Origin of the sequence: Amycolatopsis regifaucium (genome assembly GCF_001613935.1) — a bacterium.
GTDB classification, from domain to species: domain Bacteria; phylum Actinomycetota; class Actinomycetes; order Mycobacteriales; family Pseudonocardiaceae; genus Amycolatopsis; species Amycolatopsis regifaucium.
The window spans coordinates 288,358-403,700 of sequence record NZ_LQCI01000009.1 but is presented as its reverse complement, the minus strand read 5'-3'; the positions used below and the strand labels follow the sequence as shown (position 1 = coordinate 403,700).

Here is a 115,343-nt window from a genome sequence, read left to right as displayed (position 1 = left end):
TGCCATCGGAATCGGCGCCCGATCATCGCAATGCTGTGCTCTTCGAGTTGTTCGTGCACAGCGTTGTCGACTACGCCATTTACATGCTGGACGTCGACGGAAAGGTGATCACCTGGAACCAAGGTGCCGAACGGATCAAGGGGTATTCCGAGGAGGAGATCCTCGGCCGCCATTTCTCCGTTTTCTACACCGAGGAGGACATCGCCGACGGAAGACCGACCGCGGAACTGCTGATCGCCGCCGAGATGGGCAGCCACGAGGACGAAGGCTGGCGGGTCCGTCGAGGAGGGGAGCGCTTCTGGGTCAACACCGTGCTCACCGCCCTGCGTGACCCCATGGGGACCTTGATCGGTTTCGGCAAGGTGACCAGGGATCTCACCGAACGGCGGAAGGTGCAAGAGGAGAGAAGTGGGCGGCAGCAGGCGTTCGCGCATTTGGTGCGAGCGCAAGAAACCGAAAGACGTCGTATCGCGTGGGATGTTCACGACGATTCCATCCAGTCGATGATCGCGGTGAGCATGCGCTTGCAGATGCTCGCCGCCCAGCGCCGCGATTCCGCGTTGATGCAACTCGACGAAGCGATCCAAAGCGCGATCCGGCGACTGCGGATACTGGTTGCCCAATTGCGTCCGCCCGCGCTGAACGACGAGGACCTCGTCGGCTCCATCCGTGACTATCTCGACGAGGTCGTCCGCGGCTGGGGGCTCGACTGCACGCTGCGGCACGATTTCACCGGCAGGCCGCCGCCCGAACTCGTCGTCACCGTCTTCCGGATCGTTCAGGAGGCGTTGGTCAACGTGCGGAAGCACGCGAACGCCACCGCCGTCGAGGTCAGCCTGACCGGACAGGACGGCGGACTGCTGGTGCGGGTCGCCGACAACGGCGACGGGATGAAGCCGGGCGCCGACGGTTCCCCGGAGGTGTTGTCGGGTGAGCACATCGGAATGGCATCGATGCGTGAGCGTGCGGAGGCGGCGCAAGGATGGTTCCGGGTTTCCAGCGGACCGGGTGAAGGCACCTGCGTTGTCTGCTGGATTCCGCTGGCCGGTTCCGGACCGGTACGGCGATGACGGTCCCTCCGGACACGGCCCGAGCGGGTGGTGGACTCGACGACGAAGGACTGCAGCGACTGCTGGAGGGGCTGAAAGCCGTTCGTGACGGCGATTTCAGCACCCGGCTGTCCCCAGCGGACGACGTCCTGATGGATGAGATGGCGGTCGTCTTCAACGAGATGGTCGGCCAGCTGGCATTGTTCACCTCCGAGGTCACCCGGGTCGCTCGTGAGGTGGGGACCGACGGCAAGCTCGGTGGACAGGCGGCGGTGCCTTCGGTTTCGGGTACCTGGAAGGACCTCGCCGATTCGGTGAACGCGATGGCCGGCAATCTGACCGGTCAGGTCCGCGACATCGCCGAGGTCGCGACGGCGGTGGCGAAAGGGGATCTGTCCCAGAAAATCACCGTCGACGTCAAAGGCGAGATGCTGGAGCTGAAGAACACGATCAACACGATGGTGGATCAGCTTTCGTCGTTCGCGGACGAGGTGACGCGGGTGGCGCGTGAAGTGGGCACCGAGGGGCGGCTTGGAGGTCAGGCGGACGTGAAGGGTGCGTCGGGGACTTGGAAGGGTTTGACGGAGTCGGTGAACGTCATGGCCGACAACCTGACCGACCAGGTGCGGGCGATCGCCGAGGTCACCAGCGCGGTGGCCACCGGCGACCTCACCCGGTCGATCTCCGTCGAGGCGCAGGGCGAGGTCGCGGAACTCAAGGACAACATCAACGCGATGGTCCAGTCGCTGCGCGAGACGACCCGGGCGAACGAAGAACAGGACTGGCTCGACACCAACCTCGCGCGGATCTCCGGCCTGATGCAGGGCCATCGGGACCTGCGGGTGGTCGCCACGCTCATCATGAACGAACTGACCCCGCTGGTCGGCGCGCAACACGGAACGTTCTTCCTCACCGAGTCCGGGGAGAACGGCACCCGGCTGCGGCTGATCACCAGCTACGGGCACAGCGAGGATCCGGACGTGCCCTCGCGGTTCGCCATGGGCCGATCGCTGATCGGGCAGGCCGCGCACACCAAGAGACCGATCGTCGTCGACCGGACGCCGCCGGGTTTCGTGAAAATCTCGTCGAGCCTCGGTTCCGCTCCGCCGGTCACCCTGATCGTGCTGCCGATCGTCTTCGAGGATCAGGTGCTCGGCGTCATCGAACTGGCGACATTCGGCGAATTCACCGCCGTCCGCAAGGATTTCCTCGCACAACTGATGGAGACCATCGGGGTCAACGTCAACACGATCATCGCCAACGCCCGGACCGACTCCCTGCTGGAGGAATCCCAGCGACTGGCCCAAGAGTTGCGGGCGCGTTCGGAAGAACTCCAGGCACAGCAGGCGAAACTCCAGCGGTCCAACGCGGAACTGGAGGAGAAGGCCGAACTGCTGGCGCGGCAGAACCGCGACATCGAGGTGAAGAACTTCGAAATCGAGCAGGCACGACAGGAGATCGAGGAGCGCGCGCAGCAGCTCGCGCTGGCTTCGAAGTACAAGGCCGAGTTCCTGGCGAACATGTCGCACGAACTTCGGACCCCGTTGACCAGCCTGCTGATCCTCGCCGGGGTGCTGGCACAGAACTCGACCCAGAACCTGACGCCCAAACAGGTCGAGTTCGCCAAGGTGATCCAATCCGCGGGCACCGACCTGCTGCAGTTGATCAACGACATCCTCGACCTTTCGAAGGTCGAGGCGGGCAAGATGGACATCCACCACGAGCCGTTCCCGCTGCGCCAGCTGCTCGACTACGTCGGCACGACGTTCCGCCCGCTGACCGCGGAGAAGGGGCTCGACTTCCGGGTCACGGTCGAGCCCAACGTGCCGGAACTGCTGTTCACCGACGAGCAGCGACTGCGGCAGGTGCTGCGGAACCTGCTGTCGAACGCGGTCAAGTTCACCGAAGACGGCAGCGTCGAGCTGCGGGTGAAACTGGTCGATCCGATCTCGCCGTCCGGCGAGCACGAGTCCTTGGTGGCGTTCAGCGTGATCGACACCGGGATCGGGATCGCCGAGGAAAACCTCGAATCCATTTTCGGTGCCTTCCAACAGGCCGACGGCACCACCAGCCGTAAATACGGTGGCACCGGCCTCGGCCTGTCGATCAGCCGCGAGGTCGCTTACCTGCTCGGCGGCGAGATCCGGGCGGACAGTGTGCTGGGCACGGGCAGCACGTTCGCCCTTTACCTGCCGGTGGCCCGCTTCACCGCACCCATGCCCGTGCCGGAGTCCACTGTGGACATCCGGGGATCGGCCGGGCGGCGCGTCCTGGTCGTGGAAAGCGAGCAGAACAGTCTACTGACCCTGCTCGCCAAGGGGGTCGCCGCCGACCTCGCGGACAGCCATGGCTCAGTCCAGGTGCGGGCCGTGGCCGACCCGGCCGAAGCCATCGACGAGCTGAAACGCAACAGCTACCGCTGCGTCGTGCTCGACACCAGCATCCCCGGCACGAGCGCGCTGTCGTTCCTCAAACGTCTTGTCGAAGGCCCGGACGCTGTCGAGGTTCCGGTGCTGGCACACGCGAGCCGCAAGCTCAGCGCCGCGATGGATCGGCTGTTGCAAGGCCACGCGAGGCAGCACCCGGTCGAACTGCTGCCTTCGCTCGACATGCTGCGGGACCGCATCATGCTGCACATCTCGGCCAGCGAACTCGACGGCATCCTCCCACTGATGCACCAGCCCGAAGTGCCCCCGTCGCCCCCCGAGGTGACGGCGAAGGCAGCCGACCCACCCGCGGGAGCTCGGCGGCTGCAGGGGCGCAAGGTCCTCCTCGTCGACGACGACGCCCGCAACGTCTTCGCGATCTCCGGGATGCTCGAACTGCACGGCCTGTCGGTGGTCCACGCGCCCAACGGCCGCAAAGGCATCGAGGAACTGCTGGCCGACGACGACATCGAGCTCATCCTGATGGACGTGATGATGCCGGAGATGGACGGTCACGCGACGACGGCCGCGATCCGCGAGATGCCGAAGTTCGCCGACCTGCCGATCATCACGGTGACCGCGAAGGCGATGGAGGGTGACCGCGAGAAATGCCTCGCCGCCGGGGCGAGCGACTACGTCACCAAACCCGTGGACGCGGCGGAACTGCTGGCCTGCATGGAACGCTGGCTTCCACGCTGAGGCTGCGGTGTCCGTGCCTGGCTCACGTCTCGATAGAGCCGACTCACGACTCGCTATTCCGTCCCATTGGCGCTGTTCGCGCAGAGACGGCGGATGGCGGCGACGATCTCGGTGTTGGGGCTGCCCTTGACGAGGTACTCGGTGACGCCGGCGGACGCCATCTGGGCGATGGACCGGGTATCGCTGTGCGCGGAGAACGCCATCAGCCGCGTGTGGGGCACCCGCCGCCGGATCTCCCTGGCCATCCAAGCGCCGCCACCGCCGGGGATCCGGACGTCGAGGACGGCGACCTCCGGGACGAGCAGCTCCGCGAGCGCGACGCCTTCACCGGCGGTGAGCGCGATGGCGACCACCTCGATGTCGGGTTCGGTCTCCAGCAGGGCGCGCAGGGCATCGCCGATGATCGGATTGTCGTCCGCGACGAGCACCCGAAGTCTGAGGGGCGGCGTTCGGTTCATGACCCAGTCCGTGCCCGCGGGGTCAGCGGTGCCGGTGGTGGCCGCGGGTCCGCCGCCGAACTTGGCGTGGCTCAGCAAGACAGACGTCGACCGCCTTCGCTCGGCTGCTCGACCAGTGTCCTGGCGACGTCGTGGATCTTCACGTTGTTGTTACGGCAGAACGACCGCAGCAGTTCGAACGCCGAATCGATGTCGATCTGGTAACGCTCGGCGAGGATGCCTTTGGCCTGTTCGATGGGCAACCGGTGGTCCAGCGCGTACTGGAGTTGTTCAGCGCGGGCGCGGTAAAAACGGATGCGGCTGCGCATGGCCACGAGGTCGTCTGCCGGGTCTGGTGTGCCGGACGACGAGGCCGGCGAAAGCGTGGTCTCGGACATGGGGCGATCGTCGCAGCGGTCGGCGGCGCGGGAAAGAAGAGAACGTCCTGACTCGCCTGATGCAAATGAACCTGGTCCGGGCGGCGGCCACTCGAACGGGCGCCGAACAGGGTCCTTTGGCCGGTCGCAGTGACCGGTCGTGCACCGTACGCTCTGACGGAGGAGGGAACCGTGGAGGTCGGAATGCTCCGGGTGTTTCTGGTCGACGACCACGAGGTGGTCCGTCGAGGGGTGGCGGACATGCTCGAAGAAGACGCCGAGCTGTGCGTCGTCGGTCAGGCTGCCACCTTTTCCCAGGCGCTGGCGAGGATTCCGGCGCTGCGGCCCGATGTCGCGGTCCTCGACGTCCGGCTGCCGGACGGCAACGGCGTCGAACTCGCGCGGGAACTGAGGTCCAAGGTCCCCGAACTGAAATGCCTGATGCTCACGTCCTACACCGACGAGCAGGCGATGCTGGACGCGATCATGGCAGGCGCGAGCGGCTTCGTCATCAAGGACATCCGGGGGATGGACCTGGTCGCCGCGGTCAAGGATGTCGGCCTGGGCCGCTCCTTGCTCGACACACGCGCCGCCGCGACGCTGATGGCGAAGTTCCGCGACGTCTCGGTGAAGAAGGGCCCGCTCGCCGGGCTTTCCGAACAGGAGCGCACGCTGCTGGAACTGATCGGCGAGGGGCTGACCAACCGGCAGATCGCCGAACGGATGTTCCTCGCCGAGAAGACCGTCAAGAACTACGTGTCCCGGCTGCTGACGAAACTCGGGATGCAGCGGCGTACGCAGGCGGCCGTACTGGCCACGGAGCTGCGTCGTCACTGACACCGGGTCTTCACTGACACCGGCCTTCGCTGACGGAGCAGGGTGGTCAGGCGGAAACGAGCGTTTCGAGCAGGACGTCCTCCAGCGGACGGCGCGGGGTCCACGGCAACGGCGTGCCGTAGCCGAGGCGCAACAGCACCTGCGGCCACACTCCGCAGCCGAGAAGCCGCCGGAGTTCGGCGCGCGCCGAACGGACCATGACCGGCGGGGAGATGAACGACGCGGTGAGCCCGGCGCCGGTCGCGGTCAGCAGAACCCGTTGCAGCGCTTGCCCCGCCTGCAGCCGGTCGAGCCGCTCGTCGGTCAACGATCCGATCGCCACCACCAGCGGCGGATCCGGCAGGCCGGCGGCACCGGGCGGACCGCATTCTTCGAGGAGCCAGCTTTCGTCGGCGGGGCAGCCGTCGGTCGCGTAGGACGGCACCCCGTCGCGGGTGCCCGCGCTCAGTTCGGTCCACCGGCGGAGTTCGGCGACGAAAGCGGGATCGGCGAGCTGGGCGACCCGCGCGCGAGCGGTGAGATCACGCAGGCGGCCGCATTGTTCGGCGCTCAGGCTCGGCAACCACGCGTGCTCGAGTTCGGTGGCGTGGCGGAGTACGGCGAGCGTCGACCGCGGGATGGCGGTGGGCAGGAACGGACGCCGGTTGGTGCGGCGGCGGGGGATCGCGCGGGCGAGCCGGGTGATCTTGGGCTCGGGGGTGCGTTCGGCGAACGGGCGGACGACGGCCAGCAGATCGGGATCCGCGCGGCTTGGCATGAGGGTCGTCGCCGGATGGAAGCCCAGTGCGTGAATCGCCGTCCGGAGAGTGAACAAGGCGGCACCGCAGGAGAGGATGAGTTCGCGTCCGTCCGGATCGGTGACCGGTAGGATACGGCGTGGATCGGCGTGGAGTTCGATTCCGGTACCGGTGCACCGGAAGAGCCACGGCTGGGTGTTGTGCGTCGACGGTGCCAGCATGGCCGACCGGAGCACGGAATTCACCTGATCGGAGTTCAAACGCCCGACCCTGGTGACTTGTAAGGTCATGGTCTCTCCCGCCGCGCCACGGGCAATTGGTGTCTCGGTGAGACGGTCCCGCCTGCGGTGCGGGGCCGAAAGAGGAGAAAGTCACCACGGCCGCGAGTCGTCCCGATCTTCGGAGGCGAAGCAGGATGTCGGCTCAATACCGGCTGGGCGGAACGGGCGACCGGGTCACCGGCGCCCTCTCCCAGTTGCGGGTTCGTGAGGTGTTGCGGGATCTCCAGGACCGCATCGAACGGCTCATCGGCACCCGCGACAAGATGGACGGCCTGCTCGAAGCGGTACTCGCCGTCGCGTCCGGACTGGAACTGGACACGACACTGCGCCGGATCGTGCAGGCGGCGATCGACCTCGCCGAGGCCACCTACGGCGCGGTGGGGGTGATCGCGGAAGACGGTTCGCTCGCCGAATTCGTCTATCTCGGGATCGACGGCGAGACGGAACAACAGATCGGCCATTTGCCGAAAGGCCACGGACTCCTCGGTTACGTCATCGAAGAGGCGAAACCAGTGCGCCTGGCCGACATTTCGCGGCATCCCGCGTCGGTCGGTTTCCCGGCGTGTCATCCGCCGATGCGTTCCTTCCTCGGCGTACCGATCCGGGTCGGTGACGAGGTGTTCGGGAATCTTTACCTCACCGAGAAACGCGGGGACGGTTTCACCGACGACGACGAGGTGGTCGTCCAGGCGCTCGCCGCCGCGGCCGGGATCGCGATCGAGAACGCCCATCTCTACGAACAGGCACGGATCCGCCAGCAGTGGCAGGCAGCCACCAGCGAGGTGACCACGGAACTGCTGGGCGGCACCGATCCCGTCGACGCGCTCAACCTGATCGCCAGCCGGGTCCTCGAACTGACCGGCTCCGACCTCACCCTGCTGGCACTGCCCGGCTCCGGCCGGGTCGACGTCTGCCCGGACAGGGAAGACGAACCGGGCGAACTCACCATCGCCGTCTGCGCGGGCGCCCGGTCGGAGGAACTGACCGGGGCTCGGATCAGCGTCGCCGCCTCGTTGCCGGGAGCGGTCTACCGCGACCGGACTCCGCGCAGTGTGCCGGAATTGGTGCTCCGTGACGGCGTCGAGGTGCGCCTCGGGCCGACGTTGGTGGTACCGCTCCGTGCGCGGGAACGCACCTCCGGGGTGTTGATGGCGGCACGGGATCCGGGCTCGGTCCCGTTCGAGCTCACCCAGTTGCCGGTGGTGGCCTCCTTCGCCGACCAGGCGGCGCTCGCGCTCCAGCTCGCCGTGCAACAGCGCACGGCGAGGGAACTCGACGTGCTGGCCGACCGGGACCGGATCGCCAGGGATCTGCACGACCACGTCATCCAGCGGTTGTTCGCGGTCGGTCTCGCCATGCAGAGCACGCATCGCCGGACGCACTCACCGGAACTGCGGCGGCGGATCGGGGAGAGCATCGACCAGATGCACGAGATCGTGCACGAGATCCGCACGGCGATCTTCGATCTCCACGGCGGCGAGGCGGGACAACAGGGTGTCCGGCTTCGGTACCGCCTCTACGACTCGATCATCGAGCTGACCGACGGCACCGCGATCCATCCGACGATCAGCCTTTCCGGACCGCTCGATTCGATTCCCTTCCCGTTGGCCGAACACGTCGAGGCGGTGGTGCGGGAGACGGTCGGCAACGTCGTCCGCCACGCGCGGGCGAGCGGTGTTTCGGTGAGTGTCGCGGTGAAGGACGACGCTCTGCGGATCGTGGTCACCGACGACGGCGACGGCATCGGCGGGGAGCCCGGCGGCGAATTCGACGGGCTGCGGAATCCGCGTGAGCGCGCGGAACGGGCGGGTGGGTGGTTCCGGGCGGAGACGCGCGAAGGGGGCGGCACCCGGATCGAGTGGTCCGCCCCCTTGCGCTGACGTCCTTGCCCCGTCCTAGTTCGTCGATTGCACGGCGAAGATCTCGTCGACCTCGATGGAGCGGGAGACCTCGGCGTCGACGTCGGAGGCGACGGTCTCCAGAAGTTCCGCGGTGAGGTCGGAAAGCGCCCGCGCCACCGCCAGGTAGGAACCGACCTGGGAGATCGAGCCGTCTCTCAGTCCGGCGTGCGCCAGCCCGACGCCGACGAACTCACCGCCGTCTTCGAGACGGAGCAACGCTTCCGCGCGGACCCGGTACGGTCCGGGCTGGAGGGAAACGTCAATGGTCCATTTACCGGTGTTGTGGGTCATCATCGGCTCCGTTCCGGTCATCGAGACTCTCACCGCCGCCGTTCGTGGCACAGGGTCCTGAGTTCCCGCTCCCGCCGGAAACGGGGGCGAAAACCTCGGGATTCGTGACCGGCGGCCGCTGCCGTCGCCGGATACCCCGGATGAGGGTGGGCCAACCCCCTCATTTTCCGGAGTCCACATGAAAATCCCGTTGCCGACTCATGTCGATCAAGTGGTGGCTTCGGCCGTGCACGCGCCGTCACCGCTCAACTCCCGGCCGTGGCGGTTCGTCGCCGACCGGGACCGGATCGAAGTGTGGCTCGACCCGCTCATGTCGCTGCGGTCGAACGGGAAGACGCTGTCGCTACGGCTGCTGCCTTCGCCGGAAGAGCCGGACCTCCTCGCCGACCTCCGGATCGGTGGCGACCGGTTTCCTCAGCGGAAGAACGGAGGCCGTCTTTCGCCGTCACGCGAACCGCCGTCCGTTCCTGAACGGCCCGGTGCCCGCCGGGGTCCGGACGACGTCGCGGGCGGCAGCGCTGGTGGAAGGCGGGCTGCTGGAACTGTTCGGCCGGGGCGGACGGCGAACGCTCCGGACGGGGTCCCGGCGCCCACCCAGCTGCCGTCGCCGCACACGATCCCCGCGCAGGAGTCGTTCTCCGTCGCGGAGGGCGGCGAGCCGGTGCTGGGTGCGGTGTTGACCGCGGAGCGTCGTTCGTCGGCGGCGCGCCGTCCGATCGAGGAGGTGATGGTCCGGTCCGGGGCGATGCTTCGAGCGGGTCCATTGTGCGCGTGGTGCACCGACACCGTCCGGCAGGCCTTTCCACGCGCCGAGCTGGCGCTGCACGGCGCGTGGATCTACAAGGCCCGCTGGTGGATCGATTGAGCTGTACTTCCGTGTCGGTACCGGCCGTTCGGGGGGCTGCCCGGCCGGTACCGACACACCAGAGAAGAGGGACCTCTGCCCCGAGAATGACGGCTGGCCGCGTCTTTCACCTGACCGAGTGAATTAGGCGGTTCGGTGGGCGGCATTGATCCATTCGGGGTATGTCGCTCAACCGAGGAAGGCCTGCAGCTCGTCGATGATCGTCTGAGGCTGTTCCTCGGCGACGAAATGGCCGGAACCGGCGACCCGCCGTACCCGGACGTCCGCCGCCTTGGACGGCAGGACCGCGGCGAAGTAGTCATAGTTCATGTCCGAGGCGAGACCGAGTGTCGGCGCGGCGATCTTCCCGTAGGCCTTCTGGTCCTCGATGTCCTGGCCGAACGCCTGGTACCAGCCGTTGCCCGCCCGGATGGCGTCCGGGCGGTCGTACGCCGCGGCGTAGAGCGCGCGGTCGCGGTCGCCGATCGAAGCGGGATCGGTCAGCAGGTGGTCGAACATCCAGTCGACGAGGAACCGCGCGCGGCCGGTCAAGAGCTGTTCGGGCAGGGTGGCGACCTGGTTGAAGGCGAACCACCAGACGTGGACCGGCTGTCCGGGGGGAGCCAGCATCGGGATCTGGTACAGGCTTTCGTCCGGATGCGAGACGTCCATGAGCGTGAGGGATTTCGTCGCTTCCGGATGGTTGGCGGCGAAGCTGAACGCGACCATGGCGCCGATGTCGTGCCCGGCGATGTGCGCCTGCCGGTAGCCCAGCGCGCGGACGAGTTCGTGGATGTCGCGGGCCATCGTCTTCTTGTCGTACCCGCCTTGCGGCTTGCTCGACCCGCCCATACCGCGCAGGTCGACGGCGATCACGCGATACCGCTTCGCCAGCGCGGGCATGATCCGGCGGTACTGCCACCAGGTCTCCGGCCAGCCGGGCAGCAGGATCAGCGGCTCACCCCGGCCGCCCGCCACGTAGTGCAGTCGTACGCCGTTGACCTGGGCGTACGAGCTGCGGAAACCGCCGGGCAGGGAGCGGGCGAGTTCCGCGTCCGCCGGTACGGACGGTTGTCCGGCCGCGGCGGTACCGGTCGAGGCCACCAGCGCGGCCGCGGCACCCGCGCCGAGGGTGAGCATGGAACGGCGGCTGAGGAAGGAGCGGCTGTCTTCGGTCATGCCTTGATCCTGGTCTTGGCGAGCGCCTGACCGTGAGCGGTGTTTTCGCCAACCGACGTCGGTTTCCGGACAGCATGGTGTTCAGGACAGCACGGGTTCGAGGACACCGAGGCGGGGCCCGAACGTCTCCCGGTACGCCATCGGGGTGACCCCGACCTGCCGCCGGAAATGCGGCCTGAGTGCCGCCGACGAGGAGAACCCGCAGTACCGGGCGATCTCGTCGACCGGGAGATCGGTGGATTCGAGCAACTGCTGGGCGCGGATGACCCGCTGATGGGTGAGCCAGGTACCGGGCGCGGTGCCGGTGATCTCACGGAACCGGCGATCGTAGTTGCGCCTGCTCATATGTGCCCGGCCCGCCAGTTCGTCGACCGGCAGGGCGGTGTCCAGCCGGGTGAGCGCCCACGCCATCGTCTCCGAGACCGGGTCGCCTTCGTCGAGTTCGGGCATCGGCGATTCGATGTACTGCGCCTGCCCACCGGGCCGGTGCGGCGGGACGACCATGCCCTTCGCGAGCCGGTTCGCCGCCTCCGCGCCGCACCATGACCGGATCAGGTGCAGGCCGAGGTCCATCCCGGCGGCGCCCCCGCCGGCGGTCAGGATGTCGCCGTCGTCGATGTAGAGCACCGATTCGTCGAGCCGGACCGCCGGGAACCGGGCCGCGAGCAGCGGCGCCATCGCCCAGTGCGTGGTCGCCGGACGGCCGTCGAGCAGCCCGGCGGCCGCCAGCACGAAGGCGCCACTGCACAATCCGGCCACCCGGCCGCCGCGTTCCTGTGCCGCCCGGAGGGCCGCCAGCGCCGCTTCCGGCGGATTCTCCATCGGCGACCGCCAGTTCGGGACGAGCACGAGATCCGCGGTCCGGATCGCGTCGAGGTCCTCGGGGACCGGGACGGTCAGGCCGCCACCCCGCAGCACCGTGTCCGGTTCGCCACCGACGACCTTGATCTCCAGATCGGGCAGTTCCCCGAAGGCCAAGGCCATCTCGAACACCCCGAACGCGAACGACATGGCGCCGAGTGACGCCCCGTTGAAGACCACCACGGCCAGCCGTCTCATGACACAGAAGTGTAGAGGCACCGGAGCCGGGTTTGGACTGTCCGAAGGGGACGGTAGATTCGCCGCACAGTTCGCCGGGGGAAGGGAAGCTCCGATGTCGTATCCACAGGGTCCCCAGGGGCCGCACGGCCAGCAGTGGGGGCCTCCACCGCAGCACGGGTATCCCCAGCAGCAGTATCCCCAGCAGCCCGGCTATCCGCCGCCCGGTTACGGCGGGCCGCAGTTCCCCGGCCAGCAGTTCCCGGGGCAACAGCCGCCGCCGAAGAAGGGCAACGGCCTGATGATCGGGCTCATCGCCGGTGGTGGCGCGCTCGTGGTGGTGGTCTTCGTGATCCTCGCGTTCGTGGCACCCGGTTTCCTGCTCAGCGACAGCAAGTCCCCGTCCAAGCAGAGCGCGACCCAGGTGCCGCTCAGCGTCGACTGGGGGCCGGTCCTGGCGGGCAAGTTCATGCTCGCGGTGTACAGCGACGAGGCCGACAGGGCGGCCGAATCGGCTTGCGCGGAGTCCAAGGCGGAGGTCAAAGCAGCGGCGAAGGCTCTGGGCGACCAGAACGCGTCGCTCACGGCGAAGGACCCGAAACAGGCCGGCCCTGACCTGATCTCGGTGACGATGTCCGGAACCCTGAACTACGAGAAGGACTTCACCACGACGATGGAGGTTCGGCGCCAAGGCAACGACCAGTACTGCATCGTCTCGGTCTCGCCGCTGCCGCCGCCTGCCTAGCGCAGCGGGCCGAGTCACCGCGCGTGCGTGACAGCCTGCAACCCGGAATGCGCGATCTCGCCGTTGGTGAGACCGAGCGCGACGGTGTCCAGTTCCCTCGGCGCCAGGCGAACCGCCGGGGGAGTCTGGCCGAGTAACCGAAGCACTGGTGAAGACGCGGTTCGCGACGCACGCCTATCCGCGTGAAGTGCACTTCGTGGACGAGCTGCCCAAGACGCCCAGTGGCAAGATCCAGCGATTCCTATCGCGGGAGCGTAAGGCGAATTCGGCGTGATCGGCCCGTTGCCGTGAAGGTCCCCTTGCTTACCCTCAGGGTAGTGAAGGAGGCCTTCGCTACTTGGTTGCAGTCAAGTAGTCCCCGCTGAGACACGGGCGCGCCCTTGACTGTCCACAAGAGACCCTGTTGGGCTACTCCGTGTCCGGTTTGGGCCTGCCTGTGCGGTTTTGGGTGGTTTCGTGAGTGCGGATTAGGGTTACAACCCCACTTGGGCACTCACCGCCAACCCAGCCCGTCCCTCACCGGCAGCCCCGAGTCGGAAAGTCCACAAAGGACGCCTACTGGTCGATCGGCCAGGTCTCGTCCCTGAGCAACCGCTTGAGCACCTTCCCGGTCGCGTTCCGGGGGAGTTCCTCGACGAAGTACACATCGCGGGGCACCGCGAAGCGCGCGAGGCGCCGGTGGATGTAGGCGCGGACGTCCTCGGCGCTCATCCGGGCACCGCGCTTCGGGACGATGTACGCCGCGAACCGTTGCCCGAACTCGCGATCCGGCACGCCGATCACCGCCGCTTCGTGGACGCCGGGCAGCGCGACGATGGCGTCTTCGACCGGGCGAGGGGACACGTTCTCCCCACCGGACACGATCATCTCGTCGGCGCGTCCGGTGACGAAGAGTCGTCCGGCGGCGTCCTGGTAGCCGACGTCGCCGGTCGCCATCAGGTCTTCGGCGCGTGGGACGCCGGCGCCGTCGGTGTAGCCCTCGAACAGCATGTCGTTGCCGACGAAGATCTGTCCCTCCCAGCCCGGCGGGACCCGGTTGTGGTCGTCGTCGAGGATGGCGACCCGGGTGCCGGGCGGGCAACGGCCCGCGGTCGTCGGCGCCGCGCGGAGGTCTTCGGGCGTGGCGATACTGGCCCAGGAAACCTCTGTGGAGCCGTAGAAGTTGTAGAGGACGTCGCCGAAGGTGTCCATGAACTCGGTGACGATCGTCCCCGGCAGCGCGGATCCGCTGCTGGCGACGATGCGCAGTGACGACAGGTCGTAGCGGGCGCGGATCCGTTCGGGGAGGTCGAGGATGCGCTGAAGCATGATCGGGACGGCGAACAGGACGCCGCACCGGTGTTCGGCGATCGTCCGCAGTATCTCTTCGGCGTCGAACCGGCGGACCAGCGACAGCGACGCGCGCACCGCCATCCCGATCTGCAGCCCGGCGAGCCCCCAGCTGTGGAACAGCGGCGCGGCCACCACGAAACGATCGCCGGTGCGGAGCGGGATGCGGTCGAGCATGGCGGCCGAGGTCGCGAGTCCCTTCGGCGTCGGGCGGCGGGCGCCTTTGGGGGTGCCCGTGGTGCCCGAGGTGAGCACGATGAGCCTGCCGATCCGCTCCGCCGGTTGGAGTTTGGTGGCTGGCACCCCGGCGATCAGCTGGTCGATCGTCGGGTAGCCGTTCTCGGTTTCCGGCCAGGTGGACAGCCGCAGGAAATCGCCGGGGATGTCGGCGATGATCCGCGAAAACTCGTCGTCGGCGAGTACCGCGACCGGTTCGTGCAGGCCGATGACGCTCGCGACCGCGCTGGCGGAAAGCCCGGTGTTGAGCAGGATCACGTCCACGCCGAGTTTGCTGCACGCGATCAGGGACTCGACCATCGCGGCGTGGTTGCGGCACAGCAGGGCGATCCGGTCCCGCGAGCGGATTCCGCGCAGTGCCAGCGCGTTCGCGATCTGGTTGCTACGGTTCGCCGCCTGCTTGAACGTGCGGACATCGCGTTCGTCGCGCAGTGCCACCTCGTCCGGCACGCGGACGGCGTTGGCCGTGTAGCCGCCCGCGACGGTCGCGCCCCACTGTGACAGCGAGGTCAGCTGCCGGGCGATCTTGTCGGGCCGCGCGGCCGCGAGCACGCCGGCCTTGATCAGCGTGCTCGCCGTGTGCAGTGTGGTGGCCTTGGTGTGCGCGGGTTCCTCTTGCGGCGGCCCGGCCCGGCCCGAGAGGTGCAGTTCGATCCGCCGGGACACGGCGCGGACACTGCGTTTGAACGACGCGGCGGACACGAGATGCGAATGCCGCGCGGGAAGCATCAACTGCGCGACGAGTTCCGTGCCACCGTCGGGAGCCTGTCTCAGCTCGACCGAGACCCAGTTGCCATCGTCCTCGGCCCCGCACCAGACGACGTGCTCGCCGGGACGCCAAACCCTGGCCTCGATCTCACCGACGACGAGATCGCCCGGCCGCGGCGCCAATCGAATGAGGCATTTCGGACCACGCCCGCGTTCGGCGGGCTGCCGGATCTCGCACCAGCTGATCTCCGCGACGAACCGCGAGTAGGACTCGGGATCGCCGATCACTTCCCAAACCTGACCGGGAGAGTGCCCGATGATCGAGCTCGCCTGGACCACATCGTCTCGCATGCGATTCGCCTCACCACGCGCGTTCGGGTGTTGACCGGGCAGCTGCCGGCGCCTCCTTCGTTGTTCGAGTTCGGCGAACCTACCAGCAATCGGCCGAACGCAATACTCCGAACGCCCCCGGGGTCGCGCGCGCCCAAGGAAACCTTCACGGAAAGGGTAGGGGTTTCCGGCCTGGCGGGCTGCCTGCCGACGGGGTCGATCGCGACGTCCGATTCACGCCAGTCTTCGTCGTTCGGCGCGGCGAAGCTGACGAACGTGACAGTTACTACGTCAGCGGCCGCGACCGCGCACACCCGTATCGAGCCTGGAATTCTCTACTTCGGCACCCCGGTGGTGCTGCTGTCGACGGTCGACCAGGGCGGGGCCCCGAATCTGGCTCCGATGTCGTCGGCGTTCTGGCTCGGCTGGCGGGGCATGCTCGGCTTGGGCGCGAAATCCAAGACGGCGCAGAATCTCATGCGCAGTGGTGAATGTGTTCTGAATCTCCCTTCCGACGATCTGGCCGCCGCCGTCGACAGGCTGGCCCTGACCACCGGGTCGGACCCCGTCCCGGCCCGCAAGTACGAACGCGGCTACCGGTACGAAGCCGACAAGTTCGGCCGGGCCGGGCTCACCCCGGTCGACTCGGAGACCGTCCGGCCGCCACGCGTGGCGGAATGCCCGGTGACGATGGAGGCCGTCGTCGAGGCCGTCCACCCGCTCGCCGAGGACGACGAAGCGCAGCGCGGCGGCGTGCTCGTGTTCGAGGTGCGCGTGCAGCGGGTCCACGTCCACGACGACATCCGGATGCCGGGCACCGACGACCGGATCGACCCCGACCGGTGGCGGCCGCTGATCATGAGCTTCCAGAAGCTTTACGGCCTCGGCCCGCAGGTTCATCCGTCGACACTGGCGAAGATTCCGGAGCGCCTCTACCGGGGGCCCGACATCGAGCGGTCACGGGTTCAGTCGTCGCGGGAGAACGAGAACCGGTTCACCAACGGCAACCAGCGTTGATAGGACGCGGCCCGTTCCGGCCACGATTCGCCGGACAGGCCGCGTTCGAGCTTCGGCCGTAGTTCGTGGTCGTTCAGCGACGACACGCTCTCCAGCGCGCTGTCGTCGGGATCCGTCCCGTCGAGCGAGGCGAAGAACCCGGCGACCGCCTCCGGATGCCCGACGAGTACCGAAAGCAGTACCAGCACGGCGCGGAACGGTGCTTCGCGGACGCCGCCGTCGAGGAACTCGGCCAGTTCGTCGCCGCCGAGGCGCGCCCGCAACAACCGATACAGGTTCAGGAGCCGTTTCGCGGCCCGCGGCGACCGCACGAGCGGGGCCAGCGTGGCCAGGAAGTCCAGTTCCGCCGGTGAGATGATCAGACGAGGAGGTCGGAGGTCTATTGTGGACTGTTCGGACGACGGTCCGGTTGTTTCCTCGCGACGAGGAGCCGGCACAGCCGCGGCCGGAGCGTTCGCCTCGGTGGGCCGATCCGGTCCGGCGGGAGCGGCCGCCGGCGTGGCGTCCGGATCCTCCGTGGCGGCGAGCCCGCGCACGAGCCCCGCGAACCCTGGCTCGTCCATGGGGGACAACGTGACCGGCACCTGGAAGATCTTCTCCAGGTAGTTCTCGGCGAAGGCTTCCGGATCGTCGCCGAGCATCTCCTCGTAGTGCTGCTCGACGGCCTTCTTCAGCCAGCGGGAGTCGACGCCCACCACGACGACGAACACCGGCAGCGCCAGCAGGAGATGGATGGCTTCGAGGACCTGGACGACGACCTTGGGCGGGCAGCGGTCGAGGTCGTCGATGTAGAGCACGGTCCGTTCGATCTTCCCCGAACCGTGCGGTACCTCGGCGAGCATGGTCGCGAACGTTTCGAGATCCTTGCGCAGCAAGGAAACCACGCCCAGATGTTCGAGGTAGTCCGAGACCCGGGACTCGGCGAACGACACCAGATCCAGCCCGGGCGCGAGTTCGGTGACCGCCTTTTCGAGCCGGTCGGATTCGGCGTCGAGTTCGGCGAGCCGCCGGTCGGTTTCGACGTCTTCTTCGGACGGACCGCCGAGTTCGTCGAGCGCCTGGTGGATCCGGTCGGCGCTGGCGCGCATCCGCAGGACGACGGTCAGCGCGGAACTCACCACGGTGAGCCCGCCGAGTACGCCCGACACCTGTGACTGGCCCAAGAGAAGCGTGACGATCAGTACCGTCACCAGCCCACCGATCAGCACCAGCAACGGAACCGGATCCTGCCGCAGCCGTCGCCAGAACTCGGCGACGTCCGAGCGCAACCCGCCGGTTTCCTGTGCGAGGCGTTCGAGATCTTCGGCGGTCGGCCGCTCGACGCCGAGCCGGGAGGCGATCCAGGCCTTGTCCGCGTCGGTGAGACTGTCGAAGACGGCGCGGACGTACTCGCGAGGCTTCCTTCGCCGTCGCTTCGCCTGCTTCTGTTGGGCTGTCAGAGTCCGTCGTTCGAGGCGGACGGCGCTGAGCCTGCCGAGGAGGGTCTTCTCCGCCTTGCGGCGTTCCGCGAGCGCGTCGGCTTGGCGCTGGAGGTCGTTTTCGGCGCCACTCGCGGCGAGGTTGTCGAAGATGTGTGTGGCGAGACTGGCGAGAAGGTTCGCTTCGCTGTAGTGCCAGGCGTTGAAGCTGATCTGGCGGACGCTCGAACAGTAGGACGACACGGACTTGCCGTGCGCTCCGGCCGCGATTTCGGCCTCCCGCGCGGAATCGGCGAGTTCGCGGACGCGCAGTCGCATCTGGCGCATGAAGAAACTCTTGCCGGAACCCCAGCTGCCGAACAGGCCGATCGACAGGGGAGGGGTGATCATCCGGGAGACGACGAGGTCGGCGAGCATTCGCACGTCGGATCCGATGCCGAGGCGGTCGACGCCGTCGTCGGTGTCGGGCCGGTAGTCGGCGACGTGGGCGGCGAACGGAAAAGGGACCGGGTTTTCGATCGGTCTCGATGGCTGTTCCTCACCGTTGAGGCCGGCGAGCTGCCCGGCCTTACGGAGAGGCGCCGCCCCGGGGAACATCTGATCCGCGACGAAGCGCTCACCGCCGGAAAGATCGGCGCCGAGCCGCACGACCGAAGGACGAAGAAGATCGAGGGCTTCCCGCATTCCGGGGTTCTCGTACCGGTCTTCCCGGAGGACCCCCAGTGCTCGGCGAGCCGGGTTCCGCCCGAGCCAGACCGCCAGGACCCGGGACAGTCGGGGAAAGGTCTCGTCCAGCTCGTTGTCCAGCCAGACGACGGCGGCCGCTGGTCCCCGCGGTTGAGCGAGGTCGGTGCTCGTCGGCTTGATGACCAGTTCGTAGTCGGGAATCACTGCCAGCAACGCTTCGTAGGCGGTCCGTCGAGCTCCGGAATTGTGCTCGTAGACGAGTACGGTGAACGGGGCGGCCGACAGTGCGGCCCGGATCTCCCGGTCGGCGTCCCGTGGCAGGTAGGGACGCAGATCTCCGCCGAGTGGCTGGTTCTTCAGCAGAACCAACGGATCCACGTCGCGTACCAGCACCATCCGTGCTCCCCTCCCAAGGACGAACGGAAGGGCAGTCTAGAGGGCGGCCACTCAGTTGAGGGTCGAATGCCGCCTACGTGGAGGAACCCGCTGTCAGCCGTTGATGCGGGTGAGGGCGAAGAACTCCTGGCGCGACCGGGCGTCTTCGCGCAGCGTGCCGAGCAGGGTGGAGGTGACGGTGCTCGATCCGGTCGCCTGGACACCGCGCAGGGTCATGCACGAGTGTTCGGCCTCGATCACCACGCCGACGCCACGCGGGTCGAGTTGCTGGTCGAGCCAGTCGGCGACCTGTTTCGTGAGCCGCTCCTGAACCTGCGGGCGGCAGGCGAAGTGCTCGACGATCCTGGCCAGCTTGGACAAGCCGAGGATCCGCTCGCCCGGCAGGTAACCGACGTGCGCGACCCCCACGAACGGCAGCAGGTGGTGTTCGCAGACCGATCGGACGGGGATGCCCCTGGCGAGGACGAGTTCGTCGTAGCCCTCGTCGTTGGGGAAGGTCGTGAGGTCGAAGGAGCGCGGAGTGAACAGCTCCGCGTACGCGCGCGCCATCCGGCCGGGGGTGCCGCGGAGGCTCTCGGAGTCCAGCGAAATGCCCAATGCGGTGAGGAGATCGGCGGCCGCGGCTTCGGCGGCCGCCAGGTCCGGTCCCGGCCCGGGTTCGTGCACGACGCGCAAGGCGGGAGTGGACATAAGGCCTCCTAGGCTGACCGCGATCCCAGTGCTATTCGACTAAAATCTTTTGGCGTTTTGGCGCCTGCCGGTTCAGCCTACATGCTAGATCCCTGGTCCAAGATGTTCCGCCGGTTGAGATGGGCGATATCGTGGTGTACGTGACAGTGTCCGACCCGGACGGCCTCGACGCCACCGCCATCGCCGCGGTGGCGGCGCTCGACGACGACCTGCGCCGCGGTATGTACGCCTTCGCCCGGCGCGCGCGGCGTCCGGTGACGCGGGACGAGGCGGCGGCCGCGGTGGGGATCTCCCGGAAGCTCGCCGCCTTTCACCTCGACAAACTCGTGGCCGCCGGGCTGCTCCGGTTCGGCTTCGCGGCGGGCGCGGCGACCAAAGTGGGGCGTAAGCCCAAGGTCTACGAACCCGTCGACGAAGCCGTCCAGGTGCAGCTTCCCGCGAGGCGGCACGAGATCCTCGCCGGAATCCTCGCCGCGGCCGTGCTCGCCGAAGGGTCCGGTGAACCGGCACGGGACGCCGTGCTGCGGGTCGCGGGGGAGCGTGGCCTCGCCCTGGGTGAGGAGGAACGCGCGCGGACCCGGCCGGGCAGGCTCGGCGTGGAACGCGCCCTTACTGTGGCCGAGGGCATGCTTCGCCGCTTCGGTTTCGAGCCGAGCCGGGACACCCAGACCTGTGTGCGGCTGCGGAACTGCCCGTTCCATCCGCTGGCTGCCGAGGCCCCCGAGTTGATCTGCGGCCTCAACCAGGCCTTCCTCGCCGGTTTCCTGACCGGCGTGCGCGCCGGGAACGTGGAGGCCGTCCTCGCTCCCGGAGCGGCCGAGTGCTGTGTGGAACTGCGCCAGGCCAGATGAGCCCTCAGGCGGCGCCGGCGATTTGCCGGGTGGCGACGTTGAGCCGGTTCCAGGTGTTGATGGCGGCGATGGAGAGGACCAGGCTAGAAAGCTGCTTCTCGTCGTAGTGACGAGCGACCTCGTTCCAGACCTCGTCGTCGACCGGGTCGGCCCGGTCCGCGATCCGGGTGAGGGCCTCGGCCAGTGCGAGCGCCGCGCGTTCGGCGTCGGTGAAGTAGGCCGTGTCCCGCCACGCCGCCACGGTGAAGATCCGCTCGTCGGACTCACCCGCCTCGCGCAGTTCCTTGGTGTGCATCTCCAGGCAGCCGCTGCAGCCGTTGATCTGGCTGGCGCGAACGTGCATGAGGTAGTGCGTGGTGGTCGGGACACCGGTGTCCCCGGTGGACTCCGCCAGTGCGATCAGGGCCTTCAGCGTGGCTGGGTTCGCCATCGCGGGGTTCGGGATCCGAGCGTTCATGTTGTTCTCCTTCGAGGTCCCCGTCTTGCTTTCACCGCACTGACGGATCCCGGACGAAGAATGTGACCGGGTACTACCAAGGCACCACTCCACCAGGCAGATCGAGGAACTGGAGACCCCGCGCGCCTGCCTGCGCTTCGAGGACGTCGACCACGGCCGGGATCGACGCCGTCGCCGGTCCGATCGTCTACCGCGCCCTGATCGGCGCGATCATCCCCGCGGTCTGGTGGACGACCTCTCCGAAGACCTGCTCGAACCTCGCGAGGGCTAAACGGTCACGGTCGCGCGATCGCGGAGTGAGACGTCGAGGGTGAAGCCCTCCGGCTTGAGGGTCAGCAGTTCCTGCACCTTCAGCCGGTAGGCAGGGTCGCCGCGGAGGTCGTACCGGCTCAGCAGCATGCCGAGTACCAGCGTCGCCTCGTGCAGGGCGAACTGCCGTCCGATGCAGGCCCGTTCCCCGGTGCCGAACGGCTTGTAGACATGCGCCGGCCGGGCACGATTGCGATCCGGGGTGAAGCGGTCGGGATCGAACGCCTCCGGATCGGCTCCCCAGACGGGATCACGGTGCAGGGCGGGGATCAGGACGAGCGCCCACTGTCCCTTCCGCATCGGGTACCGGCCGCCGACGACGGTGTCCACCCGCGCCTGGCGCGCGAACGCCGGCGCCGTCGGCCAGAGCCGTAGTGCCTCGTCGAGTACGCGCCGGACGTAACGGAGCTTGGCGACCTCTTCGTAGGACGGGTCCGGATTCTCGCCCCAGACCTCGTCCACTTCGGACTGGGCACGGGCGAGCACGTCCGGATTCCGTGCCAGGTAGTACAAAGCGAACGACAGCGCGCCCGAGGTGGTCTCGTGCCCGGCGATCAGGAAGGTGATGATCTGGTTCCGGATGTTGACCTCGTCCAGCGCTTCCCCGGTGCCCGGCTGCGTGGTGTTCAGCATGAGGCCGAGCAGGTCGTCGGTGCTCGGGTCGTCCCGGCGCGCCTCGACGACCTCGTCGACGACGGACCGGAGGAAGGTCAGGTCGGCTTCGTTGCGTTGGTTCGCTTTCCGGTTGAGGAGCGGCCCGATGACCGGCGGCTGGATCACCGTCCGCTGCGCGTGCCGCAGCGTGCGGACCATCGCGGCGACGAACGGATGCGGTTCGGCGCGTTCGAACGACGAAAAGCTGTAGCCGAAGCCCGTCCGGCCGATGGTCTCCAGCGTCAGCTTGGTCATGTCGCCCGAGACGTCGACCTCGCCGCCCCGGTCCCAGGTGCCCAGCAGTTCGCGGGTGATCGCCAGCATCGTCGGGTGATAGCGCCGCATGGCGTTGCGGCTGAAGGCGGGCGCGAGGATCTCGTGCGCGCGCCGCCAGTTCGGCTCTTCGTTGTGCGCGGTGAACAGCCCGTCGCCGCCGAGCGGGCGCAGGTTCGAGATCGCGGGCGTGACGTGTTTCGCGAACCGTTTCTCGTCGGAGAGGTCGGCGACCAGTTCGGCACCGTGGACGAACACGATCTCGCGGCCGAACACCTTGCGTTCGAACACCGGGCCCAGTTCGGCGGCGTGCCGCATCGAGTCCTGGACCGGGGTCTTCGGGGAAACACCGAGCACGTCGCCGATCAGGGGGATCCGGCGCGGGGGATGAGGGAGAGCGGTGACCATCGGGCCCCTCCAGGTGAGCAGTGGTGAATCCGAACGCTGTTGAATCGGCATCCAATAGTGAGCGTGGCCCGTTACTGAACTCGTGTCAAGTAAGTACGATGACCGGATGGCGCCGAGTACCTCCGGAAGGTCCCGCAGCAGGCTGAGCACCGCCGAGCGACGGGAACAGCTGCTGCGGATCGGCGCCCGCCTGTTCGCGGAGCGGCCGTACGACGACGTGTGGATCGAGCAGGTCGCGGACATCGCCGAGGTGTCGCGGGGCCTGCTCTATCACTACTTCCCGACGAAGCGGGACTTCGTCACCGAGGTCGTCAAGGCCGAGGGCGAACGGCTGCTCGCCATGACCAGGACCGATCCCACGCTGCCGGTCGCCGACCAGTTGATCGCGGGGCTCGACGCGTACCTTCGCTACGTCGAAGCCAACAAGGACGGCTACCGGGCCCTGCACGCGGGCACGTCGATCGCGGTGGACGACGTCCGGGAGATCCTGGACCGCAACTTCGCCGAACAGGGCCGCCGGATCCTGGCGGTGCTGTGCCCGGACAGCGAACCGCCGGAGACGCTGCGCGTCACCGTCCGGGGCTGGCTGGCGTTCGTCGTCGCGGTTTGCCTCGACTGGCTCAAGTACCAACGGCTGACCAGGGACCAGACCCGCGATCTGTGCGCCAAGGCGCTGCTCGACATCGTCGCCGCGTCACCGGACGTCCAGATCGATCTGTAGGGGGTCGGATATGAAGGTTTTCGTCACGGGAGGAACCGGGGCGATCGGCGGCCACGCCGTCCCCGCGCTGATCGAAGCGGGCCACGAGGTCACCGCACTCGCCCGTACCTCGGGCAAGGCGGCGGTTCTCGGCTCGCAGGGTGCGAAGCCGGTCATCGTCTCGCTCTTCGACCGGCACGCGCTCGGTGAGGTGTTCGCCGGGCACGACGCCGTCGTCAACCTGGCGTCGTCGCTGCCATCGATGTCGCGCTTCCTCTCGGCGAAAGCCTGGGCGCACAACAAGAGGATCCGCGCCGAGGGTTCGGCGGCGGTGGTCGACGCGGCACTCGCGGCGGGCGTGGGGCGCGTGATCCAGGAGTCGGTCAGCATGATCTACCCGGATCGCGGCGGCGAATGGATCACCGAGGACGTCCCGCCCGACCACTATCCGCAGGCACTGGGGAATCTGGCCGCGGAGGCGAACGCGCACCGGTTCACCGAAGACGGCGGGACCGGGGTCGTCCTGCGGTTCGGCTGGTTCTACGGTCCCGGCGCGGCCCACAGCGAGCAACTGCTGGCGCAAGCCCGGCGTGGGATCGGCGTGGCGCTGGGGCGGCTCGACGGCTATGTGTCCTCGATCCACCTGGCCGACGCGGCGAGCGCGGTCGTCGCCGCGTTGGCGGTGCCCGCCGGAACCTACAACGTCGTCGACGACGAACCGCTGACCAAACGCGACTACACCGCGGCCTTGGCGGCCGCCACCGGGAAACGGCAGTGGATCCGCGGCGCGGGCCGGGCGGCATCGCTGCTCGGCGACCGGCTGACCTCGCTCACCCGCTCCGTCCGGGTCAGCAACACCGCGTTCCGCGAGGCGTCCGGATGGGTGCCACGCTATCCGAGTGCCCGTGAAGGTTGGCTCGCCACAGCGGAAGCGCTCCGCGCCCGCTGAGCCCGCCGACAGGCTCCTGATCTTGTCGGTCTGTCCACCTAGACTGTGGCGGCCGGGTTTTTTGGGGGCAGTTGCGTTTGGGGTTCAGGATGGGTGTGCCGAGCGACGAGTTCCACCGGATGCTGGAGAAGCTCGCCGACGTCGAGCGGTCCGACGCGACGGAGTGGGAGTCGTACAGCGTGCGTGGCAAGCGATTCGGCTACTACTGGCCACGCACCCAGACAGTCGGTCTGAAACAGACGCTGTCGGAACAAGAGGCTCTCGTGGCCGAGCGGCCGGACGTCTTCGAGGTGCAGTTCACCGCGGGAGGATTCGGCTGGGTGGTGGTCCACCTCGACGGTCTCGAGTCCGATGAGCTGAACGAACTCGTTTACGAGGCTTGGCGGCTGTCCGCTCCCGAAGAGCTGGTCGAGCAGGTTCCGCCACCCTGTTGAGGGTTGCTGCTTTCGGGTGTTGACGTGGGTCACTGTTCCGGCTGGAACATTCGGCGCGTGTCCGCGTTGTACAGGGTGTCGATACGGATGGTGCCCCCGGGCCTCACCCTTCGCCTTCATGGAATACCGGTCCGGCCGGAGCCATGTCGTGCCTTTCGCCGAGAGGCGGCCCACCGTATCGGCCCTAAGCTCCCGCCTCCGCTCGCAGGTAACCCCCAGGCCTTCGCTGAGCGGGGGCGGGTCTATTCGGGGCAATGCCGCGCTCCGAACGCGGATGTGGATCATTGAAGAATGAACTCACGTCGTTGGAACCCTGAAGAGGTCGCGTCGCCCGTCGGGCGGTACAGCCACCTGGCCACTGTCCCGCCGGAGTGCGAGATCGTCTTCCTGTCGGGACAGCTCGGCGTCCTCCCGGACGGCAGCCTGGCAGGCCCGGACGCGGAAGTGCAGGGGCGGCAGATCTTCGCCAACATCGAAGCCCTGCTGACCGCCGCCGGTGGTGAACCGCGGCACCTCGTGAAACTGCTGACGCTCGTCGGTGGAACCGAGCACCTGGCCGGCTACCGCACCGCTCAGGCGGAGGCCTTCGGGCGATGGTTCCCGGAAGGGGATTTCCCGGCGCAGTCACTGGCTGTGGTGGCAGCGCTGGCGGCGCCGGAGTACGCCGTCGAAGTGGAAGCCGTGGCGGCTATTCCGCGCGGGTGACGATGTTGTCTGTTCCCTTTCACCGGTAAGGGTTCGGGCGATGTAGGTCACTTGGTCGCGGGGAACGTTCGGTGGGTGTGGGCGTTGTAATGGGTGTCGGTACGGATGGTGCCCCCGGGCCTCACCTTTTGCCTTCATGGAATACCGGTTCGGCCGGAGCCATGTCGTGCCTTTCGCCGAGAGGCGGCCCACCGTACCGGCCTTGAACTCCCGCTTCTGCTCGCAGGTAACCCCCAGACCTTCGCTGAGCGGAAGCGGGACCTTTTGTTCAGGGGAAAGATCTCGTGGGCATGGTGAGGGGCCGTCGCCTTCGTGCGCTCCTCGGGTCAAGCTGGCTTAGGTCGCTGGGCTTCGTCGCCGGTTGGCCAGTGGGGACGTAGTGAAGGCCTCCTTTACTACCTTGAGGGTAGGGAAGGAGGCCTTCACGGACTTCGCCACTCGCGACCGCACGCTTACCCCTCGCGAAGCACTCCATCGGCCAACCGCACCCGTCGATCCACCTTGATCTCCTTCAGGAACCGCTCATCGTGGCTCACGACCACGAAAGCTCCCTGATAGGCGCCCAGCGCGCTCTCCAGTTGCCCGACACTGACGAGGTCGAGATTGTTCGTCGGCTCGTCCAGCAGGAGCAGCTGTGGTGCGGGCTCGGCGAACAACACGCACGCCAACGTGGCCCGAAGCCGTTCTCCGCCGGAGAGCACACCGACGGGAAGCTGGCTGCGCGCGCCCCGGAACAGGAACCGGGCGAGCAGCGTCATCCGCTGCGATTCGGGCAGGCCGGGGGCGAACGCCGCGAAGTTCTCGGCGATGGTCCGGTCCAGGTCGAGCAGATCCAGTCGCTGGGAGAGGTACGCGATCCGGCCCTCGGACCGTTTGATCACCCCGTCGGATGGTTCGAGATCGCCATTCAGCACCCGCAGGAGCGTCGACTTCCCGCTGCCGTTGCCGCCGGTCAGCGCGATCCGCTCGGGGCCGCGGATCGTCAGGTCGACACCGGCGCCCACGAAGACGTTCTGGTCGCCGTAGCGGACCTGGATGCCTTCGCCGTGGAACATCGTGCGTCCCGCCGGGACGTTGGTGCCCGGCAGGATGAGCGCGATTTTCTGGTCGTCGCGAAGGGAGCGCTCGGCCTCGTCGAGGCGGTTCTTCGCTTCGCTCACCCGCGCCGCGTGCGTCTCGTTCGCCTTGCCCGCGGATTCCTGCGCGTTGCGCTTCATGGTCCCCGCGAAGATTTTCGGCAGACCGGCGTTGCCGAGGTTGCGGGCCGCGTTGCCTGCTCGTCGCGCGGCGCGTTCGCGGGCCTGTTGCATTTCCCGCTTCTCGCGTTTCACCTCCTGCTCGGCGCTGCGGACATTGCGTTCGGCGACCTCCTGCTCGGCCTTCACCGCCGCTTCGTACTGGGTGAAGTTCCCGCCGTGATAGCGCAGGTCGCCGCGGTCGAGTTCGGCGATCCGGTCCATCCGGTCGAGCAGTTCACGGTCGTGGCTCACCAGCAACAGGCAACCGGACCAGTCTTCGAGTACGCCGTAGAGCTTGTGGCGGGCATCGAGGTCGAGGTTGTTGGTCGGTTCGTCCAGCAGCAGGATGTCGGGTCGTTTCAGCAACTGCGCCGCCAGCCCGAGCGAGATGATCTGCCCACCGCTCAACGTGCGCAGGCTCCGGTCGAGCGCGATGCCATCGAGACCGAGCCGGTCGAGCTGGGCGCGGGTGCGTTCCTCGATGTCCCAGTCGTTGCCGATGGTGGTGAAATGCTCGTCGCTCGCGTCGCCCGATTCGATGGCGTTCAGTGCCGCGAGCTGCGGCGCGATGCCCAACACCTCGGACACGGTCAGTGTGCCGGTGAGCGGCAACGACTGCGGCAGGTACCCGAGCACGCCCTGGGTGGACACGGTTCCGGTGAGCGGTCGCAGCTCGCCGGCGATCAGTTTGAGCAGCGTGCTCTTGCCCGCCCCGTTGGGCGCGACGAGCCCGGTGCGGCCGCCGGGCACGGTGAAGGACAGGTCGTCGAAGACCGGCGTGTCGTCCGGCCAGGCGAAGGACAGGGCGGACACGACGACGAAGGCGTCTGACATGGAGAAAGACCTCGCGGAGAAAGCGGGCGCCTCAAGGCAGCACCGCGGTGGACGTGGCGTTGAGGGTACGACGAAATGGCCACCTCGGCGCTACCGCCGGTGGCCTGCCAACTCCGGCTCACCCGGAGATGTCGTCTTCACCTGCCACGTCTGGTCTCCTCTGCGTTGATCAGGTCCGGCTCCACGATAACAAATCCGGTCGGAGCCCGCCCGGGCTCCGACCGGAGGTGGCTCAGCTCAATCCGTTGAGGCTGATCGCCCTGGCATACCAGAGCGCGCTCTGCTTCGGCGTCCGCTGCTGGGTCTCGTAGTCGACGTGCACGAGCCCGAACCGCTTGGCGTACCCCTCGGCCCACTCGAAGTTGTCGAGCAGTGACCAGTAGAAGTAGCCGCGCAGGTCGACACCCGCTTCGATCGCCTCGTAAGCGGCGCGCAGATGCGAGTCGAGGAAGGCGATCCGGTCGGTGTCCGCGACGTCCCCGCCGATCAGGGTGTCCGGATAGGACGCGCCGTTTTCGGTGATGTACAACGGGATCGGCCGGTACTCCCGGTGGACCCGAAGCAGGCATTCGGTGAGTCGCGAAGGCTGGACCTCCCAGCCGGAATCGGTGCGCGGCGCCGCTTCGTCGGGGACGAAATGGACGCCGGGGACGCCGAGCCAGTCGGGTCCCGCCGGTTCGCTGCCGGGCCGGGGCGTGCCCGCGACCTGGTAGCCGCGGTAGTAGTTGATGCCCAGCCAGTCGATCGGGGCGCCGATGGTCGCGAGATCGCCCTCCCGCACAAGCGCTTCGATGCCGAGCGGGGCGAGGTCGGCGAGCATGTCGTCGGGATAGCCGCCGTTCAGCACCGGGTCGAGGAAGAGCCGGTTCTGCAGGCCGTCGATCCGGCGTGCGGCTTCGACGTCCACTGTGGACGACGGGTCGGCGGCGGAGACCGGGTACAGGTTCAGCGTGATCCCCGAGGACGCCGCCGGGGCGTGCGCTCGCAGGACGTCCATCGCGAGCCCGTGTCCCAGCAGGAGATGGTGCGTGGCGGCGACCGCGGCGGCGGGCTCCTGCCGCCCGGGGGCGTGGATCCCGCCCGCGTAACCGAGCATCGCGGCGCACCACGGCTCGTTCAGGGTCGACCAGTTCGTGACCCGGTCGCCCAGCCGCGCCACGATCGTTTCGGCGTACTCGGCGAACCGGAACGCGGTCTCGCGCGAAGTCCAGCCCCCCTCGTCCTCCAGCGCCTGGGGGAGATCCCAGTGATAGAGCGTCGCCCAGGGCTGGATCCCGGCTTCGAGGAGCCTGTCGACGAGCCGGTCGTAGAAGGCGAGTCCCTGCGGATTCGGCGCGCCGCCGTCGGGGCGGATCCGCGGCCACGACAGCGAGAACCGGTACGCGCCGAGGCCGAGCTGCCGCATGAGGTCGACGTCCTCGGCGTAGCGCCGGTAGTGGTCGGCGCCCGGTTCGCCGGTGTCGCCGCCGACGACGGCGCCGGGACGGCGGGCGAAGACGTCCCAGATCGAGTCGGTCCGGCCGTCGGTGGCGGTGGCGCCTTCGACCTGGAAGGCGGCGGTGGCGGCGCCCCACACGAATCCGGGCGGGAACAGCAGCGCGGTCTTCGCCCGGACACTGTCGGGATGAGCGGACATGGTCACCCTTTCACGGCACCTTGCATGATCCCGGCCACGATCTGGCGGCCGAGGAGGAGGAAGACGATGAGGATCGGGATGGTGGCCAGGGTGGTCCCGGCCAGCACCAGTGAATAGTCGACGTAATAGCCGCTCTGCAGCTTCTCCAGTGCCAGCTGGACGGTGGGATTGCCGGCGTCCAGCACGACGAGTGGCCAGAGGAAGTCGTTCCACGAGGTCATGAACGTGAACATCGCCAGGATCGCCGCGGCCGGGCGGACCGCGGGCAGGCAGACGTTCCAGAAGATGCGGATCATGCTGCATCCGTCGACCCGCGCCGCCTCGATCAGTTCGTACGGCACCGCGTCCAAGGTGTACTGACGCATCCAGAACACACCGAACGCGGTCACCAGGTTGGGCACGATCACCGACTGCAGCCCGCCCGCCCAGCCGAACTCCGACATCGCCATGAACAACGGGATGATGCCGAGCTGGGTCGGGACGGCGAGGGTGATGACGATGAACACGAACAACCCGTTCCGGCCGCGGAACCGCAGTTTGGCGAACGCGAATCCGGCGAGCGAGGAGAACAGCACCGTGGTCAGGGTGACCGTGCCGGAGACGATCAGGCTGTTCGCGAGCGCCTTCCAGAACGGCACCGTGTCGAACACCCTGGCCGCGTTGGCGAAGAAGTTGCCGCCCGGCAGGAACGGCGGGACCCGTTCGGTGAGCATCCCGCTGTCCCGGCTGGCGACCAGGAACGACCAATAGAACGGGAAAAGTGAGCCGAGCACGAAGATCGCCAGCACGATGTAGGTCGAGCGGCGTGGTTTGCCCAGCGCGGAGACACTCCGCTTCAGCCTGCCGTGCGCGGGTGTACTGGTTTCGAGTCCACTGTGGAGGAGGGTCATTTCTTCTTCACCGCCGGGGTCCGGGCGAGCCTGCCGGTGAGAAAGAAGTTCACCAGCGCGATCAGCACGATGATCACGAACAGCACCCACGCGATGGCCGAGGCGTAGCCGAGTTCGTAGTTCTCGAAGGCCGTTTGGTACAGATACAGCGTCACCGTCTGGAACTGGTTGGACGAGCCGCCGTTGTTCGACCCCGGCATGGCGTCGAACAGTTTGGGCTCGGTGAAGATCTGCAATCCGCCGATCGTCGAAGTGATCGTGACGAAGATCAGCGTCGGCTTCAGCAACGGCAGGGTGATGCTGAAGAAGCGGCGTGCCGTGCCCGCGCCGTCGATGAGGGCGGCCTCGTGCAGTTCCTTCGGGACGGCCTGCATGGCCGCCAGCACGATCAGCGCGTTGTATCCGGTCCAGCGCCAGTTCACCATGATCGCGATCGCGACGTGACTGCTGAACCGGCCGGCCTGCCAGTCGACGGGATCGAGGCCGATGGTCTGCAACAGGCCGTTGACCAGGCCGTATTTCGGTCCGAACAAGTTCGCGAAGATGATCCCGAGAGCCACCAGGCTGGCGGCGTAGGGGAGCAGGATGCCGACGCGCCAGCCGGTCGCCCCGCGCAGCCTGCTGCTGAGCAACGCCGCCAGCGCCACGGCGATGATCAGCTGGGGAACGCTGGAGAGCAGGAAGATGCTGACGGTGTTCTCGAGCGCGTTCCAGAACTGCGTGTCCGAGAACAACTCCTTGAAGTTGTCCAGCCCGATGAAGTCAGGATTGTCGTCGCCCGCCTCCCAGCTGAACAGTGACACGTATGCCGTGTAGAGCAACGGGAACAACCCGACGATCCCGAACACGATGAAGAACGGGGCGATGTAGAGGTAGGGCGAGACCTTGACGTCCCACCTGCTCAGCCGGTGCCGGAGGGTGGGCCGGGGCGATTCGCGCTCCCCGGCCTTCCTCCCTTCCGGCGCGATCTTGTCGACGACGGTCATCGGTCAGCGCGTGATCTTCTTCGCGGCGTCGAGCAGTTGCGTCCAGCCCTCGTCCGCGGACTTGCCCTGTTCGACGGCCTGCAGCGCCGGGGTCGACGCGTTCTCCTGGATCTGACCGTCGCCCGGGCCCTTGTACTGCGGCTTGGCGACCTTCTTGGCCTGCTCGGCGAACAGCTGTCCGACCTTGGTGTCGCCGAAGTAGGCGTCGGTCTCGCTCAGCAGTGCCGGGTCCTCCAGCGCCTTGACCTGGCTGGGGAAGGTGCCCTTGGCCTTGAACGCCTTGAGCTGCTGTTCGGGCGCGGTCAGCCACGCGGCGAGCTCGGCCGCCTCTCTCGGGTGCTTCGACTGCGTCGGCACGGTCAGGTACGAACCGCCCCAGTTCCCACCGCCACCGGGGAAGGCAGCCGTGACCGCCCACTTGCCGGCGTTCTCGGGGCCGGAGTGCTCCTTGATGACGCCGAGCATCCACGCCGGGCAGACCTTCGTGGCGAAGGCGCCCTGCTTGAAACCGGAGTTCCACTCGTTGCTGAACGCGGTCAGCTTGGCGGACTGTCCTTTCGCGACGGCGGCGGTCACCTTGGTCCAGGCGTCCTTGATGCCCTGGTTCCCCTCGACCGCCAGCTTGTCGTCATTCCCGATGTAGCCGTTGGGAAGCTGGTTGACCATGGAGTTGAAGTTCTGGGCGGCCGAGTCGAACCACGCCTTGCCGCCGGTCTTGGCGACGTACTGGTCGCCCGCGGCGAAGTAGCTGTCCCAGGTCGCGAACAGCGGTTTGACCGCTTCGGGATCGGTCGGCAGACCGGCCGCCTGGAACATGTCCTTGCGGTAGCACATCGCGAGCGGCCCGATGTCGGTGCCGTACCCGATGACCTTGCCGTCCTTGGTCTTCGCCGCGTCGTACTTCCAGCCGAGCCAGCGGTCGGGGGAGGCGTCCGCCGGGCCGATCTTGGGCAGGTCGTTGAACTTCGAGCCCTTGTCGAGGACGTTCGACAGGTGCCCCTCCTCGACCGCGGTGACGTCGGCGAGGCCGGAGCCCGCCGCCAGCTTCGTGATCAGATCCTGGTGGTACGGCCCGCCCTGGCCGGTCTTGCGGTGGGTGATCTTGATGTTCGGATGCAGTCGTTCGTACTCGGGAATCAGGTCCTCGTAGCCGAACTCGGTGAACGTCGCCAGCGTCAGCTCGACCTTGGCGTTCGGGTCGGAGGCGGCGGGTGTCCCGCCGTCGTCGCTCCCGCACGCCGTCACGCCGAACGCCGTCATCGTGATACCCAGTGCCAGCACCAGGCCGTTCCGGATGCTTCTCACGTGTCAAACCCCTTGCCGATGGGTGGGAACGCCCGCCGTCCGACCAGAAAATGGGAGCGCTCCCAGAGGATGCGCAGAGTCTGTCGCCACCCTTTGGTCGTGTCAAGGGCTTGTAATCAGAGCGTTTCCATCAGGGGAGCGCTCTCAGCGTTTTCGCCGCCGGAGATTAAGCTGTCGGTGTCCGGGTGGTGCTGAAGAGTGAAGGTGACGCGGGTGGGTCCTCGACCAGGGGAAGACGAGCGGCCGACGTTGGAAGACGTCGCCGCGTCCGCCGGGGTCAGCCGGTCGACGGCGTCTCGCGCGCTCAACGACGACGGCTATGTCAGCGCGCGCTCCAGGGAGAAGGTGCAGGCCGCGGCCCTCGCGCTCGGCTACTCCCCGAACCAGGCGGCCCGGTCGCTGGTGACCCGGCGGACCGGCGCGGTCGCGGTCGTGCTGTCGGAGCCGGAGGCGCGCCTGCTCGACGACCCGTACCGCACCGCGGTCATGCGGGCCGGTTACCGTGAACTGGCCGACATCGGCTGCCAGATGGTCTTGATCTTCAGCGACACCCGGGAGGACCTCGACCGCACGGTGCGGTTCCTCGACGGAGGGCACGTCGACGGCGTGCTGGTGTTCGCGCCGCACCGGACCGACCCGCTGCCCAAGGCGTTGCGCCAGCTGAGGATCCCAGTGGTGTACGGCGGACAGGCCGCCGGGCTCAAACGCGGTGTCCACGTCGTCGACTTCGACAACGAGGGCGGCGCGAAGCTGGCTGTCGCGCATCTGGTCGACGCGGGTCGCCGGCGGATCGCCACGATCGCGGGACCGCAGGACCAGAGCGCGGCGATCGACCGCCTCTCCGGCTGGCGCAAGACCCTGCTCGACGCCGGACTCGATCCGGGGGACCTGGTCGAGGAGGCCGACTTCACGCTCGCAGGTGGCGCGCGGGCGATGGCGAACCTGCTCGAGCGGCGCCCCGACCTCGACGCCGTCTTCGTGGCCAGCGACATGATGGCCCTCGGCGCGCTCCGGACCCTGCACGCGGCCGGGCGGCGGATCCCCGCCGACGTCGCCGTCGTCAGCTTCGACGACAACGCGACGCTGGCGCCGGAGATGGACCCGCCGCTGACCTCGGTGCACCAGGACCCGCGCGAGCAGGTCCACGCGATGGTCGAGACGCTGCTGGCGGTGATGGACGACCGGGATCTCAAGCCCCGTCAGCAGATCCTGCCGGTCTCCCTCACCCATCGCGCCTCGAGCTGAACCGGGTGTCGGTAGCGGGTCGGCTGAGCTCCTTCCCCAGTACATGATGGCCCCCTTCCTTGCGCCTAGCGCAAGGAAGGGGGCCATCATGTACTTCACGCGAGAGTAGGTACCTAAGAGAGGCTTCCACCTGCAGCGGGTTCAACCGGCGGCCCGGCCCGTGACCCGACTGTGACGGAAAGTCCTCTTGACCCTGTCCGTGTTATCGCTAACACTTGCGACACTCGTCACCCGGCGAGGGCTGCGACAGGAGACAGGCGATGGCACGCGACACCGTCGGCGAAGAGAGCAAGGTGCCCGCGGGCAAGCAGGCGAGCCTGACCGACGTCGCCGCGCTCGCCGGGGTTTCGCATATGACGGTCTCCCGGGTCATCAACGGCACCGGCCCGGTCCGCGCCGAGACCCGCGTCCGGGTCAACGCCGCGATCGAGCAACTGGACTATCGGCCGAACTCGGTCGCCCGCGCCCTGGTCACCGGCCGCTCGGGGACCCTCGGCGTGGTCGCGCTGGAGGCGAACCTCTACGGTCCGGCCAGCACGTTGAGCGGAATCGAACACGCCGCCCGCGAGGCGGGCTACGCGACGACCATAACCAGCATCAGCCGTCCCGGCCGGTCGTCCATCACCGACGCGGTGGAGCGGCTGCGGCGCCAGGCCGTCGAAGGCATCGTCGTCATCGCCCCGCACGTCACCGCCGGGCGGGCACTCGAAGCGGCACCCAGTGACGTGCCGCTCGTCGCGGTCGGCGGCGGGAGAGACGCGCCGGTACCGGTCATCTCGGTCGACCAGTACGACGGCGCCCGCCGGGCGACCGAACACCTGCTGGGGCTGGGGCACGAGACCGTCTGGCATGTGGCCGGACCAGAAGACTGGCTGGAGGCGCTCGACCGCGAGCGTGGCTGGCGGGAGACCCTGGAGCGGCGCGGCGCGCGGATCCCGCCCGTCGTGCGGGGTGACTGGAGTGCGCGTTCCGGGTACGCGGCGGGGCGATCCCTCGTCGGTGAAAAGGGACTGGACGCGGTGTTCGTGGCCAACGACCAGATGGCACTCGGCTTTCTCCGCGCCTGCACCGAGGCCGGGGTGAACGTGCCGGGCGAGGTGCGGATCGTCGGTTTCGACGACGTGCCGGAGGCGGCCTACTACACACCGCCGCTCACGACGGTGCGGCAGGACTTCGTCGAAGTCGGCAGGCGCACGTTCGACCTGCTCCGCCGCCGGATGAACGGCGGCGAAGAACGGGCGCGTGACCTGGTGACCCCTGAATTGATCGTGCGGGAGAGCACCGGCATCTCGTAGTGCCGCCAGGGGTTCCCGCCGGTGACAGCACCATCAACTGTTAACGCTAACTCAAATGATCAGTGCGGATCTAGGAGTCGATGTGGCAAGAAAACCGTGGACGGCGATCGTGGCCGGAGTGGCCGGGATGCTCGTGCTCACCGCGTGCGGCGGTGGCGGTGGCGGAACGGGTGAGGGCGGCGCCATCACCCTCGGGTTCGCCCAGGTGGGCGCGGAAAGCGGCTGGCGGACCGCGAACACCAAGTCGATCCAGGACTCCGCGAAGGCGGCCGGGGTCGAGCTGAAGTTCTCCGACGCGCAGCAGAAGCAGGAGAACCAGATCACCGCGATCCGGTCCTACATCCAGCAGAAGGTCAAGGTGATCGCCTTCTCGCCGGTCGTCGAGTCGGGCTGGGACACCGTGCTCAAGGAGGCGAAGACGGCGAACATCCCGGTGATCCTCACCGACCGGGCCGTCGACTCCCAGGACAAGACGCTCTACAAGACCTTCCTCGGTTCGGACTTCGTCGCCGAGGGCAAGAAGGCAGGCGAGTGGCTGGCGAAGGAGTTCGGCTCGGCCGCCGGTGACGTGAACATCGTCGAACTCCAGGGCACCACCGGTTCCGCGCCGGCGAACGACCGCAAGAAGGGTTTCGCCGACGTCATCGCGTCGAACCCCAAGTTCAAGGTCGTCGCGTCGCAGACCGGTGAGTTCACCCGCGCCAAGGGCAAGGAGGTCATGGAGGCCTTCCTGAAGTCCCAGCCCAAGATCGACGTGCTGTACGCGCACAACGACGACATGGCGCTCGGTGCCATCGAAGCGATCCAGGCGGCCGGGAAGGTGCCCGGCAAGGACATCAAGATCGTCTCGGTCGACGGCGTCCGCGACGCGTTGCAGGCACTGGCCGACGGCAAGATCAACCACGTCGTCGAATGCAACCCGCTGCTCGGCCCGCAGTTGATGGACCTGGTCAAGAAGGTCGCCGCCGGTGAGCAGGTGCCGCCGCGCATCGAGACCGCCGAGACCGAGTTCGACCAGGCGGCCGCCAGGGCCGCGCTGCCGCAGCGCCAGTACTGATCTCCCGCCCGCGTCCCCCCGAAACAAGGTCAGCGATGACAGAACCCCCTGCGATCCTGCGGATGAGCCACATCCGGAAGGAATTCCCCGGTGTGGTCGCCCTCGACGACGTCTCCTTCCGGATGTTCCCCGGTGAGGTGCACGCGCTGATGGGTGAGAACGGTGCCGGCAAATCCACCCTGATCAAGGTGCTCACCGGCGTCTACGGGGTGGACGCGGGCACGATCGAACTCGCCGGGAATCCGGTCGCGTTCAGTGGCCCGGGGGAGGCGCAGCGATCCGGCGTCAGCACCGTGTACCAGGAAGTGAACCTCTGCCCGAACCTGTCGGTGGCGGAGAACATCTGCCTCGGCAAGGAGCCGCGACGGCGCGGCCGTATCGACTGGCGCGGGATGCGCCGCCGGGCGGCAGCGCTGCTGGCCAGGCTGGACGTCGAAGTGGACGTGTCGGCCGAGCTGGGCAGCTGTTCGATCGCGGTGCAGCAGCTGGTCGCGATCGCCAGGGCGCTCGACGTCGACGCCCGCGTCCTCATCCTCGACGAGCCCACGTCCAGTTTGGACACCGGCGAGGTCGAGCAGCTGCTGAACGTGGTGCGGTCGCTGCGGGAGCAGGGGATGGCGATCCTGTTCGTCTCCCATTTCATCGAGCAGGTGTTCGCCGTCGCGGACCGGATGACGGTGCTGCGCAACGGAAAGCTCATCGGTGAGTACCGCACCGAGGAGATCAGCCCGGTCGACCTGGTCACCAGGATGATCGGCAAGGAACTCGCCGTACTCGAGGATCTCGAGGACGCGGGGCACAGCCGCTCCGAGGTGGCGGGCGCTCCGGTGTTCCTCGAAGCGGATGGCGTCGGGCGCAAGGGCGGTGTCGCTCCGTTCTCGCTCGACATCCGCGAGGGCGAGGTCATCGGCCTGGCGGGGTTGCTCGGCTCCGGCCGAACCGAGCTGGCCAGGCTGCTGTTCGGCGCCGATCACGCGGACAGCGGTTCGGTACGGATCAACGGCGAACCGGTGTCGCTGAAGACCCCGCGTTCGGGGCTCGACCGGCGGATCGCGTTCTGTTCGGAGAACCGCAAGACCGAAGGCCTCGTCGAGGAACTCACGGTGCGCGAGAACATCGTGCTCGCGCTGCAGGCCTCCCGCGGCTGGGCACGGCCGATCTCGCGGCGGCGGCAGGACGAGATCGCCGAGCGCTACATCAAGGCGCTCGACATCCGCCCCGCCAACGCCGAGGCGAAGGTCGGCGACCTCAGCGGCGGAAACCAGCAGAAGGTGCTGCTCGCGCGCTGGCTCATCACCGAACCGCGGCTGCTGATCCTCGACGAGCCGACGCGTGGCATCGACATCGGCGCCAAGACGGAGATCCAGCGGCTCGTCACGCGGCTTTCCGGCGAGGGCATGGCCGTGGTGTTCATCTCCGCCGAACTCGAAGAAGTGCTGCGGCTCAGCCACCGGGTCGCCGTGTTGCGCGACCGGACGGTGGTCGCGGTGCTGGACAACGAATCCCTGACCGCCGAACGGGTCATGGCGACAATGGCGGAAGGAGTCGGCCGATGAAGGTACTGACCGCACATCGGTTGTTCTGGCCCGTGGTCGCGCTGCTGGTGTTGCTGCTGGGCGATCTCATCGCGCAGCCGTCGTTCTTCGCCCTCGAACTGCGCGACGGGCATCTCTACGGGAACCTGATCGACATCCTGAAAAACGGGGCGCCGCTGATCCTCATCGCGATCGGCATGACCTTGGTGGTGGCGACCCGGGGGATCGACCTCTCCGTCGGCGCGGTCGTCGCGATCAGCGGGGCGCTCGCCTGCCTGCACATCAGCGGCCTCGGTGATCAGAACAGTCTCGGCGGAACCCTCGCCGCGGTCGGGATGGCGCTGGGACTGGCCGTCGCCCTCGGCGCGTGGAACGGCTGGCTGGTGGCGGTGCTGGGGATCCAGCCGATCATCGCGACGCTGATCCTCATGGTCGCCGGACGCGGGATCGCGCAATTGATCACCGGCGGCCAGATCATCACGATCAACTCGCATCCCTACGAATGGATCGGCAGCGGGTTCACCTTCGGGCTGCCGAGCGCGATCCTCCTCGCGCTCGCGGTCTTCGCCATCGCCGCGGTGCTGGTCCGCCGTTCCGCGCTGGGTCTGCTGGTCGAATCCGTCGGCGGCAACCCGGAGGCCGGAAGGCTCGCCGGGCTGCGGTCGGCCCGGCTGAGCTGGCTCACCTACGTCTTCTGCGCGCTCTGCGCCGGGATCGCCGGGCTGATGATCAGCGCGAACGTGCACAGCGCGGACGGCAACAACGCCGGGCAGTTCATCGAACTCGACGCGATCCTCGCCATCGTCATCGGTGGTACGCAACTGACCGGCGGCCGGTTCTCGCTCACCGGTTCGGTGATCGGCGCGCTGCTCATCCAGACGCTGACCACCACGGTATACGCGCTCGGCATCGCTCCGCAGGCGATCATGCTGTTCAAGGCGCTGGTCGTGCTGGTGGTCTGCCTGTTGCAGTCGCCGGTGTTCCGCAGGAAGTTCGGCAGGCGGCGGAAAACGCCGCCACCGTCGCCCATCGTCGCGCCGGAGAAGGTGGAGGCCGGGGTATGACCACGATGCTGACCCGGGTCAAGGGTTACCGGCCGCGGCGGCGGCACCTCCCGATCCTGGCGACGATGGCGATGCTCATCGGCGCGTACGTCTACGGAGCCTCCAGCTACCCGGCCTTCGGTTCCGGGCAGGTCGTGCTCGACCTGTTCATCAACAACGCTTTCCTGCTGGTGGTCGCGGTCGGGATGACGTTCGTGATCCTCACCGGCGGGATCGACCTGTCCGTCGGCTCGGTGGTCGCACTGTCCACAGTCGTCTCCGCCGACCTGCTGCAGAATCAGTCGTGGCCGGTGTACGCGGTGATCCCGGCGGTACTGGTGATCGGCGCGGTGCTCGGCTTCGGGATGGGCGTGCTGGTCCACGTCTTCGAGATCCAGCCGTTCATCGCGACCTTGATCGGGATGTTCTTCGCCAGGGGGCTTTGCTACACGATCAGCACCCAGGCGTACTCGATCGACAACCCGACCGTCGCGAACCTGGCACAGACGCAGCTCCCGCTCGGCCCGGAACTGCACATCTCGATCGGCGTGGTCGTCGCGCTCGTGGTGGTCGCCATCGCGGCGTACGTCCTTTACGGAACGCGGTTCGGCCGGACGGTGTACGCCATCGGCGGCAACCCGAAGTCCGCGCTGCTGATGGGGCTGAACGTGGGCCGCACGAGGATCGCGGTCTACACGCTCAGCGGGTTCTGCTCGGCGCTCGGCGGTCTGCTGCTGGTGCTGTACAAGTCCTCCGGTGACCCGCTGAACGGCGTAGGGCTGGAGCTGACCGCGATCGCGGCGGTCGTCATCGGCGGCACGCTGCTCACCGGTGGCTCCGGCTACGTCCTCGGCACGGTGCTCGGGATCATGGTGCTCGGCATCATCCAGACGCTGATCACCTTCGACGGCACGCTCAACTCCTGGTGGACCTCGATCATCACGGGAGCGCTGCTGTTCGCCTTCATCGTCCTGCAACGGCTCGCCGGGAGGCGGGCCACGTAAAACCGCCGCCACCGCACTTCGCGGTGGCCTCCGACCAAGAATGTGAACGCTAACATTGCGGGAGAATGAAGTGAGTACAGGGGAACCGCTGGTCGTCGGCGTCGATTTCGGGACGCTGTCCGGCCGGGCCGTGGTGGTCCGGGTCCGTGACGGCGCGGAACTGGGCAGCGCGGTTTCGGAGTACCGCCACGGCGTGATCGACCGGATCCTGCCGGAGACCGGACAGGGCCTGCCGCCGGACTGGGCGCTGCAGGTGCCCTCGGATTACGTCGACGTCCTCCGCTCCGCCGTGCCGGAGGCCATTCGGGCCGCCGGAGTGGCTCCGGCCGACGTCATCGGCATCGGGACCGACTTCACCGCGTGCACCATGGTGCCGACCACGGCCGAGGGCACACCGCTGTGCGAACTGCCGGAGTTCGCCGGCGAACCGCATGCCTACGTGAAGCTGTGGCGGCACCATTCCGCGCAACCGCAGGCGGACCGGATCAACGCGCTGGCGCGCGAGCGCGGCGAATCGTGGCTGCCGCGCTATGGCGGGCTGATCTCCTCGGAGTGGGAGTTCGCCAAGGCGCTGGAAATCTTCGAAGAGGCGCCCGGGGTGTACGCGCGGATGCGGCACTGGGTCGAACTGGCGGACTGGATCGTCTGGCAGCTCACCGGCACTTACGTCCGCAACGCCTGCACCGCCGGGTACAAGGGGATCCTCCAGGACGGCCGGTATCCGGGCGCCGGCTTCCTCGAAGCGCTGGCACCGGGCTTCGGGTCCTTTGTGGATGAAAAGCTGACTCATCCGCTGGGATCGCTGGGCGACAAGGCGGGCACGCTCAGCGCGCAGGCCGCCGAGTGGACCGGGTTGCGCGAAGGGATCGCGGTCGCCGTCGGGAACGTGGACGCGCACGTCACCGCGCCCGCCGTCCAGGCGGTCGCGCCGGGGCAGATGGTCGCGATCATGGGCACTTCGACCTGTCACGTGATGAACGGGGCCGAACTGCGCGAGGTGCCGGGCATGTGCGGCGTAGTCGAAGGCGGGATCATCTCCGGGCAGTGGGGCTACGAGGCCGGCCAGAGCGGCGTCGGCGACATCTTCGGCTGGTTCGTCGAACACGGTGTCCCGGCGTCCTATGTGTACGACGCGCAGGAGGCGGGCGTCTCCGTCCACGAGTTGCTCACCCGCCTCGCCGCGACGCAGGAGATCGGTGAACACGGCCTCGTCGCGCTGGACTGGCACAGCGGGAACCGCTCGGTGCTGGTCGATCACGAACTGTCCGGGATGATCGTCGGGCAGACGCTGGCGACCCGCGCCGAGGACACCTACCGGGCGCTGCTGGAGGCGACCGCGTTCGGTACCAGGACCATCATCGAGACCTTCGAACGGGCGGGTGTCCCCGTCACGGAACTGATCGTCGCCGGTGGCCTGGTCAAGAACCCGCTGCTGATGCAGATTTACGCCGACGTCACCAACCTGCCGCTGTCGGTGGCGGGGTCGGCGCAGAGTCCCGCGCTCGGTTCGGCGATCCACGCCGCCGTCGCCGCGGGCGCGCATCCGGACGTCCCCGCCGCCGCGGCCGAGATGGGCTCGGTCCGCCGCGCCGTCTACCGGCCGATCGCCGAGAACGTCAAAGCCTACGACGACCTGTACACCGAGTACGCCGCGCTGCACGACTACTTCGGCCGCGGCGCCAACGACGTCATGCACCGCCTCGCCGCCCGCCGTCGCGCGATCGCGTCCGCCCGGAAAGGACCGCGACGATGAGCCTGGCCGCCGAGATCACGGACACCTTCGAGGAACTGCGGGACACCGTGGCCCGGCTGCACGGCGAACTGACCAGGTACGAACTGGTCATCTGGACCGCGGGCAACGTGTCGGCGCGGGTCCCCGGCCACGACCTGATGGTGATCAAGCCGTCCGGTGTCTCCTACGACGCGCTGAGCGCCGAGACGATGGTCGTCACCGACCTTTACGGCGAGGTCGTCCACGGTGACCTCGCGCCGTCGTCGGACACCGCCGCGCACGCCTACGTCTACCGGCACCTGCCGGAGGTCGGCGGCGTCGTCCACACGCATTCGACCTACGCCACCGCCTGGGCGGCGCGCGGGGAGCCGATCCCGTGCGTGCTCACGATGATCGCCGACGAGTTCGGCGGGGAGATCCCGGTCGGTCCGTTCGCGCTGATCGGGGACGACTCGATCGGCCGGGGCATCGTCGAAACGCTGCGGTCCAGCCGGTCACCCGCGGTTCTGATGCGCAACCACGGCCCGTTCACCGTCGGCCGGACCGCCAAGGACGCGGTCAAGGCCGCGGTGATGGTCGAAGACGTCGCCAGGACCGTCCACATCGCCTCCGCGCTCGGGAAACCGGAGCCATTGTCCGAAGAGGACATCGATCGGCTCTACGCGCGCTACCAGAACGTCTACGGCCAGCAGGGAGAGAAGTGAGCACACAGCGGAAGACCGAGGTCTGGTTCCTCACCGGAAGTCAGGCGCTCTACGGCGAAGAGACCCTGGAGCAGGTCGCGGGCCAGTCGTTGCAGATCCAGCGGATGCTGGCCGACGCCGGCCGGATCCCGGCCGAGATCGTCGCGAAACCGGTGCTCACCGAGCCGTCGGCGATCCGGCGGGTGATGCTCGACGCGAACGCGGACGACGCCTGTGTCGGCGTGATCGCCTGGATGCACACGTTCTCGCCTGCCAAGATGTGGATCACCGGGCTGGACGCGCTGCGGAAACCGTTGCTGCATCTGCACACCCAGCTCAACGAGGCGCTGCCGTGGCAGTCCATCGACATGGACTTCATGAACCTGAACCAGGCCGCGCACGGGGACCGCGAGTTCGGCTACATCCAGACCCGGCTCGGGGTGCCGCGCAAGACCATCGCTGGGCACGCCGCGGATCCGGCGGTGGTGCAGAGGATCGACGCGTGGGTCCGGGCGGCCATCGGGCGCCAGACGCTCGGCTCGCTCAAGCTCGCGCGCTTCGGTGACAACATGCGCGACGTCGCGGTCACCGATGGCGACAAGGTCGAGGCGGAACTCAAGCTCGGCGTCTCCGTGAACACCTACGGCGTCAACGAACTCGTCGCCCTGGTCGACGCGGTCCCGGACGCCGAGGTCGACACACTGGTGGAGGAGTACGCCGACTCGTACGCACTCGCGCCGGAGCTGGCGAAGGGTGCGGAGAGGCACGAATCGCTGCGCTATGCGGCCCGTATCGAACAGGGCTTGCGCACCTTCCTCACCAGTGGCGGTTTCGGCGCGTTCACCACGAACTTCGAAGACCTCGGCGGTCTGCGCCAGCTGCCCGGCCTCGCCGTGCAGCGCCTCATGGCCGACGGTTACGGCTTCGGCGGAGAGGGCGACTGGAAGACGTCCGCGCTGCTGACCGCGGTGAAGGCGATGGGCCGCGATTCCGCGCTCGGAACGTCGTTCATGGAGGACTACACCTACCACTTCGGCCCTGGCGAACCGAAGATCCTCGGCGCGCACATGCTCGAGGTCTGCCCGAGCATCGCCGCCGCCCGTCCGTCGTGCGAGATCCACCCGCTCGGCATCGGCGGCCGCGAGGACCCGGTCCGGCTGGTGTTCGACGCCGCCCCCGGTGACGCCGTGGTGATCGGCATGGCCGACCTGGGCGACCGGTTCCGCCTGGTGGCCAACGAGGTCGAGGTCGTCGCACCGGACGAACCGCTGCCGAACCTGCCGGTCGCCCGGGCGGTGTGGAAGCCGGCGCCGTCGCTCGCGACGTCCGCGGAGGCCTGGATCACCGCGGGCGGCCCACACCACACGGTGCTCACGCAGTCGGTCGGCGCGGAATCGATCCGCGATCTGGCCACCATGCTCGCCGTCGAACTGCTGGTCATCGACCACACGACGACACCGGAGTCGATCGCGGACCGGATGCGCTGGAACCAGGCGTACTACCGGCTCGCACAAGGTTTCTGAACGGTCCCCACCGGAGAGAAGGAACAATGAAGTTCACGAAACTGGCCAGTTTGGCCATGGCGATCGGCGTCGGAGCGGCGCTGACGGCCTGCGGATCGAGTGAGAAGACCAGCGAACAGCAGCCGGCCGCCGGCGGCGCGGCGGGCGGCCTCGTCGGCGTCACCATGCCGACCAAATCGTCGGAGCGCTGGATCCACGACGGCGACAACATCAAGGCGGCGCTGGAGAAGCTGGGTTACCAGGTCGACCTGCAGTACGCGGAGGACGACATCCCCACCCAGGTCAACCAGATCGAGAACCAGATCACCAAGGGCGCGAAGCTGCTCGTGATCGCCTCGATCGACGGTACCGCGATCACCACCCAGCTGCAGGAGGCCGCGGACAAGAAGATCCCGGTCATCGCCTACGACCGGCTGATCCGCAACACCCCCAACGTCGACTACTACGCGACCTTCGACAACTTCAAGGTCGGCGTGCAGCAGGCGACGTCGTTGCTCACCGGGCTGAAGGTGCTCAAGGAGGACGGTTCCCCCGGCGAGGGCAAGGGCCCGTTCAACGTCGAGCTGTTCGCCGGTTCCCCGGACGACAACAACGCGACATTCTTCTTCAACGGCGCCATGTCGGTACTGAAGCCCTACCTGGACAACGGGACGCTGGTCGTCAAGAGCGGCCAGACCGCGTTCAACGTCGCGGCGATCCTGCGCTGGCAGGCGGCGACCGCGCAGCGGCGCATGGAAGACCTGCTGACCAAGACCTACAGCTCGGGCGACAAGGTGCAGGGCGTGCTCTCGCCGTACGACGGGCTTTCCATCGGCATCCTCTCGGCGCTCAAGAGCAACGGCTACGGCACTCCGGGGCAGCCGTACCCGGTCGTCACCGGGCAGGACGCCGAGGTCGCGTCGGTGAAGTCCATCATCGCGGGCGAGCAGTACTCGACCATCTTCAAGGACACCCGCAAGCTCGCCGACACCACGGTCAAGATGGCCGACGCGGTACTCAAGGGCGGCAAGGCCGAGGTCAACAACACCAAGGACTACAACAACGGACAGAAGGTCGTCCCGGCGTTCCTGCTGGAGTCGGTGATCCTGAACAAGGGGAACTACCAGAAGGAACTCATCGACTCCGGCTACTACAAAGCGGAACAGCTGAGGTAGTGGAAGTGACCGACGAAATCCTTCGGATGCGGGGGATCACCAAAACCTTCCCCGGCGTCAAGGCACTGCAGGACGTGAACCTGTCGGTGCGGCGGGGTGAGATCCACGCGATCTGCGGTGAGAACGGCGCGGGCAAGTCCACGCTGATGAAGGTGCTCTCGGGCGTGTACGCGCACGGCTCGTACGAAGGCGAGATCGTCTTCGACGGCGAGCCGTGCGCGTTCTCCGCGATCCGCGACAGCGAACGCCGCGGCATCGTGATCATCCATCAGGAACTCGCCCTCTGCCAGCAATTGTCGATCGCGGAGAACATCTTCCTCGGCAACGAGAAGGCCCGCGGTGGCCTGATCGACTGGAACCGGACCAACCACGAGGCCGGCGAGCTGATGAAGCGGGTCGGCCTGCGGGAGAACCCGGTGACGCCGGTGCTCGAACTCGGCGTCGGCAAACAGCAGCTGGTCGAGATCGCCAAGGCACTGTCCAAAGAGGTCAAGCTCCTCATTCTCGACGAGCCGACGGCCGCGCTGAACGACGACGACTCGGCGCATCTGCTCGAACTGCTGCGAGGACTGCGTGACGACGGCGTCACCTGCGTCATGATCTCGCACAAGCTTAACGAGATCGCCGCGATCGCCGACTCGATCACCATCCTGCGCGACGGGAAGACGATCGAGACCCTCGACGCGGCCAGCGTGACCGAAGACCGGATCATCGCCGGGATGGTCGGCCGGAAGCTGGAAAACCGGTTCCCGCCGAGGGAGCCGCGGATCGGCCACGAAGTGCTCCGGATCGAGGACTGGACCGTGCACAGCCCCACCCAGCGTGGCCGGGTGGTGGTCGACGGCGCGAACCTGACGTTGCGCCGTGGCGAGATCGTCGGTCTCGCGGGCCTCATGGGAGCCGGCCGGACGGAACTCGCGATGAGCGTGTTCGGGCGGTCGTACGGCAGGGACATCTCCGGCCGGCTGTTCAAGGACGGCAAGGAGATCGAAGCGCGGACCGTCGAAGAGGCCATCGAGCACGGAATCGCCTACGCCACCGAGGACCGCAAGCGCTACGGGCTGAACCTCATCGAGGACATCCAGCGCAACATCTCCGGAGCCGCGCTCGGCAAGATCGCGCGCCGCGGCTGGGTGGACTGGAACGAGGAACACCGTGTCGCGGAAGGTTTCCGCAAGAGCATGAACATCAAGGCCCCGAACGTGCAGAGCGTGACGGGCACGCTGTCCGGCGGCAACCAGCAGAAGGTCGTGCTGTCCAAGTGGATCCTCACCGATCCGGACGTGCTGATCCTCGACGAGCCGACGCGGGGTATCGACGTCGGCGCGAAGTACGAGATCTACACGATCGTCAACCGGCTCGCCGACGAGGGAAAGGCCGTGCTGGTCATCTCGTCCGAGCTGCCGGAGCTGATCGGTCTGTGCGACCGGATCTATGCGCTGTCGGCGGGCCGGATCACCGGTGAGGTCGGCCGGGAAGAGGCGACACAGGAGGTCCTGATGCGTGCCATGACCAGGGAACAGGAGTAACACCATGAGTACCGTCTCCGCCGGCACCGTCAGCGGTGCCCCGGAACGGAACGACGACGCTCCGGCCAAAGCGCCGAGGCGAATCTCGTTCAACCCGCGCCAAAGCGGCATCTATGTCGCGTTCGCGCTGATCGTCGTGCTGTTCTCGATCCTCACCGGCGGCGCGCTGCTGGAACCGCAGAACATCTCGAACCTGATCGTGCAGAACACCTACGTGCTGGTGCTCGCGATCGGCATGATCCTGATCATCATCGCCGGGCACATCGATCTGTCGGTCGGTTCGGTGGTGGCGCTGACCGGCGCGATCTCGGCCGTGCTGATGGTGAACGTCGGCATGTCGTGGCCGTTGGCGCTGCTCATCACCCTGCTCGTCGGCGCGGCGATCGGGGCGTGGCAAGGATATTGGGTCGCCTACTTCGGCATTCCCGCGTTCATCGTGACGCTGGCGGGCATGCTGATCTTCCGCGCCCTGACCCTGACCGTCCTGGGCAACCAGGGGATCGGCCCGTTTCCCGACGAGGTCCGGACGCTGGCGAACGGGTTCACCGGCGGCTATCTCGGCAACCTCGGGCTCGGCCCGCTCGGCGGTGCCGACCTGGTGAGCCTCCTGGTCGGCGTGCTGGCGATCGCGGGCGCGGTCTTCTCGCAGTGGCGTAAGCGCACGGCGCGGATCAACTACCTCCAAGAGGTCGATCCGTTGCCGATGTTCCTGCTGAAGATGGTCGCCGCGGCCGCCGTCGTGCTGTTCGTGGTGGTCCAGCTGGCGCGGTACAAGAACCTGCCGTGGGTGCTGATCCTGCTGTCGGTACTGGTGATCGGGTATTCGCTGGTGACGACGCGGGCGGTGTTCGGCCGCCACATCTACGCCATCGGCGGCAACCTCCAGGCCGCGACGCTGTCCGGGGTGAAGGTCAAGGCGGTCACGTTCTGGATCTTCGTCAACATGGGCGTGCTGTCCGCGCTCGCCGGCATCATCGTCGCCGGACGGCTCAACCAGGCCGGTCCGACCGCGGGCAACATGTTCGAACTCGACGCCATCGCCGCGGCCTTCATCGGCGGCGCCGCCGTACAGGGCGGGGTCGGCAAGGTGGTCGGCGCGATCACCGGCGGCCTGATCATGGGCGTCATCAACAACGGGATGTCCCTCATCGGCGCGCCGACCGAGAGCGTGAACCTGGTCAAGGGGTTCGTGCTGCTCGCCGCCGTCGCCTACGACATCTGGACCAAACGGCGGGCCCGGACCGTCGGCTAGGTAACCGTTCGTGAGTGATTTGGGTCGTTCCAACGACCCAAATCACCCACGAGCCTCCCTCGCAATGTCGCGAAAGGAAGTGCTGTGCGCAGCAGATCCGCCCGGCTCAGTGTGCTGACCCTGACCATCGCCGCCGGTGTCCTCGTGCCCGTTCAACCCGCTTCGGGCCAGGCACAGACCGATTACACGCTCGCCGTCGACGCGGCGGGCCGCGGTGCCACGATCGACCGTTCGATGTACGGCGTCTTCTTCGAGGACATCAACCGTGCCGCGGACGGCGGTCTGTACGCGGAACTCGTCCAGAACCGGTCCTTCGAGTACGACAAGGCCGACAACGCCTCGTACACCCCACTGACGTCCTGGGCGCCGACGTCGTTCGGCGGGGGGACCGGTACGGCGCAGGTCGCCGACGACGCCCAGCGGCTCAACGAACGGAACCGGCGCTACCTGCGGCTCGACCTTTCCAGTGGTGAGTACGGCGTCGCGAACTCCGGCTACAACTCGGGGATCCGCGTCGAAAGGGGCAAGCAGTACGACTTCTCGGTGTTCGCCCGGACCGATCGGGTGGCGGGCACGCCGCTCACGGTGGCGGTCACCGACCCCGCCGGGAAGGCACTCGCCGATCCGCTGCGGGTCCAGGTGCGTGGCGACGGCTGGGTCAAGTACACCGGCACGATCCGGGCGCGCGAGTCGAGCGCGGTCGGCAGGCTCGCGCTGACCGCGTCCGGCGGCGGGACCCTGCGACTCGACATGCTGTCGCTGTTCCCCAAGGACACCTACAAGAACCGGCCCAACGGGATGCGGGCCGACCTGGCAGAGAAGATCGCCGCGCTGAAGCCCGGTTTCGTCCGGTTTCCCGGCGGCTGCCTGATCAACACCGGCAGCCATCAGGGTTACGAGGCGCCGAACTGGGAGCGGAAGCGCTCGTACCAGTGGAAGGACACGATCGGACCGGTCGAGCAGCGGGCCACGAACGCGAACTTCTGGGGCTACAACCAGTCCTATGGCATCGGCTACTACGAATACTTCCAGTTCTCCGAGGACATCGGCGCGATGCCGCTGCCGGTGGTACCCGCGCTGGTCACCGGCTGCGGGCATAACCGGGCCACCGACGATCCGGCGTTGCTTCAGCGGCACATCCAGGACACGCTCGACCTGATCGAATTCGCGAACGGACCGGTCACCTCGACCTGGGGCCGGAAACGGGTCGAGATGGGGCATCCGGCGCCGTTCAACCTGACGCATCTCGGCGTCGGCAACGAAGAGAACCTGCCGGACGAGTTCTTCGCCCGGTTCACGGAATTCCGCAAGGCGATCGCGGCGAAGCACCCGGGTATCACGGTGATCAGCAACTCCGGCCCGGACGACACAGGCAGCACGTTCGACAGGCTGTGGCAGCTGAACCGCGACGCCAAGGTCGCGATGGTCGACGAGCACTACTACAACAGTCCACAGTGGTTCCTGCAGAACAACCAGCGTTATGACATCTACGACCGCAACGGTCCCAAGGTGTTCCTCGGCGAGTACGCGTCGCTGGACAACAAGTTCGGCAACGCGCTGGCCGAGGCGGCGTACATGACCGGGCTGGAGCGGAACGCCGACGTCGTCAAGCTCGCGTCGTACGCGCCCCTGCTGGCGAACACCGACTACGTGCAGTGGAAACCGGACATGATCTGGTTCGACAATCAGCGCTCGTGGGGATCGGCCGGCTACGAGACGCAGAAGCTGTTCATGACCAACGCCGGTGATCACGTGGTGCCGAGCAAGGCCTCGTCGACGCCGTCGACGGTGGCCCCGATCTCGGGTGCGATCGGGCTGTCGACCTGGGCCACGAGCGCGGCCTACGACGACGTCAAGGTCACGTCGGCCGATGGGGCGCAGCTGTTCTCCGACGACTTCTCCGGTGACGATTCACGCTGGTCGAAGGTGGCCGGACGCGGTTCGTGGTCGGTGTCGAACGGCGCGTACGTCCAGTCCGATCAGGCCGCGGAGAACACGCTGGTGACCGCGGGTGATCCGGCATGGAGCAATTACGACTTCTCGGTGAAGGCGACCAAGACCGCGGGGAGGGAAGGGTTCCTCGTCGCGTTCGGGGTCAAGGACACCGGCAACAACTACTGGTGGAACCTCGGCGGCTGGAACAACACCGTCTCCGCCGTCGAGAAGGCCGAAGGCGGCGCCAAGCAGACGCTGGTCCAGAACGACACCAAGATCGAGACCGGTCGTCAGTACGACCTGCGCGTCGAGGTCCGCGGTCGTCAGGTGACGCTGTTCCTCGACGGGCGGAAGTGGGCTTCCTTCATCGACGACAAGGTCGCCGAACCGTTCCGGCAGGTCGTCACCCGCGACCTCAAGACCGGCGAACTCGTGGTCAAGGTGGTCAACGCGCAGAACGCGGCCGCCCGCACCCGGGTCGACCTCGGCACTCGCGTCCAGCCTGGTTCCACCGCTCGCGTCACGACGCTGCAGGGTTCGCCCGACGACGTCAACACCGCCTTCGCCACGCCGATCGCGCCGCGCGAATCGCGGTTCACCGGGGTGGCGAACACCTTCGGCTACACCTTCCCGCCGAACTCCGTGACCTTCCTGCGCTTCCCGGCCCGGGTGAGGGGATGACCATGACGATCGACCGACGTGACCTGTTCAGAGCGGGCGGCGGGCTGCTGGCCGCCACCGCCGTGGGGACGCTGGCGCCGAACACCGCCACCGCCGCCGAAGCCACTGCCGACGCGACTGCCGTTCCGGCCCAGTTGACCACCAGGAACCCGCTGGTCGAGCAACGGGCCGACCCGTTCATCACCCGGCCGGTGAACGGAATGTACTACCTGACCGGTTCGGTGCCCGAGTACGACCGCGTCGTCGTGCGTGGGGCGGCCACGATCGACGGCCTGGCCACCGCCAAGGAGAAGACGGTCTGGCGTCGGCCCTCCTCCGGGAAGATGGGCGGGCACATCTGGGCGCCCGAACTGCATCGCATCGACGGCCGCTGGTACATCTACTTCGCCGCCGGAGACTCGGACAACGTGTTCCGCATCCGGACCTACGTCTTGGAGTCCACTTCGGACGATCCGCGCGCGGACACGTGGGTGCCGCGCGGGCAGATGGTGACCAAATGGGACACCTTCACCCTGGACTCGACGACGTTCGAGCACCGCGGCAAGCGGTACTTCGCCTGGGCGCAAAGCGAACCCGGCATCGAGACCAACAGCAACCTCTACCTCGCCGAGATGGCCTCGCCGCTGGCGCTCAAGGGCGACCCGGTGCGGCTCGCCGTGCCGACGCTGCCGTGGGAGATCCAAGGTTTCAAGGTCAACGAGGGTCCGGCTGTGATCATCCGCAATGGACGTGTCTTCATGACCTACTCGGCGAGCGCCACCGACGCCCGGTACCGCATGGGCCTCCTCACCGCGGACGAGCGTTCGGATCTGCTCGATCCGAGATCGTGGACGAAGTCGCCGCAGCCGGTGTTCACCACCAACGAGGCGACGCGGCAGTACGGGCCCGGGCACAACTCGTTCACCGTCGCGGAGGACGGCCGGACCGACGTGCTCGTCTACCACGCCCGCGACTATCGCGACATCACCGGTGATCCGCTGTACGATCCGAACCGGCACACGCGCGTCCAGCGGCTGTACTGGAACAACGACGGGACCCCGAGTTTCGGCGTCCCCGTCGGCAAGGGCGGACCGTGTCTCCGGCTGTCCCCTTTGGACGCTCCCGCGTCGTACGTGCGGCATTACGAATACCGGCTGACGGTCGACGGCGACGTCCGGGAACTCGCCGACTCGCAGTTCCGGATCGTGGCGGGCTTCCGCGGCGCCGGGACGATGGCGCTGCAGTCGGTGAACTTCCCGGACCGGTACGTCCGGGTCGTCGACGGCGCGACCGTGCGGATCGATCCGTACGACGAAAGCGACGCGTACGGCCGTGCGGCGAGCTTCACCCGGGTGCCAGGCCTGGCGGACGCGCAAGCGGTGTCGTTCCGGCTGCTCGACGACTCCGCCACCTATTTGGCCCACGACAATGGAAGGATCTTGCCCTTCCGTCCCGGGGCCAGGGTACGAGATCGTCAACGGGTCAGCTACCGGCTCAGCTGAACTGTCTGGGAGGTTGAACGCAGTGCTGCGAACACGCCCCATCGTCGCGGTCCTGGCGATGCTCGCCGGGACCCTGGTCGCGGCCGGCTCAGCGGCCTCGGCCGAAGGCCGGCCCGACGACGTCTATACCTATCTCGAAGATCCCCGGAAGGTGTCCGAAGGACAGGAACCAGCCCACGCCGACCTGCGTCCCTACGCGGACGTTTCCGCCGCCGCCCGCCGTGACGAACGCGGCCCGTACACGATGTCGCTCGACGGCAAATGGCGGATCGCGATGGCGGATAACCCGGCGCGGGTACCGGCTGGATTCCACGAAGACGGCTATGACGCGTCACGCTGGCGCGCAGTGTCCGTGCCGCACACGTGGCAGACCGACGGCCTGGACCACCCGATCTTCCGTAACATCGCCACCGAGATCCAGCCGGACGATCCACCACGCGTCCCGCGTGACGTCAACCCGACCGGCGCGTACGTCCGGGACTTCCCGCTGCCCGCGGATTGGACCCAGCGCAGGACCTTCCTGCGCTTCGAGGGCGTCACTTCGGCGTACTTCGTCTGGGTCAACGGGAAGTACATGGGCTACGACCAAGGCGGGTACACGCCGGCGGAGTTCGACATCTCGTCGGCGTTGCGGCCGGGGCCGAACCGGATCGCCGTGCAGGTGCACCGCTGGAGCGCGGGCGCCTATCTGGAGGACGTCGACCAATGGCGGTACTCGGGCATCTTCCGCTCGGTGACCCTGCGCTCGACGCCGGGCACCTTCATCCAGGACGTCGGCCTGACCACCGATCTCGACGCGACCTACACCGACGCCACGCTGAAGGCCGCGGTCGAGGTCGCCACGAAGCCCGGTGGAACGACGGGCAAGCACCGTGTCGGCCTGAGCCTGCGCGACGCGGCAGGCAGGGAAGTCGGCAAGACCAGCGGGGACGTCGATCCCGGCGGGAAGACCGCGCTCAGCCTGCCGGTGCGCGACCCGGCGAAGTGGACCGACGAGACGCCGAACCTGTACACGGCCGTCCTCACGCTGACCGCCCCCGATGGCCGGGTCACGCACATCACCAGTGAGGCCGTCGGGTTCCGGGAGATCGAGGCCCGCGACAAACAGTTGCTGGTCAATGGGAAACGCTTACTGTTCAAGGGCGTCAACCGCGCGGAGACCGATCCCGACCATGGCAGGCATGTGCCGCGCCGGGCACAGGAACGCGATGTCGCGCTGATGAAGCAGCTCAACATCAACGCGGTCCGCACCTCGCACTACCCGTCGGATCCGTACTTCTACGAGCTGGCCGACCGGCACGGGATCTGGGTCGACGACGAGATCGACATCGAGACCCACAACCACGAGAACTGCGCGAAGTACTGCCAGGCGAACGATCCGGCCTGGCGGGACGCGTTCTTCGACCGGATGATCGGCATGGTCGAACGCGACAAGAACCACCCGAGCGTTTTCCTCTGGGACACCGGGAACGAGGCGGGGCTCGGCGCCCACCACTTCGCGCTGGCCGAATGGCTCGACGCGAACGAGCCGACCCGGCCGATCTACCACCAGTCCAACAATCCGGACGGCGACGCGCCTTTCGCCGATGTCTGGGGGCCGCGTTATCCGTCCCCGGAGAAGTTCGCCGAACAGGCGAAGAACACCACGAAGCCGCTGATCTTCGGCGAGTACGCCCACGCGATGGGGAACAGCCTCGGTAATTTCAGGGAGTTCTGGGACACCATCCGCGCGAATCCGCAGACTCAGGGCGGGTTCATCTGGGACTGGGCGGAACAGAACATCCGGCAGCCGATCCGGCTCACCCCGGACTCGTCCGGCAACGACATCTCGGCGCACCTCACCGGAAAGACTGAGCTGGTCGAGGGACATCGCGGCAAGGCGCTGGCACTGTCCGGATTGGACGATTTCGTCGAGGTCTACCGCGACCGGAAGCTCGACATCACCGGCAAGGCGCTGACGCTCGACGCGTGGGTGAAGCCGGGCGAATGGACCGGCGACTTCCGCATCCTCGGCAAGGGCGACCACCAGTACGCCCTCAAGATGAAGACGCGGGAGACCCTGGAGTTCTTCATCCACAGTGGAACGTGGCAGGCCGTCCAGGCCAAGGTGCCCGCGGACTTCTACGGCAACTGGCACCGCGTGAGCGGCACCTACGACGGCACGGCACTGCGGTTGTACCTCGACGGCAAGGAGATCGCGAACAAACCGTTCACCGGCGCGATCGACACCTCGTCGGCCGAGGTCAACATCGGCCGTGATTTCGAAACGTCGTGGAACGACCCGTCTTCGATCGGCTGGATGGGACGCGGCGCCGTCGACGACGTCCGCATCTACGACAAGCCGCTCACCGCGGCGGAGTTGTCCGGTGCCACCCCGGTCGGTGGAGCGGTACTGGCGCTCGACTTCGACAGCGTCACCGAACGGGGAAGCCACCTCTCCTACGGATCGAGTCTGTCCGGTGTGGACGGTCTGATCGGTTCGGACCGCTCGGTGCAGCCGGAGACCGCGCAGATGGCGTGGGCACATCAGCCGATCCGGTTCGCCTACGAGGGCGGCACGCTGGCGGTGACCAACGAGCGGCAGTTCAAGAGCACCGACGAACTGAACCTGCGGTGGCGGATCCAGGAGGGTTCCCGGATCGTCGCTCAGGGCGAGCGGCCGTTGCGCGTCGGTGCGGCGTCGACGGGGAAGATCTCCCTGCCGGTACCGGCGAACCCGGCCGATCGGGAGCGGTTCCTCACCGTCGAGGCGGTGACCACCCAGGCGGAGCCGATGCTCGCGCGAGGACACATTCTGGCGCACGACCAGTTTTCCTTGGGCGGAAAGCGGATTCCGGGTCTGGACCGCTCGCCGTTCGACGGGGAGTCCGTCGAGGTCGTCGAGGACACGGGTTCGGTGACGGCGTCCGCGGCCGGCGTCACGTACAAGGTGGACAAGGCCACGGGAACGTTGTCGTCGATCCGGCACCAGGGCAAGGAACTCCTGAGCGGCGGGCCGAAGCTCGACGTGTGGCGGGCGCCGATCAGCAACGAGACCTTCGCCTGGGGCCGGGCCGAAGGCGAGGATTGGCGCAAGGCCGGGCTGGATCGGCTGAACACCACGGTCACGGGTGTCCGGGTGGAGAAGGACGGCTCGCGGAGGGTGCGGGTGATCGTGGACAGCCGGGTCGCCGCGCCGGACGTCGGCGGGGCCTGGTTCGACCAGACGATGACCTACACCGTCGACAAGTCCGGGACGCTGAGCCTCGGTGACAAGGTGGTGCCGCAGGGGAGTGTCCGTACCTTGCCGTACCTGCCCCGGATCGGTGTCTCGCTGGCCGTGCCGGATTCCTACGATCGGTTCGCCTGGTACGGGCGGAAGGCCGAGAGCTACGTCGACCGCAAGGACGGGACGCCGATCGGCGTGCAGTCGACCACGGTGGACCAGCAGTACGTCGACTACCACCGGCCGCAGGACCACGGCAACCACACCGACAGCCGGTGGGCGCTGCTCACCGACGGCCGCACCGGTGGCCTGCTGGTCGGGGGCGCGAAGGACGTCAGCGTGACGCCGTTCGACGACCTCGACCGGGCGGCGTACCCGTTCCAGCTGCGGCGCAACAAGGGCTGGTTCACGCTGCACGCGAGTCACGCGGTGACCGGGGTCGGGGACACGCCCAATCCGGTCCGCGAGCGTAGCCAAGTCCAGCAGGACAGCACCTACGAGTACACGCTGTCGCTCCGTCCGCTGACCTCGCAGGAAGCGCGAGCGGGACTCCCGAGCGGCGGTTGATCATGGGGGCTCGTGAGTGGTATTGCCGGCTCTAGGCAAGGGTGTTCCCAGTACATGATGGCCCCCTTCCTTGCGCTAGGCGCAAGGAAGGGGGCCATCATGTACTTCACGGGGGCAAGACCGCTGGTGACGAGTAGGTACCTAAAAGAGGGTTCGCTCTGACCGTCAATACCACTCACGAGTTACTCGGGCGCTGCTGTCCTCGCGCTGTCGCTAGGCTTGGTCTTCGACTGCGAGGGAGGACTGAGTTCATGGCGGAATGGGCCGATCTGGTCGCGTTCGTACGGCACGAATACCGGGTCATTCGGGATGATCCGGACGAAATCCGGATCCGGTTGTCCTACGGCGACGACGACTACGAAGAGCGGGCCCAGACCGTGGTCATCGCGCGGGAGATCTTCGACCGCCGTGAGGACTGGGTGCAGATCGCGACGCCGTTCGCGCGCGTCGACGAGGTCGACCTGGCGACCGTGCTGACCGAGATCGGCAACACGATCGTCGTCGGCGGCCTGGTGGTCATGGGGGAGCACCTGGTGCTGCGCCATTCCCTGCCGTTGGTGAACCTCGACATCAACGAGTTCACCGACCCGCTCGAACTCGTCGCGGGTTCGGCGGAGTTGCTCGAACAGCAGTTCACCGGCCGCGACGACTACTGAGCCGGCGCGTGACCTCCTCGAAGGAGGTCACGCGTTCGCATTCGTCCTCGGCGAGCTTGTCGATCGCCGCCCGGTAGCGCTGTGCTTGGGCCGTGCTGGGCAGCTCGCCGTCGAGAAGAACCGGCAGTCCGAGTTCGAAGCCGCAGCGGGCCCGCACTCCGTAGCGGTGCCGGGTGCGGGCGACGGCCGTGGCGACGCGGAGCCCGTGTTCGGTGCCCCGCGGCGTCGCGGGCCTGTCGATCTCCACAGCCGCGAACCGGAAACCGTTGGCCTGATCGCATTTCTGGCAATCGGTGGGACCGGCGCCGAGTTCGTTGCCACATTCTGGGCATCGCAACCGGCCGAGGGCGGCGTCGACCACTCGCCAGGCGAAGTCCGAGGTATCGGCGACGACCGTTTCGGCGAGCTCGGTCTCCTCGCGCGTTCCGGCGGCGACGCCGTATTCGGTGAGGAACCGCCGCCAGCATTCCTCGATACTCGCCTCGACGGCGGCCAGGGCCTCAGCAGGGCGGCCGCCACGGGGAAGAGCGGTCATGATCGGGAGTTTAAACCGGGTCCCGTGGCCCTATCGCGATCGGTGTGCCTTTTCCAGCGCGGAAAGAAACGTGACCGGGGACTGCGCACCGGAAACGCCATAAGCGCCGTTCAGCACGAAGAACGGCACGCCGTTGACGCCGAGCCTGCGCGCTTCGGCGAAATCCGCGTCGACCTCGCCCGCGAGCTTCGTGCCCTGCAGCACCTCGCGTGCCTCGTCCTCGGGGACGCCGACTTCGGTGCCGAGCCGGACCAGCGTGTCGAGATCGTCGACGATCTCGCCGTCACAGAGGTGCGCCTTGAGGAGCCGTTCGTGCATCCGATCGCCGAGCCCGTGCTGGTCGGCCAGGTGGTTCAGGCGGTGGGCGTCGAGTGTGTTGACCGACACGGCGTTGCCGAGGTCGTAGGTGAGCCCCTCCGCGGCGGCGAGTTCGGTGACCTGCCGCGTCATCGCCTCGACCTGTTCCGGCGGCGCGCCCGTCTTCTTGGCGAGCATGTCCCGCACCGGTTCGCGGTGGCCCTTGGGGTGCGAGGAGTCGAGCTGGAAGCTGTGCCAGCGCACCTCGACGTCGTCGGCGTGCGCGAACTCGCCGAGCGCGGTCTCCATCCGGCGTTTGCCGAGGTAGCACCACGGACAGACGACGTCGGACCAGACGTCGATGTACATCACCACGAGCACACCCCGTCCATACAGGTCGGCGCGTCTTCGGAAAGCGCGCTTTCGGGTGCTTCGTGTTCGGCAGGCGCAGTCATGACCACTTCCTCGGTTACTTCTTGTTCGTAACCGCAACTTACGCCAGTATGGGCCGCGACGGTAAGGAGGCACTTCAATGTCAGCTACGCACATCGATGTGCCCATGCCCGTGCCCGCCGACCACGACTGCCCGACCCGCGAGATCCTCGATCTGATCGGGGACAAGTGGAGCGTGCTCATCGTGGTCCTCCTGGGCAAGCGGACCCTCCGGTTCGGCGAGCTGCACCGCGGGATCGAAGGAATCAGCCAGCGGATGCTGACGCTGACACTGCGCGCTCTGGTCCGGGACGGGCTGGTGACGCGGACGCCGTACACGACGGTGCCGCCGCGAGTCGACTACTCGCTCACCGAACTCGGCCGGACGCTGCTGGTCCCCTTGAGCGCGCTGGACGCTTGGGCGCACGCGCACCGGGACGACATCCGCGCGGCCCGGGAGCGACACGATTCGCCCGGCTGACTCCCTCTCGCCAGCCCTGCGTTTCGTCCTCTGAATGCGGTGGTCCGGTGTGCGAACTACCGCATTCAGAGGACGAAATGCTCAAGGGGGGACGGGGTGGCCGCGTGAACTCCAAGTGGGGAGGACTCACCGCCCTGCTCGCGGGGTTCTTCGTGCTCCTGCTCGATACGACGATCGTGGCCGTGGCGAGCCCGAGCATCCAAGCCGACCTCGGCGGGGACGTCGCCGGGCTGTTCTGGGTGACGGCCGGATACCTGCTGGCGTTCTCGGTCCCGCTGCTCGTCGCCGGACGGCTCGGTGACCTCTTCGATCCGAAGCGCGTCTACCTCGTCGGCATGGGCGGTTTCGCCGTCGCGTCGGGGTTGTGTGGTCTTGCGCCGTCGATCGGCTGGCTCATCGCGTTCCGGGTCCTGCAAGGCTTGGCGGCCGCCGCGATGGCTCCTCAGCCGCTCACGCTGATTCGACGGCTGTTCGCCGAAGACGAGCGCGGGCGCGCCTTCGGCATCTGGGGTTCCGTCGCCGCCGCTGCCACCCTGCTCGGGCCCATCCTGGGCGGGCTGCTGACGGCGAGCCTGGATTGGCGCTGGATCTTCTGGGTCAACGTGCCCCTCTGCGGTATCGCCGTCGTCGTGGGTATTCGCCTGATTCCCGGTAGCCGGGGCGGAACCACGGGTTTCGATCTCCTCGGTGCCGCGTTGAGCACAGCGGGTCTGAGCCTTCTCGTATGGGCCCTGCTGTCCTGGGGCACTCTTTCGGTGCCCGCGACCGTCATCGCCGTGATCCTGCTCGTTTGCTTTTACCGCCGCGAACGCCGTGAAGGCGCGCAGGCATTGGCGCCGTTGCATCTCTATCGCTCGTCCGGCTACTTGACGGCGAGTCTCGCGATGGCGTCTCTTGGTGCGGCAGTCCTCGCGATGGCACTGCCGACCATGCTCTACATCCAAGACGTACGCGGGTTCGGACCGATCGAGGCCGCCGTGGTCATGTCGCCGGACGCTCTGGTGGCGATCCTGATGTCGCCATCGGCGGGCCGCTGGGTCGACCGGGTGGGAGGGCGGCTGCCGGCGATACTCGGCATGAGCCTGCTCACGGCGAGTCTCTTGCTCATCGGTCTCGTGGTCATGCTGAATCTGAGTCCCTGGTGGATCCTGCCCGGCGCCGCGATGCTGGGTGCGGCCAACGCCCTGGCGTGGTCGCCGTTGTCCGCCATCGCGATGGCATCGGTGGACTCGGACGCCGCCGGTGGCGCCTCGGGGTTGTTCAACACCGTGCGACAGGTGGGTGCGGTCGCGGGAGTGGCGGTGACCGGCGCGGTTCTCGCAGGCCTCGACGGAAGCCCCAAGCTGGCTTTCGGTGTCGTTTTCTTGTTCATCGGCTTGGTCGCCGCGGGCGGGGCCGTCGCGGCGGCTCGGTTGCCGATGGGTTCGGTCGCCGATCAGAACCGGACGAGTGAAGGGGAGCGGGTATGACCGACGATGTGGCCGGTCAAGTGATCAAGGCCAAGCGGGAGCGGATCCGATGTCTCCTCGACGTGGATCGCGGCACCTTCGACCGCTTGCACGCCGCGGCGTACCGGTTGTGCAACCCGACCGGCACCGTGTGGACGAAGGCCGNNCGCGGCACGACGCCTGGCACACCGACGTCTACACCGATGCCGACAGCACCTGGCGTTGCGTCTGGTCGCAAGCCACCGGCATCATGGACCTTCCGTCGGCCGCACCCTGACCCGCCGACTCGCGGCCGGGAGGGTGACCGAACGTGACGGGTGTGTGGAAATAGGGACATTCAACGTCCCTATTTCCACACACGCTGCGCCCGGATGCTCAGGTAGCGGGTGCGCCGAACCAACGAGTCAGGTGCTCGTTCAGGTCCTGCTGCTCCTCGCCGATCCAGCCGATGTGGCCGTCGGGCCGGAGCAGCAGAGCCGGTGCGTCCACCGCCGCGGTGGGGTCCGTGAGGAGGTCGACCCGGTCCGACCAGCCTTCGACGGTCAGCCGTTCGGTTCGGTCGAGGACCAGGCCGCGGCCCTGATGCAGCCGGTCGTAGAGGCGGCCCTGTTTCAGGTCGAGGTCGCGCAGGCGGCGGCCGAGCAGGTCGGGTCCGGCGCCGAAGTCGTAGCGGAGGCCGATCGCGGTGATCTTCTCGATCAGCTGCCGGTTCACCTCGTCGAAGTCCATCAGTTCGGTGAGCAGTCTGCGCACCGCCCGCGGGCCCGGCCCGGGGGACTGCAGCTCCACTTGGGCGCGGGTGTTGTCCAGTACGTCCGCGGCGACCGGATGACGTTCGGCCTGATAGGTGTCCAGCAGGGTTTCCGGTGCCCACCCGCGGATCTGCGCGGCCAGTTTCCAGCCGAGGTTGATCGCGTCCTGAATGCCGAGGTTCAGGCCCTGGCCGCCGATGGGCGGGTGGATGTGCGCCGAATCGCCGGCCAGTAGCACCCTTCCCACCCGATATCGTTCCGCTTGCCGGGTGGCGTCTCCGAAACGGGACAACCAGCGCGGGGAGTGTACGCCGAAATCGGTGCCGACGACGGTGCGTAACTGCTGTTTGAAATCCTCGAGGGTGGGTGGTTCCGAGCGGTCGCTGACTCCCGCGGCGGGGACCAGGACGCTATAGACCCCTTCGCCGAAGTGCCTGAGCCAGAATCTCCTAGTGGGCTCGGGGAGGCCGGCCATCGTGGCGGCGATCTCCTCCGGTGGCACCCCCACTTTCATCTCGCCCATCAGCGCGTCGTTCCGTGAAGGCTCACCGGGGAAGCCGACACCGAGCAGTTTGCGCACTGTGCTGCGCGCGCCGTCGCAGCCGATGAGGTAGCGCGTACGCAGCAGTTCCCCGTCGGACAGCTCGACGGTCACGCCGTCGTCGTCCTGCTCGAAACCGGTCGCCGCGCGACCACGCCTGATCTCCGCGCCCAGTTCGCTCGCGTGCTCTTCGAGCAGCCGCACGATGACCGGCTGCTGGATGCCCAGCAGATAGGCGTGTGCGGAATCCAGGCCCTCGGGCGCGGGTTTGTCGATGGCGGCGAAGAAACCGCCTGCCGGCCGTTGCCGGCCGTGTTCGCGGAGGCGATCGAGCAGCCCGCGCATGGCCATCAGCTCGAGACTGCGGATATGCAGACCGACTATCCGGACGAACGACGCCGGCTCGGTCTCCTTCTCCACCACGAGTACCCGCACATCGTGCAGCCGCAGTTCAGCGGCCAGTATCGCACCGGTCGGCCCGCACCCGGCAATGATCACATCGAACATGAACCACCCATCTGTTCATTCCGTCCCGCTCGGCAGGCGGCTCATCGTGCGGCAACCGGGATCTTGCCGCAAGCGATATAACCTCTCGATCATCCACAAAGGACTGAAGACTCCGTTCGGCGGAGCGTGTCTTCCCAGAACGTAACGGTCCGGCTACCCTACATGGGAGCGCTCCCAGTCGCCCGTCCGGCCAGAGGAGAGGATTTATGAGATCCAGAAGAGCCTTACCCGCTTTATCCCTGACGGTGTTACTCTCGGCCGCCCTGATGACCGCGGCTCAGCCTGCGACGGCGGCCGTGTCGTGCACGGCCGAGTACGGCGTCACCAACGAGTGGTCGACGGGTTTCGGCGCCGCCGTGACCATCCGGAACCCGGGCACCGAACCGATCAACGGCTGGGAGTTGACCTGGACCTACGCCGACGGTCAGCGGATCACCCAGCTCTGGAACGGGGTCCACACGCAGACCGGAGCCGCGGTCTCGGTGCGCAACGTGGACTGGAACAGGACCATCCCCGTCGGCGGGTCGGCCCAGTTCGGGTTCAACGGCAGCAAAAGCGGCGCGAACCGGGCGCCAGTGGACTTCGCCGTCAACGGGGTCGCGTGCACCGGCGCCAACCGGGCGCCGACGGTGGCCCTGACCAGCCCGGCGAACAACTCCAGCCATCCCGTGTCGACCGTCGTCCCGCTGGCCGCGGAGGCGAGTGACGCCGACGGCACGATCGGCAAGGTCGAGTTCTACGCCGGTACCGAACTGATCGGCACCGACACGTCGGCCCCGTTCCAGCTCGGCTGGACCCCGGCCGCGGCGGGCCAGTATTCCGTCGCTGCCAAGGCTTATGACGACAAGGGCGCGTCCACGGTGTCCGCACCGATCGCGGTCCGGGTCCTCGCGGCCCCGACGATCGTCGCGACCCCGGCGACGGTCTCGGTCAGACAGGGCACGTCGGCCACGGTGGACGTGACGTTGGCGAGTGCGCCGTCGGCGACCGTCCCGGTCACGATCACCAGGACGTCGGGCAGTACGGATCTGGCGGCGTCACCGACGCAGCTGAGTTTCACGCCCGCGAACTGGAACGTCGCGCAAAAGGTCACGATCTCCTCGGCCGCCAATGGGGGAGCGCTCGCCACGGCGACGTTCTCCGCCGCCGCGGCCGGCTACGACGCGGCCACCGTCACGGCGAGCGAACTCGATCCGGCGACGCCGGCGTTCAAATCCGCGTTCCTGACGCAGTACAACAAGATCAAGGACCCGGCGAGCGGCTACTTCCGGCGGTTCGGCGACCTGCTGGTGCCCTACCACTCGGTGGAGACCCTGCTGGTCGAAGCCCCGGACCACGGTCACGAGACGACGTCCGAGGCGTTCAGCTACTACCTGTGGCTCGAAGCCGCGTACGGCCAGATCCAGGGTGACTGGGCGCCGTTCAACGCGGCGTGGGCGTCGCTGGAGAAGTACATCATCCCGGCGCACGCCGATCAGCCGACGAACGACAAGTACAACGCGGGCAAGCCCGCGACGTACGCGCCCGAGCATCCCCGGATGGACCGGTATCCGTCCGTGCTCGATTCCGGCGTTCCGGTCGGTTCCGACCCGATCGCCGCGGAATTGGAGGCGGCCTACGGCACCGACGACATCTACGGGATGCACTGGCTGCTCGACGTCGACAACACCTACGGCTTCGGCCGCTGTGGTGACGGGAGCACGGCACCCGCGTACATCAACACCTATCAGCGCGGTTCGTCGGAATCGGTGTGGGAGACGATCCCGCAGCCGTCCTGCGACACTTTCGCCCACGGCGGTCCGAACGGGTATCTCGATCTGTTCACCAAGGACTCGTCGTACGCCAAGCAGTGGAAGTACACCAACGCGCCGGACGCCGACGCGCGGGCCGTCCAGGTCGCATACCTCGCCCAGAAGTGGGCGACGGCGCAGGGCAAGGGCGCGCAGATCGACGCGGTCGTGAAGAAGGCGTCGAAGATGGGCGACTATCTGCGGTACGCCATGTTCGACAAGTACTTCAAGAAGATCGGCGGCTGCACGAGCCCGAGCTGCCCGGCCGGGACGGGGAAGGACAGCGCGCACTACCTGATGTCCTGGTACTACGCCTGGGGCGGCGCGACCGACACCTCGGCGGGCTGGGCTTGGCGGATCGGCGACGGAGCGAACCACCAGGGCTACCAGAACCCGCTCGCGGCGTACGCGTTGGCGAACGATCCGGCGCTGAAACCGCGGTCGGCGACAGGTGCCGCGGACTGGGCGAAGAGCCTGGACCGGCAACTCGAGGTCCTGCAGTGGTTGCAGGCGAACGAGGGCGGGATCGCCGGCGGCGTGACGAACAGCTGGGAGGGCCAGTACGGCGCACCGCCCGCGGGGACGCCGACGTTCTACGGCATGTTCTACGACGCCCACCCGGTCTGGCGTGATCCGCCGAGCAACCGCTGGTTCGGCTTCCAGGTGTGGAACCTGGAACGGGTCGCATCGCTGTACCAGCTGACCGGCGACGCCAGGGCGAAGAAGATCCTGGACAAATGGGTGCCGTGGGCGATCGCCAACACCACCACCGGCGCGGACTTCCGCATCCCGGCCGATCTCGAATGGACCGGCGCGCCGGACACGTGGAACCCGGCGAACCCCGGCGGTAACACGGGCCTGCACGTCCGCGTGCTCAACCACAGCCAGGACGTCGGAGTGGCGGCCGCGTACGCCAAGGTTCTGCTGAACTACGCGGCCAAATCCGGCAATGCCGCGGCGAAGAGCACCGGCGAGGCCCTGCTGAACGGGATGCTGGCGCACACCGACCCGCTCGGGATCGGCACCCCGGAGACCCGCGTCGACTACAACCGATTCGATGACGCCTACAACGCGACCACGGGAGAAGGGACTTACGTGCCTCCGGGCTGGACCGGCAAGATGCCCAACGGGGACGCCATCGGCGCGGACAGCACGTTCCTGTCGATCCGGTCCTTCTTCGAAGACGATCCGCAATGGCCCAAGGTCCGGTCCTATCTGGACGGTGGAGCGGCGCCGTCGTTCACCTTCCACAGGTTCTGGGCACAGGCCGAGATAGCCACGGCGTTTTCCCTGCACGTCCAACTCTTCGGCTGACCAGGAGGACATCGGTGAAACATGGCGTTCACGCACACTGAAGTGCATGATCGCCGCGTTGGTCGGGCTCGCCCGCTTGACGGCGGTGAGCCCGACCGCATCCGCGGCTGGATCGACGACTGGAAGAAGCTCGCCCTACGGTACAAGGGAAACCCCACCGTGGTCGACGCGGATCTGCACAACGAACCGCAATCGGTGCCCGGTGGCGGCGGGGCCTGCTGGGGTGGCGGTTCGCAGGAACTCCTTCCCGTCCGGCTGAGCGGATTTCACCCAGTCGTGGTGTCATCGCCGGTGAGGAGGTCGTTTTCGTCGACGGCGGCCAGGTCCAGGGTCTTGTAGCCGAAGTCGTCGAACAGAATCGTGATGCGGTCCGGTTCCACCGACATCACGGTTCCTTCACCCCACTCGACGTGGCGGACGGTGCTGTTGACGGCGTACTCGGCATCTTCGGCATGCTTCCGCTCGCCGGTGCCGAAGTCGCACGTGTCGCAATTACCGCAGGGTTCGGCGAGTCGCTCCCCGAAGTAGCCGAGCAGATACCGGCGTCGGCATTCCATGGTCTCGGCGTAGCCGCGGATCATCTCGATCCGCGACCGGACCAGCCGCTGGTGCCGCTCGGCGACCTCGACGGCTTGCCGGGCCGCCTGATCCGGTGGGAGGTCGCGGCCGACGTACTCGAGCCGCCCGTCGCCGGTGGTGCGGACGGCCCCGACCTCTTCGAGAAGGTTGACCGCTTTGGTGCACCGGGCCGCCGAAGCGTCCACTGTGTCCTTCAAAAAGGCCGGCCGAACGGGAGAACCGTGTTCGCGAAGTATCTTCGCCACCTGGCCGAGAAGTTCTTCCGGGGCTTTGGCGGCGGTGAGGAACTTCTGGAGGCCCAGGTCCTGGGGCCGGTAGAGCAGGGTGATCGTGGCGGGTTCACCATCGCGGCCTGCCCGGCCGATCTGCTGGTAGTAGGTGTCGAGCGAATCGGGGACCGACGCGTGCAGGACGAACCGCACGTCGGGTTTGTCGATGCCCATGCCGAACGCCGAGGTGGCGACCACGACGTCCACCTCACCGTCGAGGAACCGTTCGTGGACCTGTTCGCGACCGTGGGTCTTCATGCCGGCGTGATAAGCCGCCGCGCGCACACCCGCCCGCGCGAGCTCGTCTGCGAAGTACTCGGCGTCCTTCCGGCTGGCGACGTACACCAGGCCGGTACCGGGATCCTTCGTCAGTGACCTGACCAGGGTGATCAGCGTGTGCCGTTTGTCTTCGTCGTCACTGAACCGCTCCACCGCCAGGTGCAGGTTCGGCCGGTCGAAACCGGCGATCACCTCACGATGGTCCCGCAGGCCGAGCCGCTCGACGATCTCTTCGCGCACCGGCAGCGCGGCGGTGGCGGTGAGGGCGAGCACCGGTGGGTGTCCGAGCTGCTCGATCACCGGCGCCAGGCAAAGGTAGTCGGGCCGGAAATCGTGGCCCCAAGCCGAAACACAATGTGCCTCGTCGATGGCGATCAGGGAGATGTCGAGCTCGGCCAGTGTGTCGAGAACATCCTTTTTGGACATTTGTTCCGGCGACAGGAACAAATACTTCGCTTTGCCATCTTCGATGGCCTTCCACGCGTTCTTTCGCTCACCCGCGCGCTGCGAAGAATTCACCGCGACCGCCTCCGGCGCGTGGCTCGCCTCGATGCTTTCCCGCTGGTCGTTCTGCAGGGCGATCAGCGGGGACACCACCAGCGTCACGCCGGCCAGCTTCATGGCGGGTACCTGGTAGATCGCGGATTTCCCCGCGCCGGTGGGGAGCACGACCAGGACGTCGTGGCCCGCCATGATCTGCTCCATCGCCTCGAGTTGCTCGCCGGAGAGTTCGGGCCAGCCGAAGACCTCCGCGGCGACCCGTTGCAACTCCTCGTGTCTTTCCGTTGCGGTCACCACCGGTTGATACCCCGGCATCCCGCGCGGAAACGGTGATCTCGGAGACGACTGGCGCCGAACCCGGGGCCGATGGTGCGTGCACTGGCGAATCGAGTGGTCAGGCACCGGCCACGTCCGTAGGGTGATCCGATGTACTCCGGGCTCACGCGGCGCATCGAGGCGAACGTCGTCGAACATGCCTGCCATCTGCATCGCCACACCGAGGGTATGACGGTCACGGAAACCGATGAGCTGGTGATCGCCGACAGCGGTATCGAGGGCGATGCCCAGTGTCGACTTGGCCGCGGGGGAACGCAAAGCCGCGATGTGGGCACACAGCGCGGAAGTCCCCTCTGGAGGCCCGCGCCCGGATCTGGAGGTCCGCCGGGTCCGTACCCGTGAGGAGCTCGCCGACTATGCCCGGATCCTGGCCGCCGATCGGGATTCGCCCTCCGCCGTCGAGGTCTTCGATCGGGTGGCCCCGTCCGCCCTCGCGGAGGACTGTCAGGCGCACTATCTGCTCGGTTACCACCATGGCGAGCCCGTGTGCTCAGGCGAAATCTTCTGGCACGCCGGAGTCGCCGGTATCCACGACATCTCCACTCTGTCCGGCTCCCGGCGCCGGGAATTCGGCGGTGTCATGACCTTGGCCGCGGTGGACAGTGCTCGCGCCGCCGGATACGACACCGTGGTGCTCCAAGCCACCGCCGAGGACGAGCCGGTGTACCGCGAACTCGGGTTCCGCACTGACGGCTGGTTCACCGAGTACCCCGTCCCGATCGTTCCGTTGGAAAACCGCGGCTACACCACGCGAGAGCAGTTGCTCTCGATCGGCTTCGAACACGTCCACGTGGAGAACGACCGCTACGACGGCCCACAAACCGGCGTCGCCGACATCGACGGCGTTCCGCGCTATTTCGTCCGGCTGAACCGCTTCTTCGACGACGGCGACGAGTTCTCCGTCTGGCCGATCGACGACGAGAGTCTCGCCCTCGAACAGGAAGCCTGGCGTCTCTATGTCGCAGCATGGGATGCGGGGGACCACCCGCCCGCACGCCTGACCGAATTGAACGCGCTGCTGGAAGCCCGCAACAGCACGCCGCCCGCCACCGCGCGGACGATGTTCGCGCAGTGGCGTCACGATGAACGCGACGTGCGACACGATGAGAACGGTCCGTCCTACCTGATGCGCCGGCGCTAGTCGCCCAGGGTCCGCCGAGCGCGCCGGGCCAGGTCGTCCGAGCCGTTCGCGAGGAGTGTCACATCGGCGCCGACGAGGACGAACCGAGCGCCGGCGTCGAGGTAGCGCTGGGCCTGCGCGGGGTCGAAGGCGTTGACCCCCACCGGCTTCCCTTGCGCCCGGACGGCGTCGAAGGTGCCGAGGACGGCCGCCGTGACGTCGGGATGCGTCTGCTGCCCGAGCAGGCCCATCGACGCGGCGAGATCGGACGGCCCGACGAAGACGCCGTCGACGCCGTCGACAGCCGCGATCTTCGCCGCCTCAGCCACTCCGGCGGTGGACTCGATCTGAACGAACAGCGAGGTGAACTCGTCCGCGTCGGCGAGGTATCCCTCGACCCGGTTCCAGCGCGCCGAACGCGAGAGAGCGCTGCCGACGCCGCGCACCCCTCGTGGCGGGTAACGGACGGCCCGCACGACCGCCTCCGCTTCCTCGGCGCTGTCGACCATGGGAACGAGGAGGTTCTGCGCGCCGAGATCGAGGAGCTGCTTCAGCGCGACGGGGTCGCCGGAGGGGGCGCGCACCATCGGCGTGATCGGATACGCGGCGATCGTCTGCAGCAACGTCTGCACCGTCTCCAGCCCGACGGGGGAGTGCTCGGTATCGACGAGCAGCCAATCGAGCCCGGAGCCGGCGCAGATCTCCGCGACGACCGGACTGCCCGACGTGACCCACATGCCGATCCGCGGGTGAGCGGACTCGGCCAGCCGCGCTCGGAACGTCGGCGCTAGACGAAGCGGCATGTGATCGCCCCCAGGTCCCGGTAGTCGGCTGTCACGGTGTCACCGGGGTGGACCCACATCGGCCGGGTGAACGAACCGGCCAGCACGATGTCGCCCGGATCGAGCTTGTCGCCGTGCTGCGCGAGTTTGTTCGCCAGCCACGCCACCCCGTTCGCGGGGTGGTTCAGCACCGCGGCGGCGACCCCGGATTCCTCGATGGTTTCGTTGCGGTACAACAGCGCGGAAACCCACCGCAAATCGACGGCGTCCACGGCGACCGGGTTGCCGCCGTAGACCATCCCGCCCATCGCCGCGTTGTCGCTGATCGTGTCCACGATGGTCCGTCCCGCCATCTCGATACGCGAGGACAGGATCTCCAGCGCGGGCACGACGTACTCGGTCGCGCGCAGCACGTCGAACACCGTGGCGTCCGGCCCGGTGAGGGACTCACGGAGCACGAAGGCCAGTTCGACCTCGATCCGCACATTCGAGAACCGGCTGTGTTCGATCACGGACCCGTTCTCGAACACCATGTCCGCGAAGATGGCGCCGTAGTCGGGTTCGGTGATCCCGGTGGCGGCCTGCATGACCTTCGAGGTGAGCCCGATCTTGCGGCCGACCGGACGGCGTCCCGCCGCGATTCCCCGGCGCCGCCATTCGTTCTGGACGGCGTAGGAGTCCTCGACGGTCATGTCCGGATAGCGCGCCGTCAGGAGCGGCACCGTTTCCCTGGCCTTTTCCGCGGCCGCCAGTTCGTCGGCGATCGCGGTGATCGTTTCCTGATCCAACATGACCCCGCCTCAGAGCTGGTTGCCGAGTTTGTACTCGCCCTGTTTCCAGGACGGGAGCTGCCCTTCGTCGTCGCCCTTGCGGGTGTAGGAGAAGCCGTCGGCGCCGATGGTGACTTCCAGTTCGCTCTCTTCGGCCCTCGCGACCACCGGCTGCGGCTTGCCGTCGAGGTCGAGCACGAGAGACGCCTCGGTGTACCACGACGGGACCACCGGCGTGCCCCACCAGTCGCGGCGCTGGTTGTCGTGTACGTCCCAGGTGACGACCGGATTGTCGGGGTCGCCGGTGTAGTAGTCCTGGGTGTAGATCTCGACCCGGTGCCCGTCCGGGTCGCGCAGGTAGAGGTAGAAGGCATTCGAGACGCCGTGCCTGCCGGGGCCGCGTTCGATGTGGTCCGACATCCGCAGCGAACCGAGCTTGTCGCAAATGGACAGGATGTTGTGCTTCTCGTGCGTGGCGAACGCGACGTGATGCATTCGCGGCCCGTCCCCGCCGGTCATCGCGGTGTCGTGCACGGTGGGCTTGCGGCGCATCCACGCCGCGTAGGTGACGCCCTGGTCGTCCTGGATGTCTTCGGTGACCCGGAAGTTGAGGTCTTCCATATGCTTCACCGCGCGCGGGACGTCCGGCGTGACCTGGTTGAAGTGGTCGAGCCGGACCAGCGCGCCCGGAACGTGCAGGTCATAGCGCCAGCTGAGCCTGTCGACGTGCTGGACGTCGTGGAAGAACTCGACCGGGAAGCCGAGCGGATCCTGGACCCGCACCGAGTCACCGATGCCCTTGGTGAACCCGTTCACGTTGCGCTCGACCCGGCAGCCCAGTTCCGAGTAGAACGCCACGGCCTTGTCCAGGTCCTCCGGCGACCGGACCCGGTAGGAGAAGGCCGCGACCGCGGCGACCGGGCCCACGCGCAGCACGAGGTTGTGGTGGATGAACTCGTCGATCGTGCGGAGGCTGATCGTGGTCTCGTCCTCTTCGGTCACCGTCAGCCCGAGGACGTCGGCGTAGAACGCGCGTGAGCGGACCAGATCGGTGACGACGAGTTCCATGTACGCGCAACGCAGGACGTCCGGCGGCGGTGAGGACGGCGTGGGGATCGGGGTCATGACAGCATCCTTTGTGGACGAAGGAACGGATCGTCAGTCGACGGGCTTCGCGCCCTTGCCGAAGGCGGGGTTGTGCACCTCGCCGAGATTGATGTGCACCGCCTGCTGGTCGGTGTAGAAGTCGATCGAGCGGTACCCGCCCTCGTGTCCCAGCCCGGAGGCCTTGACCCCGCCGAACGGCGTGCGCAGATCACGGACGTTGTTCGAGTTCAGCCAGACCATCCCGGCCTCCACCGACTGCGCGAAGTTGTGCGCTCGCTTGAGGTCGTTGGTCCAGACGTACGCCGCGAGCCCGTACTTCGTGTTGTTCGCCAGTTCGAGCGCCTCTTCCTCGCTGTCGAACGGCGTGATCGCGACGACCGGGCCGAAGATCTCCTCCTGGAAGATCCGGGCGTCCGGTTTGACGTCGGCGAACACCGTCGGCGCCACGTAGTTCCCGGTCGGGAAACCCGCCGGGCGGCCGCCACCCGCGACCAGCCTGGCCTCGGTCTTCCCGATCTCGATGTACTTCATGACCTTTTCGTAGTGCTCGGGATGCACCAGCGCGCCGACCTCGGTCGCGGGGTCCGCCGGGTCGCCGACGACGACGCGTTCGGCCTGCGCGGCGTACCGCTCGACGAACTCGTCGTAGACCGCGCGCTCGACCAGGATGCGGCTGCCTGCCGTGCAGCGTTCGCCGTTGAGGGAGAACACGCCGAAGATGGTCGCGTCGATCGCGGTTTCCAGATCGGCGTCGGCGAAGACGATGGCGGGCGATTTGCCGCCCAGCTCCATCGACAGTCCTTTGAGGAACGGCGCGGCGTTCCCGAAGATCAGGCTGCCGGTGCGGCTCTCACCGGTGAACGAGATCAGCGGGACGTCCGGATGCTTCACGAGCGCGTCACCCGCGTCCTCGCCGAAGCCGTTGACGAGGTTGAACACCCCCGCCGGCAGCCCGGCCTCCTCGAAGATCTCCGCCCAGAGCGACGCCGAAAGCGGCGTGAACTCGGCGGGTTTGAGCACCACCGTGTTGCCGGTCGCCAGCGCCGGGGCGAGTTTCCACGACTCCAGCATGAACGGCGTGTTCCACGGCGTGATCAGCCCGGCGACCCCGATCGGCTTGCGGTTGACGTAGTTGACCTGGCGGCCGGGAACCTTGTAGGCGTCGTCGGCCTGCGCGACGATCAGATCGGCGAAGAACCGGAAGTTCTCCGCGGCCCGGCGTGCCTGGCCCAGCGCCTGCGAGATCGGCAGTCCGGAGTCGAAACTCTCCAGCGCCGCCAGCCGCTTGTCCCGCGACTCCACGAGGTCGGCGATCCGGTTCAGCACACGCGACCGTTCGCGCGGCAGCAGCTTCGGCCACGGTCCCTCGGTGAACGCCTTCCGCGCGGCGGCGACGGCGCGGTCGATGTCGGCCTTCTTCCCCGCGGCGGCCCGCACGTAGACCTCGTTGGTCACCGGGTCGAGCACGTCGAAGACGGCGCCGTCGGCCGAGTCGGTCAGTTCGCCACCGATGTAATGCCGGATCCGCTCCGGGACACCGTCCGGGATCGGCCGGGGAGTCGTGCTGGTCAAAAGTCCTCCTCAGTCAGCGGTTCGCGCGGTCTCGAGCGTCCAAAAAGGCCTGCATGGTGGCCCAGCGGTGATTGCGCGCGGCGAATTCGATGTCGAGCGGGTCGGCCTTCTCGGAGATCAGCCGGAGGATCTCTTCGTGTTCCTCGACCGACCGGTGCGCGCGGTCGGGGACGAAGGCGAATGTGGAGTCACGCAGTCCGGACAACCGTGTCCAGCCCTGGTGCACGAGGTCGAGGATCTGCGGGTTGGGGCAGCAGGCGAACAGCAGGGAGTGGAACTGCTGGTTCAGCGCGGTGAACTCGTGTGCGTCGAAGTGGTCCAGCAGGGTGATCATCCGTTCGTTCACCCTGCGTGCCTTCGCGATGTCCTCTTCGGTCAGTCCCGGCGCGGACAGCGCGGTGGCGACACCTTCGACGACACCCAGGGTCTGCATGGCGTGGACGTATTCGTTCTGGTCCACCATCGCCACACGCGCGCCGACGTTGCGTTCGAAGGTCACCAGCCGTTCGGCCTCCAGCCGCCGGATCGCCTCGCGCACCGGGACGACGCTCATGTCGAGCGCGCCGGCGATCTCGGCGAGAACGAGCCGGTAGCCGGGTCCGTACTCGTGCCGGGCGATCCGCTCACGCAGCCACTCGTAGGCGAGTTCGGACTTGCTGGCCGTCTTCACTGCTTCTTCTGCCATGCCTCATACCTTTCCCGCCACAACGGGTTCAGCGGGAAGAGCCCCTCGATCGGGCGGCCCTGTCCGACCTGCTCGGCAATCCACGCGTCTTCGTCCTCCTGGACGAGCGTCGCGGCGACGACCTCTTCCGCCAGCCCCGGCGGGATGACGACCACGCCGTCGTCGTCGCCGACGATGATGTCGCCGGGCAGCACGGTCGCCCCGCCACAGGCGACCGCGACGTCGGTGTCCCATGGCACGTGTTTGCGGCCGAGGACCGCCGGATGGGGGCCTTGCGAGAACACCGGGAGGCCGGTCGCGGCGACGGCGTCGAAATCGCGGACCCCGCCGTCGGTGATCACCCCGGCCGCGCCGAGATACCGTGCCCGCAACGCCAGGATGTCGCCGAGTGTCCCGGAACCCGCGTCGCCCCTGGCCTCGATGACGATCACCTCTCCGGTGCCGACCGAGTCGAACAGGCGTTTCTGCGCGTTGTAGCCGCCACCGTGGGTCTTGAACAGATCTTCGCGGTTCGGGACGAACCGCAAAGTGCGTGCCGTACCGACGATCTTCGAGCCCGGGATGTTGGGCCGCACGCCGTCGATCGCGACATTGTTCAGCCCGCGCTTGCGCAGCTGGGCCGACAAACCCGCGACCGGCGCGCGAAGCAGCTTGGCCCGGAGTTCTTGGCTGAGCGCGGGGGCTTCCTCTTCCTCCGGCTCGGTGACGGGAGTGCCCCACGCTTCGGCGCGCTGCTTGTCGTCGACCTCGGGGAGAGCGCCGATGTCGGAGAAGGACCGGATTCCCTGCGTGACGGTGGTGTGGAGCCGTCCGCTGCTGGCGGAAGTGCCGGGTACGTCCACTTCGACCACCACGACGTCGCCGGGGGAGACCACGGTGGAGCCGGCGGGGGTGCCGGTGAGGATGACGTCGCCGGGTTCGAGCGTAAGGTGCTGGGAGAGGTCGGAAACGAACTGCCGCAAGGGGAACAGCAGGCCGGCTGTGGTGTCCTCCTGCACCAGGTCACCGTTCACCCAAGTGCGCAAGCGCAAGGACGCGGGGTCGACATCGCGCGCGTCGATGAGGCCGGGTCCGAGCGGGGTGTAGCCGTCGCCGCCCTTGGACCGGACGTTGGAGCCCTTGTCCGCGGCGCGCAGGTCGTAGAGGCCGAAGTCGTTCGCGGCGGTGACCGCGGCGACGTGGTCCCACGCCTTGTCCGGTTTCACCCACCGGGCGGCGGTGCCGATGACCAGCGCGATCTCGCCCTCGAAAGCCAGCAGTTCGGTACCGGCGGGGCGTTCGACCGTGCCGCCGGACGCGCCGATCGAGCTCGCCGGTTTGAAGAAGTACGACGGGTTCGCCGGACGCCGTCCGCGCTGCTCGGCCCGTGACGCGTAGCTGAGATGGACGGCGATGATCTTTCCCGGTCGAGTCCCCAGAGGACCGGACCCGCGTCCCGATGGCGCCGTTGGCTCGTAAGTGTCCATGTTCCCCTGAATCCTCGACCCTTGCTTCGTATCTAATAACGTATATGATTCCGTGCCACAGTGGCAAGGCGGTCACCGAGTGGCCTTCGCCTCGCCCGGGATCCCAGCGGGCCGCCACTCGCGCCAGGCCTATGTCAAAGGAGTCAAGGTGTCGAATCCAGCGCAGGAGGAACGCACGCCAGGCCGCGTCGCCCCGCCGTCCGCCGATCGGCGCCGGGTCGCGTTCGCGACCGTCGTCGGCACCACGGTCGAGTGGTACGACTTCTTCGTTTACGCGTCCGCCGCGGGACTCGTCTTCGGCAAGCTGTTCTTCTCCGGCCTCGGGACGAACAGCACTCTGGTGTCCTTCGCGACCGTGGGCGTGAGCTTCCTGTTCCGCCCGCTCGGCGCCTTCCTGGCCGGGCATTTCGGCGACAAGTACGGCCGTCGCGTCGTCCTCGTGCTCACCCTGATCCTGATGGGTGCCGCGACCACGCTGATCGGTGTGCTCCCGACGTTCGGCCAGATCGGTGTCGCCGCGCCGGTGCTGCTGATCCTGCTGCGGATTCTGCAGGGCGTTTCGGCAGGTGGTGAATGGGGCGGTGCGGTGTTGATGGCCGTCGAGCACGCGCCGTCGAAGCGCCGGGGGCTCTTCGGTGCTTCGCCGCAGATCGGCGTCCCGCTCGGCCTGCTGCTGGCCTCCGGTGTCCTGGCGCTGACCAGCCTGCTCGTTCCCGGCCAGGCGTTCCTCGACTGGGGCTGGCGGATCCCGTTCCTGCTCAGCGTCGGGCTGATCCTGGTCGGGCACTACGTCCGGCGCCGCGTCGAGGAGAGCCCCGTCTTCCGTGAAATCGCCCAACGCCGCGAGCAGACCCGGACCCCGATCATCCAGTTGTTCCGCAAGCACGCCGTCCTCGTCCTGGTCGCCGCTCTGGTGTTCGCGGGCAACAACGCCGTCGGCTACATGACCACCGGCGGCTACATCCAGAACTACGCGACCAACCCGAAGGGCCCGATCGGACTCGACCGCGGCCCGGTGCTGTGGGCGGTGACCGCCTCGGCGGCGACCTGGCTGATCTCGACGTGGGCGGCGGGCGCGGTGTCCGACCGGATCGGCAGGCGGCGCACCTACGTACTGGGCTGGATCGCGCAGCTCGCCGGGGTCGCGGTGCTCTTTCCCTTGGTGGACACCGGGAACATCGTGCTGCTGGCACTGGGTTTGATCATTCTCAGCGTCGGGCTCGGGTTCACCTACGGCCAGCAGGCGGCGTTCTACGCGGAACTCTTCCCCGCGTCGATTCGCTTCTCCGGCGTTTCGATCTCCTACGCGCTCGGGGCGATCCTCGGCGGCGCGTTCGCGCCGACGATCGCCACCGCGCTGGTCGGGGCGACCGGAACGTCGCTGTCCGTGGCCGTGTACCTGGCGGGGATGACGGTGATCGGGCTCATCGCCACGTTGCTCCTGCGGGACCGTTCGGGGATCCCGCTCGGCCCGGACCACGAAGCGGAGCAGGCGGTGAGCCCGCTTCGATTCGGGACCGATTGATGCCATGTTTCGGGACCCGCCTGCGGGCTCAGCCCCCGAGGGCGTCGCGGACGGTCTTCGCCGCCGCCCTGAGCCGCTCCGCGAGCTCGGCCGGGGTGTGCGCACTGGACAGATAAACCACCGCGAGCGCGGCGGGATTGTGGCCGCGCAAGGAAAGCGGCACCGCGACGGCGCTGAGGTTCTCGATCACTTCGCCATGGCTGTCCGCGTAGCCGCGGGCGGCCACATCCCGGACCTCTTCCGCGACGTCCTCCGGCCATTCTTCGGCCGGTAGCTGGGAAAGGACCGCGCGTCCCGGAGCGCCCGCGGTGAACGGATGCCTGGATCCCGGGCGCTGCGCGACGGACGCGACGGCGTGCCGGGGTTCCACGCTGACCAGGGTCACACACTCTTCGCGGTCGAGCACCGCCACAAAACATGTCATGCCGAGTTCGTTCGCGACCGTGGTCAGTTCGGGCAGCGCGGCGGCCTGCAGGTCATGTTTGATTCCCGCCGCGAGGGCCGCGAGCCGCGCGCCGAGTTCCATCCGGCCGGCGGGGTCGCGGGTCACCAGTCCGTGGTCTTCGAGCGTACGGATGAGCCGGTAGGCGATCGACCGGTGCACGCCGAGCCGTTCCGCGATCTGGTCGACGCCGAGCGCCTCTTGGGCGTCGGCAAGCACTTCGAGCACGCGGATGCCGCGGCTGAGTGTCTGGGACGTGCTCGCGGTCTTGCGGGAGTCCGAAACCATCGTATACGATCCATTTCGATAGTTGAACTGGCTGTTCGATTATAGAACAGGATCCGACGATGATGTCACGCGAAACCAGTTTCTCGCCCGGCTCGAACCTCTATCGGCCACCGGCGCAGTTCTTCCGCGGTTGTCTCGGCCGGTTCGTCACGGGCGTCGCGGTGGTGACCTTCGACGCCAGTCCCGCCGACGGCTCGGTGAAGCGGCACGGCCTGACGGTGAACTCGTTCACCGCCGTCTCGATGGAGCCGCCGCTCGTGCTCGTGTCGATCCAGCGCACGGTCAAGAGTCACGATCTGCTGGAAGGACGGCCGTTCGCGGTCAACGTCCTCGGCGCCGAACAGCAGGCGCTCGCGATGAACTTCGCCGGGCGGCCGACTCCCGAAGGCGCGCCCGTATGGGTCGACGGCGGGCACGCGCCGCGGCTCGCCGGCGTCCTCAGCTGGTTCGACTGCACGCCGTGGGCCGCCTACGACGGCGGCGACCACACCCTGTTCCTCGGTGAGGTGCGGGAGTTCGACTACCGCTCCGGCGACGCGCTCGGCTTCGTCAACGGACGGTTCTCGACCGTCCACGAATCCACGCAAGGCCACGAATCCCTGTTCTGACAACGACGTCCATCCTTCAGGAGGAGCACGACATGGGAGCACGTACCGGACAGCAGTACCTCGACAAGCTCAACGCGATGACGCCGGAGTTGTACATCGACGGCGAGAAGGTGACCTCGAAGGTCGCCGAGCACCCGGCCTTCCGCAACAACGCGCTGACTTACGCGAAGCTGTTCGACCTCCAGCACGATCCGGCGCACCGTGATGTCCTGACCTACGAGTCGCCGACCACGGGGGAGCGCGTCGGGACGTCGTTCCTCGTACCGCGCACCGAAGAGGATCTCAAGCGCCGTCGTGCCGCCTTTTCGGCGTGGGCCCAGTATTCCCACGGTTTTCTCGGCCGCACCGGCGACTACATGAACTCGTCGCTCACCGCGCTCGCGACCGCGAAGAAGTTCTTCTCCCGGGCGGATCCTGTCTTCGGTGAGCGGATCGAGAAGTACTACGAGATGGCGCGGGAGAACGATCTCCTCGCGACGCACACGCTGATCCCGCCGCAGGTCAACCGTTCCGTCTCCGGGAGCCAGCAGGGCGGCGGCAACCTCTCGGCGAAAGTGGTGGAGGAGCGGGAGGACGGCATCGTCGTCCGCGGTGCCCGCATGCTCGCCACGATCGCGCCGATCGCCGACGAACTGCTGGTGTTCCCGTCGACCGTCCTGCGTGGCACCCCCGAGGACGCTCCGTACTCCTACGCCTTCGCGGTCCCGAACGACGCGCCCGGTTTGAAGTACTTCTGCCGCGCCGGACTCGACCACGGCCGCTCGCACTTCGACGAGCCGCTCGCTTCGCGTTTCGAGGAGATGGACGCGGTAGTGGTCTTCGACGACGTGTTCGTCCCGAACGAACGGGTCTTCCTGCTGGGGCATCCGGAACTGTGCAACGCGTGGTATTCCGAAACCGGCGCCGGTGCGCTGATGACTCATCAGGTCGTCACCCGCACGCTGGCCAAGACCGAGTTCTACCTCGGGCTGGCCAGCGAGCTCGCCGCGGCGATCGGCATCGGCGGATTCCAGCACATCCAGCAGGATCTGTCGGAGCTGATCTCCTACGTCGAAATCGAGAAGGCCGTGCTGCGCGCGGCGGAAGCCGATGGCGCGGTGAGCGAGGACGGGGTCTTCCTGCCGAAGTGGGAAGTCCTCAACGCCGCCCGGAACTGGTACCCCACCAAGGTCTCGCCGCGGCTGACCGAGATCATCCGCAAGTTCTCCGCCTCCGGGCTCATGGCCCTGCCGGGGGAGGCGGACTTCGAGGCGGAAGGACGTCCCGACATCGACGTCTACCTCCAGTCGGCAACCCTGCCCGCGAAGGACCGCGCGCGGCTGTTCAAGCTGGCGCTCGACGCGTCGGTCTCGAGCTTCGCCGGGCGGGAGTCGCTGTACGAGTACTTCTTCTTCGGTGACCCGGTGCGGATGGCCGGTGCCCAGGTGAACGCGTATCCGCGGGAGGCGCTGCAGGAACGGGTGCGGGAATTGCTGGCACGGGAAGGGCAGTAGGTACGGATTTCGCCGAGAAATGGGTATTCGGACGTGATTTCGCCGGGATCGGCGGGAAGGTGAGCGGATCGCGATAACCGGAAAGCGTTCGCCGGTCAGCCGGGCGGCGAACGCTTCTCCGTGTCTCCGGCACCGGACCGTTTTCGGCCTTGATGTGTCCCGTATTTGTCCAAAGTGCCGCCATCACGAATCAACGATCAGGTTGCGACGTTCGAGTTAACCTCCGTAATGACCATTCAAGTCAGCCGTATCGGTGCGCAAAAATCCAGATGCCCTGCTCGAGGGCGGCCGGGACGAGTGGCGGGGGAGCCATGATCGAGACCATGCGGTGCGCGGGCGCGGATTTTTGCGAAGAACTCACCGGTTGCGGTGACACCTCCTTCACCCGTTTCTACGAAGGTGATCCGCCGTCGCGGGCAGTATGTTCAACGGAAAACTTGACTTTGTTGGCCGATATGTCACCGCTCGTCCTCGGACATCTTCTGTTGCTGCCGTCGAACCACTACTTGTCCTTCGCCCAGGTGCTTTCCCGCCACGAGCATGAGGTGAGGAGTTTTCTCGCCGACTTCGTCCCGCTGTATCGGGAGACCTTCGGTGAGCCACTGATTCTTGGAGCACGGATCGAGCGCGGGACAGGAGAGCCACGCCTGTATCACGCACGCGCATCTGCATCTTCTTCCCGTCGACGGGGATCGCGTGGACGATCTTCTGATCGGAGACGGCCTCGCCTATGAGGATCTGGGCTCCCTCGGTGAACTCGCGCGTCCGCCGTGGCCGTCCTCCGCCTATTTCCTTCGGGTGTATCGGGGTGAATGCCGCGTCTATCGGCCGACCGGAGAGCAGAAAAGGCAGTACCTGCGTTCGGTCGTCGGAGCCGTGCTCGCGATCGAGGATCCGGAATGGGACTACGCGGTGGTGATGCGAAAAGAAGATCTCCGCGAGACCATGCGGATGGTGGACTATTGGCCCGGCAAACCAGATGGGGCCCTCATGACCGCCGGTGCGGAGATGTCCAGTGGCGACTGAAGGATTCTCCGAGCTCGTTGACCTCGGGATCGTGAATCTGGCAGAAGAGGCATTTGCCAGTGGCCGGCTCGGCTCCGTTTTCCATCGCCATCACCGGTTCCATCTTTGATACCCCTTGTCATTGATCGATCACTCGAAGTCATACCCTCGGTCAACTTAGCTTCGTCGCAGACAAAGCAGAAGCCTACTCGCACTGGCGAATGATCTCTAACCCTTGATTGCGACACGCCGAGGCCATTCGGCTCGTCACCTGGTCGATGGTGAGTCTGGTCGTGTCGATCCTGATGGCGTCCTCGGCCGCGACCAGTGGTGACGCCGCCCGGTTCATATCGGCTTCGTCTCGGCGAATCACGTCCGCGAGCACGTTCTCGTAAGAATCTGCCCGCTCCTGCCGTACTCGCCGCATCGCCCGGACTTCGGGGGAAGCGGTCAAGTAGAACTTCACGCGGGCCGCGGGGAAGACGGCCGTACCGATGTCGCGGCCCTCGACGACGCACTGTGCTTGGGTTTTGGCCCAAAGCCTGATGAGACCGGTGACTCGCTGGCGGACCTCCGCGATCTTCGCGACGGCGGAAACGGCGACGTTGACCGGGGTTTCACGCAGCTTGTCCGAAGCGTAGCGCTCCGCTGTCAGCAGGCTCTCCGTGCGACTCTCCATCAGCAGCTCATCGCAGAGGCCGGTGATCTCTCGCGTGTCGTCCACGGGGATTTCACGCCGCAGCGCTTCGAAGGCGATGATGCGGTAGGTCCTGCCGCTTTCCAGGTAGCGAAGGCCGAAGGTGTTCGCCAGCGCCAGGCAGGTGGTGGTCTTGCCCGCCGCCGCCGGGCCGTCCACCGCGATGACGGTACCGGCAGCGTGTTCAGGCATGTCGTTTTCCTTGACTGGGTTGGGGATTGTCGAGCGGAACCGAATTCAGGCAGGGCGCAGACGCTACCACGGGAGAATGGGGCCGTAGCACCATGTTGACGACGTCCTGGAGCAGCGGAAACCTCCGGATCGGCCCGCTGACAACGGTTCTGGGTGTTTCTTGGCGGGGTCGAGCAGGCCGGACCGGCGACGCTCCGCTGAAGACGCTCACTCTTCCAGGTGCATCGGGCAGCCTCTTTCGGTTGATGGGTAACCAAAGGGGCTTTCGGTAGCGCGGATTCCTTGCCCAGCGGCAAATCAAGTTCGATTTCCGCACTTTCGAGTGCTGGTGTCGCGACAGGTCCAGACCAGTACGCCGTCTTCGGGGTGTCCCGCTGGCCTGCGCTTGGGCGAATATTGCAAAACGACCGAAAAGAATACGTCTTCGGCTCGTCCAGCCGTCGGAGAAGAATATCCGGATGAATCTGTAACAAGGGCGACAAAAGTGACGTCTTCAGGGGTAGTGGCCCTTGGGGGTGCACCGATCGGTGCGACGTGGCGGCGTCGCGGCGCTCTGTGGTTAGAGACACGCCCGGATGCGTGAACTTGAGCCATTCCAGAAATGGCCCAGGCTGCGGCTGTGCTCACGGCCCTCGGACTTCGAGCGGATGCTGCCCGGGGCCTGCCTGCGCGTGGCGCGTCCCAAGGTGGCCGTACTGACTGCGGTACGAGACCATCCGCACGCCCGCCACCGACTCGATGATCGGTGCCGTGCGTTCAGACCTCGACGAAGGCTCTCACCAAGTCGTTTAGGATGTGTTGCGGGCACCGGCCACCGCGGGTCTCGTCCGGCGCATCCATCTATTGGTGCTGTAGATCCGGCTCGGGATAGTCGCCGTGCTTGCGTTCGAGGGCGGTCGTGACCAGACCCAGTGCGATCATGCCGAGACCGAGCGCGAGGTGTAGCCAGTCGTCGGCGCCGTTCAGCGGGATGAAGTTGCCGGGACTGTCTTCGGGGATCACCAGCCCGAGGAGCCACAAGAGCAGGTAGACACCACCGCCGATCATCAAGAACGCGCGGGACGCGGCGGGTTTGCGCGTGGCGAGTACCCCCACGACTCCGAACAGGAGGTGGACGAGGTTGTGCAGGATCGACACGGCGAACACGCCGAACAGCCGCGCTTCCGAATGGTGCCCGGCGAACTTCAGTTCGGCATAGCCGGTCGTGATGCCGGGGATGAAGCCCAGCACACCGACCAGCAGGAAGATCGCGCCGACGGCGAGCGCGGCCACTTGTGGCGGATGCCGTCTCGTGGGCGTGGGGGTTCGGGTCATGTAATCGAGCTACCCTGCCCTTCCTCGGCCAAACCTGTTTTCGCGCGGCGGGCGACGGGCACTCCCTCGGCAAGATCACCGCGTCCGGGTGGGATGCCGGTCCACAGGTCGGCGGCGTCGCCGTCAGAGGGGAGACATAGCGCGTGTCGGAGTTGCTCGCGGCGGGTGGCTGGGGTCTGCTGGGCGGGTCGGCCCTGCTGGTCGGCGCGATGATCGGTTTCCTGGTCCGGATCCCGAGCAGGGCCGTGGCCAGCGTGATGGCCTTCGGCAGCGGGGTCCTTATCTCGGCGGTGTCCTTCGAACTGATCGCCGAGGCACACGAAAAGGGCGGTTTCCTGCCGACGGCCCTGGGCGCTCTGGGTGGGTCGCTGATCTACACCCTCGCGAACATCGTGCTCGCCCGGCGCGGCGCGCGTCACCGCAAGCGGTCGGGTGACCTGCAGCCGTCCGAGACGGAGCAGGCCGGTTCCGGTACGGCGATCGCGCTCGGCGCGTTGCTCGACGGCGTCCCCGAATCGATGGTGATCGGAACCAGCCTGCTCGGCGGGGGGAGCGTGAGTGTGGTGACCGTGGCGGCCGTCTTCATCAGCAATGTCCCGGAAGGTCTCTCCAGCGCCTCGGGGATGAAGCGCGCAGGCCGGAGCCCACGCTATGTCTTCACCCTCTGGAGTGGCATCGCCGTGATCAGCGGAGTGGCGTCGCTGCTCGGTTACGGTCTCCTCGGTGGCGCGTCCGGAAACGTCCTCGCCGTGATCACCGCACTCGCGGGCGGGGCGATCCTCGCCATGATCGCCGACACGATGATTCCCGAGGCCTTCGACGACGCGCACCTGTGGACCGGGCTGATCACGGTCGCGGGCTTCCTCACCGCGTTCGGCATTTCGCGCGTCGGAGGCTGAGCGACGTCCGTTCGCCCCGGCCGCGGCCGGGTCAGCAGTTCGGCGTGCCCCACCTCGGTGATCAGGCTGGCGGCGTCGAAGTAGACCCGCTCGTTGGTGATCCGGTCTTCGTCGAAGAAGAACACCGCGATGATCGGCACCCGGAACGCCTGTCCGGTCGAACTCCTGGGTGTTCTTCGATGATCTTGAGGCGACGTTCGCGCAGGTCTTCGCTGGTCACTGGTCCTCCGGCTCGTTACCGGTGACGATCCGGACACTCCCGCCCGCGGCTTCGTCGTCGGTCCCGTAGAGCAGGGAGTCGCACGAACGCGAGAGGCAGGTCATCGCCTCGATCTTGTGACCGGGGAAGTCGCCGATCTTCACCGGCGTGGGGGAGAGGGCGATCGAACCGTCGGAGCGGAGCGATCCGGCCGCGTACACGGCGGAGTCGAACGGGCCGGTGTCGCCTGGGTCGGAGGCCGCCGCGATCAGGACCCGGTTGTCCGCGGTGATCTCGACGTCCGAGGCGTGCCGGACGTCGGTGGTGGGATACGAGACGCGGAACGGGATCGCCTTCGGTTTCCCGAAGGACAGCCTCGGCACCGAGAACTCCGCGGAGTACAGCGTCGCCGGGCGCGCGTCCTGGCCCCGGTCCGCCCAGACCGCGAACAACCGGTCATCCACCTTTTTCAGTGCGAAACTCTCGTAATTGTCGTCGGCGTAACCCATCGGTACCTGAAAGGTGCCGAGCACTTTCAGGCGCCGGTCGTTCAGTTTGATGTGGAAGCCTTTCCCGCCGCTGGCCAAGGCGATGAATTCGCCCGCTTTCCCGGGTATCGCTTCGGTCGCTTCCAGGTCGACCGGGAGTTCGCCCGGCCAGTCGATCCGGTCCACCTTGGACACTCGCCCGTCGAAGAGCCGGACGCGCGCCGCCCGGTTCTCTCCGGGTTTCTTGTTGTCTCGCAAGACCAGTGCGTCGACACGGTCGTCGTCCCGGCTCAGGACGGCGATACCACTGGCACCCGCGGTCATGCCGGTGCCGATGGATTCCCAGCCGTCACCCGCCCGCGCCGTGGCGGGCAGGAACAGGGGAGCGGCCGCTATCGGAAGAATGGCGAGGCAGGCGAATTTCATATCGACAAAGTAATCCATTCGATCGGTGCGAACAAAGGCCGGAATCGATGCACTCCAGTCCGGCGCGGATCCGGGGATCCGCGCCGGAACGGTGCCCGTTCAGCCGCAGGACAAGGTCCCGGCGCGGAGGGCGTGGCCGCCTTCGTTCCCATCGTCGGCCCAGACCACCTGCTTGCTTCCGGAAGCACAGGCGCCCGCGATCGCGAAACCTTCGTTGTTGTAGTCCGGCATCCCGCTCGGACGGTCGTATGTGGCGGTCACGGCGAACTTGCCCTGCGCGCCGACGGCGAGCGTCGTCGAGGTGCCGCCGCAGTTGTCGTCACAGACCGCCCACAGCTTGCCGGTCGAAGCCTCGTATTCGAGTTCCATGATCGAGTCGAGCCCGCTCGCGAAGCTCGCGACGCGAGTGTACTTCCCACCCGCCTGGTCGAGCGCGTAGGCATAGATCATCCCGTTGCTCTCGAGGCCGACGAGGTAGAGGCCGGTGCCGTGACCGGGGTAGCTGCTCGGGTTGTACGGCGTTTTCGTGCGCTCGTCCACGAATCCCTTCGAGATGAGGGCGCTGTCCGGGATCCAGGAGACGGCTTCGAGGCCGTCGTTGGCCGAAACCTTCGGCAAGTCCGCCGTCAGATTCCATTCCGCTTTGGCGGTAAGGGTCTTGGCTGTGCCGGAGACGTCGTACCGGAGCACCTTGAGCGCGCTCGTTTTGCTGTTGTCGCCATCGCGTTCGGTGGCCGCGACCACGCCGTCCGGGGTGGCGACGACGGCTTCGGCGTCGGGGTCGCCCCCGCCGTTGCGGTAGCGCAGCGCCTTGCCCGACGACCAGCCGTTGGCGGTGTCCGGCTGCCACTTCGTGCCGTTGCGCACGAGGCGGTACAGCGTGCCGGGCCCGTTTTTCACCGCCCACAGGACGTCGGGTCCGCCGAAGGACAGGCCGCTCATGTTGCCGCCGAGGACGTTCGAGCCGTCGGCGTTCGTGACGGCGGAAGCGCCCGGCCAGGCGCTGTTCGCCGTGGTGCTCGCGGCGGCGGTCGTGGCGGGCAGTACCAGCAGGGTGGCGGCCACCGTGGCCACGGCGGCGGGTCGGATCCGACGGGATGATCGAGGCATTCGCGCTCCTTCGGGGCGGACGAAGTGGGTCGCGGCGTGTCGTCACAAGTTAAGTAAGTTTCCTTACAAACACAAGATATCGCCAAGTTCTCACGAAATGAAGCAACGGTGGATTTACAAAGGATGGCCACTTGTCAAACGTGGTGTACATCTCCTACAGTTTTGTAAACCCAGCCAATGGAGGAGGGTGCGATGAGCGAGATGACGGGCACGGTCCCGGCGGGCTCGACCGAACGGTGGACCGACCGCAAGCGATACCTGTGGCTGATCGGACTGGTGGTCCCCTCGCTCGCCTTCCTCGCCATCGGGCTGCACGCGGCCACCGGATGGGGCGGGTGGTTCTGGATCGGGCCGATCGTGATCCTGGTGGTCGTGCCGCTGATCGACCTGCTCGCCGGCCTCGACCGCGGCAATCCGCCCGACGACGTGATCGAGCGGCTGGAGCAGGACCGCTACTACCGGTGGATCACCTTCGCGTTCCTGCCGATCCAGTACGCGGGTTTCGTTGCCGCGTTCTGGCTCATCTCCCGCGGCGATCTGCCCGTTGTGGACAAGGTGGGCCTGGCGATCTCGATCGGTTGCATCGGTGGGATCGGCATCAACACCGCGCACGAACTCGGGCACAAGAAGGAAAGCCACGAACGCTGGCTGTCGAAGATCGCACTGGCGCAGAGTTTCTACGGCCACTTCTACATCGAGCACAACCGCGGCCACCATGTCCGGGTGGCGACCCCGGAGGATCCGGCGAGCAGCCGGGTGGGGGAGAGCTTCTACCGGTTCTGGCCGCGCACGGTGTTCGGCTCGCTGAAGTCCGCGTGGCGGCTGGAGCGCAAGCGGTACGCCCGGCGCGACCGGCATCCGTTCCGGATCGGCAACGACGTGCTCAACGCCTGGCTGATGTCGGCGGTGCTGTGGGCGGCGATGATCGCGTGGCTGGGCGTCGGCATCCTGCCGTACCTGGTGATCCAGGCGGTGATCGGGTTCTCGCTGTTGGAAGTCGTGAACTACATGGAGCACTACGGTATGCGGCGGCAGAAGGTCGGCCCGCCGAACCGGCGGCGCTACGAACGGGTGGATCCCAGCCACAGCTGGAATTCCAACAACATCGCCACCAACGTCCTGCTGTACCACCTGCAGCGGCACAGTGATCACCACGCCAACCCGACCCGCCGCTACCAGACGCTGCGTGATTTCGCGGAATCGCCGGTGCTGCCGACGGGATACGCCGGGATGATCGTGCTGGCCCTGTTCCCGCCACTCTGGCGCCGCGTGATGGATCCGAGGGTGCTCGCGCATTTCGACGGCGACATCTCCCGCGCCAATATCCAGCCGTCCAAACGCGCCAAGATTCTCGCTCGGCACGGAACCCGGGTCGCCGCGCCGTCCCGCGTCGCCACCGACACCTACGGCGACGCGTCCGAGGGCGGGATGTGCCCAGGCTGCAGCTACGTCTACGAGGAGAAACTCGGCGACCCGCGTGAGGGTTTCCCCGCCGGCACACCGTGGTCGGCGATCCCGGACTCGTGGTGCTGCCCGGATTGCGGCGTGCGGGAAAAGATCGATTTCGTGGCACCGGGAAGGGTCGGAGCATGATGAGGAGCGAGGCGGGCCCGCGCGAAATGCGACGACGTGGTGACCGGCGTCCGGCGGACGGGCGCCTTGGCCGGGGCGCCGGCGTTCGCCGCGGGTACGCGCCTTGAAAGGCACGGCCTAGAATGACGATCATGAGGGAGGCACCGTCAGTCTCCGTTACGGGTGGCCCGTACCGGCAGCCGATCGTCGCGGCGGCGATCGAACTGACCGTGCGCTCCGGCTGGTCGTCGGTGACGATGAGCAAACTCGCGGAGATCGTCGGCGTCAGCCGTCAGACCGTCTACAACGAGCTCGGTTCGAAGTCCCAGCTGGCCGAAGCGATGATCTCGCACGAGCTCGGCAGGTTCCTCTCAGTCGTCCAGGAGGCCTTCGAACGGCACCCCGACGACCTCGTCGAGGCGATCCACGACGCCGTCCGCGGTGTCCTCGAACTCGCCGACGACAACCTCCTGCTGCGCGCCATCGTCTCCGCGACACACGGCGCCGACACCGAGTTGCTGCCACTGCTGACAATCCGTGCGGGCAGCCTGCTGAGCGAAGCGACGGTCATGTTGCGCGGCCGAGTCCGAGCGTATGGCCCGCCGCTGGACGCCGCGCAGCTGGACGTGGCGATCGACGTCGTCGTCCGGACGGTGCTGAGCCACATCATGCAGCCGTCGGACACCCCGGCACGGACAGCCGACGCCCTCGCGTGGATGGCCTCGCGTGTGCTCGGGACTTCGACGACACGCTCACTGCGGCATCGTCCGCAGGATTAGGGCCGCGGTCTCGGCAGCGCTCAACCGGGTGTTGTCGATGCGCACATGGTCGTGCCGCTCGATCAGGTCCTGGGCGTGAACCCGGCGTGTCTCGCTGGTGTTCATGACGTAGTCGCGGTCGAGTTCGAGAAGGTTGGCGCGGGAGAACGCGAGGTCGCGCTTGCTGGGCTTGCGGTCGAGCCGCGATTCGGTGGTGTTGCGGTGGAGACGTTCGTCGAGATCCGCGGACAACTCGACGAACCGCGTCCGCCCGCCCCGCGCCCGGACCAGCTCGACGTAGGAGCCGATGAGCTCGGTGTCCTCCGGCAACTCCAGTCCCCAGACGTAGGTGAAGACGAGCCCGGGAAGGTCCGCGTCCGCCGCCTCCTCGATGACACGGCGGCGGAACTCGTTGACGAGCCTGCCGAACGGCGGCGAACCGAACGGGAAGATGCCGAGCACCGGCTCGACGGCCATGTGGTTGTGGAACAGCTTGAAGCCGGTGAGCTTGCACAGTTCGTCGCCGACGCTCATCTTGCCGACCGCGGGCGGGCCGAAGATCACGACGAGATCCACCCGGCCACCATATCGGCCACGACCGCGAGGCCGAAGGGCTCTAGGAGGGTGATGTCGCGAAGGTGACCGTCGAGCTGATCGACCTCTGACGGAGGCTCATCCCCGATCTGCTTTCGCCAGCCTCGACGGCCACCAGATCCTCCGGCCGACGTCGACCGTCAGGGCCGGTACCAGCAGCGACCGGACCAGAAGGGTGTCCAGCAGAACGCCGAACGCGACGATGAACGCCAGCTGGGCCAGGAAGAGGATCGGCAGGACGGCCAGGGCGGCGAAGGTCGCGGCGAGTACGACTCCCGCGGAGGTGATCACGCCGCCGGTGACTCGCAGGCCGCGCAGGGTTCCTTCCCTGGTCCCGATCCGGGCCGCCTCTTCGCGGACTCGGGTCATCAGGAAGATGTTGTAGTCGATCCCCAGCGCGACAAGGAAGACGAAGCCGAACAGGGGAACGACCGGATCGGCGCCGGGGAAGTCGAAGACATGGTTGAACACCAGTGCCGAGACGCCCATCGTGGCCGCGAACGACAGCACCACCGTGGCGATCAGCAACAGCGGCGCGAGCAGGGACCGCAGCAGCAGGGCGAGCACGAGGAAGATCACGACCAGGACGATCGGAATGATCACCATCCGGTCGTGCTCGGACGTCGTCCTGGTGTCGAGCAGGGTCGCCGTCGGGCCGCCTACCTTGGTGCCCTCGACCGGGTGCACGGCCGAGCGGATCCGCTCCACGGTGGCGACGGCCGCGTCGGAGTCCGGGGGATCGGCCAGCACCGCGTCGATCTTCGCGAGCCCAGCGGCTTCGCCGCTTTGACGGACGTCCGAAACGCCGGGCACGCGCGCCAGTTCGGTCACCGTCTTGGCTTGTCCGGCAGCGGTGATGATCACCGTGGGTGAGCCGGATCCGCCCGGGAAGTAGCGGGAGAGGACCTCCTGCCCCGCCACGGAATCGACCGGGGTGAGGAAGACGTCGGATTGCGCGGTGCCGGAAGCCTTGAGCTGCGGAAGGAACGCGCCACCCGCCAGGAGGACGACAGTGGTGACGATCCAGATCGTGCGGGGAGCGCGCGCGACCCAGCCGGCGACGCGTCCCCAAACCTTGCTGGTCTCTTCGCGGGGCGGAGCCACCGTCGGCCGGAAGGGCCAGAAGGCGCTGCGACCGCACAAGGCCAGGACGGCCGGCAGGAAGGTAACGGTCGTCAGCAGCGCGGCGGCGATGCCGATGGCGGCGACCGGACCCAGTCCCTTGTTGGAGTTCAAGTCGCTGAACAGCAGGCAGAGGACGCCGAGGATCACGGTCCCGGCGGAGGCCGCGATCGGTTCGATCGTCGAGCGCCACGCGGTGCGCAAGGCGGTGCGGGCGTCGTCGGTCGTCCGGAGTTCTTCGCGATAGCGCGAGATCATGAGGAGCGCGTAATCTGTGGCGGCGCCGAAGACGAGGATGAAGAGGATTCCCTGGCTCTGCCCGTTCAAGGCCAGGACGTCGTTGTCCGCGAGGAGGTACACCGCGAAACTCGCCGTCCCGAGGGCGAACACGGCCGACAACAGGACGAGCAGCGGGAGCAGCGGGCTCCGGTAGACGATGATCAGGATGAGCGCGACCACCGCGCCCGCGACCACCAGCAGCAGCCCGTCGATCCCGCCGAACGCCTCCTTGAGGTCGGCGACCTGCGCGGCTGGGCCGGTCACGAGCACCTTCAGGCCGTCGGGAGTGTCGCGAGCCAGTGCCTCGCGCAGCGCCTCGACCCTGTCACCGGGATCGCCCTTGGCATCGAGCAGGACGACGACCTGCGCCCCGGCGGTGCTCCGCGGGGCGGGGACGAGCCGCGCGTTCGAGGTCCGGTCCGCGAGGAAGCGCTTGTCGCCCTCGGTCAGTCCGGACGGCCGTTCGGCCACGACGATCGCCGGGATGACGGCGTCGCTCGTGAACCGCTTCTGAAGCTCACCGACCTCGGTCGCCTCGGCCGACGCGGGCAGGAAACTGCTGCTGTCGTTCTCGGTGACCTGGCTCAGTTTGCCCGCGTAGGGCCCGCCGAAGCCGCCGAAGATCAGCCAAGCCACCGCCACGAGGGCGGGGAGCAGCCAGCGCAGACGTGACCGCGTGCGAGTGGGGTGTTCGACTTCCGAGATCATGAGCGGATGGCTCCCGTGGCAATACTACTTCGACGAGTGAATAGTTCGACCATCGAAATAGTAGAGTGGTCACCTGGACGGTGCAGCGTGAGGGGAGGATTCGGGCGTGGCTGAAGACACCGAGGAGGTCACGGACGCCCTGCTCGTCCTCCTGCTGCGTCAGCTGACCGTCGAGTCCGACCGGTTCGCCGAAATGTTCGGGGAGGCCCACGGCCTGCATCGGACCGACCTCAACGCGCTCGCGGTGATCATGGACGCGGCCAAGCTGGGCACACCGATGAGTCCGAGCAGGCTGGCGGAGGCACTGCACCTCAGCGCGTCCGCGACGACCGCGGTACTCGACCGGCTCGAGCGGGCTGGGCACCTCTACCGGGACCGCAGCGCGACCGACCGGCGCAAGGTCGAGCTGCGCATGCACGACCAGGCTCGCCGGATCGGGGCAGAGTTCTTCCTCCCCCTGGGTGAGCGTTTCTCCGCGGCGTGGCGAGACCTGGGGGAGGACGAGCGCCGGACGGTGGCCCGGTTCCTGCGGAGCAGCATCGCCGCGACAGTGGAGGTCCGCGGGCGCCTGGCACCCTGAACGGGTCACTCGGGCTGCACCACCGGCCTCCGCCGGGAAGACTCGGTGAAATGCGATGTGTGGTGCTCGGTGCGACAGGTTATGTCGGCGGGCGGCTGGTGCCCCAGTTGCTCGACGCCGGCCATGAAGTCCGCGTGGTGGCGCGCTCTCCGGAGAAGGTCGCCGAAGAGCCGTGGCGTGACCGCGTCGAGGTCGAACGCGGCGACGTCACCGATCCGGCGTCGATCGAGCAGGCGCTCGCCGATGGCGAGGTCGTCTACTACCTTGTGCATTCCTTGTCACGCAAAGACTTCGTCGAGATCGACCGGGAGGCGGCGCGCACGGTCGCCGAGGCGGCGAAGACCGCGGGCGTGCGACGGCTGGTGTACCTCGGCGGCATCGTGCCGGACGACGACGAGCTGTCGCCGCATCTGGCGTCGCGGGCCGAGGTCGGCCGGGTCTTCCTGGAGTCCGGCGTACCCGCCATCGTCCTGCAGGCCGCGGTGATCATCGGTTCGGGTTCGGCGAGTTTCGAGATGCTGCGCTACCTGACCGAGCGGCTCCCGGCGATGGTCACCCCGCGCTGGGTGCACAGCCGCGGCCAGCCGATCGCCATCCGGGACGTGCTGCACTACCTCGTACACGCCGCGGAGCTGCCGTCCGACGTGCAAGGTGCCTTCGACATCGGCGGTCCCGATGTCCTGACCTATTTGGACATGATGCGCCGCTACGCCGTCGTCGCCGGGCTGCCGCGGCGAGCCGTCGTACCCGTGCCGGTCCTGACGCCGTGGCTTTCGGCGCAGTGGGTCAACCTGGTGACCCCGGTGCCGAAGTCGATCGCCGTCCCGCTGATCGAATCGCTGGTGCACGAGGTGGTCTGCCACGATCACGCGATCGCCGAGCACATCCCCGACCCGGAAGCGGGCCTGACCCACTACGAACACGCCGTCGAACTGGCGCTGACCCGGATCCGCAACGCCGACGTGCCGACCCGGTGGTCCGACGCGTCGACCGCTTCGGCGCCTTCGGATCCGCTCCCGAGTGACCCGGACTGGGCGGGCGGGACGGTCTACGAGGACGAACGCGAGCAGAGGACGGACGCCTCGCCGGAAGCGCTGTGGGATGTCATCGAGTCGATCGGCGGCGAACACGGCTGGTATTCGTTCCCGCTGGCGTGGTCCGTCCGAGGCTGGGCCGACCGGCTGGTCGGCGGCGTCGGGCTGCGGCGCGGCCGCCGGGATCCGCGCCGGCTGCACCTGGGTGAGGCACTGGACTGGTGGCGCGTCGAATACCTCGACCGGCCGCGCCTGTTGCGGCTGCGCGCGGAGATGAAGCTGCCGGGACGGGCGTGGCTCGAACTCGGCGTCGAGTCCGACGGGAACGGCGGGGCGATCTACCGGCAGCGGGCGGTGTTCGAACCGCACGGCTTCGCCGGGCACGCGTACTGGAAGGGGATCGCGCCGTTCCACGGTGTCATCTTCGGTGGCATGGTCCGCAACATCACCGGAGCGGCGGGAGCGTGAGCGCGCGACACTGGCCGGCCGTCTACTGTGGACCCGGTGCCGCCGTGCTGGACCGGACGACCGGTTCCGTCGGCACGCTGATCGCGCCCGCTGTACCCGCGTCGGTGATCTCGGCGAGCAGCGCGGCCACCGCCCGCTTTCCGACCTCGTCGAACGACTGCCGCACGGTGGTGAGCGGCGGCCAGAGATGCGCGGCCTCGTCCATGTCGTCGAAGCCGACCACGCTCACGTCGCGGGGGACCGACCGGCCCTTTTCGTGGAGCGCCCGCAGCAGGCCGAGCGCCATCTGGTCGTTGGCGGCGAAGACGGCGGTGACCTCGGGGTCACCCGCCAGCTGGACGCCGTATTCGTAGCCGGCCCGCGACGACCAGTCGCCGATGAGCGGCGGCGGCACCTCCCGGCCGTCCTCTTCGAGCGTCTGTTGCCATGACTTCCGGCGTCGTTCGGCGGCGTAGGACTCGGGTGGTCCGGCGACGTGCCAGACGGTCTCGTGCCCGAGGTCGAGCAGGTGCCGGGTCGCGGCGATGGCGCCGGAGGCCTGGTCGAAGTCGACGAACTGCGGGTCCGCGAGTTCGAATCGCGTTACCTCGCCGCCGTCCGCGGTTACCTGGACGACGTGTTCCGCGTGGTCGCGCCGCAAACCGCGTTCCGCCGGGCTGAGATCCGTGAAGGCCTCCTTCCCTACCTTGAGAGTAAGGAAGGAGGCCTTCACGGACTTCGCGCGAGGGCGCTTGTGACCGCGGGTCATAGTGCCGGATAAGCGTTCCTCATCAGCTCCTGGAACTGGGCGGAGAACCAGTGACCGGAGAGCGGAGCGTCGGGAAGCGCCCCGGACAGGTTGTACTGGTTCCGCGGGTTACCGGTGTAGGTCGGGTCGCACATCCGGTCGAAACCCTTGCCTTCGGTGTTCGGGATCTCCTTGCTGGCACCGTCGGACTCGCCCGGGGGCTTGATCCAGACGTAGGCGTCGATCCCGGGTTCCGGCGCGGCCTTTGGCCGTTCGCCGAGCCCCGCGCCGGACTGGTTGCACCAGTTGCCGAGATGGATCCGGCGATCCGTGCGGCTGCTGTTCACATAGGCGTCGACCGTGGTGGACGGGCCGGGACCGGTCGGCCGCGCGGTGCCGCCCCAGCCGTTGCGGGAGGTGTCGATGAGCATGCCGACGTCCGCCGAGAACCCGGCACGGACCGCTTCCTGCCGGAACGCCTGGGCGTAGGACAGTTCGTCGACGTAGCGGTTCCAGTCGACCCACTTCGACGTCCGCACCGAAGTCCCGCCGACACTGTCGTTCACGGTGAAGTACGGCTCCTTGAGCGCACCGTAGTTCGCGGTGTTGGCGATGAAACCGTGCACGTTGGCCGTCGTGCTCCCGGAGGTCCGTGCGGCCTCGGCCATGAGCGCGGCGGACGGGCCGAGGTTGTCGTCCCAGCCGAGCCAGCCGTGGTGTCCGGCGTCGATGTAGTTGTAGACGTTGGGGATCGGGCCGAGTTTCGCCAGCGCGTAGCCGACGCCCTTGACGTAATTCCCGTTGGCCTTCATGACGTCACACTGGGGCGTGACGGTCGGGCGGGGTGTCACGTTGGTGACCAGGTTCGGCAGCGAGTCGATCTCGACCACGTTCACGATCCGCAACGTCGAGTACTTCGAGTCGGCGAGGATCGCCGCGATCGGGTCGATGTACTCGGTTTGATAGCGCGCGAGTTCGTCCGCCTTGAGTTCGCCGTTCGAGGCGAGGGCGGAGCAGTCGCGGCCCGGCAGGTTGTAGATCACCAGCTGGACGACCAACGGTTTCCCGGCGCCTTGCCGGAGTGCTTCGTCGAGGTGGGCTCGCAGCCCGCGGCTGGTACTCGTGCCGGTGATGGCCGCGATCCGATCGAGCCACACACCGGTGGGCTGGTTCGCGATCCGGCTTCCGCCCGGTTCCGCGGCCGCCTTCGCTGACCAATCCGGGTTCACGTACACCCCGGCGCCGGCGTAGGGGTTGTCCACCTTGGGGCCGCCGGGGCCCGGTGTGGTGGTCGTGGTGGTGGGTGTCGTCGTGGTGGTGGTCGGGGTGGTGGAACCGGTGCAGGTGGTGCCGTTCAAGGTGAAGACCGCGGGTTTCGCGTTGGTGCCGGAGTAGCTGCCGTTGAAGCCGGGGGAGACGGTGGCGCCGGTGCCGAGTGAACCGTTCCACCCCGCGTCGCGGACCGTCACGTGCCCGCCTTGCTGACCGAATGTCCCGTTCCAACCCTGCTGGACCCGCTGGTTCCCGGGGAAGTCCCACTCCAGCGTCCAGCCACCGCTGATCGGGTCGCCGAGGTTGGTCACCGTCACGGTGGCCCCGAAGCCGGTGTCCCATTGATTGGTGATCGTGTAGTCGACCTTGCATCCCGGCGCGGCTTCGGCGCTCGAGCCCAAGACCGCCGGTACCCCGACCATCGCGAGTACCGCGGTGACGGCCAGGGGTGCCGAAACACCCTTTCTGCGGAATCTCATACGTCGCCTCCTTGCGACCGGAATCCCATGTCTGGGAGCGCTCCCATAGGGACCGTAAGGGGGTGAGGGGGTGATGACAAGCTCGATCGGTCCGCAATGTGGGATCGCTCCCAGAAGGCGACGAAAGGACTAAGCCACCCGGTGGAGGACTGGTCCTGATGGGGGCGGTCTCTTCCCCCGGACAGCGGCGATCAGGCCCTGAGCGCCTTCATGGTCTCTTCGGCGTTCTTTTTGACCTTGTCCCGCATTTCCTGTTCCACGGTGGGCCAGTCGCCGCGCTCTCGCGCGGTGCCGGTGGCGTTGACCGTGAGCAGCAGCGGGCCGTGCCGGACGATGTACTTGTAGAGCCAAAGTTCGCCGGGCGTCCACGGCTTCGAGTCGTCGTGCTGCCGGTAGAGATAAGCGGCGGTGCCGAGACCTTCCACGTCGACGACCTTGAGATCGTTACCCGGTGTCACCCGCTCGCCGTCCTTCTGCCGGAAATCGTCGTACATGGCCTAGGCGGCGGCTTCTCCCGAAGGGTGAATGGCGATGAACGTCGTCAGCAGGACATAACCACCGGCACCGTCGAACTCCATCGCGCAATTCCCGCCGACAAGGCTTTCGACGAGTTTGCTCGGTTTCTTGGCCGGCGCGGCACGGGTGAGCGCGGCGAATTCCGCCGGATTGACGGCCCCGCACGCGTCGCCGGTGAGCCGGTAGGTCGGCGGCGGCTCTGGCTCGGAGGAACATCCGGCGACGAGGACGGCGGCGAGCACCACGAGGAGCGCTCCACGGCCGCGATTGGCGGACATGCCGGGATGGTGGCAACGGGTTCACCCGCGCATGAGGGCAATTGTGCCCGGCGCGGTGACCAACAGTCCCCGGGCCGTATGGGATCGTGACCGGATGAGGATCTTGCTCGTGGAGGACGAGCGGCGGCTTGCCGAATCGCTGCGCGCCGGGCTGAGCGCCGAGGGCTATGCCGTGGACGTCGCGCACAACGGCCGCGACGCGCTTTGGTACGCCGCCGAGCATCCGTACGCCGCGATGATCCTCGACATCATGCTGCCAGGACTGAACGGCTACCGCGTCTGCCGCAGGCTGCGCGAACGGGGTGACACCACGCCGATCCTCATGCTGACCGCCAAGGACGGGGAGGACGACGAGATCGAGGCGCTGGACACCGGCGCCGACGACTTCCTGCCGAAGCCGTTCTCCTACGGCGTCCTCCTCTCCCGGTTGCGGGCGCTGATCCGGCGCGGGGGAGCGACGCGGCCGGGCACATTGCGGCTCGGCGATCTGGAACTCGACCAGGCGAGCCACGTCTGCCGTCGTGGCACCACGGTGATCCCGTTGACCAGCAAGGAGTTCGCCCTGCTGACGTACCTGATGAAACGGCAGGGCGAGGTGGTGACCAAGGCCGAACTGCTCGAAAACCTCTGGGACTTCGCGGCGTCGGCGTCGGCGAATCTGGTGGAGGTCCACATGAGCGCGTTGCGGCGCAAGATCGACCTGCCGTTCGGGGCGGAGACGATCCGCACGGTCCGCGGCGCCGGATACCACGTGGTGACCTCCGGTGCGTAAAGGCTTGCGGTCGACTCGCTTCCGGGTCGCGCTGACCTCGTTCCTGGCGTCGATCATCGCGCTCGGAATCGTTTCGGCCTGGCTCGTGCTCGATGCCCAGCACCGCTTGGAGGACGGTGCGGCGCAGCTGGCCAGGGCGCGGGCCGCCGCGATCGTCCAATTGCTGAACAACGGCGCGACTCCCGCCGACCTGCGGATGCTCGTGCGGGACTCGATCTATGAGGTGACCAGCCAAACCGGGGAGCGCCTCGCCTCGTGTCCCGACCTGCGCTCCGGCGCGATCGAGCCGGAATGGGGAGATGACGTCCAGATCCTCGAACCGGGGGACCTCGACCTCAGCTTGCAGCGATCCGTAGGCTGCGCGCCCGTGCTCGGGACGGACCCGGGCCAGCACGGCCTCCGGTTGCACGTCTCGCGGACCGTGAGCGGAGACAGCAAGTACCGGGTCTTCGGCGCCGCCATGGTGGACGAATCCGGTCAGGCGGCGCTCGATGTGGTGCGCACGACCTTGCTCGTGGGCGTCCCGGTGATCGCCCTGCTGATCGGGGTGATGGCCTGGCTCGCGGTCCGCCGCTCGCTGCGACCGGTCGAGGCGATCCGGTCGGAAGTCGCGGAAATCGGCGCGCACGATCTTTCCCGCCGCGTTCCGGCCCCGGACAGCGGCGACGAGATCGCGAAGCTCGCGGAAACGATGAACACGATGCTTTCCCGCTTGGACGCCGCCGTCACCCGGCAGAGCCGGTTCACCTCGGACGCCTCGCACGAACTCCGGACGCCGCTGGCTTCGCTGCGGACGCAACTGGAGGTCCTGCTCGCGCACCCGGACCGGCTGGACTGGCATGAAGCCTGCCGGAACGCGCTTCTCGACGTCACCCGGCTGCAGGATCTCGTCGCCGACCTCGTGCTGCTCGGCAAACTGGACAACTCCGGCCCGGAGCGGTTCAGCCCGGTGCGACTGTCCGAAGTGGTCGAATCCGGTCTGTCCGGACGGCAGGGGGTGTGGGTGAGGGTCGAGGGGGATCCGGTGGTACTGGGCAACCGCGGTCGGCTGGAACGCTTGCTCCGCAACCTGGTCGACAACGCGCAGCGGCACACCCGCACCGGCGTCGAGGTCGCCGTGTCCACAGTGGACGACTTCTGCGTGCTGACGGTCACCGACGACGGTCCCGGCATTCCCGCCGGCGATCGGGAGCGGGTGTTCGACCGGTTCGTGCGGCTGGACGACGGTCGTGCGCGCGACGAGGGTGGCGCCGGGCTCGGGCTGGCGATCGTCGCCGACATCGCCCACGCCCATGGCGGTACCGCCGAGGTCGACGGGCACGACGGCGGTGCGCGCCTCGTCGTCCGATTGCCCTCGGCGGAAACACGAAGCTGAAGACGTCTTCAGCTTCCTTAAGCTTCGGTTCAGCGTCCGGGCCCGAACCTACGGGCCATGTCCGATCTCTCGCGCCGTTCCTGGTGGCGGCCGCTCAGTCACGCCGGTTACCTGGACTCGTCCTGGTTCCCCGGCCTCACCGGCGTGCGCGCGCTCGCCGCCGTGGCCGTCGTGTTCTTCCACTACGGCGGTCCTGTCGTGAATCCCTTGCAGGGCTGGATCGCCGTCCAGTTGTTCTTCGTGCTCTCCGGATTCCTGATCACCACGTTGTCTCTGCGCGAGGAGGACCGCACCGGCCGGATCTCGCTGCGCGAGTTCTACCTTCGCCGCGTCTTCCGGATCTTTCCGGTGTACTTCCTGCTCTTGGCGCTGACGACGATCGCGGTGCTCGTCGGCGACTCCTACCAGAGCAGCAGGCTCGCCGACGCCATGCCGTACTACCTCGTCTTCGGCAACGAGCTCGTCGACTTCAACACCCCCTACCCGACGTCGTGGTCGCTGGGCGTGGAGGAGAAGTTCTACCTGGTCTGGCCCGCGCTGCTGGTGCTGACCTCGTTCGCGCGAAGCGGGAAGACAGCGCTTCGGCTCCTGTTCGGCGCGTCGGCCGTCCTCGGCGTGGTGCTGGTCGCGCTGCCGCTGGCGCCGTCGCACACCTGGGCGAGCCTCTCGGTGCACTACTGTTCGCTGGTCATCGGATGCCTGCTGGCGATGGCGCTCCACCATCCCCGCGGATTCGCCCTGTTCCGGCCGCTGACCAGTCCCGCCGTCGCCACCGTGATCGCCTGCGGGTTCGTCGTGCTGCAGTTCTCCGTCGGGCCGCTGGCGAAGGCACTCGGCGGGCACTGGCAGTTCGTCGTCCCGGTCTACGCGGCGGGCTCGGCGCTGCTGCTCGTGGTCGTCGTTTCCCCGGGTCCGGTCCGGAAGCTGCTCTCGAGCAGGCCGATGACCTTCGTCGGCGATCGCTCGTACGCGCTCTACCTCGCTCAGACCGGGGCCGCGGGGGTGTCCGGCTGGCTGCTGCCCAGCGGGATCGCCAAGGCCGTGGTGACCACGGGGGTGGCGCTGCTGTTCGCTTGCGCGCTGCGCCGATGGGTCGAGCAGCCCGCCATCGCCTACGGCCGGAAGGTGATCGGACGACGCGCGCCCGCCGAGCCTCCGGTGGAGGCCACGGCGGGCGCGAGGTGAACGTGTCCGGTGTCAGTGGTGCGCGGCCACCGCGCCGGCGTTGCCGCTCTTCTTGACGAACAGCGAACCGACGAACGCGGCCAGACCGACACAACCGGCGACCATGAAGGTGGTGCGGATACCTGTCGCGTCGGGGCTGGCCGCCCCGGCGGTCACCGTGCTCGCCGTGGCCACCGCGATGAACAAGGCGGTGCCGAGCGCGCCGGCGAGCTGCTGAAGGGTGGCGAGGATCGCGCTGCCGTGTGAATAGAGGTGTTCGGGCAGCGATCCGAGGGACTCGGTCATCAGCGGCGTCATCATGAGGCCGAGCCCGCACATCAGGAGGACGTGGATGGCGATGACCGCGATCAGCGGCGATTCCGCGCCGAGCAGGGCGAACAACCACAGCGAGACCGCCATCGCGGCCGCACCGGGGATGACCAGCGGACGGGGGCCGAAGCGGTCGTACAGCGCACCGACCGGGCGGCCGAGCAGTCCGAGCGCCAGACCGCCGGGAAGCACCGCGAGCCCGCTGACGAACGTGCTGGTATGCAAGACGGTCTGCAGGTACAGCGGCAGCAGGATCGCCGCGGCGCCGAGCAGGCACATGAACAGCAGCGCCGTCAGCACCAGCGAGACGATGAAGCTGCGGTGGGTGAACGGGCGCAGGTCCAGCAGTGCGCGGTCTTCCTTCTGCAGGCGCAGCTGCCGCCAGGTGAACACCGCGAGGGCCACCACGCCGAGGGCGATCGGCGCCCACGGCGGCACCGGCTGATGCCCGCCCGCCGACTCACCGGACACCGACAGGCCGTACAGCACACCACCGAAACCGATGGCGGACAGGATCACCGACGGGACGTCCAGCGGAACCTTGCGGGTCTCGCTGTCCAGCCGCAGCCGCAGCATGCCGACCACCAGCGCGGCGAGCGAGAGCGGCAGCACGATCCAGAACATCCAGCGCCAGCCCAGCGACGACAGAACCGCGCCGCCGATGGTCGGGCCGATGGCGGGGGCGACCGCGATGACGATGGTGATCGTGCCCATCGTCGCGCCGCGCTTCTCCACCGGGACCAGGCGCATCACCGTCGTCATCAGCAGCGGGAGCATGACCGCCGTACCGCACGCCTGGATGATCCGGCCGACCAGCAGGAGGGAGAATCCGGGCGCGACCGCGCTCACGAGGGTGCCGAGGCTGAACAGGGTCAGGGACGCGAGGAAGACCTGGCGCGGAGTGAACCGTTCGAGCAGAAACCCGGTGGTCGGGATGACGACCGCCATGGTGAGCAGGAAGCCACTGGTCAACCACTGCACGGTGGTGGTCGGGACCTGGAGGTCGACGGTCAGGTCACGCAGGGCGACGCTCAGGATGGTCTCGTTGAGGATCATCACGAACGCGGAAAGGACCAGCACTCCGATCAGAAGCCCGGCGCTCGCCGGTGCTCTTTCCTGGTCGTGAGTCGTTTCGGGCATGGTTTCGGTCATCTGTTCGGAGCTCCTGGAAGGCCACTGTCCGCGTCGGGCCGCCTTCGGCGCCGGCAACGGTGACAGCGAAGGCGAGGCTGATCGGGTTCAGTCTGCCTGTGCCGGTCGGTGCGTGTCACGTCGATTTCCGTAGTGAGTACGGTCACTTCACTGTGGACCGGGCGTCCGGTCCGCACGGGAGAGGAACGATTTTCCCGACGTACCAACCTAAAATCGTGTGGTGAGTAGTGAGATCACGGTGGCTCGATGGCGATCGGTGCGGCGCGCCTATCGGGTGACGGGCGCCCGTTTCGCCGAACTGGTGACCGGCGTTCCGGATCCGGGCGCGATGGTCACCGCGGAGTGGACCGTGGCCGACACCGTCGCCCACGTCGCGATGATCGCGAAGATGTACACGTCGCTGGTGCGGCCGGACGCCACTCCGCTGCTGGACGCCCGCGGGCAGGGGCAGGTCGAGAAGACCACTGTGGACACGGTTTCCGTGCTGAACACCTTGGTATTGGGGAAGTTTTCCGAACGCGACATCGGCGTGCTGGTGGCGGGGTTGCTCGCTGACATCGAGGAAGTACTGCGAGTGACGGAGGACGTCGATCCGGCGACCCCGCTGGGCTGGCTCGGGGACTCGAAGGTGCCACTCGCCGGTATCCTCGCGCATCTGGTCAACGAACTGCAGATCCACGGCTGGGACATCGCCAAGGCGTTGAAGCTGCCTTGGACCATCGCACCGGGTGACGCGGCGTTGTTCTTCGACCTATTCCTGGTGGGCGTCCTGACCCACGACATCGGGCATCTCCTCGACACCGACGAACCGCCGAGGGAAAGACGTATCGCCGTCGCCTTCCGTTCGGCGTACACGGCACCGGTCGTCTTGGTGCTGCATCGGGGGCGCGTCACGGTCGAGCAGCCCGGTGGCCCGGTCGACGCGCGGATCTCGTTCGATCCGCCGGCACTGAACCTGATGTTGTTCCACCGGGTCGGCAAGGTGCGGTCCGCGCTGAGCCGCATGATCGTCGTCAGCGGTCCCCGGCCGTGGCTGTTGCCCGCGTTCCTGCGGGTGGTCCGGCTGCCGTAGGGGGTGGTCGCACTGACCGGCCGGAAGCGACGCGGCCACCCCATTCACCGCGGCGTCGGGATGGGCCGGACGCGGTGGTGCGGCCGCATGGGCCGTCCGACCGAATCCCAAGGCGGCCAAAGCCATTACGCTCAAACAGGAAAGCACTCTGCTGTACCGTCGCATGCGCACTCCTCGAGTCGAAAAGTCGGTGCGCAGACGGTAAGATCAGGGGCATGGTCTCGTCGTAGTGCAGGGCGAACTGTGCGACGGTGATGGTGGGTTCAGGCTGCGGACGTGTTCGAGGAACGTCCGGGGCAGTGAGACGTGGTGGGTTTCCAGGTAGTGCGGGAAGTCCCGGCGCCACAACCAGGTGCCGTCGGTCATCAGTGACGAGCATCCCGGAGAGTGTCGATGGGTCCTGTCCGGGTGTCGAGTTCGTCGTAGAAGCCCAGCAATCCCAACACTGTGTCGCCTTCGACGAGCCTTGGCAGGTTCGGCGATCGTTGATCATCTGTGAGTGACGCTGTGGCCGCAGGTCACAGCGTAGATGCTGCCCGACGGCAGGAGCGTTGGCGAGTCTGATGGAAGAACTGCTGGGGCGATCGCCGGATGGGTCGGCGAGGCCACTCCCGATGCCATGAGCACCCGCTGAGCCGCCCAGGCGGTGCTCGTTGTTGACGAGACCGGTGACGTGAAAATGGGCAGCCACACCGTCGGCGTCCAGCGCCAGTACACCGGCACCGCGGGCAGAATCGAAAACGCCGGACTTGGCTCGGACACCGCGTCTGCCACCAAACCCGAACTGGCCGCCCGCATGATCACGCGGTTCCTGGACTCCTGCCACCAGACACCTTGGGTGACGGGGGATGGGGTCTACGGCGGCAACCCCACGTTGTGCGCCGCCCTGGAGCACCGCGCTACTTGCCTACTCCCGCTGCTACTCATCCGAGCCGGTACCCCTGACAGTCCTGGTGCGGGTCGGGGGATTCAGACAGAGGGTCGAGGAGACGTTCCAGCCCGGAAAGGGTTTGGTCGGACTGGAACGTCTCCGCCCCGGCCCCGACGACTTGATTTCGTTGACCTGCAACGATAGCCAGACACTCTTCATCGCCCTGGGGCCGGTACACGAGGCTGACCACTGGTTCCGCCAGTCTCACTGGCAGCGGTGTCATCAAGCCTGTTCCCGGGTCAGCCACCACAGCTGTCAAGCCGCGAACAGAGCATGATCGTTACCTACAGCTGGAGTCTTAGGTCCTGAGGTGCATGGTGTTGCGCCTCGGCTGGCCCGACGGGTCGAGGTAGGCGGGAGGAGTGAACTCCGGGAGGCCTTCTTGGGCGATGGCGACTTTCCATTCGCTGTGGTGGATGAGGCGGTGGTGTTTGGTGCAGAGCAGGACGAGGTTGTCGATTTTGGTTTCGCCGTGGTGTCGCCAGAAGACGATGTGATGTGCGGTGCAGCGGGGTACGGGCATGTCGCAGCCGGGGAACGCGCACCCGCCGTCGCGGATGGTGAGCGCATATTTCTGGGCGAGAGACACGGTGCGTTTGGAGCGGCCGATGTCGAGTGGTTCGCCTGTGGTGCCGAGGACGCCGGGTCGGACGCGGGCGTCGCAGGCGAGGATGCGGGCGTCGGTGGCGTTGATCGGCCCGACGAGATCCAGGTGTGCTTCACCGAGATCGTTGATCAGGTCCTCGTAGGACATGGTGATGAGGATGTGGGTGGCTTCGCCTGCTTGGCCGGGGAGGTTTCGGCTGGTGGTCTTGAGTCGTCGTAGTCGGTGAAGGCATCGCCGTAGCGTTCGTCTTGGGTGCGGGAGTCGCGGACTCCGTCGATGGCTTTGTGGGGTTTCGCCATCGGGTCGAGGTCGGACTTCAACCGCGCGTAGGTCTCCAGGTCGAGGGTGGCTTTGAGCCCAAGGGTGCCGTCGCGGTGTTTGACGAACCGCAACTCCGGCCGCACGTCTTTGGGGTCCTCGTTGCGGGGTTCTTTCCCGTCGGGATCGAGTTTGTCGAGGAGGCGGCGTCCGGCGCGGGCGATCTGCCGGGGTCCGGCGTGCCGGGCGAGGTCGACGAGGATCTTCTCTCCGGCCCGCATGTCTTCTTCCGGGACGGTGGAGGGGATGCGGGTGAGGGTGCGGATGATCGCGTCGATCTGCCCGCCCCCGATCGCGCCTTCGGAGGCGGCCTCGGCGGTCAAGGGCGCCAGAGGTGGCACGATCTCGCCGCCCACCACCACCGCGGGATGCAGCGCCAGGACGCGGTCGGCTCGAAGACCGGCTTCCTTGTCCGTGACACGGAAGTCCTCGAAAATCAGGGCTGCCAGTGTCGAATGGCCGGAACACCCACGCACACCCCGGTTATTGATTTCCGCCAGGATCGCATTCTGCTCCGCGTCCAATTGGCGCTTCAAGACTTCGATTTCCTGCTTGCGGGCATGCAGTGTCGCGGTATCGCCGCGCCACCACTCGGAGCGCGCCACCTGGGGACTGTTTTCGCTGGCCACGACCCCAATGATACCGAAGATCGAACACGCGTGCTATATCGATTTGCGTAGCGACCGTGCTGGCCTCACTTCACTCGATAGAGGTAAAACTGCGTCAAAGAAACTGCGCAGAGCAACAAGCTTACAGACGCGTAGAGCGTGTAGTCGCCTTCGTGGTTAGGGAAAGTGTAAACCGCGTGAGAATTCCTCCACGGTTAGCCCGCTACTAGGTCGCATGAGAGAGACATTCTCTAAGTGGGCCTAACAGAATAAGTGGTCTTTGAGGTGGCGTCGGGAGGCGATGGGCAGTCGAGGGCGAGGAAGGCTTTGCGAAGGTCGTTGTCGCGGACTTCCCAGTGGATGCGTAGGGGGCGGAATCTGTGCGGCAGGAGAACGCTCCCTTCGACGACCCAGTGATGAACGCCGTGGCCTTCGCCGCAGCGGGCGATGACCGTGCGATTCCTACAGCGCGGACAAGGCGGCGGTATTTGTCAAATTCGTAGGCCATCGGGCGCTCCGCCCGCAGCATTAACGGCTCACCCACTCCCACAGGCCGTCATCGCCCTCCTCGGCCCCAACGGCTACCCCGCAGAAGAACAACAGGACAATCCACCCCCAAGATCGTCCTCTTAGGACATCTAAGACTCCCCATCCCAAGCGAATCCGAAGCGACCAGGACCGAAATTCAGGGCGACCCCGTGCACGGAATCGCTACCCGCAAGGACATCGATCCACTCCGCCGGTTGTCCGTCCTGTTCGGAATAGCGACGGCATCGCGCCGGAAGCAACCCGGGGGAGAACCGGATCTCGAGTACGTATTCCCGGACCGGAAGGCGGAATTTTCATTCGTAGTTCGTCGCGTGCGGGAACGGCGCGCTGTTGGACAGGGTGTGCTCGGTGATGATCGTTTCGCCTTTCGCGAGCGGCCGTTCGAAGAGTAGTTCCATCACGAGAAGACCGTCTTCGGGGCGGTGGACGCTCCGGCCGGGACGGCAGCCTCGCAGCGACGTCACCCGTGGCCGGTGATCGAAACGCCGCGAGCACGCAGGTGGTCGCGCAGGCGTTCCAGGCTGAGGCCACGCGCCCGGATGGCCTCGCGCAGCGCGTCGGCGAACGGGCCGTCGCGCAGCAACCGTTCGAACTCGGGCCGGGGTTCCGCTCGGCCGGTCAGCACGCGACGAGCATAGGTCGGCGCTGCGGGGAAGTGAACCGGTCGAGGCCCTGGCCAGGGCGTTAACCGTTAACAGGCGCGTCGAACCGTCGGCGCGAGTCTTCGATGTGGCCGAGGAACCGGTGGGTCCAGTCGCACATGCCGTCGACCGTCGCGCGCAGGCCGTGGCCCGCCTCGGTGAGGGTGTAGTCGACCCGGGGTGGCACGGTCGGATGCACGGTCCGCTCGACCAGGCCGTTGCGTTCCAGCATGCGCAGGTTCTGGGTGAGCATCTTGTGGCTGATGCCTTCGATGTCGTTCCGCAGCTCGGTGAACCGCCGCGTGCGGTCGCCGATCATCTCGATGATCAGCAGTGCCCACTTGTTGGCGACGTCGGAGAAGATTTCGCGTGCCAATGAGTCCGCCCGCGTCAGATCCGCGTCGGCCGCCGTACCGCTGAGCTGCTTGGTCACCATGAGGTTCCCCAGTCACGAAAAAGTGCGTTCTTCCAGGATGTTGCCCACTCTCCTACGGTTTCCGAGTAACCACAAGTGACTATGGCGAGGAGTACGACAGCATGGCCATCACCCTGGTGAACCCCACGGGACTGCCGGAGATCCCCGCCTACCGGCAGGTTTCGATCGCGACCGGGTCGAAGCTGGTCTTCGTCGCGGGGCAGGTCGCCTGGGACGCCGACGGCGCCCTTGTCGGCGAAGGCGACCTCACCGCGCAGGTCGAACAGTGCTACCTGAACATCAGCACCGCGCTCACGGCGGCAGGCGCCACCTTCGACGACGTCGCGAAACTGACCGTCTACGTCGTCGACTGGACTCCGGACAAGCTCGCGCTGTTCCTCGAAGGCGTCGATCGGGCGGCCGCCAAGTTGGGCGGCACCCCGGTCCCGCCGGGGACCCTGATCGGGGTCGCCGCACTCGACGTGCCCGAGCACCTGGTCGAGGTCGAAGCGACCGCCGTCATCGACTGACGCTCACTGACCGCGGGCCGCGCGCCAGATCGGGCTGTCGACGTAGTGATTGTCGTACTGCTTCGAAGACGCGGCGATCTTCGCGGGATCGGCCTCCCCGCGGGCGACCCGGTCGAGGAGCCGGTAGTAATCGAAGCGGGCCATGCCCGGGGTGAAGGTCACCAGGACGTCGGCGTCCGAGTCGGCGGCGGGCCCGAACGCGTGCGGCACCCGCGGCGGCACGGCGAGGAAGTCGCCCTTCTCCAGGGTGTGCAGGGTCTCCTCGACGAGGACCTGAAGCTTTCCTTCGAGCACGAAGAAGAACTCGGTCGCGCGGGTGTGGAAGTGGGCCGGGGTGCCGAAGACACCTTGCTTCAGGGTCGCGCGGTTCGCGGTGAAGCCGCCGTCGGTGGTGTCGGAGTCGGCCAGCAGCGTGATGTCGCTGCCCGGCGCGTCGCTGACGAGCTCGGCGTCGGCGGCCCGGAGGAGGATGGGGTCGAACATGGGGTGATCTCCTTGGTTTTCCGTGGTCAGCGGCTCGCTGACAGGAGAATCCTCTCCCGGTGCCAGGGCTTGATCAACGCGGAGATCCGCACCGATCGATAACCTGAGGATTATCGATCGGTGCGGACGCTCACCAGGCCAGCGCGCTCCGTTGCGCCGGGACGACGGCCCCCAGTTCGGTCGAGAACAACCGCATCAGCGGCGGCAGCCGGTAGGTGTCTTCGTCGCCCCATTCGGCGAGGCCGAGGTCGACCAGGCGATCCAACGCCGCCTCGGCCTTCAACGGACAGATGTCGAGGACGGCGGCGGCCCGCGCGGTCCGGCACACCTCGAAACCCGGCCTGCCGAGTAGCCGGAACGCGGACGCGGCCAGCGGATCCTGGCCGGCCTCGATCGGCTGGAACGCCGACGAATACAACGCGCGCACCGATTCCCCGCCGAACCCCAGTTCGTCCAGCCTGCTCTCCTCCGGGGCGAGTCGACGCGCCAGCCAGGACAACGGACGCGTCGGCCGATTGGCCAGGATGGTGCCCGCGATCCGCAGCGCGGCCGGGATACCGTGGCAATACCGGACGATTTCGGCAGCCGCGCCCGGCTCTTCGTCCACTCTGGACCGGCCGGCCACCCGGCCGAGCACTTCGCGGCCGTCCTTTTCGGACAATCTGCCGAGCGCGAGATGTTCCGCGCCGTCCAGCATCAACGGCGACCGGCTGGTGATCAGTACCGCGCACGATCCCGTGGCGGGGATGAGCGCGCGGAGCGCGGCGGACTCGGTCGCGCCGTCGAGCACCAGCAGCACCGCCCGGTGGGACAGGTGCGAGCGCAGCACGGCGGCGGCCTCGTCCGGCCTCCACGGGATGTCCGACGCGGGTACCCCGAGATGCCGCAGCAGCCGAAGAGACACGCGGGAAGCCGGACCGTCGACACCCAGGTCGACGTACAACTGTCCACCGGGGAATCGCGGCCCGGCCCGGTGCGCCACCTCCAGCACCAGCGCGCTCTTGCCGATACCGCACGGACCGTGGACCACAGCGGCCTTCGGACCCGTCCCCTCCGGCCCGGCGAGCAGTGAGGCGAGGCGTGCTGCCTCACCCGCCCGGCCCCCGAACGCCCGGCACCGCACCGGGAGCTCCCGCGGCGCGGAGGTCTCCGGGTCGGGCACGGTGGTGACCGGCGCGGGGGAGGCCGCGGTCAGGCGCGGATCCCGGTCCAGCATCGACCGATGCAGTGCGGCCAGATCGGGTGAGGGTTCCAGCCCGAGCCGGTCCGCGAGCACCCGGCGACAGTCGGTGTAGACGGCGAGTGCCCCGGCGGGATCACCGGATCGGTACAGCGCGGTCATCAGATGTGCCCAAGGCCGTTCCCGCAACGGATGTTCGGCCACGAACTCGCGCAACGGGGCGACCACCTCCCGATGCTCACCGAGCCGCAAGCGGGCGTCGAGGTGATCCTCGGTGACCGAAAGCCGGAGTTCTTCCACCGGCGCTATCGAACCGGCGAGGGCTTCGTTGTCGGCGAGATCTTCCAACACCGCGCCGCGGCAAGCGGAAAGCGCCTCACCGAGATGGCGGACGGCGGCGGCGTAGTCACCCCGCGCGAAGGCCGCCCGGCCGGTTCCCGCTCGTTCTGTGAAGACGTGAAGATCCAATTCCCCTTGGCGCAGCTGGATTTCGTAACCTGAGGCGCGGCCGGCGATACGTTGTGCCGGCAGTGCGCCACGGAGCCGGTTCGCGTAGGTGCGCAGGTTGGCGACCGCCGAAAGCGGCGGTTCGTCTCCCCACAACGTCTGGATCAGCCTGCGGATCGGGACTGTTCGGCCAGGGTGCAGCAGCAACACGGCCAGAAGATTGCGCTGTTTGGCCGAACCCAGCGCGATCGTCCCGCCATCGGTGTGTACCTCGAGCCTCCCCAGAACCCTGAACTCGATCGTCGACACTCACACCTCTCCCCGAGAGTTGGCGACAGAAACGTGAGACCCCTTAAGGCAGTTCTATCACCATCGACTTTGCCGGACGTTCACTTCGCGTTGGTGCACAGGAGATACACGCGCGCGTGTATCCGCGCTATCCGCCTTTGTGTACGGGCCTTTCCTACGTTGGGCGCTGCCGACGCCGCCCGGCTCGGCGGAAGTGAGGAGCGCGGACCATGCGCAAGACATTCGAAACCCTCGGCGACAAGCTGCTGAGCGTGTTCGTCGCCAAGGCCGACGTGGGTGCGGGCTGCCCGCCGGACCCGTACTACAAGCACTGCTACTGCCGTGAGCGCAGCGATTACCGGCGCCGGTGTTCGCAGAACGGTGCGTGCATCGAATTCTGCGGACCCTGCCAGCCCTTCCGGATCTGCGGAGGCTGATCGACACCGCGGGTGGTGGGCGGGCGCGCGAGCACCGGCCACCACCCGCGGCACCCTGCCCGTCCACTTCCTCCACTGGAGAACACCATGCCCATCCTCACCGCCGCCGTCGTGCTCGTCGGACTCCTGTGCGTGCTGGACCTGCTGCTCAGCTTCGGCATCATCCGGAGGTTGCGCGAGCAGAACGAGACCCTGAAGACCGTGCGACAGCAGGCCGCCGCCGAGCCGGACATCGCACTTCCCGCGGGTGCCACCATCGGCGCGTTCTCCGCCACCACGGTCGGCGGGACCGAGCTGTCCGTCGCGGACATCGACGGTTCCCGCGCCCTCGTCGGCTTCTTCTCGCCGGGATGTGAACCATGCAAGGAGCGGATGCCCCAGTTCATCGAATACGCCACCCGGTTCGAGGGAAAGGTGGTCGCGATCGCCGCCGGAAGCGAAGAGGAGACGGCGGACATGGTCGTCCGGCTCGGCGAGGTCGCCGAGGTGGTCATCGAAGCCGAGGGCGGCGACGTGCATCGGGCCTTCGGCGCCGGCGGCTATCCCGCGCTGTGCCTGATCGACCGCGATCGGACCGTGCTGGCCAGCGGGTGGGAGATGTCGGCCCTGCCGGTGCCGGCCACGCTGTGAACACCTCCCTCGGAGCCCGCCGGGTACTGAGCCTGCTGTGGGCGGCGGTCCGCCTCACCCGGCAGGCCGCCCCGGTGGGCACGCCGCTCTACCTGGTGCTGTCGCTGCTCGGTGGCGTCGTCCCGCTCGCGACCGCGTGGTGCACCAAAGTCCTCCTCGACGGCCTGGCCGCACACGGAGTCTGGCCGGCTCTGTTGCCGTGGGCGGTCGCCCTCGCGATGGCCGGGCTGATGGCGGGGCTGCTCCCGGTGACGACGGAGTATCTGAAACAGCGGCTCGACCGTTCGGTCGCCGTGGTGACGATGGACCGGCTTTACCGGGCGATGGCCAGGCTCACCGGGATCGCGAGGATGGAGGACCCGCGCTTCCGGGACAAGCTCAGGCTCGCGCAGCAGACGGGCCGCAGCGGGCCCGGTCAGCTCGTCGACGACGGCATCGGTGCGGTGCAGGCGACGGTCACGCTGGCCGGATTTCTCGGCACGCTGCTCGTGATCGACGCGGGAATGGCCTTGATCGTGCTGGTGGCGGCGATCCCAGCGCTGCTGGCCAATCTGCGGCTGAGCCGGGCCCGGGCGCGCGTCCTGTGGTCGATCGCGCCGACCGAACGGCGCGAGGTGTTCTACGCCGAGTTGCTGGCGAGCCTCGACGCGGCCAAGGAACTCCGCTTGCTGGGACTCGGTGATCTGTTCCGGCGACGGATGCTCGTCGAGCTGACCGCCGGGCACGCCGTCGTCGAAGGACAGGACCGCCGGGACGCGCGGATGCACGGCCTGCTGGCCGGGCTGACCGCGGCGGTCGCGGCGGGTGGCCTGCTCTGGGCGGTGTGGCTGGCCGCGCACGGGAAGCTTTCGCTCGGTGACATCGCCATCTTCGTGGCGTCGGTCGGCGGAGTACAGGGCGCGTTGCAGAGCCTCGTCTCCCGGTTGGCTTCGGCGCATCACTCGACGTTGTTGTTCGACCACTATGAGGAGATCGAGTCGCAGGGTCCGGATCTCCCCGTTCCGGCCGAACCCCGGCGGTTGCCGGGCTTGCGTTCGGGCATCGAGTTGCGCGACGTCTGGTTCCGCTACGCCGAGGACCAGCCGTGGGTGCTGCGCGGGGTGAACCTGACCATTTCGCACGGCCGGTCACTGGCGCTGGTCGGGCTGAACGGCGCCGGGAAATCGACGATCAGCAAACTGCTGTGCCGGTTCTACGATCCGGAGCGCGGAGCGATCCTCTGGGACGGCGTGGATCTGCGAGATGTTCCGGTCGAGGAGCTGCGCGGGCGAATCGGCGCGGTCTTCCAGGACTACATGTGTTACGACCTCAGCGCGGCCGAGAACATCGGCCTCGGCGACGTGTCCGGTATGGAGGATCGCGAGCGGGTGACCGCCGCGGCGCGACGGGCGGGCGCGCACGACATCGTGGCCGGGCTTCCGCGCGGCTATGACACGCTGCTTTCCAGGATGTTCTTCGACGAAGCGGATCGCGAGGATCCGGAGACCGGCGTGCTGCTCTCCGGCGGGCAGTGGCAGCGCCTCGCGCTGGCGCGCGCGTTCCTGCGCGACCGACGGGAACTGATGATCCTGGACGAACCGAGCTCGGGGCTGGACGCGGAGGCCGAGTACGAGGTGCACAGCAGCCTGCGACGGCATCGGGACGGCGCGACCAGCGTGCTGATCTCGCACCGCCTCGGCGCGGTCCGGGACGCGGCCGCGATCGCGGTGCTCGCCGAAGGCCGGGTCGTGGAACTCGGCTCGCATGACGAGCTGATCGCAACGGGCGGGGAGTACGCGCGGTTGTTCCGCCTGCAGGCTTCGGGCTATGAAGAGGTGGTGTCCCGGTGACGTACGTGGTGCTCGCGGCGGTCGTGACGGTCGTCGCTGTCGGGGCGTGGCTGGTGGCGCTGCGCCGACGGCTGATCGTGGTGACGGTGCGCGGGGTGAGCATGGAGCCCACCTATCACTCCGGTGACCGGTTGCTGGTGCGGAGGTCACCGCTGGAGCGGGTGCGGACCGGGCAGGTCGTCGTCGTGCAGGGCGGCCCCGGCACGCCGGGCGACCCGACCGCCGGACGGCTGGTGAAACGCGCGGTCGCGGTCCCTGGTGATCCTGTGCCATCGCAGATTCCGGTACCCGGCACGGTCGTTCCGGCCGGGAACCTGCTGGTACTTGGAGACAACCCCGCACGCAGCAACGATTCCCGGCGGCTCGGCTACCTTCCGGCGGACGCGCTGATCGGGATCGTGCTCCGCCCGATCGGTCAGAGGTGAGGCATGGCCTACGTTTCCGTTTTCGCGTCTGCCCTTTGTGGACTCGTCCTGCTGATCTCCGCGGTCAGCAAGGTGCGGGGTAAGGCCGCGTATGCGGAGTTCGTGGCGTCGGTACCCGCGTTCGGGGTCCCCGCACGCTGGACACCGTTGTTCGCCAAGGTGACCGTGGCGGCGGAGTTCTTGATCGCGGCTTCGCTGATGCCGTCCGCCGCGTTGGCGGCCAGTGGTTCCGGGCGGTGGCTCGCGATGGCGGGGCTGGTACTCGCGGCCGGGTTGTTCGGCGTGCTGACCGCGGCGGTGTGGCGGGCGGTGGCACGCCGGACCGGTGCGGTGTGCCGCTGTTTCGGTCCGGCGCGCACGGTGCTCGCACACCGGCATGTGGTGCGAAACGCGCTCTTGCTGCTGGTCGCGCTGGCCGGTCTCGTCGCGATGTCGTACGTGTCCACTGTGGACGTCGCGGAGCCGGCCGCTGTCGTGCTCGCCGCCGCCGTGGGTGCCATCGGCGCGGTGGCGGTGGTGCGGTTCGACGACTTGGCCGACCTGTTCGCCGGGTCCGTCCCGCAGGGCGCGGGTGTCAGGCGGCGAAAACCCGCGAGTCGTCGGCGAACGCTTTGAATTCCAGCGCGTTGCCGGCCGGGTCCAGCAGGAACATCGTCCACTGTTCGCCGGTCTGCCCTTCGAAGCGGACATAGGGCTCGATGACGAACTGCGTCTTCGCCGCGCGCAGCCGATCGGCCAGCTTCCGGAACTCCGGCACGGTCAGGATCAGTCCGAAGTGGGGGACGGGCACGTCGTGCCCGTCGACAGGGTTGTGGATCCGCTGCGGCCGCTCCGGGGCGAGGTGGGTGACGAACTGGTGGCCGTGCAGATTCCAGTCGATCCACGTGGTGGAACTGCGGCCTTGTTCGAGGCCGAGGACGTCGCCGTAAAAGGTGCGCGCGGCGGCCAGATCGTCGACCGGCATGGCGAGGTGGAAGCGCGGGATCGGGGAGTCGAGGACGGTCATGGCGAGTAGATCCTTTCCGGCGGACAAGCATTTGTCGTAATGTTAACATTAAGACAATGCGGGGACGATGGCCCCGTCGCTACGATCGGGCGTTCCAGAGGAAGGATGTGCGATGAGCGAACCCGCCCGGGTGGTGCCGGCGCGTCGTCGTGGGCTGGCGGACGAGGTCGCCGACAGGGTCCGGGATGCCATCTTCGGTGGCGCCTACCCGCCGGGTGCGCAGTTGCGTGAAGTGGAACTCGCGGCCGCGCTCGGCGTCAGCCGCGGCCCGGTACGCGAAGCGCTGCTCAAGCTGGAGCGCGAGGGTTTGGTCCGCAGCGAATGGCATCGAGGCGCCCACGTCACGACCTTGTCCGATGTGGACGTCGCCGAACTCGACAGCCTTCGGTCGGCGCTGGAACAGCTCGCCGTCCGGTTGGTGGTCGCTTCCGCGTCGGACGCGGACCTGGCCGCGATCGACGAGGTCGTCGAGCGGATGGAGCGGGCGCGCGACGAGCACGAGATGGTGCGCTGCGACATCGACTTCCACGACGCGGTCTACGCGGCTTCCGGGCACCGGAGGCTCAATGAGGCGTGGCAGGCCATCCGGTCGCAGGTCCACCTGTTCCTCCTCGCCCGGATAGGCGTGAACTCCGAGGGGTACCTCGCGAACATCCCGGCGGAACACCGGCGGCTGGCGTCGGCTCTTCGTGCCCGCGACGGTGAGAAAGCCCTCGATCTCTTCGCCGCGCATCGCGGCCAGGCTCTCGACGTGCTCACTGGAAAATAGCGTGGCTCGAAGTGGCGTCAGGGCTTGACGGCGGGCTTGGCCACGGCTTAACTCAAGCCCTGAAATAAGGCGTGTCCCGTGTCACAAACGGGTATGCGGCTTGGCCACTCACCCCGAGGACCATCGATGCGAATCGGAAAGATCGCTCCCGCGCTCGTCCTGGCGCTGGCTGCCGCCACCACGACGGCGTGCGGCGGCGGCGACACGTCGTCCGGCGTTCCCAAGGAGCTCGTGTACTGGGCGTCCAACCAGGGCACCAGTCTCGACAACGACAAGGCCGTCCTGCAGCCCGAACTCGACAAGTTCGAGAAGGCCTCCGGGATCAAGGTCAAGCTCGAGGTCGTCCCGTGGACGGATCTGCTCAACCGAATCCTCGCGGCCACCACCTCCGGCAAGGGCCCGGACGTGCTCAACATCGGCAACACCTGGTCGGCTTCGCTTCAGTCGACCGGGGCCTTCCTGCCGTTCGACGACGCCGCGCTGGAAAAGGTCGGGGGCAAGTCGCGTTTCCTCGGTCCGTCGCTGGCGGCCACCGGGGCGAGCGGTCAGCCGCCGGTCGGCGTACCGCTCTACGGTCAGGCGTACGGCCTGTACTACAACAAGAAGCTCTTCTCCGAGGCCGGGATCGCCAAGCCGCCCGCCACGTGGGAGGAACTCGTAGAGGACGGCAAGAAGCTCACCAAGCCCGACAAGGGCCAGTGGGGCCTGTCGCTCCAAGCGGGTCAAGTCACGGAGAACAGCCATCACGCGGCGATCCTCGGCGCCCAGCAGGGCGCGCAGTTCTTCACCCCCGACGGCAAGCCGCAGCTGGCTTCGGATCGTTCGGTCGCGGCCGTGCGGCAGTTCGTCGACCTGATGCAGAAGGACAAGATCGTCAACCCGTCCAACGCGGAGTACGCCGACACCGCCAAGTCGCTCAAGGACCTGTCGGACGGCAAGGCCGCGATGTTCATGAACCAGGCGTCCGCCGGCTCGTTCAAGAACATCGGGATGGACATGGCCAACCTCGGTGTCGCGCCGATCCCGCTGCCCGCCGCCGCGCCGCCGAACGGCCGGAAGGTGACCAGCTTCGTCGCCGGTATCAACATGTCGGTGTTCAAGAACACCAAAAACCCCGACGCCGCACTGGACTTCGTGAAGTTCATGGTTTCGGCACCGGAGCAGGCACTGCTCAACAAGACCTATGGTTCGCTTCCGACCGTCCAGGACGCCTACAGCGACGCGGCGTTCCAGACCGAGGACGTCAAGGTCTTCCAGAGCGTGCTCGCGAACTCGGCCGAACCGATGCCGCAGGTTCCGCAGGAGTCGCAGTTCGAGACCCTGATCGGCACCGCGATGAAGACGATGTTCGCGGACGTCGCGGCCGGCAAACCGGTCGACGACGCGAAAATCCGGGATCAGCTGAACCAGGCGGACCAGCAGATCGCGGCCGGTAGTTGATGCCGACCACGCTCGATGACGCCCCGGCCGTGAAAGCGGCCGGGGTGCCGAAACCCCAGCGCGTCCGGCGCGGACGGCGCCGGGTCGCGCTGCCGTATCTGCTGCTGCTTCCCGCGATCCTGCTCGAACTGCTCGTCCACCTGATCCCGATGGTGGCCGGGCTCGTGATGAGCTTCTTCAAGCTGACGCAGTTCTCGATCCGGGACTTCTCGTCCGCCCCGGCGGCGGGACTGGACAACTACAAGTTCGTCCTGGACTTCAACTCCGCGGCGGGAAAGGCGCTGCTCGGCTCGTTCTGGATCAGCGTCGTCTACACCGTTCTCTCGGTCGGGTTCTGCTGGCTCTTCGGGACTTCGGCCGCCGTGCTGATGCAGAAGAACTTCCGCGGCCGCGGAGTGCTCAGGACCCTGTTCCTAATGCCGTACGCGCTGCCGATGTACGCGGCGGTGATCACCTGGTCCTTCATGTTCCAGCGCGACACCGGACTGGTGAACAGTCTGCTGGGCACCGATTCCTTCTGGCTGATCGGGGACAACAGCTTCTGGTCGCTGGTGGTCGTCTCGGTGTGGCGCAACTGGCCCTTCGCGTTCCTGATCGTCATGGCGGGACTGCAGAACATCCCCGGCGAACTCTACGAGGCCGCCGCGATCGACGGCGCGGGCTGGTGGCGGCAGTTCCAGGCGATCACCCAGCCGATGCTGCGGCCGGTCAACCAGGTCCTGCTGCTGGTGCTGTTCCTGTGGACCTTCAACGACTTCAACACGCCGTATGTCCTGTTCGGAGCGTCCGCCCCGAAGGAGGCGTCACTGATCTCGATCCACATCTATCAGAGTTCCTTCGTGACCTGGAACTTCGGCCTCGGCTCGGCGATGTCGGTGCTGTTGCTGCTGTTCCTCTTGATCGTCAGCACCGTCTGTTTAGGACTGACCTCGCGGAGGAGGAAAGCCGTTGTCTGAGCCTCGCTGGGTCCCGTGGGCCCGCCGCTTCGTCCTCGGCTTCCTCGCCCTGTTCACCTTGGTGCCGCTCTACGCGATGGTTTCGTCGTCGCTGAAGCCGCTCGGGGACGTGCAGGGCGAATGGGAGTGGATCCCGACGACGCTGACCATCCAGCCGTTCTTCGACATCTGGGAGACCATCCCACTCGCCGAGTACTTCGCGAACAGCCTGATCATCTCCGGCTCGGCGGCGATCCTCTCGGTCGTGATCGCGATCTTCGCGGCCTACGCACTGAGCCGATTCCGGTTCCGGGGCAAGAACTTCTTCAAGATGACCGTGTTGTCCACGCAGATGTTCCCCGGCATCCTGTTCCTGCTGCCGCTGTTCCTCATCTTCGTCAACATCGGCAACACCACCGGCATCGTGCTGTACGGCTCCCGGCTCGGCTTGATCGTCACCTATCTGACCTTCTCGCTACCGTTCGCCATCTGGATGCTCGCCGGCTACATCGACT

General features: G+C 67.4%; 99 protein-coding genes and 5 pseudogenes (2 of these 104 only partly in view). 57 read left to right on the top strand and 47 right to left on the bottom strand.

All coding sequences use genetic code 11. The features are described 5' to 3' along the window. Both AVL48_RS11720 and AVL48_RS11715 read left to right on the top strand, forming a co-directional pair. Positions 1-1,070, top strand: the 3' portion of a protein-coding gene (locus AVL48_RS11720; protein WP_244162569.1) for a PAS domain-containing sensor histidine kinase. Its footprint begins 4 nt before the window's first position; only the last 1,070 of its 1,074 coding nucleotides appear in the window; its start codon lies off the left edge, out of view; the stop codon is at positions 1,068-1,070. 77 nt (positions 1,071-1,147) lie between these two features. Then, a pseudogene (locus AVL48_RS11715) lies at positions 1,148-4,174 on the top strand (response regulator); the annotation flags it as partial. A 53-nt stretch (positions 4,175-4,227) separates the two neighbouring features. Here the strand turns inward: AVL48_RS11715 and AVL48_RS11710 are convergent. Together AVL48_RS11710 and AVL48_RS11705 are read right to left on the bottom strand one after the other, a co-directional pair. Continuing rightward, complete coding sequence (locus tag AVL48_RS11710) at positions 4,228-4,632, bottom strand: response regulator (protein ID WP_244162568.1); 405 nt, start codon at positions 4,630-4,632, stop codon at positions 4,228-4,230. Between the two features lie 71 nt (positions 4,633-4,703). Further along, positions 4,704-5,009, bottom strand: a complete 306-nt coding sequence (locus tag AVL48_RS11705) for an ANTAR domain-containing protein (protein WP_061982459.1) — start codon at positions 5,007-5,009, stop codon at positions 4,704-4,706. Between the two features lie 183 nt (positions 5,010-5,192). On the opposite strand from AVL48_RS11705, the gene AVL48_RS11700 reads away from it, so the two are divergent. After that, positions 5,193-5,825 carry a response regulator gene (locus AVL48_RS11700; protein WP_061982660.1) on the top strand — a complete coding sequence of 211 codons (633 nt, stop codon included), beginning with the start codon at positions 5,193-5,195 and terminating at the stop codon, positions 5,823-5,825. A gap of 46 nt (positions 5,826-5,871) precedes the next feature. Here AVL48_RS11700 and AVL48_RS11695 read toward each other — a convergent pair whose 3' ends face one another. Then, positions 5,872-6,852, bottom strand: coding sequence for an Acg family FMN-binding oxidoreductase (locus AVL48_RS11695; protein ID WP_082857614.1), 981 nt, complete (start codon positions 6,850-6,852; stop codon positions 5,872-5,874). 125 nt (positions 6,853-6,977) lie between these two features. Here AVL48_RS11695 and AVL48_RS11690 point away from each other — a divergent pair, with 125 nt between their 5' ends. Then, positions 6,978-8,723, top strand: a complete 1,746-nt coding sequence (locus tag AVL48_RS11690; RefSeq protein WP_061982460.1) for a sensor histidine kinase — start codon at positions 6,978-6,980, stop codon at positions 8,721-8,723. A gap of 15 nt (positions 8,724-8,738) precedes the next feature. On the opposite strand, the gene AVL48_RS11685 is transcribed toward AVL48_RS11690, so the two are convergent. After that, on the bottom strand, positions 8,739-9,056 hold the full coding sequence (locus AVL48_RS11685; RefSeq protein WP_061982461.1) for a dsRBD fold-containing protein: 318 nt from the start codon (positions 9,054-9,056) through the stop codon (positions 8,739-8,741). A 157-nt stretch (positions 9,057-9,213) separates the two neighbouring features. Here AVL48_RS11685 and AVL48_RS11680 point away from each other — a divergent pair, with 157 nt between their 5' ends. Further along, on the top strand, positions 9,214-9,900 hold the full coding sequence (locus AVL48_RS11680; RefSeq protein ID WP_244162567.1) for a hypothetical protein: 687 nt from the start codon (positions 9,214-9,216) through the stop codon (positions 9,898-9,900). A gap of 168 nt (positions 9,901-10,068) precedes the next feature. Here AVL48_RS11680 and AVL48_RS11675 read toward each other — a convergent pair whose 3' ends face one another. Continuing rightward, positions 10,069-11,058, bottom strand: coding sequence for an alpha/beta fold hydrolase (locus AVL48_RS11675; protein WP_061982463.1), 990 nt, complete (start codon positions 11,056-11,058; stop codon positions 10,069-10,071). 81 nt (positions 11,059-11,139) lie between these two features. Continuing rightward, entirely contained in the window at positions 11,140-12,117 is a 978-nt protein-coding gene (locus AVL48_RS11670) for a GlxA family transcriptional regulator (protein WP_061982464.1), read from the bottom strand. A gap of 94 nt (positions 12,118-12,211) precedes the next feature. On the opposite strand from AVL48_RS11670, the gene AVL48_RS11665 reads away from it, so the two are divergent. Continuing rightward, positions 12,212-12,841, top strand: a complete 630-nt coding sequence (locus AVL48_RS11665) for a hypothetical protein (RefSeq protein ID WP_061982465.1) — start codon at positions 12,212-12,214, stop codon at positions 12,839-12,841. Positions 12,842-12,855: 14 nt separating this feature from the next. Here AVL48_RS11665 and AVL48_RS40525 read toward each other — a convergent pair whose 3' ends face one another. Further along, on the bottom strand, positions 12,856-12,987 hold the full coding sequence (locus AVL48_RS40525; RefSeq protein ID WP_279626657.1) for a hypothetical protein: 132 nt from the start codon (positions 12,985-12,987) through the stop codon (positions 12,856-12,858). A gap of 2 nt (positions 12,988-12,989) precedes the next feature. On the opposite strand from AVL48_RS40525, the gene AVL48_RS40720 reads away from it, so the two are divergent. Continuing rightward, the gene (locus tag AVL48_RS40720; RefSeq protein WP_425266128.1) at positions 12,990-13,115 is read left to right on the top strand and encodes an AMP-binding enzyme; all 126 of its coding nucleotides are present in this window, start codon (positions 12,990-12,992) and stop codon (positions 13,113-13,115) included. Between the two features lie 281 nt (positions 13,116-13,396). Here the strand turns inward: AVL48_RS40720 and AVL48_RS11660 are convergent, their stop codons facing one another. After that, positions 13,397-15,466, bottom strand: coding sequence for an AMP-binding protein (locus tag AVL48_RS11660; RefSeq protein WP_061982466.1), 2,070 nt, complete (start codon positions 15,464-15,466; stop codon positions 13,397-13,399). Between the two features lie 330 nt (positions 15,467-15,796). Between AVL48_RS11660 and AVL48_RS11655 the strand changes: the two genes are divergently transcribed. After that, on the top strand, positions 15,797-16,462 hold the full coding sequence (locus AVL48_RS11655) for a flavin reductase family protein (protein WP_341865680.1): 666 nt from the start codon (positions 15,797-15,799) through the stop codon (positions 16,460-16,462). On the opposite strand, the gene AVL48_RS11650 is transcribed toward AVL48_RS11655, so the two are convergent. Further along, positions 16,411-18,963 (bottom strand): P-loop NTPase fold protein, encoded by a 2,553-nt coding sequence (locus AVL48_RS11650; RefSeq protein ID WP_061982467.1) that lies wholly within the window; start codon positions 18,961-18,963, stop codon positions 16,411-16,413. The two genes, AVL48_RS11655 and AVL48_RS11650, sit on opposite strands and share 52 nt — an antisense overlap. Positions 18,964-19,056: 93 nt before the next feature. Beyond that, complete coding sequence (gene folE / locus AVL48_RS11645) at positions 19,057-19,653, bottom strand: GTP cyclohydrolase I FolE (protein WP_061982468.1); 597 nt, start codon at positions 19,651-19,653, stop codon at positions 19,057-19,059. A gap of 119 nt (positions 19,654-19,772) precedes the next feature. Between folE and AVL48_RS11640 the strand changes: the two genes are divergently transcribed. Next, the gene (locus AVL48_RS11640) at positions 19,773-20,504 is read left to right on the top strand and encodes a helix-turn-helix transcriptional regulator (RefSeq protein ID WP_061982469.1); all 732 of its coding nucleotides are present in this window, start codon (positions 19,773-19,775) and stop codon (positions 20,502-20,504) included. Positions 20,505-20,508: 4 nt separating this feature from the next. Here AVL48_RS11640 and AVL48_RS11635 read toward each other — a convergent pair whose 3' ends face one another. Together AVL48_RS11635 and AVL48_RS11630 are read right to left on the bottom strand one after the other, a co-directional pair. Continuing rightward, entirely contained in the window at positions 20,509-20,961 is a 453-nt protein-coding gene (locus tag AVL48_RS11635; RefSeq protein WP_061982470.1) for a carboxymuconolactone decarboxylase family protein, read from the bottom strand. Between the two features lie 267 nt (positions 20,962-21,228). Continuing rightward, on the bottom strand, positions 21,229-22,605 hold the full coding sequence (locus AVL48_RS11630; RefSeq protein ID WP_061982471.1) for a cytochrome P450: 1,377 nt from the start codon (positions 22,603-22,605) through the stop codon (positions 21,229-21,231). A 106-nt stretch (positions 22,606-22,711) separates the two neighbouring features. Here AVL48_RS11630 and AVL48_RS11625 point away from each other — a divergent pair, with 106 nt between their 5' ends. The 4 genes from AVL48_RS11625 (at position 22,712) to AVL48_RS11610 (ending at position 25,393) form a co-directional block, all read left to right on the top strand. Then, a complete protein-coding gene (locus tag AVL48_RS11625) occupies positions 22,712-23,326 on the top strand; it encodes a TetR/AcrR family transcriptional regulator (RefSeq protein ID WP_061982472.1) in 615 nt (204 codons plus the stop codon). Positions 23,327-23,336: 10 nt separating this feature from the next. Beyond that, entirely contained in the window at positions 23,337-24,254 is a 918-nt protein-coding gene (locus tag AVL48_RS11620) for an NAD-dependent epimerase/dehydratase family protein (RefSeq protein WP_061982473.1), read from the top strand. 89 nt (positions 24,255-24,343) lie between these two features. Continuing rightward, positions 24,344-24,688 (top strand): MmcQ/YjbR family DNA-binding protein, encoded by a 345-nt coding sequence (locus AVL48_RS11615; protein ID WP_037304923.1) that lies wholly within the window; start codon positions 24,344-24,346, stop codon positions 24,686-24,688. 291 nt (positions 24,689-24,979) lie between these two features. Continuing rightward, positions 24,980-25,393, top strand: a complete 414-nt coding sequence (locus AVL48_RS11610) for a RidA family protein (RefSeq protein WP_061982474.1) — start codon at positions 24,980-24,982, stop codon at positions 25,391-25,393. A 452-nt stretch (positions 25,394-25,845) separates the two neighbouring features. Here AVL48_RS11610 and abc-f read toward each other — a convergent pair whose 3' ends face one another. The 5 genes from abc-f to AVL48_RS11585 form a co-directional block, all read right to left on the bottom strand. Then, the gene (gene abc-f, locus AVL48_RS11605) at positions 25,846-27,465 is read right to left on the bottom strand and encodes a ribosomal protection-like ABC-F family protein (protein WP_061982475.1); all 1,620 of its coding nucleotides are present in this window, start codon (positions 27,463-27,465) and stop codon (positions 25,846-25,848) included. 232 nt (positions 27,466-27,697) lie between these two features. Then, a complete protein-coding gene (locus tag AVL48_RS11600) occupies positions 27,698-29,101 on the bottom strand; it encodes a GH1 family beta-glucosidase (protein WP_177242318.1) in 1,404 nt (467 codons plus the stop codon). A gap of 2 nt (positions 29,102-29,103) precedes the next feature. Next, the gene (locus AVL48_RS11595) at positions 29,104-29,991 is read right to left on the bottom strand and encodes a carbohydrate ABC transporter permease (protein WP_143104809.1); all 888 of its coding nucleotides are present in this window, start codon (positions 29,989-29,991) and stop codon (positions 29,104-29,106) included. Continuing rightward, a complete protein-coding gene (locus AVL48_RS11590; RefSeq protein WP_061982477.1) occupies positions 29,988-30,977 on the bottom strand; it encodes a carbohydrate ABC transporter permease in 990 nt (329 codons plus the stop codon). Before AVL48_RS11590 ends, AVL48_RS11595 begins: the two co-directional genes overlap by 4 nt. A gap of 3 nt (positions 30,978-30,980) precedes the next feature. Further along, complete coding sequence (locus tag AVL48_RS11585; RefSeq protein ID WP_061982478.1) at positions 30,981-32,282, bottom strand: ABC transporter substrate-binding protein; 1,302 nt, start codon at positions 32,280-32,282, stop codon at positions 30,981-30,983. 198 nt (positions 32,283-32,480) lie between these two features. Here AVL48_RS11585 and AVL48_RS11580 point away from each other — a divergent pair, with 198 nt between their 5' ends. The 16 genes from AVL48_RS11580 to AVL48_RS11505 all read left to right on the top strand — a co-directional run bounded on the left by AVL48_RS11580 (position 32,481) and on the right by AVL48_RS11505 (position 55,859). After that, complete coding sequence (locus AVL48_RS11580; protein WP_082857613.1) at positions 32,481-33,527, top strand: LacI family DNA-binding transcriptional regulator; 1,047 nt, start codon at positions 32,481-32,483, stop codon at positions 33,525-33,527. Between the two features lie 260 nt (positions 33,528-33,787). After that, positions 33,788-34,822, top strand: coding sequence for a LacI family DNA-binding transcriptional regulator (locus tag AVL48_RS11575; protein ID WP_061982480.1), 1,035 nt, complete (start codon positions 33,788-33,790; stop codon positions 34,820-34,822). 127 nt (positions 34,823-34,949) lie between these two features. After that, a complete protein-coding gene (locus AVL48_RS11570) occupies positions 34,950-35,879 on the top strand; it encodes an ABC transporter substrate-binding protein (RefSeq protein ID WP_177242321.1) in 930 nt (309 codons plus the stop codon). A 35-nt stretch (positions 35,880-35,914) separates the two neighbouring features. Further along, positions 35,915-37,435, top strand: a complete 1,521-nt coding sequence (locus AVL48_RS11565) for a sugar ABC transporter ATP-binding protein (protein ID WP_143104808.1) — start codon at positions 35,915-35,917, stop codon at positions 37,433-37,435. Then, entirely contained in the window at positions 37,432-38,478 is a 1,047-nt protein-coding gene (locus AVL48_RS11560) for an ABC transporter permease (protein WP_061982482.1), read from the top strand. Before AVL48_RS11565 ends, AVL48_RS11560 begins: the two co-directional genes overlap by 4 nt. Further along, the gene (gene yjfF / locus AVL48_RS11555) at positions 38,475-39,461 is read left to right on the top strand and encodes a galactofuranose ABC transporter, permease protein YjfF (RefSeq protein ID WP_061982483.1); all 987 of its coding nucleotides are present in this window, start codon (positions 38,475-38,477) and stop codon (positions 39,459-39,461) included. Before AVL48_RS11560 ends, yjfF begins: the two co-directional genes overlap by 4 nt. A gap of 70 nt (positions 39,462-39,531) precedes the next feature. After that, positions 39,532-41,214, top strand: a complete 1,683-nt coding sequence (araB, locus tag AVL48_RS11550; protein WP_061982484.1) for a ribulokinase — start codon at positions 39,532-39,534, stop codon at positions 41,212-41,214. Beyond that, positions 41,211-41,897, top strand: a complete 687-nt coding sequence (locus AVL48_RS11545) for an L-ribulose-5-phosphate 4-epimerase (protein ID WP_061982485.1) — start codon at positions 41,211-41,213, stop codon at positions 41,895-41,897. Before araB ends, AVL48_RS11545 begins: the two co-directional genes overlap by 4 nt. Next, a complete protein-coding gene (gene araA / locus AVL48_RS11540; RefSeq protein WP_061982486.1) occupies positions 41,894-43,399 on the top strand; it encodes an L-arabinose isomerase in 1,506 nt (501 codons plus the stop codon). Before AVL48_RS11545 ends, araA begins: the two co-directional genes overlap by 4 nt. Positions 43,400-43,425: 26 nt before the next feature. After that, positions 43,426-44,553 (top strand): multiple monosaccharide ABC transporter substrate-binding protein, encoded by a 1,128-nt coding sequence (chvE, locus tag AVL48_RS11535; RefSeq protein WP_061982487.1) that lies wholly within the window; start codon positions 43,426-43,428, stop codon positions 44,551-44,553. Positions 44,554-44,558: 5 nt separating this feature from the next. Then, positions 44,559-46,082 (top strand): multiple monosaccharide ABC transporter ATP-binding protein, encoded by a 1,524-nt coding sequence (gene mmsA, locus AVL48_RS11530; protein WP_177242317.1) that lies wholly within the window; start codon positions 44,559-44,561, stop codon positions 46,080-46,082. Between the two features lie 4 nt (positions 46,083-46,086). Beyond that, positions 46,087-47,334 (top strand): multiple monosaccharide ABC transporter permease, encoded by a 1,248-nt coding sequence (mmsB, locus tag AVL48_RS11525; protein WP_177242316.1) that lies wholly within the window; start codon positions 46,087-46,089, stop codon positions 47,332-47,334. An 84-nt stretch (positions 47,335-47,418) separates the two neighbouring features. Beyond that, on the top strand, positions 47,419-49,950 hold the full coding sequence (locus AVL48_RS11520; RefSeq protein WP_061982488.1) for an alpha-L-arabinofuranosidase C-terminal domain-containing protein: 2,532 nt from the start codon (positions 47,419-47,421) through the stop codon (positions 49,948-49,950). Between the two features lie 2 nt (positions 49,951-49,952). Further along, entirely contained in the window at positions 49,953-51,431 is a 1,479-nt protein-coding gene (locus tag AVL48_RS11515) for a family 43 glycosylhydrolase (RefSeq protein WP_244162566.1), read from the top strand. 22 nt (positions 51,432-51,453) lie between these two features. Further along, positions 51,454-55,203, top strand: coding sequence for a glycoside hydrolase family 2 TIM barrel-domain containing protein (locus AVL48_RS11510; RefSeq protein ID WP_061982490.1), 3,750 nt, complete (start codon positions 51,454-51,456; stop codon positions 55,201-55,203). A 251-nt stretch (positions 55,204-55,454) separates the two neighbouring features. Then, the gene (locus AVL48_RS11505) at positions 55,455-55,859 is read left to right on the top strand and encodes a hypothetical protein (protein WP_061982491.1); all 405 of its coding nucleotides are present in this window, start codon (positions 55,455-55,457) and stop codon (positions 55,857-55,859) included. Here AVL48_RS11505 and AVL48_RS11500 read toward each other — a convergent pair. Together AVL48_RS11500 and AVL48_RS11495 are read right to left on the bottom strand one after the other, a co-directional pair. Next, positions 55,837-56,394, bottom strand: a complete 558-nt coding sequence (locus tag AVL48_RS11500) for a hypothetical protein (protein WP_061982492.1) — start codon at positions 56,392-56,394, stop codon at positions 55,837-55,839. The two genes, AVL48_RS11505 and AVL48_RS11500, sit on opposite strands and share 23 nt — an antisense overlap. A gap of 114 nt (positions 56,395-56,508) precedes the next feature. Beyond that, positions 56,509-57,000, bottom strand: a pseudogene (locus AVL48_RS11495) (DsbA family oxidoreductase); the annotation flags it as partial. Positions 57,001-57,223: 223 nt separating this feature from the next. On the opposite strand from AVL48_RS11495, the gene AVL48_RS11490 reads away from it, so the two are divergent. Together AVL48_RS11490 and AVL48_RS11485 are read left to right on the top strand one after the other, a co-directional pair. Then, complete coding sequence (locus AVL48_RS11490) at positions 57,224-57,604, top strand: winged helix-turn-helix transcriptional regulator (RefSeq protein WP_061982493.1); 381 nt, start codon at positions 57,224-57,226, stop codon at positions 57,602-57,604. 104 nt (positions 57,605-57,708) lie between these two features. After that, on the top strand, positions 57,709-59,073 hold the full coding sequence (locus tag AVL48_RS11485) for an MFS transporter (protein WP_061982494.1): 1,365 nt from the start codon (positions 57,709-57,711) through the stop codon (positions 59,071-59,073). A gap of 354 nt (positions 59,074-59,427) precedes the next feature. On the opposite strand, the gene AVL48_RS11475 is transcribed toward AVL48_RS11485, so the two are convergent. After that, positions 59,428-60,852, bottom strand: a complete 1,425-nt coding sequence (locus AVL48_RS11475; protein ID WP_061982496.1) for an FAD-dependent monooxygenase — start codon at positions 60,850-60,852, stop codon at positions 59,428-59,430. Between the two features lie 266 nt (positions 60,853-61,118). Here AVL48_RS11475 and AVL48_RS11470 point away from each other — a divergent pair, with 266 nt between their 5' ends. Next, on the top strand, positions 61,119-63,956 hold the full coding sequence (locus tag AVL48_RS11470) for a glycoside hydrolase family 48 protein (RefSeq protein WP_244162565.1): 2,838 nt from the start codon (positions 61,119-61,121) through the stop codon (positions 63,954-63,956). Between the two features lie 266 nt (positions 63,957-64,222). Here the strand turns inward: AVL48_RS11470 and AVL48_RS11465 are convergent, their stop codons facing one another. Then, entirely contained in the window at positions 64,223-65,878 is a 1,656-nt protein-coding gene (locus tag AVL48_RS11465) for a RecQ family ATP-dependent DNA helicase (protein WP_244162564.1), read from the bottom strand. Between the two features lie 265 nt (positions 65,879-66,143). On the opposite strand from AVL48_RS11465, the gene AVL48_RS39770 reads away from it, so the two are divergent. Next, positions 66,144-67,061: a GNAT family N-acetyltransferase gene (locus AVL48_RS39770; RefSeq protein WP_061982499.1), complete on the top strand. Its 918-nt coding sequence runs from the start codon at positions 66,144-66,146 to the stop codon at positions 67,059-67,061. On the opposite strand, the gene AVL48_RS11455 is transcribed toward AVL48_RS39770, so the two are convergent. From AVL48_RS11455 to AVL48_RS11430, 6 genes are read right to left on the bottom strand one after another with little or no spacing between them, the layout of a single operon-like run. After that, positions 67,058-67,843, bottom strand: coding sequence for an HpcH/HpaI aldolase family protein (locus tag AVL48_RS11455; protein WP_061982500.1), 786 nt, complete (start codon positions 67,841-67,843; stop codon positions 67,058-67,060). The genes AVL48_RS39770 and AVL48_RS11455 overlap by 4 nt on opposite strands. Further along, positions 67,828-68,613, bottom strand: a complete 786-nt coding sequence (gene hpaH / locus AVL48_RS11450) for a 2-oxo-hept-4-ene-1,7-dioate hydratase (protein ID WP_061982501.1) — start codon at positions 68,611-68,613, stop codon at positions 67,828-67,830. The genes AVL48_RS11455 and hpaH overlap by 16 nt, the downstream gene beginning before the upstream one ends. Positions 68,614-68,622: 9 nt before the next feature. Continuing rightward, positions 68,623-69,717, bottom strand: coding sequence for a 3,4-dihydroxyphenylacetate 2,3-dioxygenase (gene hpaD, locus AVL48_RS11445; RefSeq protein ID WP_061982502.1), 1,095 nt, complete (start codon positions 69,715-69,717; stop codon positions 68,623-68,625). A 33-nt stretch (positions 69,718-69,750) separates the two neighbouring features. Continuing rightward, positions 69,751-71,271, bottom strand: a complete 1,521-nt coding sequence (hpaE, locus tag AVL48_RS11440; protein WP_061982503.1) for a 5-carboxymethyl-2-hydroxymuconate semialdehyde dehydrogenase — start codon at positions 71,269-71,271, stop codon at positions 69,751-69,753. 13 nt (positions 71,272-71,284) lie between these two features. After that, entirely contained in the window at positions 71,285-71,956 is a 672-nt protein-coding gene (locus AVL48_RS11435; protein WP_061982504.1) for a GntR family transcriptional regulator, read from the bottom strand. Further along, the gene (locus AVL48_RS11430; protein WP_061982505.1) at positions 71,938-73,422 is read right to left on the bottom strand and encodes a fumarylacetoacetate hydrolase family protein; all 1,485 of its coding nucleotides are present in this window, start codon (positions 73,420-73,422) and stop codon (positions 71,938-71,940) included. Before AVL48_RS11430 ends, AVL48_RS11435 begins: the two co-directional genes overlap by 19 nt. A gap of 148 nt (positions 73,423-73,570) precedes the next feature. On the opposite strand from AVL48_RS11430, the gene AVL48_RS11425 reads away from it, so the two are divergent. Further along, positions 73,571-74,947: an MFS transporter gene (locus AVL48_RS11425; protein WP_061982506.1), complete on the top strand. Its 1,377-nt coding sequence runs from the start codon at positions 73,571-73,573 to the stop codon at positions 74,945-74,947. A 28-nt stretch (positions 74,948-74,975) separates the two neighbouring features. Here the strand turns inward: AVL48_RS11425 and AVL48_RS11420 are convergent, their stop codons facing one another. After that, a complete protein-coding gene (locus AVL48_RS11420; RefSeq protein ID WP_061982507.1) occupies positions 74,976-75,677 on the bottom strand; it encodes an IclR family transcriptional regulator in 702 nt (233 codons plus the stop codon). Positions 75,678-75,736: 59 nt separating this feature from the next. Between AVL48_RS11420 and AVL48_RS11415 the strand changes: the two genes are divergently transcribed. From AVL48_RS11415 to AVL48_RS11405, 3 genes are all read left to right on the top strand, one after another. Further along, positions 75,737-76,285, top strand: coding sequence for a flavin reductase family protein (locus AVL48_RS11415; protein ID WP_061982508.1), 549 nt, complete (start codon positions 75,737-75,739; stop codon positions 76,283-76,285). 32 nt (positions 76,286-76,317) lie between these two features. Next, entirely contained in the window at positions 76,318-77,778 is a 1,461-nt protein-coding gene (gene hpaB, locus AVL48_RS11410; RefSeq protein ID WP_061982509.1) for a 4-hydroxyphenylacetate 3-monooxygenase, oxygenase component, read from the top strand. A gap of 696 nt (positions 77,779-78,474) precedes the next feature. Next, positions 78,475-78,804 carry a hypothetical protein gene (locus AVL48_RS11405; protein ID WP_143104807.1) on the top strand — a complete coding sequence of 110 codons (330 nt, stop codon included), beginning with the start codon at positions 78,475-78,477 and terminating at the stop codon, positions 78,802-78,804. A 184-nt stretch (positions 78,805-78,988) separates the two neighbouring features. Here the strand turns inward: AVL48_RS11405 and cmk are convergent, their stop codons facing one another. Then, complete coding sequence (gene cmk / locus AVL48_RS11400; RefSeq protein WP_158070228.1) at positions 78,989-79,639, bottom strand: (d)CMP kinase; 651 nt, start codon at positions 79,637-79,639, stop codon at positions 78,989-78,991. A gap of 873 nt (positions 79,640-80,512) precedes the next feature. Further along, a complete protein-coding gene (locus AVL48_RS11395; protein ID WP_061982512.1) occupies positions 80,513-80,986 on the bottom strand; it encodes a DUF4383 domain-containing protein in 474 nt (157 codons plus the stop codon). Positions 80,987-81,129: 143 nt separating this feature from the next. Between AVL48_RS11395 and AVL48_RS11390 the strand changes: the two genes are divergently transcribed. Beyond that, the gene (locus tag AVL48_RS11390; RefSeq protein ID WP_061982513.1) at positions 81,130-81,885 is read left to right on the top strand and encodes a ZIP family metal transporter; all 756 of its coding nucleotides are present in this window, start codon (positions 81,130-81,132) and stop codon (positions 81,883-81,885) included. Between the two features lie 216 nt (positions 81,886-82,101). Here AVL48_RS11390 and AVL48_RS11385 read toward each other — a convergent pair whose 3' ends face one another. Both AVL48_RS11385 and AVL48_RS11380 read right to left on the bottom strand, forming a co-directional pair. Then, positions 82,102-82,998, bottom strand: a complete 897-nt coding sequence (locus tag AVL48_RS11385) for a hypothetical protein (RefSeq protein WP_061982514.1) — start codon at positions 82,996-82,998, stop codon at positions 82,102-82,104. Between the two features lie 99 nt (positions 82,999-83,097). Then, positions 83,098-84,108: an SdiA-regulated/phytase-like domain-containing protein gene (locus AVL48_RS11380; protein ID WP_061982515.1), complete on the bottom strand. Its 1,011-nt coding sequence runs from the start codon at positions 84,106-84,108 to the stop codon at positions 83,098-83,100. A 192-nt stretch (positions 84,109-84,300) separates the two neighbouring features. Here AVL48_RS11380 and AVL48_RS11375 point away from each other — a divergent pair, with 192 nt between their 5' ends. Then, complete coding sequence (locus AVL48_RS11375) at positions 84,301-85,701, top strand: fatty acid desaturase (RefSeq protein ID WP_061982516.1); 1,401 nt, start codon at positions 84,301-84,303, stop codon at positions 85,699-85,701. 122 nt (positions 85,702-85,823) lie between these two features. Continuing rightward, positions 85,824-86,459, top strand: coding sequence for a TetR/AcrR family transcriptional regulator (locus AVL48_RS11370; RefSeq protein ID WP_061982517.1), 636 nt, complete (start codon positions 85,824-85,826; stop codon positions 86,457-86,459). Here the strand turns inward: AVL48_RS11370 and AVL48_RS11365 are convergent. Both AVL48_RS11365 and AVL48_RS11360 read right to left on the bottom strand, forming a co-directional pair. Continuing rightward, entirely contained in the window at positions 86,433-87,014 is a 582-nt protein-coding gene (locus AVL48_RS11365; protein ID WP_061982518.1) for a DEAD/DEAH box helicase family protein, read from the bottom strand. The two genes, AVL48_RS11370 and AVL48_RS11365, sit on opposite strands and share 27 nt — an antisense overlap. Before the next feature lie 96 nt (positions 87,015-87,110). Beyond that, complete coding sequence (locus AVL48_RS11360) at positions 87,111-89,141, bottom strand: MMPL family transporter (RefSeq protein WP_061982519.1); 2,031 nt, start codon at positions 89,139-89,141, stop codon at positions 87,111-87,113. 106 nt (positions 89,142-89,247) lie between these two features. Between AVL48_RS11360 and AVL48_RS11355 the strand changes: the two genes are divergently transcribed. Together AVL48_RS11355 and AVL48_RS11350 are read left to right on the top strand one after the other, a co-directional pair. Then, positions 89,248-89,721 carry a MarR family winged helix-turn-helix transcriptional regulator gene (locus AVL48_RS11355; RefSeq protein WP_061982520.1) on the top strand — a complete coding sequence of 158 codons (474 nt, stop codon included), beginning with the start codon at positions 89,248-89,250 and terminating at the stop codon, positions 89,719-89,721. 50 nt (positions 89,722-89,771) lie between these two features. Further along, positions 89,772-91,223, top strand: coding sequence for an SDR family oxidoreductase (locus AVL48_RS11350; RefSeq protein ID WP_061982521.1), 1,452 nt, complete (start codon positions 89,772-89,774; stop codon positions 91,221-91,223). A gap of 22 nt (positions 91,224-91,245) precedes the next feature. Here the strand turns inward: AVL48_RS11350 and AVL48_RS11345 are convergent. The 4 genes and pseudogenes from AVL48_RS11345 to AVL48_RS11330 form a co-directional block, all read right to left on the bottom strand. Then, positions 91,246-91,782 (bottom strand): annotated as a pseudogene (locus tag AVL48_RS11345) (substrate-binding domain-containing protein); the annotation flags it as partial. A gap of 185 nt (positions 91,783-91,967) precedes the next feature. After that, the gene (locus AVL48_RS11340; protein ID WP_061982523.1) at positions 91,968-93,701 is read right to left on the bottom strand and encodes a glycoside hydrolase family 6 protein; all 1,734 of its coding nucleotides are present in this window, start codon (positions 93,699-93,701) and stop codon (positions 91,968-91,970) included. Between the two features lie 191 nt (positions 93,702-93,892). Next, complete coding sequence (locus AVL48_RS11335; RefSeq protein WP_061982524.1) at positions 93,893-94,195, bottom strand: hypothetical protein; 303 nt, start codon at positions 94,193-94,195, stop codon at positions 93,893-93,895. A 3-nt stretch (positions 94,196-94,198) separates the two neighbouring features. Further along, positions 94,199-94,495 (bottom strand): hypothetical protein, encoded by a 297-nt coding sequence (locus AVL48_RS11330; RefSeq protein WP_061982525.1) that lies wholly within the window; start codon positions 94,493-94,495, stop codon positions 94,199-94,201. Between the two features lie 94 nt (positions 94,496-94,589). On the opposite strand from AVL48_RS11330, the gene AVL48_RS11325 reads away from it, so the two are divergent. From AVL48_RS11325 to AVL48_RS11315, 3 genes are read left to right on the top strand one after another with little or no spacing between them, the layout of a single operon-like run. Continuing rightward, positions 94,590-95,267 carry a response regulator transcription factor gene (locus AVL48_RS11325; RefSeq protein ID WP_061982526.1) on the top strand — a complete coding sequence of 226 codons (678 nt, stop codon included), beginning with the start codon at positions 94,590-94,592 and terminating at the stop codon, positions 95,265-95,267. Then, positions 95,260-96,642: an ATP-binding protein gene (locus tag AVL48_RS11320; protein WP_061982527.1), complete on the top strand. Its 1,383-nt coding sequence runs from the start codon at positions 95,260-95,262 to the stop codon at positions 96,640-96,642. The genes AVL48_RS11325 and AVL48_RS11320 overlap by 8 nt, the downstream gene beginning before the upstream one ends. Positions 96,643-96,699: 57 nt before the next feature. Continuing rightward, positions 96,700-97,827, top strand: coding sequence for an acyltransferase family protein (locus tag AVL48_RS11315; protein ID WP_061982528.1), 1,128 nt, complete (start codon positions 96,700-96,702; stop codon positions 97,825-97,827). A gap of 12 nt (positions 97,828-97,839) precedes the next feature. Here AVL48_RS11315 and AVL48_RS11310 read toward each other — a convergent pair whose 3' ends face one another. Continuing rightward, positions 97,840-99,288, bottom strand: coding sequence for a DHA2 family efflux MFS transporter permease subunit (locus AVL48_RS11310; RefSeq protein WP_061982529.1), 1,449 nt, complete (start codon positions 99,286-99,288; stop codon positions 97,840-97,842). Between the two features lie 298 nt (positions 99,289-99,586). Between AVL48_RS11310 and AVL48_RS11305 the strand changes: the two genes are divergently transcribed. Next, on the top strand, positions 99,587-100,360 hold the full coding sequence (locus AVL48_RS11305; RefSeq protein ID WP_061982668.1) for a maleylpyruvate isomerase N-terminal domain-containing protein: 774 nt from the start codon (positions 99,587-99,589) through the stop codon (positions 100,358-100,360). Positions 100,361-100,997: 637 nt separating this feature from the next. Further along, positions 100,998-101,258, top strand: a pseudogene (locus AVL48_RS40815) (transposase); the annotation flags it as partial. Positions 101,259-101,589: 331 nt separating this feature from the next. On the opposite strand, the gene AVL48_RS40025 reads toward AVL48_RS40815, so the two are convergent. The 5 genes and pseudogenes from AVL48_RS40025 to AVL48_RS11295 form a co-directional block, all read right to left on the bottom strand. Continuing rightward, on the bottom strand, positions 101,590-101,814 hold the full coding sequence (locus AVL48_RS40025; RefSeq protein ID WP_244162577.1) for an HNH endonuclease: 225 nt from the start codon (positions 101,812-101,814) through the stop codon (positions 101,590-101,592). A gap of 87 nt (positions 101,815-101,901) precedes the next feature. Further along, positions 101,902-102,821 (bottom strand): annotated as a pseudogene (locus AVL48_RS11300) (DUF222 domain-containing protein); the annotation flags it as partial. 845 nt (positions 102,822-103,666) lie between these two features. Beyond that, entirely contained in the window at positions 103,667-103,837 is a 171-nt protein-coding gene (locus tag AVL48_RS40020) for a hypothetical protein (protein ID WP_244162563.1), read from the bottom strand. Beyond that, positions 103,834-103,998 carry a hypothetical protein gene (locus AVL48_RS40015; RefSeq protein ID WP_244162562.1) on the bottom strand — a complete coding sequence of 55 codons (165 nt, stop codon included), beginning with the start codon at positions 103,996-103,998 and terminating at the stop codon, positions 103,834-103,836. Before AVL48_RS40015 ends, AVL48_RS40020 begins: the two co-directional genes overlap by 4 nt. Before the next feature lie 59 nt (positions 103,999-104,057). Further along, complete coding sequence (locus tag AVL48_RS11295) at positions 104,058-104,450, bottom strand: winged helix-turn-helix transcriptional regulator (protein ID WP_061982530.1); 393 nt, start codon at positions 104,448-104,450, stop codon at positions 104,058-104,060. A gap of 101 nt (positions 104,451-104,551) precedes the next feature. On the opposite strand from AVL48_RS11295, the gene AVL48_RS11290 reads away from it, so the two are divergent. Beyond that, on the top strand, positions 104,552-104,959 hold the full coding sequence (locus tag AVL48_RS11290) for a RidA family protein (RefSeq protein ID WP_061982531.1): 408 nt from the start codon (positions 104,552-104,554) through the stop codon (positions 104,957-104,959). 3 nt (positions 104,960-104,962) lie between these two features. On the opposite strand, the gene AVL48_RS11285 is transcribed toward AVL48_RS11290, so the two are convergent. Together AVL48_RS11285 and AVL48_RS11280 are read right to left on the bottom strand one after the other, a co-directional pair. Then, entirely contained in the window at positions 104,963-105,442 is a 480-nt protein-coding gene (locus AVL48_RS11285; RefSeq protein ID WP_061982532.1) for a cupin domain-containing protein, read from the bottom strand. A 130-nt stretch (positions 105,443-105,572) separates the two neighbouring features. After that, entirely contained in the window at positions 105,573-107,378 is a 1,806-nt protein-coding gene (locus AVL48_RS11280; RefSeq protein ID WP_061982533.1) for an AfsR/SARP family transcriptional regulator, read from the bottom strand. Positions 107,379-107,587: 209 nt separating this feature from the next. On the opposite strand from AVL48_RS11280, the gene AVL48_RS11275 reads away from it, so the two are divergent. The 5 genes from AVL48_RS11275 to AVL48_RS11255 all read left to right on the top strand — a co-directional run bounded on the left by AVL48_RS11275 (position 107,588) and on the right by AVL48_RS11255 (position 111,293). Then, complete coding sequence (locus tag AVL48_RS11275) at positions 107,588-107,794, top strand: hypothetical protein (protein WP_061982534.1); 207 nt, start codon at positions 107,588-107,590, stop codon at positions 107,792-107,794. Between the two features lie 87 nt (positions 107,795-107,881). Further along, entirely contained in the window at positions 107,882-108,424 is a 543-nt protein-coding gene (locus AVL48_RS11270; RefSeq protein WP_061982535.1) for a TlpA family protein disulfide reductase, read from the top strand. Continuing rightward, entirely contained in the window at positions 108,421-110,253 is a 1,833-nt protein-coding gene (locus AVL48_RS11265) for an ABC transporter ATP-binding protein (protein ID WP_061982536.1), read from the top strand. The genes AVL48_RS11270 and AVL48_RS11265 overlap by 4 nt, the downstream gene beginning before the upstream one ends. Further along, the gene (locus tag AVL48_RS11260) at positions 110,250-110,678 is read left to right on the top strand and encodes a S26 family signal peptidase (protein WP_061982537.1); all 429 of its coding nucleotides are present in this window, start codon (positions 110,250-110,252) and stop codon (positions 110,676-110,678) included. The genes AVL48_RS11265 and AVL48_RS11260 overlap by 4 nt, the downstream gene beginning before the upstream one ends. A gap of 3 nt (positions 110,679-110,681) precedes the next feature. Continuing rightward, positions 110,682-111,293 (top strand): MauE/DoxX family redox-associated membrane protein, encoded by a 612-nt coding sequence (locus AVL48_RS11255; RefSeq protein ID WP_061982538.1) that lies wholly within the window; start codon positions 110,682-110,684, stop codon positions 111,291-111,293. Here AVL48_RS11255 and AVL48_RS11250 read toward each other — a convergent pair. Continuing rightward, positions 111,253-111,684: a VOC family protein gene (locus AVL48_RS11250; RefSeq protein WP_061982539.1), complete on the bottom strand. Its 432-nt coding sequence runs from the start codon at positions 111,682-111,684 to the stop codon at positions 111,253-111,255. The two genes, AVL48_RS11255 and AVL48_RS11250, sit on opposite strands and share 41 nt — an antisense overlap. 112 nt (positions 111,685-111,796) lie before the next feature. On the opposite strand from AVL48_RS11250, the gene AVL48_RS11245 reads away from it, so the two are divergent. The 4 genes from AVL48_RS11245 to AVL48_RS11230 all read left to right on the top strand — a co-directional run. After that, a complete protein-coding gene (locus AVL48_RS11245; RefSeq protein WP_061982540.1) occupies positions 111,797-112,453 on the top strand; it encodes a GntR family transcriptional regulator in 657 nt (218 codons plus the stop codon). A gap of 126 nt (positions 112,454-112,579) precedes the next feature. Further along, the gene (locus tag AVL48_RS11240; RefSeq protein WP_061982541.1) at positions 112,580-113,893 is read left to right on the top strand and encodes an ABC transporter substrate-binding protein; all 1,314 of its coding nucleotides are present in this window, start codon (positions 112,580-112,582) and stop codon (positions 113,891-113,893) included. Next, complete coding sequence (locus tag AVL48_RS11235) at positions 113,893-114,849, top strand: carbohydrate ABC transporter permease (RefSeq protein ID WP_061982542.1); 957 nt, start codon at positions 113,893-113,895, stop codon at positions 114,847-114,849. The genes AVL48_RS11240 and AVL48_RS11235 overlap by 1 nt, the downstream gene beginning before the upstream one ends. Beyond that, positions 114,842-115,343 carry the 5' portion of a carbohydrate ABC transporter permease gene (locus AVL48_RS11230; RefSeq protein WP_061982543.1) on the top strand. The gene runs 338 nt beyond the window's last position, so the window shows 502 of its 840 coding nt (coding positions 1-502); its start codon is at positions 114,842-114,844; the stop codon falls past the right edge of the window. The genes AVL48_RS11235 and AVL48_RS11230 overlap by 8 nt, the downstream gene beginning before the upstream one ends.

Coding starts and splice junctions, on each gene's coding strand:
- AVL48_RS11710 (WP_244162568.1), bottom strand. CDS start 4,632: ATGAACCGAACGCCGCCCCTCAGACTTCGGGTGCTCGTCGCGGACGAC.
- AVL48_RS11705 (WP_061982459.1), bottom strand. CDS start 5,009: ATGTCCGAGACCACGCTTTCGCCGGCCTCGTCGTCCGGCACACCAGAC.
- AVL48_RS11700 (WP_061982660.1), top strand. CDS start 5,193: ATGCTCCGGGTGTTTCTGGTCGACGACCACGAGGTGGTCCGTCGAGGG.
- AVL48_RS11695 (WP_082857614.1), bottom strand. CDS start 6,852: ATGACCTTACAAGTCACCAGGGTCGGGCGTTTGAACTCCGATCAGGTG.
- AVL48_RS11690 (WP_061982460.1), top strand. CDS start 6,978: ATGTCGGCTCAATACCGGCTGGGCGGAACGGGCGACCGGGTCACCGGC.
- AVL48_RS11685 (WP_061982461.1), bottom strand. CDS start 9,056: ATGACCGGAACGGAGCCGATGATGACCCACAACACCGGTAAATGGACC.
- AVL48_RS11680 (WP_244162567.1), top strand. CDS start 9,214: ATGAAAATCCCGTTGCCGACTCATGTCGATCAAGTGGTGGCTTCGGCC.
- AVL48_RS11675 (WP_061982463.1), bottom strand. CDS start 11,058: ATGACCGAAGACAGCCGCTCCTTCCTCAGCCGCCGTTCCATGCTCACC.
- AVL48_RS11670 (WP_061982464.1), bottom strand. CDS start 12,117: ATGAGACGGCTGGCCGTGGTGGTCTTCAACGGGGCGTCACTCGGCGCC.
- AVL48_RS11665 (WP_061982465.1), top strand. CDS start 12,212: ATGTCGTATCCACAGGGTCCCCAGGGGCCGCACGGCCAGCAGTGGGGG.
- AVL48_RS11660 (WP_061982466.1), bottom strand. CDS start 15,466: ATGCGAGACGATGTGGTCCAGGCGAGCTCGATCATCGGGCACTCTCCC.
- AVL48_RS11650 (WP_061982467.1), bottom strand. CDS start 18,963: ATGGTGCTGGTACGCGACGTGGATCCGTTGGTTCTGCTGAAGAACCAG.
- folE (WP_061982468.1), bottom strand. CDS start 19,653: ATGTCCACTCCCGCCTTGCGCGTCGTGCACGAACCCGGGCCGGGACCG.
- AVL48_RS11640 (WP_061982469.1), top strand. CDS start 19,773: ATGGGCGATATCGTGGTGTACGTGACAGTGTCCGACCCGGACGGCCTC.
- AVL48_RS11635 (WP_061982470.1), bottom strand. CDS start 20,961: ATGAACGCTCGGATCCCGAACCCCGCGATGGCGAACCCAGCCACGCTG.
- AVL48_RS11630 (WP_061982471.1), bottom strand. CDS start 22,605: ATGGTCACCGCTCTCCCTCATCCCCCGCGCCGGATCCCCCTGATCGGC.
- AVL48_RS11625 (WP_061982472.1), top strand. CDS start 22,712: ATGGCGCCGAGTACCTCCGGAAGGTCCCGCAGCAGGCTGAGCACCGCC.
- AVL48_RS11620 (WP_061982473.1), top strand. CDS start 23,337: ATGAAGGTTTTCGTCACGGGAGGAACCGGGGCGATCGGCGGCCACGCC.
- AVL48_RS11615 (WP_037304923.1), top strand. CDS start 24,344: ATGGGTGTGCCGAGCGACGAGTTCCACCGGATGCTGGAGAAGCTCGCC.
- AVL48_RS11610 (WP_061982474.1), top strand. CDS start 24,980: ATGAACTCACGTCGTTGGAACCCTGAAGAGGTCGCGTCGCCCGTCGGG.
- abc-f (WP_061982475.1), bottom strand. CDS start 27,465: ATGTCAGACGCCTTCGTCGTCGTGTCCGCCCTGTCCTTCGCCTGGCCG.
- AVL48_RS11600 (WP_177242318.1), bottom strand. CDS start 29,101: ATGTCCGCTCATCCCGACAGTGTCCGGGCGAAGACCGCGCTGCTGTTC.
- AVL48_RS11595 (WP_143104809.1), bottom strand. CDS start 29,991: ATGACCCTCCTCCACAGTGGACTCGAAACCAGTACACCCGCGCACGGC.
- AVL48_RS11590 (WP_061982477.1), bottom strand. CDS start 30,977: ATGACCGTCGTCGACAAGATCGCGCCGGAAGGGAGGAAGGCCGGGGAG.
- AVL48_RS11575 (WP_061982480.1), top strand. CDS start 33,788: ATGGCACGCGACACCGTCGGCGAAGAGAGCAAGGTGCCCGCGGGCAAG.
- AVL48_RS11570 (WP_177242321.1), top strand. CDS start 34,950: ATGCTCGTGCTCACCGCGTGCGGCGGTGGCGGTGGCGGAACGGGTGAG.
- AVL48_RS11565 (WP_143104808.1), top strand. CDS start 35,915: ATGACAGAACCCCCTGCGATCCTGCGGATGAGCCACATCCGGAAGGAA.
- AVL48_RS11560 (WP_061982482.1), top strand. CDS start 37,432: ATGAAGGTACTGACCGCACATCGGTTGTTCTGGCCCGTGGTCGCGCTG.
- yjfF (WP_061982483.1), top strand. CDS start 38,475: ATGACCACGATGCTGACCCGGGTCAAGGGTTACCGGCCGCGGCGGCGG.
- AVL48_RS11545 (WP_061982485.1), top strand. CDS start 41,211: ATGAGCCTGGCCGCCGAGATCACGGACACCTTCGAGGAACTGCGGGAC.
- chvE (WP_061982487.1), top strand. CDS start 43,426: ATGAAGTTCACGAAACTGGCCAGTTTGGCCATGGCGATCGGCGTCGGA.
- mmsB (WP_177242316.1), top strand. CDS start 46,087: ATGAGTACCGTCTCCGCCGGCACCGTCAGCGGTGCCCCGGAACGGAAC.
- AVL48_RS11515 (WP_244162566.1), top strand. CDS start 49,953: ATGACGATCGACCGACGTGACCTGTTCAGAGCGGGCGGCGGGCTGCTG.
- AVL48_RS11505 (WP_061982491.1), top strand. CDS start 55,455: ATGGCGGAATGGGCCGATCTGGTCGCGTTCGTACGGCACGAATACCGG.
- AVL48_RS11500 (WP_061982492.1), bottom strand. CDS start 56,394: ATGACCGCTCTTCCCCGTGGCGGCCGCCCTGCTGAGGCCCTGGCCGCC.
- AVL48_RS11490 (WP_061982493.1), top strand. CDS start 57,224: ATGTCAGCTACGCACATCGATGTGCCCATGCCCGTGCCCGCCGACCAC.
- AVL48_RS11475 (WP_061982496.1), bottom strand. CDS start 60,852: ATGTTCGATGTGATCATTGCCGGGTGCGGGCCGACCGGTGCGATACTG.
- AVL48_RS11470 (WP_244162565.1), top strand. CDS start 61,119: ATGACCGCGGCTCAGCCTGCGACGGCGGCCGTGTCGTGCACGGCCGAG.
- AVL48_RS39770 (WP_061982499.1), top strand. CDS start 66,144: ATGCCCAGTGTCGACTTGGCCGCGGGGGAACGCAAAGCCGCGATGTGG.
- AVL48_RS11455 (WP_061982500.1), bottom strand. CDS start 67,843: ATGCCGCTTCGTCTAGCGCCGACGTTCCGAGCGCGGCTGGCCGAGTCC.
- hpaH (WP_061982501.1), bottom strand. CDS start 68,613: ATGTTGGATCAGGAAACGATCACCGCGATCGCCGACGAACTGGCGGCC.
- hpaD (WP_061982502.1), bottom strand. CDS start 69,717: ATGACCCCGATCCCCACGCCGTCCTCACCGCCGCCGGACGTCCTGCGT.
- AVL48_RS11435 (WP_061982504.1), bottom strand. CDS start 71,956: ATGGCAGAAGAAGCAGTGAAGACGGCCAGCAAGTCCGAACTCGCCTAC.
- AVL48_RS11430 (WP_061982505.1), bottom strand. CDS start 73,422: ATGGACACTTACGAGCCAACGGCGCCATCGGGACGCGGGTCCGGTCCT.
- AVL48_RS11420 (WP_061982507.1), bottom strand. CDS start 75,677: ATGGTTTCGGACTCCCGCAAGACCGCGAGCACGTCCCAGACACTCAGC.
- AVL48_RS11415 (WP_061982508.1), top strand. CDS start 75,737: ATGATGTCACGCGAAACCAGTTTCTCGCCCGGCTCGAACCTCTATCGG.
- hpaB (WP_061982509.1), top strand. CDS start 76,318: ATGGGAGCACGTACCGGACAGCAGTACCTCGACAAGCTCAACGCGATG.
- AVL48_RS11395 (WP_061982512.1), bottom strand. CDS start 80,986: ATGACCCGAACCCCCACGCCCACGAGACGGCATCCGCCACAAGTGGCC.
- AVL48_RS11385 (WP_061982514.1), bottom strand. CDS start 82,998: ATGAAATTCGCCTGCCTCGCCATTCTTCCGATAGCGGCCGCTCCCCTG.
- AVL48_RS11380 (WP_061982515.1), bottom strand. CDS start 84,108: ATGCCTCGATCATCCCGTCGGATCCGACCCGCCGCCGTGGCCACGGTG.
- AVL48_RS11375 (WP_061982516.1), top strand. CDS start 84,301: ATGAGCGAGATGACGGGCACGGTCCCGGCGGGCTCGACCGAACGGTGG.
- AVL48_RS11370 (WP_061982517.1), top strand. CDS start 85,824: ATGACGATCATGAGGGAGGCACCGTCAGTCTCCGTTACGGGTGGCCCG.
- AVL48_RS11360 (WP_061982519.1), bottom strand. CDS start 89,141: ATGATCTCGGAAGTCGAACACCCCACTCGCACGCGGTCACGTCTGCGC.
- AVL48_RS11350 (WP_061982521.1), top strand. CDS start 89,772: ATGCGATGTGTGGTGCTCGGTGCGACAGGTTATGTCGGCGGGCGGCTG.
- AVL48_RS11340 (WP_061982523.1), bottom strand. CDS start 93,701: ATGAGATTCCGCAGAAAGGGTGTTTCGGCACCCCTGGCCGTCACCGCG.
- AVL48_RS11335 (WP_061982524.1), bottom strand. CDS start 94,195: ATGTACGACGATTTCCGGCAGAAGGACGGCGAGCGGGTGACACCGGGT.
- AVL48_RS11330 (WP_061982525.1), bottom strand. CDS start 94,495: ATGTCCGCCAATCGCGGCCGTGGAGCGCTCCTCGTGGTGCTCGCCGCC.
- AVL48_RS11325 (WP_061982526.1), top strand. CDS start 94,590: ATGAGGATCTTGCTCGTGGAGGACGAGCGGCGGCTTGCCGAATCGCTG.
- AVL48_RS11315 (WP_061982528.1), top strand. CDS start 96,700: ATGTCCGATCTCTCGCGCCGTTCCTGGTGGCGGCCGCTCAGTCACGCC.
- AVL48_RS11310 (WP_061982529.1), bottom strand. CDS start 99,288: ATGACCGAAACCATGCCCGAAACGACTCACGACCAGGAAAGAGCACCG.
- AVL48_RS40025 (WP_244162577.1), bottom strand. CDS start 101,814: ATGCCCGTACCCCGCTGCACCGCACATCACATCGTCTTCTGGCGACAC.
- AVL48_RS11295 (WP_061982530.1), bottom strand. CDS start 104,450: ATGGTGACCAAGCAGCTCAGCGGTACGGCGGCCGACGCGGATCTGACG.
- AVL48_RS11290 (WP_061982531.1), top strand. CDS start 104,552: ATGGCCATCACCCTGGTGAACCCCACGGGACTGCCGGAGATCCCCGCC.
- AVL48_RS11285 (WP_061982532.1), bottom strand. CDS start 105,442: ATGTTCGACCCCATCCTCCTCCGGGCCGCCGACGCCGAGCTCGTCAGC.
- AVL48_RS11275 (WP_061982534.1), top strand. CDS start 107,588: ATGCGCAAGACATTCGAAACCCTCGGCGACAAGCTGCTGAGCGTGTTC.
- AVL48_RS11270 (WP_061982535.1), top strand. CDS start 107,882: ATGCCCATCCTCACCGCCGCCGTCGTGCTCGTCGGACTCCTGTGCGTG.
- AVL48_RS11255 (WP_061982538.1), top strand. CDS start 110,682: ATGGCCTACGTTTCCGTTTTCGCGTCTGCCCTTTGTGGACTCGTCCTG.
- AVL48_RS11250 (WP_061982539.1), bottom strand. CDS start 111,684: ATGACCGTCCTCGACTCCCCGATCCCGCGCTTCCACCTCGCCATGCCG.
- AVL48_RS11245 (WP_061982540.1), top strand. CDS start 111,797: ATGAGCGAACCCGCCCGGGTGGTGCCGGCGCGTCGTCGTGGGCTGGCG.
- AVL48_RS11240 (WP_061982541.1), top strand. CDS start 112,580: ATGCGAATCGGAAAGATCGCTCCCGCGCTCGTCCTGGCGCTGGCTGCC.
- AVL48_RS11235 (WP_061982542.1), top strand. CDS start 113,893: ATGCCGACCACGCTCGATGACGCCCCGGCCGTGAAAGCGGCCGGGGTG.